Below are 111189 nucleotides of genomic sequence, written 5' to 3' on the forward strand. Positions count from 1 at the left end.
GCCTCGGGCCTGGGGACTTCGGGCCAGAGACGACGCGGTGCGGCGACCCCCACAAAAAAATCTTTCGCCGTCGCAATCGCGGTTGCCGCAGAGGGCGCAGCAACCCACGATGGGGTGGTGAACGCCTCTTCCGGTCCCCCTCAGCACGACCCGAGCCGACCGGCGCGGCAAGCCCTGGCGGACGCGTGGCTGGACAGCCGCCCCGCCTTGGTGCGCTTTCTGACGGCGCGCACGGGATCGTCGGCTGCGGCCGAAGATCTGGCGCAGGATGTCTGGGTGCGGCTGCAATCCATTACCGAGGAGGCCGCCGCCGAGGTCCGCCACCCGCAGGCCTTCCTCTATCGGATCGCCGCCAATCTGGCCCTGGATGCGTCCAAGGCGCAGCGTCGTGCCGGCGCGCGCGATCTGGAATGGCGGCGCGCTTCCGCTATCGATGATGCGGCCGAAGCCCAGGATGCGCCGTCGGCAGAGGACGCTGTCTGGGCCAAGCTGAAGCTGGAAAAGGTTGTCGCCGCGATTGACCGGATGCCGCCCAAGGCCGCAGAGGCCTTCCGTCTGCACAAGATGGCCGGGCTCAGCCAGGCCGAGGTGGCCGAACGGATGGGCGTCTCGCGCAGCGCGGTCGAAAAATACGTTTCCGCCTCGCTGAAGGAACTGCTGCTGCGGGTCGGTTGGCCATGACGACCGGATTTCGCCATTTTTCATTGAGGATGCGGCGCGACCGTGTCGTCTCTCCCCCAAAGCCCGCTCGGGCCCGGACCGGATCATGACCCAAGACGCCGTCATCAAGGACGAGGAGATCGCCGCCCAGGCCGCCGCCTGGGTCGTGCGTCTGCGCGCCGATGATGTGACGATTGCGGACATCGACGCGGCGACGGCCTGGCTCGATCAAGACCCGGCCCATCGGCGCGCCTTCGACGAGGCCGAGGGGCTGTGGGCGGCGTCGGATGTCCTAGACGACCGTTCCGACGTTCAGCCGGCGCCAGTCATCGACCTGTCGGCGCACCGCGAGCGGCGCAAGGGACCGGGGCGGCGATGGATGGTCGCGGTCCCGGCGATGGCTGCGGCCCTCGCCGCGGCGATCTTCCTGGGTCCGATGCTGCAAACCGCGCCGACCGTGGTGTACAGCACCGCGCCCGGCGAAACGCGGACGGTGACGCTGGACGACGGATCGCGGCTTGAGATCAACGGCGGCTCGACCCTGTCGGTGAAGATGGAGCGAGGACGGCGTCTGGTGCATATGGATCAGGCCGAGGCCACCTTCGACGTCGCGCATGACGCCGGCCGACCCTTCCTGATCAATGTCGGCGAAAGCCAGGTGCGCGTGGTCGGCACGGCCTTCAACATCCGCCGATCCGCCGATGACACCCAGGTGGCGGTGCTGCGGGGCGTTGTCGAGGTCAGCGACCTGAAACAGCCCGCGCGGCGGGTGCGTCTGACGGTCGGTCAGTCGGTGCAGCGCGACGACGCCGACGACCGGATGACCGTGGCCCCCGTCGATGTCCGCACCGCGGCCGCCTGGACCTTGGGGCGACGGGCCTATGACGATCGGCCGCTGCGCGAGATCGTCGCCGACCTCAACCGCGCCTTCGCCACGCCGGTGACCGTGGCGCCGAATGCGGCGAACCTGCGCTTCTCCGGCACGCTGGTGCTTGATGACGAAGCGGCGGTGATCGGCCGGCTGGAACGGTTCCTGCCGATCAAGGCCACTCGCGGGCCGCAAGGGGTTCGTCTAGAACGGCGCTGAACCTGCTTCGGACGTCGCGTTTTGGTACGAGCCTTCCTCTGCGCCCTGGTCGTCGTTTGCGGTGTGACCACGCCGTCGATCGGCATGGCCCAAGAGCGTTCGTCGCTTCAGGTGTCGGTCTCGCCTCAGCCGTTGCGGACGGCCGTTCTCGACTTCGGCCTGCAGGCGGGCGTCAGCATCGACGCCGCCGGAGCCGAGCGATGCGGCCCCACGCGCGGGGTGAGGGGCCGACTTTCCGTCGATGCCGCCTTGTCCAGATTGATGCTGGGCACGCACTGCGTCGCGACCCGCGTCGGCGACGGCGCCTACAGGATCGTGCGGATCGCCGCCGCGCCGCCTGCCGTGGCGCGGACGATCTCGGCGCCGCCCGCGCCCGTGACCCCGACGACGCTGGATGAAGTCGTGGTGACGGCGTCACGCACGGACAATCTGCTGCTGTCGCGCGCCCCCTACGGCCTGTCGTCGCTGGATGGGGTGACGCTGGAACGGGCCGGGGTCAGCGACCTTGACGGCGTCGCCGCGCGCGTCTCCGGCCTGACGGTCACCAATCTGGGGCCGGGGCGTGACAAGCTCTTCATCCGCGGCCTGGCGGACGGACCCGTTGCGGGACAGGCGCAAAGCCTGATCGGGCTCTATCTCGACGATGTGCGCCTGACCTATGACGCGCCCGACCCGGCGTTGCGTCTGGCCGACATCGAACGGGTCGAGGTTCTGCGCGGGCCGCAGGGGGCGTTGTACGGCGCCGGTTCGATGGGCGGCGTCGTCCAGATGGTCAGCCGCGCGCCGGACCTGGACGGCGTCTATGGGCGGGTGACGGCGGAGGGGGCGCTGACGGCTGGCGGCGCGCCGGGCGACGCCGTCGAGCTGATGATCAACGCCCCGATCCTGCGTGATCGCCTGGCGGTCCGGGTCGTCGGCTATGACGAGACGGTCGGGGGCTACGTCGATGATCAGGCCCTTGGCCTTAGCAATACCGGCGGTATGCATCGGCAGGGGCTGAGGGCGGCGGCGTTGCTGCGTCTGACGCCCGGCTGGACCTTGAAGACGGGCTTCCTGGCCCAGACCATCGACGTCGACGACAGCCAGTACGCCAACCTGGGCGGCGACCAACCCTATGCGCGTCGTCGCAGCCTGACGGAGCCCAGCCGCAACGATTTCGACGGCGTCTGGGCCTCGGTGGACGGAGATTTCGGTTGGGCGCGGCTTCGGGCCTCATCCAGCGTTCAGTCGCATGGGCTTGACGCGCGTTACGATGCGACGCCTGCGGCCGGACTGTTCGGACTGACGGGCGCAGCGGCGCTGGACCAGGCCGACGACCTGTCGGCAGCGGTGCATGAGGTGCGGTTGAACGGCGAATTCGGCGCGCGACTGAAATGGAGCGCCGGGCTGTTCTTCTCGGAATACACCCACACCCGCACCGTCGCGATCTCGGACGGGCAGGGCGGGCCGGGGGTCTATCGACAGCACAGGCGCGACCATGTGGACGAGGCGGCCCTATTCGGCGACGCCGCCTATGCGCTGAACGACCGCCTGAAGATCACGGCCGGCGCGCGCCTGTTCCGCATCGGGGTCGAGCATCGCAGCGAAACCGACGGCGATCCGACGCAGGTTTCTGAAGAAGACGCGCTGGTCGATATCACCCCGCGTTTGGTGATCGAGTATGACCGAGGCCCCTTCGTCTTCTACGCCCTGGCGACCGAGGGTTATCGCGGGCCGGGCTTCAACGCCGGCGCCGTGCCGGGCGGCGATCAGCAGCCCGCGCGACGGGTGAAGCCGGACGAGATCCTCGCCGGCGAGGCGGGCGCGCGCTTCACCCTGTTCGAAGGGCGACTGCGCGGGCGAAGCGCGGTCTTCGTCGCCGATTGGCGCAACATCCAGTCGGACCGGTTCGACGCCCGGGGTCTGCCCTTCACCGCCAATCTGGGCGACGGCCGCAATCGCGGCATCGAGGGTGAGGTCGAATGGCGCGACGGCCCATGGACGCTGGATGCGCATGCCGTCGTCAACGATCCCGAATTGACCCGACCGGACCCCGGTTTCGCGCTGGGGACCGATACGCGCCTGCCGGCGGTCGCCGATTTCAGCGTGCAGGCCGGCGTCGTGCATGAGGCGCATCTGGCGCATGCGACGGTGCGATCCGAGCTTCGCCTGGGCTATGTCGGCCCCACCGATATCGCCCTGTCGCCGACCTCCACCGGCGCCTCGGCCGGCTATCTGACCAGTTCGCTGGGCGTCGGCGTCGAGATCGATCGCTGGGCGATCAGGGCGTCGGTGGACAATCTGTTCAACCGCAGCGACGACACCTTCACCTTCGGCAATCCCTTCTACGCCTCGGGCGACATCAGCACGCCGCAACGACCGCTCACCGCCCGCCTGGCCCTGACCGCCCGTTTCTGATCAGGCGGCGATGTGGAACAGGCGGCCCACGCCTGCGGTGATGGCCATGGCGAGCGCGCCCCAGAAGACCACGCGCAGAACCGATCGTCCGATCGGCGCGCCGCCTGCGCGGGCGCCCAGGGCGCCCAGCACGGCCAGACCCAGCAGGGCGGAAGCCGCGACCCAGATCGCCAGCGTGTCCAACGGCGCGACAACGGCGACGATCAGAGGCAGGGCGGCCCCGGCCGAGAAGGTGATCGCCGAGGTCAGCGCCGCCTGGATCGGCCGTGCGGTGGTGATCTCCGAAATACCCAGCTCGTCGCGCGCATGGGCGCCCAGCGCGTCATGCGCCATCATCTGGCGCGCCACCTCGGTCGCCAGATCCGGCGCGACGCCTCGCCCGACATAGATGCCGGCCAGTTCGCGCGTCTCCGCCTCGTGATCGCCGGCCAGTTCGACCGCCTCGCGCGCCAGATCGGCCTTTTCGGTGTCGGACTGCGAACTGACCGAGACATATTCGCCCGCCGCCATCGACATGGCGCCCGCCGCCAGTCCCGCCACGCCCGCGATCAGTATGCCGCCATGACTGGTCGCCGCCGCCGCGACGCCCACCATCAGACTGGCCGTCGACACCAGCCCGTCATTGGCCCCCAACACCGCCGCCCTAAGCCAGCCGATCCGATCGACCCGATGGGTTTCACTGTGGGACATGCGCCTTCTCCCTAATCGCCGCACCGAGCATGGACCGCGCGTTGGCTTGAAGCCAGGCGCGGCGGTTGGATTCCGACGATCCGGGCAACTTCGCGCGTCTTGCGACAACCGCTATGCTGCCGCGATGAGTCGGGCCGCGTCATGATCAAATATATCGGCTCCAAGCGCGCCTTGCTGGGGCATGTGACGGGTGCGGTGGCGGGGGTGCTGCCGCAGGGCGGGCGGGTGTGCGATCTGTTTTCGGGCACGGCGCGGGTCGGGCACGCCTTGAAGAAGCAGGGGTTTCAGGTCTGGTCGAACGACCTGAACGCCTATGCCCACGCCCTGGCGACGACCTATGTCCAGGCGGATCGGGAACGGTGGGTCGAGCGGGCCGAGATCGTGCTGGCCGAGCTGCGGACGGTGAAGCCCGAGGCGGGCTGGTTCACCCAGGCCTTTTGTAAGGATGCGCGGTATTTCCACCCGGACAACGGTGCGCGGATCGACGCCATGCGCGACCGGATCGAGGTCATGGGACTGGAGCCGGAACTCAAGGCCATCGCCCTGGTCAGCCTGATGGAGGCGGCGGACCGGGTGGATTCCACCGCCGGGGTTCAGATGGCCTATATGAAGCAGTGGGCGCCGAGGGCGCTGAAGACGCTGGAGCTGCGCACGCCGGACCTGGTTCCAGCCGTGGGCGGGCCGTGCCGCGCGACGCAGGGCGATGCGGTCGAGATCGCCGAACAGGTCGAGGCGGACCTGGTTTATCTGGACCCGCCCTATAACCAGCATTCCTATCTGGGCAACTACCATTGCTGGGAGAGCCTGGTGCTGTGGGACCGGCCTGAGACCTATGGGGTCGCCAACAAGCGGGTGGACGTGAGGACGCGCAAGAGCGCCTTCAACAGCCGGCCCGGCATCGGCCCGGCGCTGCGGACGGTGATCGAGCGGCTCAAGGCGCCGAACCTGATCGTCAGCTTCAACGACGAGGGGTATCTGAGCCGCGCCGATCTGGTCGAGATGCTGTCGGCGCGAGGCCATGTGCAGGTGCTGGAGATGGCGCATCCGCGCTATGTCGGCGCCCGGATCGGAATCCATAATCCCAAGGGCAAGAAGGTCGGGCAAGTCGGGCGGCTCAAGAATGTCGAGCACCTGTTCGTGGTAACCGAGCAGCCGGTCTCCTTGCCCGTGGCCGCATAGACACCAATGAAAACAACGAAGGGTAGGGCGGAACGCGAATCGCTGCGTGCCGTTGTGGGACTATGCAACCGCACCCGTACACCGCCCCCAAGACCGATCGCCCCGACGACTACCGTGTGCGTCCGGCGGCCGAGCCGCGCTCTTGGGCGCCGCGGACGGCGGATGCGACCTTCACCCACAACGCCGCGCGCTACACGCGGCCGGTCGAAGCGGCTCAACCCATCGAACAGATCGATGTCGAGCCCGAGGTGGCGCCGCCGCCACGCTGGATGATGGCGATCGCCGGGGCGGCAGTAGCGGCCCTGATGGGCGCCCTGCTGGGCGGCTTCCTGCACATCTGAGACGGCGTCAGGCCTCCTGCAACAGCGCCCTGATCGGCGACCAGCTGCGCCTGTGGGCGGGGCAGGGGCCTAGGGTTTTCAAGGCGTTCTGATGGATGGGGGCGTTGTAGCCCTTGTGGCTGGCGAAGCCGTACCCGGGATACTGGGCGTCCAGATCGATCATCAGCCGATCCCGCGCGGTCTTGGCCAGGATCGAGGCCGCCGCGATGGATAGCGACAACCCGTCGCCGCCGACGACCGTCTGGATTTCGCAGGGAAGCTTGAAGCGATAGTTGCCGTCGACCAGGGCGGCGACCGGCTGGACCTGCAAGGCCTCGATGGCGCGGCACATGGCCAGGCCCGTGGCGTGCAGGATGTTCAGTTCCTCGATCTCGTCGACAGAGGCGAAACCGATGCCCCAGGCGACGGCGCGGGCCTTGATCTCAGGCTCCAGTGCGGCGCGACGCTTTTCCGTCAGGGCCTTGGAATCGTCGATGCCGGGCGGCAGGTCGTCAGGGTTCAGGATCACGGCCGCCGCCGAGACGGGCCCGGCCCAGGGACCACGCCCGGCCTCGTCCACGCCGCAGACGTGACCGTTGACCCGCTGCATCAGCACATTTTCCAGCGCGAGGGTCGGGAAGGCTTTCGGATTTGCGGGGGCTTTAGCCATGGCTCGCCATCGCACGAACCTGGGCGTGACGGAAGCAGGTCGTCTGGTGATCGTTGACCATGCCGACGGCCTGCATGAAGGCATAGACGATGACCGGGCCGCAGAAGTTGAATCCGCGCTTTCTCAGGGCCTTGGCCATGGCGACGGACTGTTCGGTCTGGGTCGGGGCCTGGCGATAGTCGGCGTAGGGGGTCTGGATCGGCTCGCCGCCGACGAACGACCAAAGCCAGGCGGAGAAGTCCTCGCCGTCATCGCGCATCTGGAGCCAGATCTGGGCGCCCCGGATGGCGGCGTTGATCTTGGCGCGCGAGCGGATGATGCGCGGATCGTTCAGCAGGCGCTCAATGTCGGCTTCGTCGTAGCGGGCGACGATCTCGGGATCGAAACCGTCGAAGGCGTCGCGGATGCCCTCGCGTTTTCTGAGGATGGTGATCCAGGCGAGACCGGCCTGAAAGCCGTCGAGCACCAGCTTTTCCCACAGGGCGCGGGGATCGCGCTCGGGCACGCCCCATTCGGTGTCGTGATAGGCGACATAGAGGGGGTCTGTCCCGCACCAGCCGCAGCGGCCGCCGAGACCCTCTGAGGCGTGTGAGTCGGTCATGGCCTGACGTTGCCAGTCTGTTCCGATTGAGGAAAGGGTGTTGTGCCTCGAGGCAACGGAGAAAAAACACCGTCTAAAGTGTCTAATTCGTCTAATCTCGGAGGCTGGGCTCGGGTGGATGCGGTCAGGTTTTGCGGCCTCTGGTGTAAAACCGCGCATAGTAGAGGCGTCGGCGGCGGGGGCCGGTCGATTGACGCTGGTCGCAAGCAAAATACTGAAATGTTTGTGGAAATTTCGCGGCGATACGATGGATGGCGTCGCTTGATCCCTCTCCCATTGGGAGAGGGCTTGAGCGCACGGCGGCGATAGCCGTCGTTCTGGCGCGAAAGTTTGAGGGTCGGATTGTGCGAACTGGCCCCCGTCCGACCCTCATCCGGTTCTGCGGGCCACCTTCTCCCAGCGGGAGAAGGAATATCGCGGGCTTCAGTCCCGGACCAATCCGCCGTCCACGACTAGGTTCTGGCCGGTGACCGCGCGGCTCCAGGGGGAGGCGAAGAAGAGGACGGCGTCGGCGAACTCTTGCGGGGTCGTGACGCTGCGCAGCGGGGTCATGCCGGCGATCAGGTCGAAGACGGCCTCGGGCGTGGCGGCGCTGGCGTCGGTGGTGCGCAGTAGGCCGCCCGAGACCATGTTGACGGTGACGCCGTCGGGGCCGAGGTCGCCGGCGGCGGTGCGGGTCAGGCTGAGCAGGGCGGCCTTGGCGGCGGTGTAGTCATGGTAGGGCACGACCGGATTTTGAAACAGGTTGGTGCCGATGTTGACGATGCGGCCGAACCGGGCGGCGGCCATGCCGGGCGCGGTCGCCTGGATCAGGTTCAGGGCGCCGCGCACGACGGTCGAAAACTGGCGATCCATCTCGTCCCAGCCGATGGCGGTCATTTGGGAGCGGGCGTCGCCGTTGAAGCTGTAGTCCAGGGCGTTGTTGACGACGGTGGTGACGGCGGCGCCGAAACGGCCTTGCGCGGCCGCGACCATGGCGTCCACGGCCGCGCGGTCGGTCACGTCGGCCTGGAGGGCGAGGGCGCGCTCGCCGATCTCGGCGGCCAGGGCGTTCGCGGCCTCGCCGCTGTTCCTCCAGTTGATGACGACGCGAGCGCCTTCGTGGGCGAAGGCGCGGACGCAGGCGGCGCCGACGCCGCGCGCCCCGCCGGTGACGAGGACGATCTGATCGGCGATCTTCATGGGGGGACTCACACGTTGGAGGAGGGGAGGACGTCCTCGCCCATCCAGGCAGGTTTGCGCAAGCGCACCGGGCGGCCGTTCACGGTCAGGTCGCCGTCGAGGCGGTCGACGCGCAGCAGGGCCATGGCCGAACCGTCCTGACCCGAGAGGACCTCGCCCGCGCGCAGTTCGCCCTTCAGCACCTCGGCGCCGAAGGCGGGGGGCGGGCCGTCGAAGTCCAGCGGCAGCATCCGGTTCTTGATCGTGCCTCGGCGCTTCATCCGCGAGGTCGTTTCCTGGCCGACGAAACAGCCCTTGTGGAAGTCGATGCCGTTCAGCAGGTCGAAGTCCGCCTCGATCGGATAGGTCTTGTCCTGGGGCGCGTCGGCGGTCGGATCGGGCAGGCCGACGGACAGACGGTGGGCGTCGTAGTCGGCCTCGGCGGCGTCCGCAGTCGCCTCGCCATAGAGACGGCCGCCCATCAGGGGCGTGCGGGGGTCGGGGATGAAGCCGGCGGGCGCCTCGGGCCAGGCGGCGAAGACCGGGCGGTCGTCGGCGGCGACCTGAACCTTGGCGCGCAGCCTGTACATCGACAGCCGCTGTATCATGGCGTCGCGGCGGTTGGCGGCGACATCCAGCAGGACGCCGTCAGCCTGTCCCAGAAGGAACAGGTCGAACAGCAACCGGCCGGGCGGGGACAACAGGGCGCCGAAGCGCAGCTCGCCCTCGGCCAACGTCTCCACATCCTGGGTCAACAGATTGTGCAGAAAGGGTTTCGCATCCTCGCCCGTGACGGAGATCAGGGCGCGACTGTCGAGACGGGCGATGGGCATGGGGCGAAGATAGGGCGCACGGCGTGGCTTCAGAAGACGCCGCGCCGAATTTAGGCGACAGCGACCGCCGCTTCCTCGAGGCGAGGATCGAAGGTGCGCCAGTCGCTGGCGCCCCAGGCGGTGACGCGCATGACCAGGTCGACGATGTTCATCGGCTTGGCGATGCAGTCGTCCATGCCGGCCTGTTCGTACTGGGTCAGCTGTTCCGGCAGGGTGTTGGCGGTCAGGGCCAGGATCGGCGTGCGGCCCACGACGCCGGGCAGGGCGCGGATGGCGCGGGTCGCTTGGACGCCGTCCATCACGGGCATCTGGATGTCCATCAGGATCACGTCCCAGTCGCCGGTGCGGGCGGCCTCGACGCCTTGTTCGCCGTCGTTGGCGGTGGCGCAGGCGATGCCCTGGGCCGTCAACACCGCCATGACCAGGGCGCGGTTGCTGTCGTGATCGTCGACATAGAGGACGCGCAGGGCAGGGGCGTCCTCATTGGCCGGCGGGGCGGGCTCGGCCGGGGTGTCTGAGGGCGCCAGGGGAACGACGTTGTCGGCCGACAGGTCGATCATGTCGTTGACGACGGACAACAGGCGCTGGCCCGCGCCGTTGATGCGGGCGGCCTGATCGGCCTGTTCGTCGGGCAGGCCGGCCTTGGACAACAGGTCGGAGAAGCCGATGACCGCATTCAGGGGCGTGCGCAGTTCGTGCGACATGTCCGTCAGGAACTTCTGCCGGGCCTCGGCCATCGCTGTCTTCTGCTCGGCGGCGACGCGGGCCTGTTCGGCCTCGATCCGTTCGGTCACGTCGATCTCGTTCAGCAAGACGCCGAGGTGGCCCGTAACGGGGTCCGTCACGGGACGAATGTCCAGATGGTGCCAGCGCACGCCCTCGCGCGTGATGATCTCGCAGACGTCGGAAATCGCTGATCCCGACAGGGCGGCCGCCAGCATGGGCTGGGCGCGCTCGGGTTCGGCGAATCGGGCCTCGAAGGGGTGCGCGGTCGATCCGTAGGCGGCGAAGGCCGACGGATTGGAGAAGATCGGGCGGGCTTCGCTGTCGAACAGGGTGATCAGGGTCGAGGTGTGGCGCAGGGCCTCGACCGCGCGACGCTCCTCGTTTTCCACCGCAATCGGCGCGGCCTCGAACAGCAGGACAGGCGTACCGTCCGTCAGGCGATAGGTCGAGATCACCGCGGACACCGTCAGCGGCCGCCCGTGCGGGTAGAAGGTCCAGTCTTCCGTCAGGGTCTCGCCATTGGCGGTCTCGCGCGCCAGACGCTCGGTGCGGGCCAGGACGGCGGGGGAGACGTTGCTGAAATCGCGCGCCAGGAGGGCGTCGAGATTGTCGGACCCCCAGAGGTCGAGCGCGGCCGCATTGGCGTAGACGCCGCGCAAGGCAACCGGATCAAACATCCAGATCGGTCGTTTCAGCGCGTTCCAGGCCTGCATCGACGGCGTGCCCTTTCCAGCGACGGCGTTACGGATTTCACCGTAGGGCCAAGGGCTTAAGCTTCGGCTAAGCTTTCGGACGATCCTGGGTTGTCACCGCATATCGCGCGACGACGCCGTCCGGCTGAAAATCGTGTTCGGCCAGCCGGTCGAGCGACATCAGGACGCGGGTCGTGAAGGCGTCAGGGTCGCCATCCTCGATCGCCGGGCGCAGCCAGTCGGTGACGACGGCGCGGGCGGGATAGGTTCCAACGGGGCCGGGAATGCTGAGCGCGACCTCGATCCCTTCCGCGACCCAGCCGGCGACGGTCACGAAGACGTCGGGCGAGGCCAGGAAGTCCGAGCGGCGCAGGACATACAGGGTGATGACCCCGTCCTCCACGCCGTCGGGCCGAACGATGACGCCGCTGCGATCCGGCCGCCAGTCGTCGGACAGCTCGACCACACGCCACAGGCAGAACCAGATGCGGCAGGTGTTCGGCCGGATTGCGTGGACCGAACAGCCGGCGCCGTCGACGCAATAGGCGCACAGCTCGCCCGTCGGCTTGGCCAATTCCGGCAGGTTCAGCGGAATGACCCGGCAGCATTCGACGCAACCGCCGCAGCTCCGGCCGGGAAGGAGGGGCAGGCTCACCCGGCCGAACGCTCCAGCCGGGCGATGCGGCGGTCCATGTCGGCGACGACCGCCTCCAGCCGGGCCTTTTCGGAGGCCATGTCGATCGGCGTGCCATCCTCGTAGGAAATCGTCGCGCCCTTGGCGATCAGATCCAGCCGGTAGATGGCCGTCACGCGCTGGGCCTTGAAGCGTTCGAGGGCAGCTGTCTCGGCGGGATCGGGCGTCTGGCTCATGCGCGTCGCTGTAGCGCATGGAGCCTTCCTGTGGAAACACGCGTTTGGCGCTGAACCGCAGATAGAATCCCTGTATCCGTCGACGGATGATCGGGCGGTTTCCCATCCTGTACATCGCCGAGGCGGACGCCGAGGACGCCGTGCTGTCCTCTGGCGTTCTGGCGCATCTGGTCGAAAGCCTGCCGCACGCGACCTTCACCATCGTCGGATCGGCCGCCAGCGCGCCGCTGTTCGCCGATACGCCGCGCCTGACGAAGTTGATCGTGCTGGAGCGCGAGGGCCATTTCGAATGGATCGCCCTGTGGAACCAGGTGCGGGCGACCAAATGGGGCCTGGTCGTGGACATGCGCGGCTCGGACCTGTCGGGCAAGTTGAGGCGGCACAAGCGCGCGGTGCGGGGCAAGGATCAGCCGGGCCTGCATGCGGTCGAGGCGGCGGCGGCGGTGCTGAAGCTGGATCCGGACGAGATTCCGGCGCCGAAACTCTATGTCTCGGATGAGACGCGGGCCCAGGTCGAGGCGCTGATCCCGGCGACGGGCGGTGACGGGCCGATCCTGGCGGTCGGGCCGGGCGTGGAATGGATGGGCAAGCGCTGGCCGGCCGAACGCTACGCCAAGGTGGCGGCCAAGCTGCTGGCCGACGACGGACCTCTGGCGGGCGGGCGGCTGATGATCGTGGGCGAGGAGATCGACCGCGAGGCGGCGCACACGATCCGCTACGCCGTGCCGCGCGCGCGGGTGATCGAGCTTCAAGGCAAGCTGACGCGGCTGCAGACGGTCGCGGCCCTGTCGACGTCGGTGCTGTACATCGGGGCGGACTCGATCTGGACCCAGCTGGCCGTGGCCTCGGGCGTACCGGTCGTCGCCGCCTTCGGGCCGTCGGATGAGACCGTGCGCGGACCCTGGAAAGGCGAGGCCGTGCGCGGGCCGCGCACCTATGACGAGTTCAAAAAGCTGGATCCGCGCCTGAACCAGGCGATCCAGCATATGATGGACCTGCCGTGGGAGCGGGTGCTGAAGGCGGCGCAGCGAGTGTTGAAACGTTGATCATGTCTTCCGTCATCCTCGGGCTTGACCCGAGGATCGAGGGTTCCGCTGAGCGGTGGTTCCGGTAGAAGCATGGCGTCAATGCGTCGCCTGTCGCGATGCGGACAGTCCGATCCTCGGGTCAAGCCCGAGGATGACGGAGTGAAAGAAAGGACGTCGCCCCATGACCCAGACCTATGACCTGATCGTCCGTGGCGGCGAGGTGGCGAACCATGCGGGGCGGGGCATGGCGGATGTCGGGGTGATCGACGGCAAGATCGCCTTCATCGGCGACCTGAGCCAGGCCTCGGCGGGCGAGGTCTTCGACGCGACGGGTCTGACGGTCCTGCCCGGCGTGATCGACACCCAGGTCCATTTCCGCGAGCCGGGGCTGGAGTGGAAGGAAGATCTGGAGACGGGAAGCCGCGCGGCGGCCCTGGGCGGCGTCGTCGCCGTGTTCGAGATGCCGAACACCAACCCCAACACCACCGATCCCGACACCATGGCCGACAAGCTGGCGCGGGCGAAGGATCGGATGTGGACTGACCACGCCTTCTACGTCGGCGGCACGCATGAGAATGCGGACTATCTGGGCGAGCTGGAGCGGTTGCCGGGCTGCTGCGGGGTCAAGGTCTTCATGGGCGCCTCGACCGGGGACCTGCTGATCGCCGACGACGAGGGGGTGAGGAAGGTCCTGTCCAATGTACGCCGCCGCGCCACCTTCCACTCCGAGGACGAATACCGCCTGGTCGAGCGTCGCGGCCTGGCCCGCACCGGCGACTGGACCAGCCATCCCGAGGTGCGCGACGCCGAGAGCGCCATCCGCTCCACCCGGCGCCTGGTCGGCCTGGCCAAGGAGACGGGCGCGCGCATCCACGTGCTGCACGTCACGACCCGGGAAGAGATGGAATATCTGCGCTTCCACAAGGATGTCGCCACCGTCGAGATCACGCCCCAGCACCTGACCCTGGTCGGACCGGAAGCCTATGAGCGGCTGGGCAGCTATGCCCAGATGAACCCGCCGATCCGGTCGCAGGAGCATGTGGACGCGCTGTGGCTGTGGGGGATGCAGCAGGGCGTGGCGGATGTGCTGGGCTCCGACCACGCGCCGCACACCAAGGAAGAAAAGGCCAAGCCCTATCCGGCCTCGCCGTCCGGCATGCCGGGGGTGCAGACGCTGGTGCCGCTGATGCTGACCCATGTCGCCAATGGACGGTTGAGCCTCGAGCGGTTCATCGACCTGACTTCGGCGGGGGCGCAGCGGGTGTTCGGCACGGCGAACAAGGGGCGGATGGCCGTCAGCTATGACGCCGACCTGACCATCGTCGATCTGAAGGCAAAGAGAACAATTAGACACGACCAGCAGGCGACGCGCTGCGGCTGGACCCCGTTCGACGGGGTGGAGGCGACCGGCTGGCCGATGGCGACCATCGTGCGCGGGCGGGTGGTGATGCAGGACGGCGAATTGATCGGATCGGCGCACGGGCGGCCGGTGCGCTTCATGGAGACGCTGTGAGGGAAAGGCTCGGCCTGATCGGTTTCGGCGCCTTTGGGCGGCTGACGGCGCGGCATCTGTCGGCCGGGTTCGATATCCTGGCGCATGATCCGGCGGCGAGCGATGACGAGTGCCTCGTGACCCTGACCGATCTGGCGACCGCTGCGGCCTGTCCCACGGTGGTGCTGGCCGTGCCGGTCGAGGCGTTGGAGGCGACGCTGATCGCCATCGGCCCGCACCTGAGGCCCGACGCCCTGGTCATCGACGTGGGCTCGGTGAAGGTGAAGCCGGCGCAGGCGATGGAGGCCCTGCTGCCGCCCGGCGTGCGGATCGTCGGCACCCATCCTCTGTTCGGGCCGCAGAGCGGCAAGGACGGCATCGCGGGCCTGCGGATCGCCGTGTGCGAGGTGCGGGGCGCAAGAGACGCTCGCCGCGTCGCCGCCTTCTGCCGCCGCGCGCTGGGGCTGAGGGTGTTTCAGGTCAGCCCCGAGGACCATGACCGGGAGGCCGCGACGGTGCAGGGCCTGACCCATCTGATCGCCCACGTCCTGATGGCGATGGAGCCCCTGCCGACGCGTATGACCACCGCCAGTTTCGACCGGCTGATGCAGGCTGTCGACATGGTCCGCCACGACAGCCCCGCCGTCTTCCGCGCCATCGAACGCGACAACCCGTTCGCGGCCGAGGTGAGAGAGCGGTTCTTTGCGTTGGCGGATGAGGCGCGGGGCGGGTTGGACTAACTTTAAGGCAAAGTTCTCATGATCGCCATTCAGCCCCCCGGCGGATGGCAGGGGCGAGGACCAGAAGCGAGAGCGTAAAACGATCCGAGTGGCGTGTCATAGCGCATGAGCTCCATCTCTTCGCCGACCAGGCACGAAATGCGTCTGTACACTTTGATCCTGGCCAAGCGGCCTTCCACATCAACGATAGCCGCAGGAGCATTGCGCCGTTCGCTTCCGGCGACATCGAACGAAATCACCTTGCCCTTGGTGGATTGCGGCGCGCTAACAAAGGCTACCACCATCGCCATCACGACGGCGAGTACGATTACAATGAGCGCTCCACCAAGAGCGACCTTATGAAAGGTCCATACCACCCGAAGTTCGTTGATCACCCTGCGCATGCTCAAGCGAGCCTCGGTCGCCTGAATAGTTTTTTCAAGCCGGTCAGATGTTGATGACGATTAATGCGCCCGGATGAACGCCCCTACATCCTCAGCCACGCCTGGCGCCAGCGGTAAGGCCGGGTCGGCATAGGTCGCCAGATTGGCGGCGCGGTCGGCGGGGGCGGTCTTGAGGAGGTGGTTGACGCCGTCCCAGAGTTTCAACGTGGCTCTGGGGTTGGCGGCGGCGAGGGCTTGCGCGTCCGTAGTGCCGATCTGGAGGTCGGTGGTGCCCTGGCCGATGAAGACCGGGCCGTCGTAGGCGGCGAGCAAGGCGGCGGGGTCCAGCGCGAACCACGAAATCAGGAAGGGCTGGACCGACGGGCGGAACAGGGCCGCCAACGCGGGCGGCGTGTCGGCGACGGTGCGGCCAGCCTCCAACTCGCTCAAGGCGGCGAAGGCCTGGGGCTTCATCGGCTCGGGCAGGCCGGCGTCTAGTTGTTCTCGGATGCTCGCGCCCGCCGGGCGACCGGCGCCGGCCAGCAGGATCAGGCCGCAGACCTTGTCGTCTCCGCCGTCGACCGCCTTCAGCGCGACCAGGGCGCCTTCACTGTGGCCGATCAGCCAGGCGCAGGGCTGTCCCGTTCGCGAGGCGGCCTCGGCGGCCCAGGCGCGCGCATCGTCGGCCAAGTCTGTGAAACGCAGCTTGGTTTCGTCGAACCCGGCGGCTGTGCTGGCCGCGACGCCGCGCTTGTCGATGCGCAGGGTGGCGACGCCCTGTTCCGCAAGTCCCTCGGCCAGCAGGCGATAGGTGGAGGCGGCGACGCCCATCGGGCTGTTCCCGTCCCGATCGGTCGGGCCTGAGCCGGGCAGAATGACGGCGACGGCCGTCGGCGCCTCCGGCGTCAGCAGCGTGCCATGCAGGGGCGCGGGCTGGGCGGGCAGGGCGATGTCGGTGGAGACCGGGCCGGCAAGCAGGCTGGCGGCGAGAAGGGCGTGGGTCAGCATCAGCATGGCAGTCTCCTTCAGAAGGGTTGGCGGTCGGGATCGGCGCGCCACACGCGCCAGCTTTCAAAGATCGAAAGGCCTGCGACCACGATGACGGCGGCGATCAGGGCCATGACGCCATAGGGCGAGGGCGCAAGCGGCGCGGCGATCAGGCCGGTCAGACCGACCAGACAGAACAGCCGGCCGGCCAGACGGTTCGAGCGATCCCAGGCCAGGCGGCTCTTATAGTTCCAGGGGGTGCGCACGCCGATCAGGGGATTGGGCGCGACACGGCCGAGGAAGGCACCGGTGACCAGCAGGATCAGCGACAGGGCGCCGGTCATGACGGCGGGGCCGCTGTCGACGGTCGCGTGCCCCAGGCTGGCCCAGGTGATCATCTGGCCGATAGCGGCGAAGATGAAGACGGTCAGCCCCTGACCGATCCGCATCGAGCGACGCCGTGAGGAGTCACCCTGATCCTCGGCGCGCAGGGCGACCAGACCCAGGCCGGCGGCGGCGATGAAGCCGATCACCGCCATGCCGCCCGCGAAGGTCGCGAACTCCACCCGGTCGCCCCAGCGATCCACCTGCCAGTCCGCGTTCCAGTGCATCGGCATCGGCGTCGTCGGGCCGTTGACGCCGATGTAGAGGGCGAACGCCGCCTGCATGCCGAAGACGGCGAGGGTCAGATAGTCCAGCAGGGACAGGCGATCCTTCATCGGCGTGTTTCCTTTGAGGGGTGGGGCAGGGGGCCGGTCGCCTCGCCGGTTCCGACGATGTCCATCAGAAAGGCCATCGCCTCCTCGACCGCCGAGATTTCCAGGCGATAGCGGATGGTCTGGCCCTCGCGCTCCGGGCTGACCAGGCCGGCCTCCTTGAGGGCGTTGAGGTGGCCGGTGATGGTGGGCCAGCTCATGTCAAAGGCAGCGGCGATATCGCCGGAGGCCAGCGGACCGGCGCGCAACATGGCGATGATGCGACGACGCACCGGATGCGACAGGGCCTTGAACAGCGTGTTCATAGCAATCTTCCTAATTAGGAAATCAGCTAAATGCAATATGTCGCGGGTGCGGCGGATTGCATTGCGCCCACCGATCGGGCTAGGGACGCGCAACTTGATTTTGAGAATGCGTATCAAAATGCTTTGCCTTCGCCGTGCCTCCGTTCTTTTGACCGCCAGCGCCCTTGCGCTGACGCTCGCCGCGCCGGCCCTGGCGCAGCAGGCGGCGGCCCCGGCGGAGCTGGGCGAGATCGTGGTGACGGGATCGCAGGTGCGGCTGACGGCGCCGGCGGCGGGCGGTCAGGTGGCGCGCGGCGGGCGCATCGGTCTGCTGGGCAATCTGGGCGTGATGGACACGCCGTTCTCGACCGCCAACTACACCGAAAAACTGGTGCGTGATCAGCAGGCGCGCGGCATCGGCGACGTGCTGCAGAACGATCCGACGGTGCGTGTGTCCAAGGGGTTCGGCAACTTCCAGGAGCTGTATATCGTTCGCGGCTTTCCGGTCTATTCGGACGATATGAGCTACAATGGGCTCTATGGCGTCTTGCCGCGCCAGTTCGTGGCGGCCGAACTGGTCGAGCGGGTCGAGGTGTTTCGCGGGGCCTCAACCTTCCTGAACGGCGCTGCGCCGGGCGGAACGGGGGTCGGCGGCGCCTTCAACCTGACGCCGAAGCGGGCGGGCGACGCCCCCCTGACGCGCCTGACCGGGGGCGTGTCGGGCCGTGACGAGATCTATGCCGCCGCCGACCTGGCCCGCCGTTTCGGCGACGACGGCGAATGGGGTGCGCGCCTGAACATCGCCAGCCGTGCGGGCGAGAGCGCCGTGAAGGACGAGACCGGCCAGCTGCGGGTCGTCGGCCTGGGGCTGGACCGCCGAGGCGATCGCGCCCGGTTTTCGGCCGATCTGGGCTGGCAGGATCACCGGATCGATGCGCCCCGCCCCAGCGTGACGCCGGGAACCGCCATCCCGGACGCGCCCTCGGCCGACAAGAACTTCGCCCAGCGCTGGACCTACACCGACGAGGAGCAGCTGTTCGGCGCCGTGCGCGGCGAGCTTGACCTGACCGACAGCATCAGCGCCTGGGCCGCCTTCGGCGGGCGTCAGGGCGAGGAAGACAACAGCCTGGCCAATCCGCGCGCCGATGCGGCGGGTGCGATCCGCGGCTATCGCTTCGACAATATTCGCGAGGACACGGTGTGGTCGGGCGACATCGGCGTGCGCGCCGACCTGACGACTGGCCCGGTCGACCATCGCCTGGTCGCCTCGGCCTCGCAGATCCAGTCCAAGTCCAAGAACGCCTGGGCGGCGTCGAACTTCGCCGGCTATGCGATGGGAACGCTGACCAGTCCGCTGCTGTCGCCGGCGCCGACCATCACGAGCGTCTCGGGCGATCTGGATGATCCCAACGTCACCGAGCGGGTCAAGAACACCAGTTTCGCCGTCGCCGATGTGCTGTCCTTCCTGGATGGACGGCTGCTGGCGACCGTTGGCCTCCGCTATCAGGAGATCGAGACAAAATCCTACACCTACGCAGACGGATCGAGCCTGTCCTCCTATTCCAGCGACGCGACGACGCCGGCCTTCGCCGTGGTCTACAAGCCCAACGACGCGATCTCGCTGTACGCCAACTATGCTGAAGCCCTGGTTCCGGGCACGACCGCACCGGCGGTGGTCAATGGCGTGACGGTGGCGAACGGCGGCGAAGTGCTGTCGCCGTTCCGCGCCGAGCAGGCCGAGATCGGCGCCAAATACGACGCCGGTTCATATGGCGGCACGCTGAGCGTCTTCCGCACGACCCTGCCCAGCGCCTTCTTCGATCCGAATACCGCTGTCTATTCGGACGGCGGCGAGCAGGAGAACAAGGGCGTCGAGCTGACCGTCTATGGCGAACCGGTCGCAGGCTTGCGTCTGATCGGGGGCGCGACATGGCTGGACGCCGAGATCAATCGGTCGCTGACCGCCGCCAATGCGAGCAAGTCGGCGATCGGCGTGCCGGACTTTCAGGCCAATCTGAACGTGGAGTGGGACGTGCCGATGGTCAGCGGCCTGACGGTCGAGGGCCGGGCGGTCCATACCGGCGCCCAGCCGGCCAATGCGACGAATACGCTGGAGCTGGAGAGCTGGACCCGGTTCGACGCCGGCGTGCGCTACGCCTTCGTAGCGGGCGACAAGCCGGTGACGCTGCGCGCGCGGGTCGAGAATGTCGCGGACGAGGATCAGTGGGTCGCCGTCGGCGGCTATCCGGGATCGAACTATCTGACGCTGGGCGCGCCGCGGACCTTGCGTCTGTCGGTCTCGACCGAGTTCTGATCCGCGTCGGCCGATGCACGCCCGGACGATCCGCGCCTGGACCTGGACGCACAAGTGGTCGAGCCTGATCTCGACCCTGTTCCTGCTGATGCTGTGCGTCACAGGACTGCCGCTGGTGTTCAGCCATGAGCTTAACGAGGCGCTGCTGCATGAGCCGTGGGCGCCGAAGAACCCGGGCCGACTGCTGACGCTGGATGAGGTGCTGGCCGCCGGTCTGGCCAAACATCCGGGCGAGGTTCCGGCCTTCATGAGCTTCGACGAAGACCGGCCGGTGGTGAACGTCACCAGCCGCGCCCCTGACGCCCCGGCCGGCAAATACAGTTTCGAGCCCATCGATCAGACCAGCGGCGAGGGCGCGCCGCTGGTCGCCGGTCATCCGGTGATGGAGTTCCTGCTTCAGCTGCACACCGACATGTTCCTGGGGCTGCCGGGAATGCTGTTTCTGGGCGCGATGGGGCTGTTGCTGGTCGTGGCCGTAGTGTCGGGCGTGGTGCTGTATGCGCCCTTCATGCGTCGGCTGCCGTTCGGGACGGTGCGGGTCAAGAAGGCGGCGCGGACGCGGTGGCTGGACTATCACAATCTGCTGGGCGTGGTGACGGCCGCCTGGGTGTTGGTGGTGGGGCTGACGGGTGTGGTGAACACTCTGGCCACGCCCATCCTGGCCTATTGGAAAGAGACGGCGCTGAAGGAGTTGACCGTCGCCTACGATGCGCCGGCGCCCGCGCAGGGGCGGGCCTCGCTGGATGCGGCGGTGGAGCGGGCCAAGGCGGCGCTGCCGGGCATGAGCCTGCAGTTCGTGGCGTTTCCGGGAACCGACTATTCGACCGACCACCACTATGCCGTCTTCTTCCACGGCGACACGCCGCTGACGACGCATATGACGACGCCGGCCCTGATCGACGCGCGGACGGGGGAACTGGCGGCGGTGGCGCCGATGCCTTGGTATGTGAAGACCCTGTCGCTGTCGCAGCCGCTGCATTTCGGCGACTATGGCGGGCTGGCGCTGAAGATCCTGTGGGCGCTCCTGGACATCGCCACCATCGTGATTTTGGGGTCCGGTCTTTATCTTTGGCTGGGCAAGGGGAGGCGGAAGGCGTGAGCCGTCGCCGTCACAACCCGAGGGATCTGAGCCTGTGGGCCATCTTCCGCGCGCCCATCTCCCTGTTCGCGCTCAGCCTGATCGGGCTGGTGGGCGCGCTGTTGCAGGATGGGGTGTGGGACTGGGCCTTTGCGGCCTTGCTGGCCACGCCGATCCTGGCGACCGGCTGGGCCGTCGTCAGATCGAGAAGCTGACGCCGCAGCCGCAGCTGGATGCGGCGTTCGGGTTCCTGACCACGAACTGGGCGCCGGCCAGTTCATCGACATAGGCGATCTCGGAGTTCTTCAGGAAGGGAACCGAGACGGGGTCGATCAAGGCGGTCTGGCCGTCGGCCTGGATGCGCAGATCGTCGTCCTCGGCCGTCTCGACCAGTTCGAACCGATACTGGAAGCCCGAGCAGCCGCCGCCGTCCACCGCGACGCGCAGCATCAGGGTCTTGCCCTCGGCCGCGCCCAGCTTGGCCAGTCGCTTGGCGGCGCTGGCGGCCAGGACGATGCCTTCCGGCGCGCGCGTGGCGACGGTGAAGGCGGGTGTGGACGGTTCTGTGGATTGGACGGTGCTCACGGCTGTCTATATGAGGCGGGCAGGGCCGTTCGCAAAGGCCCCCCGCATCAAAGCAGCCTCAAAGTTGATGACTTGAGCCACATGGACCTCGCTTCCTACGCCGAGCGCGCCGACCTGACCCAGGGCCGCCGCGTTTTCGAGCCCGCCAGCCGCACGCGCACCGCCTTTGCGCGGGACCGTGACCGCATCATCCATGCAACGGCGTTTCGGCGGCTGAAGGAGAAAACGCAGGTCTTCGTAGCGCATGAGGGCGATCACTACCGCACCCGCCTGACCCATTCTCTGGAAGTGGCGCAGATCGCCCGGTCGTTGGCCCATGCGCTGAGGCTGGACGACGACCTGGCCGAGACCATCGCCCTGGCCCACGACCTGGGCCATCCGCCCTTCGCCCACGCCGGCGAGGACGAGCTGGTGGTGCAGATGCGCGACTACGGCGGGTTCGACCACAACGTCCAGAGCTTCCGCGTCGTGACCGAGCTGGAGAACCGCTATCCGCAGTTCGACGGGCTGAACCTGAGCTGGGAGACGGTCGAGGGCGTCATCAAGCACAACGGCCCGGTATCGCACCGCCTGGACGAGCCGGCCTGGTCGGTCGTGCGCCCCTATGCGGCCGGCGGCGAGGCCGGGTGGGACCTGCGGCTGGGGACGTTCGCCTCGCTGGAGGCCCAGTGTGCGGCCATCGCCGACGACATCGCCTATAACAATCACGACGTTGACGACGGGGTGCAGGCGGGTCTGATCACCCTGCGCGATCTGGATCAGGTGCCGCTGATCGGCCCGATGTTGGCCGAGGTGCGCAGCGAATATCCCGACATCGACGATCGGATGCTGCGCATTGAGGCGGTGCGGCGGATGATCGGCGTCATGGTCGAGGACGTACTGGCCGAGACGGGGCGGCGGCTGGAGGAAGACCGGATCGTCACGACCGAGGACGTGCGGATGGCCAGGCGCACGATGGTGGATTTTTCGCACGCCATGCACGTCGATCTGGCGGTGCTGAGGAAGTTCCTGTTCGAGCGGATGTATCGCCACTACCGCGTCAACCGAACCCGCAGTCAGGCGCGGCGCGTGCTGTCGCAACTGTTCGAACTGTTCATGGCCGAGCCGGAGGTGATGCCGCCGGAGTGGGGCGAACCGGCCATGACCCCGGACAAGACGCAGCGGGCGCGCGCCGTGTGCGACTATATCGCCGGCATGACCGACCGTTACGCCATAGAAGTGCACCAGAAGCTGTTCAGCCTCGACCTCGCCCTCGATCTGTGATTCGAAACATGCACGCGGGGGCGTAGAGTGATCGTTCGGCGCGCCGATTCGCGCCGACAGACGGCGGAGCGCGACCATGTCCTTTGAAGACGACAACAAACCCGGCCGGGGCGCCTATACGCCGCCGACCGACGACGACCTGCCGTTCCGCCGCAACAGCTATGATCCGCGCAGCGGCCGCAATGTCGGTTCCGGCGGGGGCAAGGCGCCGCCCGTGACGCTGATCATCAGCGCGGTGGTCCTGCTGCTGCTGATCGTGGCGGTGATCTTCTTCTATCGGTCCGGCATGCGCGCCTCCACCGACGCGCCGCCGGCCGTTGGTCAGCCCGTCGGCGAGATGAAGACCGCCGCGCCTATCGACGCCCAGCCGATCGACCCGGCCGAGGGCGTGCGCGTCTATCGCGACGAGACCGAGACGACCGATGCGCCGGTAACCTTCACGCCGCCGCCCGAGGCGCCCCAGCCGCGTCCGGCCGCGCCGCCGACCGCCGCACCGACCGGACAGGGTCTGCCGCCCGCCAATACGGCGACGCCGGCCGCACCTGCGCCGCGTCCGACGACTCCGACTGCGCCCGTCGCTGCACCGGCGACCAAGGCTCCGGTCGCGGCCGGCGGGTCGGCCTCGGTCCAGATCGGCGCCTTCTCCTCGACCGAGATCGCGGACCGCGAGTACGCCGCGGTCGCCGGCCGTTTCGGCGCGTACGCCTCGGGCGCTGAAAAGCGGGTGACCGAAGTGACCTCGTCCAGCGGATCGACCCTGTACCGAACGGCCTTCTCGGGCCTGTCGCGCGAACGGGCGGTGGCCTTCTGCAATGCGCTGAAGGCGGCGGGCCGGGACTGCATCGTCCGGTGACGTCCGCCGCCATCTATGGCTGTCTGGGACATCGGCTGACGGAGGACGAAAAGGCCTTCTTCGCCGAGGTCCGACCCTGGGGCTTCATCCTGTTCCGGCGCAATATCGACACGCCGGAACAGGTGCGGGCCCTGACGGACGAACTGCGGGCGTCCATCGGCGATCCCCAGGCGCCGATCCTGATCGACCAGGAAGGCGGTCGGGTCCAGCGGATGGGGCCGCCCCACTGGCCCAAATACCCGCCGGGCGCCGCCTATCTGAAGGCGACGAACGAGCTGGCTCAGGCGCGTGAGCTGACGCGACTGGGCGCACGTCTGATGGCGCATGATCTGCGCGAGGTCGGGGTGACCGTCGATCTGTTGCCGGTGCTGGACGTGCCGGCGCCCGGCGCCCACGACATCATCGGCGACCGCGCCTATGGCCTCGATCCCGAGACCGTCGCCGTGCTGGGCCGGGCGGCGGCGGAAGGGCTGCTGGCAGGCGGGGTCTTGCCCTGCATCAAACATATGCCGGGGCATGGCCGAGCCTTCGCCGATAGCCATAAAGACCTGCCGACGGTCCATGCCGATTTCGAGACTATGGACAGCTGGGACTTCGCGCCGTTCAAGGCGATGTCGGATATGCCATTGGCGATGACGGCGCACATCGTCTTCACTGCCCTAGACAAGAAGCGGCCGGCGACCCAGTCCAAGAAGGCTGTTCGCATGATGCGCGAGCATCTGGGCTTCTCCGGCCTGATCATGACCGATGACCTGTCGATGCAGGCGCTGAGCGGCGACCTGGGCGAGCGGGCGCATCAGTCGCTGAAGGCAGGGTGCGACGTGGTGCTGCACTGCAATGGCGACATGGCCGAAATGAAGGACGTGGCCGAGGCGACTGGCAAGCTGAAGGGCGGCGCGCGCCGCCGGGCGGAAGCCGCGCTGGCCCGGATCGTGCGGACGCCCGAACCGCTGGATCCCGTCGCGGGACACGATCGCTTCTTCAAGGCCATGGGCGGCCGCATGGACGCCGCCAAGGGACCGGACGTGGGTGAGGCGCAGGCCTAAGGACCTATGACGGAGTCGTTCCAGCCCAATCTGGATTTCAACGCCGAGGAGGTCGAGGAGCGCGAGGCCTTCGTCGTCGATCTGGAAGGCTATGAGGGACCGCTGCACGTCCTGCTGGCCCTGGCGCGAAACCAGAAGGTCGATCTGCTGAAGCTGTCGATCACCCAGCTGGCGGAACAGTATCTGGCTTTCGTGCACGAGGCGCGGCGGCGCAACTTCGCCCTGGCGGCGGACTATCTGGTGATGGCGTCGTGGCTGGCCTATCTGAAGTCACGGCTGCTGCTGCCGCGCACCGACAAGGGCAAGGCCGAGGAGCCGCCGGCTGAGGAAATGGCCGCCGCCTTGGCGTTCCGGCTGCAGAAGCTGGAAGCGATGCGAAAGGCCGTCGAACAGCTGATGGCTAGGCCCCAGCTGAAGCGCGACGTCTTCACGCGGGGCGACCCCGAGGCGACGGTGATCGTGCCGTCGGATCGTATCGACGCCAGCCTGTACGAACTGATGAGCGCCTATGTGGTGCAGCGACGGCGCGAGGAGGCCCGGCGCTACGCCCCCGGCCAGCGGGTCGAGGCCTTTCCGCTGGAAGCCGCGCGCGACTGGCTGCGCGAGATCATGCCGAAGCTGGCGGACTGGACGCCGCTGGAAAAGGTCGCGCCCCATCGTGAGGATGAGGAGGGGCCCAGCCAGGCCAGCTTTACGGCCTCGACCCTGTCGGCCAGTTTGGAGCTGGTGAAGGAGGGGGCGATGGATATCCGGCAGAGCGAGGCGTTCGCAGACCTGTATCTGAAGCGGCGCGGACCGGGCCAGCCGCTGGAGCTGACGCCGTGAGCGACCTCGCCTTCCAGCCCGACGAGGCCGAGATCGAGCGGCGAGTCGAAGCCCTGCTGTTCGCCGCCGCCGGGCCGTTGACGGCGGCCGAGATCGCCGCGCGCCTGCCCGAGAATTGCAATGTCGCCCGCGCCATATCGGGTCTGCGCGCCCGCTATGAGGGGCGGGGGGTCGAGCTGGAGTGCGTCGCCGACCGCTGGCGCTTTCGCACCGCGCCGGACCTGGCCTTCATGATGACGCAGGAGCGCGAGGAGCCGCGCCGTCTGTCCAAGGCCGCGCTGGAGACGCTGGCGATCATCGCCTATCACCAGCCCGTCACCCGCGCCGAGATCGAGAGCGTGCGCGGCGTCAGCATCTCCAAGGGCACGCTGGACCTGCTGCTGGAGATGGGTTTCGTGCGGCTGCGCGGACGCAGGCGCACGCCGGGTCGGCCCGTCACCTATGCGACCACCGACCGGTTCCTGGAGCATTTCGGCCTTGCGACCCTGTACGACCTGCCAGGCGTGCAGGAGATGAAGGCGGCGGGCCTGCTGGACCTGTCGCTGCCGGTCGGATTCGAGGTGCCCGACCCCAGCCGCGCGTCGGAGGCCGACGACGAGGACGGCACCCTGCCGCTGGACGACGAGGCGCCCGAGTTTGCGCAGGACTTCGTCGGCGAACGAGGCTGACCCAGCGTGATGTTCACGCCGTCTTAGTCTGCGCGCCGTAAGCCAGACCGTATGAGTGGCGTGACATCGAAGACGGGTTGGCGGGCGTGGAGCACGTTCAGGATCGCAATGATCCTGATGCTGTCGTCCATCGTCGGAATGGCCGGAGTTCTGGCCATCGTCAGTCGCGGCATCGACGCCCACCAGGCCAGCAAGGAAGAAGGTCTGGTGCGGCTGCGTCTGACGCGCGCGCTGGAGACCATTGGCGAAAACCTGACCACCGCTTCGGTCTGGGACGAGGCCGTCGATCGGATGACGGCGGGCGATGTGGCCTGGTACGACCGCAACTTCGGCGCCTTCTACGCCGCCCAGCACAAGCATCAGTTCACCCTCGGCTATGACGGGACCGGGCGGCTGTTTCGCATCAGCACCCTGGGCCGACCGGCCGAGCCGCAGATCGGCCAGCCTTTCGGTCAGGCGGCCCGGCCGCTGATCGACGCGCTCCGGATTGAGGCCGCCGGGCGCGACCGATCGGTCACGGCGGATGCCGGGGTGCGTCTGAAGGCGGCGTTCGTTCGCGTCGGCGACGACGTCTATGTGCTGGGGGCCTCGACCGTGGTGAGGCATACGGCGGGCGGATCGACGCCGGCGTCCGATCCGGTGGTCGCGTCATTCAAGCCGTTCGCCGGCGAGCTGGAGCCGTTGAAGACGAGGCTGGCGCTGGATCGGATTCATTTCCAGCCCGGCGAGGCGGAGCCGCCCAAAGGCATGGTCGGCGTCGATGTGGGCGATGTCGGCGGCGCCCTGTTGGGCCGAGTTGTCTGGGCGCCGGAAAAGCCCGGCTATCAGATCCTGACCAAGGCCGGGCCGCTGCTGCTGCTGCTCTTCATCGTGCTGCTGATCGGCACGGGGTCGCTGCTGTGGAACACGACGGCGGACGTGCGGCGCCTCAAGGCCTCCGAGGTCGCCCTGTCGGCGGCGCTGGAGCGGGCCGAGGCGGCGAACCGGGCCAAGACGCGGTTCCTGTCCAACGTCAGTCACGAACTGCGCACGCCCCTGAACGGGGTTCTGGGCATGGCCGAGATCATCGGGGCCGATCTGGTGACGCCGCAGCAGCGCGAGCGGCTGGAAATCCTGAAGGCGTCGGGACGTCAGCAACTGAGGCTGGTCGAGGAGTTGCTCGATGTCGTGCGGCTGCGCGACGGGGCGGTGGCGCTGGAGACACGGCCATTCCGGCCCGACAACCTGTTGCGGCGGGTCGCCAACGACTTCCGGGGCGCGGCCGAGGCGAAGGGGCTGAAGATTTCGGTCGAGGCGGCTGAGGGCGAATGGCTGGGCGACCCGGTCCACGTCGAAAAGCTGATGGCGGCGCTGACGGACAATGCGGTGCGGTTCACGCGCACCGGCGGCGTGATGCTGCGCGCGGTCGCGCGCGCGGGCGCGGGCCTGGCGTTGGAGGTCGAGGACACGGGGCCGGGCATGGAGCCGGGGGAGGCGGCGCGCCTGTTTGAGGCCTTCACCCAGGGCGATGAAAGCGCGACGCGCACCGCCGAAGGGCTGGGGCTGGGATTGACGGCGGCGCACGGTCTGGCGGCCCTGATGGGCGGCAAGATCGAGATCGTCACCGCGCCCGGCGCCGGCAGCACCTTCCGCGTCGTCTTGCCTTTGGAGGCGGTCGTCTAGGCCGTCAGCAGGCGCGGCAGTTTGAAGGTGACGGTTTCGCGGGCGCCGTCGTCTTCGGTCACGGTGGCGTCGAAGCGCGTCCGGATGGCGTCGACCAGGGCCTCGATCAGCGGCTCGGGCGCCGAGGCGCCGGCGGTGACGCCGACGGTGTTCACGCCGGCGAACCATGACCAGTCCACCTGGGACGCATCGTCCACCAGATAGGCGGCCGGAGCGCCGGCGCGCATCGCGACTTCGACCAGGCGCACCGAATTGGATGAGTTCTTGGATCCGACGACCAGCACGAGGTCGCAGCCCTCGCCCAACGCCTTCACCGCATCCTGACGATTGGTGGTGGCGTAGCAGATGTCTTCCTTGTGCGGATCGGGCAATTCGGGGAAGCGGCGCTTCAGCACCTTCAGGATGCCCGCCGTGTCGTCCACCGACAGGGTGGTCTGGGTGGCGTAGGCCAAGGGCGCGTCGCCGGGGCGTTCGAACGATTCGGCGTCGGCCTCGGTCTCGACCAGGGTGATGGCGCCGGGCGGCAACTGGCCCAGGGTGCCGACGACCTCGGGGTGGCCCGCGTGGCCGATCAGGATGATGTGGCGGCCGGCCGCATGGTGACGCTCGGCCTCGACGTGCACCTTCGACACCAGGGGGCAGGTCGCGTCTAAAAAGACCAGTTCACGCGCCCGCGCCGTCGCCGGCACCGACTTGGGCACCCCGTGGGCCGAGAAGACGACCGGCCGGTCGTCGGGGCATTCGTCCAGTTCCTTGACGAACACGGCGCCCATGGCCTTCAGCCGCTCGACCACATGTTTGTTGTGGACGATCTCGTGGCGCACATAGACGGGGGCGCCGAACTTTTCGATCGCGCGCTCGACGATCTGGATCGCGCGATCGACCCCGGCGCAAAAGCCCCGCGGGGTGGCCAACCGCACCGAAAGCGGGCGAAGCGGAGCGTTGGGGACAGGAGCATGCGCATTCATGGCGGCGAACCTAGTCGTTTGCGGCGCTGACCGCCATCGGAGCCGATGGGCGGATGCGACGGATTCTGTCGCCCGCAGCAGCGGCGCATCGTCACGGCGGGCGGGCGCGAATGGAAAGTCGATATTCTACAATGCCTTAGCGCATGATCACGACGCCTTGACCTGTAGGCCGCTCACGATTAGTTTCCGCGCCGAATTCAGACCCGTCCGGACGCACCGTCTGGACGCCGAACGCACAGGTCCTATCCCCCATGTCGGAATCGCGCGAAGAGGCGATCAAACGCCTCCAAGACAGCGCATCCGCATTGGAGGCGCGGACCACGGCGGAGAAATCCGCCGAACTGACCGGCCAACAGGTGTCGGGTCAGGCCTACAAGATCATCGCCGAACTTCTCGGCGGCGTCTTCGTGGGACTGGCGTTCGGAGCGATCGCGGACTGGGCCCTCGGGACCCGTCCGTGGGGTTTGATCGGCGGGGTCCTTCTGGGCTTCGCCTTGTCGATTTACATGGCGCGTCGCACAGCCAACCGGCTGATGGCGCAGGCCAAGGCGCAAGGGACGACGGCTCCGGCCGAGCCCTACGTCGAGGCCGACGAAGACGGGGAACGATAGGGCTTCATGGCCGATCCGATTCATCAGTTTCAGATCCAGCCCATCCGGGGTCTGGACTTCGGCATCGTCGATGTGCCGGTGCTTGGTCCTGTCCATCTGGCGGTGACGAACTCGCACGTCGCCATGACCGTCGCCTTCCTGCTGATCGTCGGCTTCCTGGCCGCTGTGACAGCGAACGCCAAAGTGGTGCCCGGCCGCTTGCAAGCGGCTGGTGAAGGCGTGTTCGGCATGATCGATAACTTGGCTGATTCCATCATCGGCCATGAAGGTCGCAAATACTTCCCGTTCGTTCTTACGGTATTCCTGCTGATCCTGAGCATGAACATGCTGGGTCTGTTTCTGACCTTCACAGCGACCTCGCAACTGGCGATCACCGCCACCTTCGCCGTGCTTACGTTTGGCGTTGTGCTGGCGGTGGGCTTCGCCAAGAACGGCTTGGGCTTCTTCAAGCTGTTCTGGCCGGCCAGCGCACCGCTCGCGATTCGTTGGGCCGTCGGCCTGATTGAACTGATCTCCTTCTTCCTCCGTCCGGTCACCCTGGCGCTGCGTCTGTTCGGCAACATGCTGGGCGGTCACGTCGCGCTGAAGATCTTCGCCGGCTTCGTCGTGTCGCTGGGCCTCTTGGGCCTGGGCGGCGGCATCGGTCTGCTGGCCTTCCCGGTCGCGGCCCTGTCGCTGGGCATGGTTGTCGCCCTGACCGCTCTGGAGTTCCTGGTGGCCTTCCTCCAGGCCTTCGTCTTCGCCGTTCTGGCCTGCATCTATCTGAACGATGTGGTCAACCTGGACCACGCCCACTAAAGGGCCGGACCAGTCTCTTCACCCCAACCACCAACGACTTTAATCTAGGAATACAATCATGGACGCTGAAGCCGCGAAGTACATCGGCGCTGGTCTCGCCACCCTGGGCATGATCGGTTCGGCCCTGGGCGTGGGCAACATCTTCGGCAACTTCCTTGCCGGCGCCCTGCGCAACCCGTCGGCCGCCGCCGGCCAAGTCGGCAACCTGTTCGTCGGCGCCGCTCTGGCCGAAGCCCTGGGCATCCTGGCCTTCGTGCTCGGCATCCTGATGATCTTCGGCTGATATCAGTCGATCACGGCGCGCGGGGTTCGCCCGCGCGCCGCTTCATCTGATCCTGCAGTAGACGGTTCATGGCCAGCACCCACACCATCGACGCGGTCCCGCCTTCGGTCGAAGCGGACCTGCACGCCGAGACGGCGACCCCCGCCGAGCACGGCTCGGGCGGCCTGCCGCAATTCCAGTTCGAGCACTGGGCGGGCCAGATCGGCTATCTGCTGATCCTGTTCGTCATCCTGTACGTTCTGGTCTCCAAGGTCTTCGCGCCACGCCTTCGCAAGGTGATGGACGAACGGGCCGACACCATTTCCACCGCCGTTGCGACCGCGCGTCAGGTCCAGGCCGAAGCCGCCGAACAGGCCGCTCAGGCTCAGGCCGAAGTCGCCAAGGCCCGCGCTGACGCCCGCGCCACGGCCGAGGCCGCCAAGGCCCGCGTGACCGAAGAAGCGAACGCCCGTCAGGCCGCCGAAGAAGCCGTGGTCAACGCCCGCATCGCCGAGGCGGAAGCCTCGATCGGCAAGACCCGCGACGCCGCCATGGCCAATGTCTCCACCATCGCCTCCGACACGACCGCCGCCATGGTCGAGCGTCTGACCGGCAAGGCCGCGACCGCCGCCGAGCTGGCCGCCGTCAAGGGAGCCGCCTGATGAACCTGATCTTCGAACATGGCATCTGGAGCTTCGCCAATGCAGAGATCTGGGTTGGCATCGGCCTGATCATCTTCTTCGGCATCCTGATCGCCGCCGGCGTGCCCAAGATGGCCGGCAAGGCGCTGGACGCCAAGGCCGTCAAGATCCAGGCCGATCTGGACGAGGCCGCGCGCCTGCGCGCCGAAGCCGAAGCCCTGCTGGCCCAGATCCGCAAGGAGAAGGCCGAGGCTGAAGCCCAGGCCGCGGAGATGATGGCTCAGGCCGAAGCCGACGCCCGTCGCCTGGAAGTCGAGACCAAGGCCAAGCTGGAAGAAACCCTGGCCCGTCGTCAGAAGATGGCCGAAACCCGCATCGCCCAAGCCGAAGCCCAGGCCTCGGCCGAGGTGAAGGCCGCCGCCGCCGATCTGGCCGCCAAGTCGGCGGAACAGGTTCTGGCCGCCCGCCTCGCCAGCGGCGCCAAGGATCCGCTGCTCGACAGCGCCATCGCCCAGATCGGCGATCGCCTGAACTGATCAGGGCTGATCCTGAATGAAACAAGGCCCCCGACGTCGCCGTCGGGGGCCTTTTTCTTGGGCGATCAAGCCGTGATCAGTGGGCGTGGGCGCCGCCGATGATGGTCGCGCCCATCCGCTTGTCGCGCGCCACCAGACGGGCATAGACGTTGCCCAGCACGATGCCGAAAACCGCGTGGGTGATCAGCAGCCAGGCGAAGGTGCCGAAGCCCGCGCCGGCCGTGAAGGTGCGGTAATTCCCGAACATCACGATGGCGGCCATCATCAGGATCCAGGCGCCGACGGCGAAGACGATGCCCTTGGTCTCGGGCGTGTCCGTCGGCAGGCGCGGACACAGGACGGCGAACAGCGGCCCCAGGATAAACACGCCGCTGATGACATGGACGACCCAGCCGACGGCCATATTGCCGGGCATTCCAAGCATGCTGGCGATGACCCCCTGGAAGGGATCGAACCAGTTCAGGAACATATTGGGTATTTCGAGCAGTGAGACGGCCACGGTCGCCGCAACGCCGGCGATCAGACCTTTTTGTACGCGTGACATCATGACCTTAGCGCCTCCCAACGCCTAAGTGGTTCTCTGATAACGCGCAGACAGGATACGCCTGACTTGGGAGAGCGGTGTTCACGATCCTGTGGTTAGCGGTTGCAGCAACGCAACCGCGAAATCAGGCGCTAGTTAGCGTAAGAGCTTGCGGAAATAACGCCGCACGCTCTTGCGTCCGCGCGAGAGGCGACGGCTGGAGCGTCTGGTGACGATCTTCTCGGCTCGAAGCGCCTGTTGCCAGAAGACCGGCGCGAACTCCGGCTTCTTTCGCATCAGGCGACGGAAGGGATAGACCCATTTCGGCCGGGCATATTGGGCGCGAATGAACTGGCGCTTGGCCCAGAACGAGCTTTTCAGGATCAGCATCAGGCCGACGGCGATGACGGGAATGCCGCCCGGGCCGGGCAGGGGGGCGATCAGAATGCCCAGCAGCACGACGAACAGACCGCCGACCATCAGCGCCCAGCGTTTGACGACGCGCAGCGTGGAGGCGCGCGGCTTGTCAGAGCGGACGAAGGGAACGGGGAGTGAGGTCACGAATACGCCGGATGGGGAGGAGGATCGTCATGACAACGATCGCCACGGGCGCGCGATCCCTCGTCGGGAAAGGAAAAGGCGACCGTGACGACCTTGCCACAAGACCCCTTAACGCCCTGCGTCCATGGCGGATGGATGTCCGGCGGGTGAAGCTTTGGTCATGAAGAGACGATCTCTCCGCACCGTGGCGCGACGGACACGTCTCGCGACATCAGCCGTAGGCGACCCCCGTCAGACGCTCTGATTCCGTCCAAAGACGCTTGGCCACATCGGTGTCCCTGGCCTGGCGCTTGATCACCGCAACGCCGGGCGGCCCCTTCATCTCCTGAAAACCCGTGGGGCCGTAATAGCCGCCGGGCGTCGGGTCCGGCAGGGTCGCGGCCATCAGAATGGGCAGGGCGCCGTCCGCGGCCGAATGGCTGAGCACGGCCTCCAGCAGCCGGGCGCCGCGCGCGAACAGGCCGGGCTTGCCGGCATGGCCGTTGGCGATCAGGTCGGTGCGGGCGAAGCCGGGGTGAGCCGCCACGCTGGTTAAGCCCCAGCCGTGGGCGTCGCTGCGGCGCTGAAGCTCCAGGGCGAACATCAGCATGGCCAGCTTGGATTGCTGATAGACCGGCCACGGGCTGTAGTGGCTTTGATAGTTCAGGTCGTCCAGGCGGATATGGCCGCTGCGGTGGGCGACGCTGGACAGCTGAACCACGCGGGCTTTCGCAGCCGTCAGCAAAGGCAGCAAGCGGCCGACCAGGGCGAAGTGGGACAGGTAGTTGGTCCCGAACTGCATCTCGAACCCATCGACGGTCGTCTGGCGCGTCGGCAGGGCCATGATCCCCGCATTGTCGATCAGGATGTCGACGGGCCGTCCCGTCGCCAGATGGCGCTCGGCGAAGGCCTGGACGGAGGCCAGGCTGGCGAGGTCCAGCAGATCGAACCGCACGGCGGCATTCGGATGATGAGACCGGATCAGCCGTTCGGCCTCGGTCCCCTTGTCGGGATTGCGGGCCGCCAACACGACCTCCGCACCCTTGCCGGCCAGCACAATGGCGGTTTCCAGCCCCAGCCCGCCGGTCGCGCCGGTGACGATGGCCAGTCGGCCGGAAAGATCGGGGATATCGTTCGTCGTCCAGGTCATAGCCATGACCTAGCGATGGATCCGCCCCGCGTCAGCCCCTTCCCGCAGGAAGGGGCGACTTTGGGATCAGGCCGCCTTGTTGGAGCCTTCCGGCGCGGTCCAGCGCAGAACCGGCGAACGGGCGGCGCGGGTTTCGTCCAGGCGCTTCAGCGGCGCGTGGAAGGGGGCGCCCTTGAAGCGATCGACGTCGCCGGCCTTGGCGGCCCCGGCCAGGGCGCGCATCGCTTCGATGAAGCGATCCAACTCGGCCTTGGACTCGGTTTCCGTCGGCTCGATCAGCATGGCGCCGTGGACGACCAGCGGGAAATACATGGTCATCGGGTGGAAGCCCTCGTCGATCATCGCCTTGGCGAAGTCGAGCGTGGTGATGTCCGTGCCCTTCAGCCATTCGTCGTCGAACAGGGCCTCGTGCATGCAGGGGCCGTCGGGGAAGGCGGCTGACATCAAGTCACCGAGCCGGGCCTTGATGTAGTTGGCGTTCAGGACGGCGTCCTCGGCGACCTGACGCAGGCCGTCGGCGCCATGCGACATCATGTAGGACAGGGCGCGGGTGTACATGCCCATCTGGCCCTGGAAGGCGCACAGACGGCCGAAGGCTTGCTCGGCCTCCTCCTCCTCGCGCTCGATCAGGCGATAGCCGCCTCCATCATGCACGACCCAGGGGGCCGGGGCGAAGGGGGCCAGGGCTTCGGATAAGACGACCGGACCCGCGCCCGGACCGCCGCCGCCATGGGGCGTCGAGAAGGTCTTGTGCAGGTTGATGTGCATGGCGTCGACGCCCAGGTCGCCGGGACGAACCCGGCCGACGATGGCGTTGAAGTTGGCGCCGTCGCAGTAGAAATAGGCGCCGGCCTCGTGCGTCAGACGGCTGATTTCCAGGATGTCGCGCTCGAACAGGCCGCAGGTGTTGGGGTTGGTCACCATGATGGCGGCGACGTCGTCACCCAGCTTGGACGCCAGGTCGGCGACGTCCACGCGGCCGTCCTCGGTCTGGGCGACTTCGACCACCGAATAGCCGACGAAGGCGGCGGTCGCCGGGTTGGTGCCGTGGGCGCTGGTGGGCACCAGGACCTTGCGGCGCTTCTCATGCTGGCCCGACGCCTCGTGGGCGGCGCGGATCGCCATCAGACCGCACAGTTCGCCGTGCGCGCCGGCCTTGGGCGACAGGGCGACGGCGGGCATTCCGGTCAGGGTCTTCAGCCAGTGGGCCAGGGTGTCCATCAGCTCCAGCGCGCCCTGAACCGTCGAGATCGGCTGCAGAGGGTGGATGTCCGAGAAGCCCGGAAGTCGAGCAAGCTTCTCGTTCAGGCGCGGGTTGTGTTTCATCGTGCACGACCCCAGCGGATAGATGGCCAGGTCGATGGCGTGGTTCTTTTGGCTCAGGCGCACATAATGGCGCATGGCCTCAGGCTCGGACAGGCCGGGCAGGCCGATCGGATCCTTGCGGACCAGGTCGCCCAGGTCGGAGCCGTCCGTCTTGGGTTCCGGCAGATCGACGCCGGTCTTGCCCCAGCCGTCGCCTTCGAAGATCAGGGCTTCGTTCTGCAACAGGCCGCGGCCGCCGGTCAGGGTGGCTGGCTTGGTCTGGACCTGGTTCGGGGCGGTCGGGCAGCCGACGGTGTTCATGGTGCTCATGGTCAGTATCCCTTACGCGCCGAGGACTTTGGAGAGCGACTTGGCGAGGATCTGGATGTCGGCATCCAGCGTCGTCTCGGTCGCAGCGACCAGCAGGACATCGTCCATGCCGGCGTCGGGGGCCAGGCGGCTGTAGGGCACGCCGGCCAGGACGTGATGGGCGGCCAGCGTATCCACGACCTCTGCCGCGTTCTTGGGCAGGCGCACCGCGAACTCATTGAAGAAGCGGTCGGTCAGGATTTCGACGCCCGGAATGGCGGCCAGGGCGTCGCGGGTGGCGACGGCCTTTTCGTGGTTCAGCAGGGCCAGCTTGCGCAGACCCGTCTCGCCCAGCAGGCTCATGTGGATGGTGAAGGCCAGGGTGCACAGGCCCGAGTTGGTGCAGATGTTCGACGTCGCCTTGTCGCGGCGAATGTGCTGCTCGCGCGTCGACAGGGTCAGGACGAAGCCGCGCTCGCCGTCGGCGTCCACGGTCTCGCCGGTCAGGCGGCCGGGCATTTGGCGAATCAGCTTCTCGCGCGTGGCGAACAGGCCGACGTAGGGGCCGCCGAAGTTCAGGGCGTTGCCGATCGACTGGCCTTCGGCCGCGACGATGTCGGCGCCCATCTCGCCGGGCGATTTCAGCAGGCCCATCGACACGGCCTCGGTGACCACGACGATCAGCAGGGCGCCGGCGGCGTGCGCGGCCTCGGCGATCTTGGTCACGTCGGTGGCCGTGCCGAAGACGTTGGGGGTCTGAACCACGACGCAGGCGGTATCGGGACCGATCTGGTCGATCACGGCGGCCTCGGCGTCCACGGCGGCGGGCAGGGCCAGGGTCTCGACGCCGACAGCGTGAACCACGGTCTCGGTCGCCTTGATGTAGTGCGGGTGCACGCCGCCCGAGATCACCGCCTTGTTGCGGCGGGTCACGCGGGTCGCCATCAGCACGCCCTCGGCCATGGCGGTCGAACCGTCGTACAGGCTGGCGTTGGCGACCGGCATCCCGGTCAGGTTCGCGACCTGGGTCTGGAACTCGTACAGGTACTGCAGGGTCCCTTGCGCGATTTCAGGCTGGTAGGGGGTGTAGCTGGTCAGGAACTCCGAGCGCTGGATCACGTGATCCACCGTCGCCGGGACGTGGTGCTTGTAGGCCCCTGCGCCGCAGAAGAAGGGCACGGCTCCGGCGGTGGCGTTCTTGGCCGCCATGGCGGACAGGGCGCGCTCGACCTCCAGCTCGCCTGCAACGCGCGGCAGATCGACGGGGCCGTCCAGACGGGCGGCCTGGGGCACGTCCACAAACAGATCATCGATGGATTTCGCGCCGATGGCGGCGAGCATCGCCGTGCGGTCGTCGGGCGTCAGGGGGAGGTAACGCATATCCGGTTCCTTGCATCCGTCATCCTCGGGCTTGACCCGAGGACCGGATGTTGTGCGGCTCGTGCGCCAAAGGCTTCGCACGAGTGGTTGATCGTCCGGCCCTCGGGTCGAGCCCGAGGGTGACGGAGTTTGAAGTTAGAGGGTCTTCAGGAAATCGTCGTAGGCGGACTGGTCCATCAGGGCGTCCAGTTGCGAGGCGTCCGAGACCTTGATCTTGGCGAACCAGCCGTCGGCCTCGGCGCCCGAGTTGACGGTTTCCGGGGCGGTCGACAGGGCGTCGTTGGCCTCGACCACTTCGCCCGAGACGGGGGCGTAGACGTCTGACGCCGCCTTCACGCTCTCGACCACGGCGAAGCTGTCGCCCTTGGAGACGGTCTTGCCGACTTCAGGCACTTCGACGAACACCACGTCGCCCAGGGCGTCGGCGGCGTGTTTGGAGATGCCGACGGTGGCGATGTCGCCGTCAAGGCTGACCCACTCGTGATCCTTGGTGAACTTCATGGTCTGATCTCTCAGGCTTTGGGTTTGCGGTAATAGCGTTGGGCCACGAAGGGCATGGCGACGACTTCGGCGGCGGCGGTCTTGCCACGCACGATGACCTTCAGCGCCGTGCCCAAGGCGGCATGGGCCGGCGGGACGTAGCCCATGGCGATGTTCTTGCCCAAGGTGGGGGAGGGGCCGCCCGAGGTGACCTTGCCGATCACATTACCGTCGGCGTCGGCGATTTCGGCGCCTTCACGGGCCGGGGCGCCTTCCTGGACGACCAGACCGACGCGAACGCGGGCGGGGCCCTCGGACAATTCCTTGAGGATCCGGTCTGCGCCGGCGAAATCGGCGCGTTCTTTGCGCGACTTGGACAGGGCGAAGGTCAGGGCGCCTTCGACCGGCGAAGTGGTCGGGTCGATGTCGTGGCCGTGCAGCGGCAGGCCCGCTTCCAGCCGCAAGCTGTCGCGGGCGCCCAGGCCGATCGGCTTGACGCGGGCGTCTTCCAAGATCGTGTTCCAGATGCGCTCGGCCTGGTCCGCCGGGACCGAAATCTCATAGCCGTCTTCGCCGGTGTAGCCCGAGCGAGACACATAGCAGTCGGCGCCGAACAGCATCAGACGGGCGCATTCCATGAAGCCCATTTCGGCCAGGATCGGCTCGTGCGCGGCCATGACCTCGGCGGCTTCCGGCCCCTGGATGGCGATCAGCGCGCGGTCCAGCACCGTCAGCTTGGCGTCGCCTTCAAGGTTGGCTTCCCAGAAGGCGAAGTCCTCGTCCTTGTTGCCGGCGTTGACGACGACGAAGAGGCCGTCGTGATCCGGCCGTCCGGCCATCAGGTCGTCGATGATGCCGCCGTCTTTGTTCAGCAGCAGCGAATACTTCTGTTTGCCGGCCTTCAGGATCGCGTAATCGCCGGGCACGAAACGCTCGAACTGGGAGGTCGCATCCTCGCCGGTGATCTTGCACTGGCCCATGTGGGAGACGTCGAACAGGCCGGCGTGTTCCCGCGTCCAACGGTGCTCGGCCAGAACGCCTTCGTACTGGACCGGCATGTCATAGCCGCCGAACCCCACCATGCGGGCGCCCAGCGCGCGGTGCGCGGCGTTCAAAGGCGTGGTCTTCACGGTCTGGTCGGTCATGGTTCAGGCTTTCACGGTCGCGTGTTGTGGCGGAGCTCCGCCGTCCTCGCGCCCCCGCTGTCCTGAAGCCTGAGAGATTCCGGCGACCAAATCATGTCGCCTTGCTCCGTCGGCGCGCCCGAATGGGCGACTTTCCAGCGTCCGTATGCTTCGCGGTCCGTTTGCCTGAGCGTTTCCGGGGCGGTTGCGCCTTCGGCGTCGAACCCTGTTTCCAGCGCCCGATCTCTCCCGCGAGAGCCTGCGACCTAAGGCATCGACTCAAGCGCCAAGTCAAGCGGGCCGGGAACAAGGATGCGCGCGGCGGGTTGTCGTTGCGGACCCCGAAACCAGACCCAGGAATGCTAAAATGTCCATTATAGACAAGCTGTTCGGCGACAACGACAAGCCGCGCGACACGCCCGCCAAGGCCGATGGCCCGATGCAGAAGGTGCTGGACGAACTGGCGTCTCTCGGCGGCAAGCCGATCGAGACCCTGTCGCCCGAGGAGGCTCGCCAGCAACCGACCCCGACCGACGCAGTGAAATCGCTGCTGCGCAAAGACGGCAAGGACCCCAGCGACGACATGGGCGTCAAGACCAGCGACATCACCATTCCCGGCGCCGCCGGCCCCATTCAGGCGCGCATCTACAAGCCGCACGACCATTCCGAAGACAAGCTGCACCCGGTCGTCGTCTATTTCCACGGCGGCGGCTTCGTGATCGCGGATCTGGACGTCTATGACGGCGGCCCGCGCGGCGTGTCCAAGATGGCCGATGTGATCGTGGTCTCGGTCCATTATCGCCAGGCTCCGGAACACCATTTCCCCGCCGCCCACGACGACGCCCTGGCCGCTTATCGCTGGGTGCTGGAGAATGCGCAGACCTTCCGCGGAGACCCGCAGAAGGTGGCGGTCATGGGCGAAAGCGCAGGCGGCAACCTGGCCATCGGGGTGTCGATGATGGCGCGCGACGCCGGCCTGCCGGCGCCCAAACATCAGGTGCTGGTCTACCCGGTCGCCGGCGTGGACATGAACAATGAGTCCTACGTCGAGAACGCCGACGCCAAGCCGCTGAACAAGCCGATGATGAAGTGGTTCGTGAAGCACATCTTCGCCAACGAGGCCGATGCTCAGGACCCGCGCATCAATATCGTCGAGAAGGCGAACCTGTCGGGCCTGCCCTCGACGACGGTGATCTGCGCCGAAATCGATCCGCTGCGCACCGAAGGCGAACGTCTGGCCGAAAAGCTGGAGCAGGCGGGCGTCGATGTGCGTCACAAGACCTTCCACGGCTCGACGCACGAGTTCTTCGGCATGGCGGCGGTCTTGCCGGATGCAGCGGCGGCCCAGACCTTCGCCGCCCACGAACTGAAACGGGCGTTCGGTACGGCGATCCTGCCGATCTGATCAACGACGTCGAAGGATAAGGAAGCGCCCCGGTTTCGCCGGGGCGTTTTCGTTGTCGCCTCGCCCCGCCGCCTTGCTCTGGGGCCTGTCCCCGGCCAAAACGGCGCAACGCCCAGAACCGGACCGACCGCATGACCCGCACACGCCTCGACGCCCATATCGCCGCCCTGGATGCGCCCGAGAGGCTGAAGACGGTTCTGGCCGTGGTCGCCGCCACCTGCGCGGACATCAGCAAGGTCGTCGCGGGCGGCGCCCTGGCCGGGGCGCTGGGCGCATCGGGACAGATCAATGTGCAGGACGAGGAGCAGAAGAAGCTCGACGTCATGACCAACGACATGCTGACCGAGGCCCTGCTGGCCAGCCCGGCCGTCGCCGGCGTCGCATCGGAAGAGATGGACGAGGTCCAGCCAGCCTCGAACCCGGCGGGCGACTATTTGGTGCTGTTCGACCCGCTGGACGGCTCGTCCAACATAGACATAAATGCGCCCGTCGGCACCATCGTCTCGGTGCTGAAGTCCGCGACGGCGACCCCGACCGAGGCCGATTTCATGCAGCCCGGCCGCAATCAGGTCGCCGCCCTCTATGCAGTCTATGGGCCGCAGACCATGCTGGTGCTGACGACCGGCGCGGGCGTGAAAGGGTTCACCCTGTCGAACGACGGCGAATGGATCCTGACCCACGACGACATCGCCATTTCGCCGGACACCAAGGAGTTCGCCATCAACATGTCAAACCTGCGCCACTGGGCCGAGCCGGTGCAGACCTATGTCGGCGATCTGCTGAAGGGCGAAGAGGGGCCGCGAGCCAAGAACTTCAACATGCGCTGGGTCGCGGCCATGGTGGCGGATGTTCACCGCATCCTGATGCGCGGCGGGGTCTTCCTCTATCCCTGGGACCGGCGCGAGCCGAACAAGCCGGGCAAGCTGCGTCTGATGTACGAAGGCAACCCCATGGCCTTCCTGGTCGAGCAGGCGGGCGGCAAGGCGACGACGGATGGTCGTCAGGCCATTCTGGACGTGCAGCCCGAGCATCTGCACCAGCGCATCCCCGTCGCGCTCGGCTCGGCCAACGAGATCGACGTCTACGCAGGCGTGTGATGAGCGACGCCCTTCTGGTCATCGATCCGCAGAACGACTTCTGCGAAGGCGGCCGTCTGGCTGTGGCGGGCGGCGCGGGGATCATGCCGCTGATCAACCGGCTGTCGGCCCGGTTCGACCGCGTGATCGTGACGCAGGACTGGCATACGCCAGACCAGATTTCTTTCGCCTCCAACCACCCCGGCGCGGCGCCCTTTACCGAGATCGAGGTGGCCTACGGTCGCCAGATGCTGTGGCCGGATCATTGTCTTCAGGGCACGCCTGGCGCCGACTTCCATCCTGATGCAGCGCCGACGGTCGACAAGGCCATGGCCGTGATCCGCAAGGGCTATAGTTCGGTGGTCGACAGCTATTCCGGCTTCTTCGAGAACGATCACCGCACCCCGACGGGACTGGCCGGCCTATTGCGCGAACTGGGCGTGACACGCGTCTTCCTGTGCGGTCTGGCCTTCGACTACTGCGTCCGCTTCACCGCCGAGGACGCGGTTCGCGAAGGGTTCCAAGCCGTGGTGATCGCCGACGCCAGTCGGGCCATCGCGCCGCAAACCGAGGCGGCGGCCCGAGACAGTTTTCGGGCCTTGGGCGTGACGGAAGTTAGGGCCGAAACCTTACTCGGCTAACCCCTTCCTTTCGTCATTCCGGGCGAAGCGCAGCGAAGACCCGGAACCCAGCGGCGCGCGAGAGCGCGAACCTGTCGCATATGAGATGGTCAAACATCGTGCGGCGGAGGGATTTCGCCTGCGGCGCCGCTGGGTCCTCCGGTCTCGCTACGCTCCCCGGAGGATGACGAAAGTGGGTGATTTACTCCCAGAAATCCTCGGCCTCGGGGATGCGGGTGAAGGCGATCTTGGCGCCGATATAGTCGGGCAGACCGGCCTTCGGGCCGATGCTGACGGTGTCCTTGCCATAGCGGCGGTTCAGCGCATCCAGCGCCTGGGACAGGCGCAGGGACGGGGCGTCGCCGTCCTGATCCGGGCCGGCGGCGAACAGGTCCGTCTCGAAGGCGTCGCGGGATTTCAGGCCATGCACCCCAACCCCGACATAGCTCAGGCGTCCCGCCTCCAGTTCAGGCTCGACCTTGCGCCACAGGCTGTCGAGCGCGGCCAGAAGGGCGAAGGTGTCCTGTGTCGGCGCGATGGGACAACTCATCGCCGCCGTTTCCCAGCCGCGACGACCGCTTCGGGGCGTCGCCTTCGGCCCCATGTCCAGATGCAGGGTCAGGCTGGCGCCGGTCAGGCCCATGCGCCGCAGGCGCGCTCCGCACTTGACCACCAGCCGCCGCGCCACGGCCCGCGCCTTGTCCGGGGTCCGCATGGCCTGGGCCAGGACGTGGCTGTGGCTGATCGAGGCGGGCGGTTTCTCGGGCGTCGGCTCGCTGTCCAGACCGTGCAGGCCGCGCCAGATGCGTTCGCCCTCGATGCTGTTCCAGACCGCGCGGGCCTGTTTTGCGCTCATGTTCCAAAGGCCGGCCGTGTCGGTGACGCCCGCCGCCTGCAACCGGATCTGCATGCGCGAGCCGATGCCCGGATATTTTGACAGCGGCAGGTCCAGCAAGGGGCCGGGCAGCTCGTTGGCCCGCAGCACCGTCAGGCCGGCCGGCTTCTGCATGCCGCAGGCGGTCTTGGCCAGGAACCGCGACGGCGCCAGCCCGACGGACGACCGCAGACAGTCGCCGACGTTTTGCAGGATGCCCGCCTGAATCCGTCGGGCCAGGGCGACGGCGTTCGCCTCCAGCCGTTCCGGACCCAGAAGTTCGCAGGAACATTCGTCGATGGAGCCGACCTTCCAAACCGGAACATGGCGGTCGATCTCGGCCATGATCTGCTGGTGGATTTTGACGTAGAGGTCGGGGCGCGCCTCGGCGACGATCAGGTCGGGGCACAGTTTGCGCGCCTCGGACACCCGCATCCCGGTATGAACGCCCCAGGCCTTGCTCTCATAGCTGGCGGCGATGGCGCCGGTGTATTCGCTCTCGGCTGGCCGCACGATGACCGGCTTGCCCCGCCAGTCCGGGTTCATCTGCTGTTCGACGCTGGCGAAGAAGGCGTTCAGATCGACGAACAGCCAGCGTAGGTTCGCATCATCTGTGTGGTCCCGCTCCATCGCCGGAACATAACAGGAACACGAAGCGATCTAAAGGGCGTCGATCACCAGATAATCAGGCTTACGAAGAATGCAGCGAGGAGGGCGGCGGCCAGAACAAAAGCCACCCGCGCGACTTTCACGCAACGCGTTATGAAGCGGCTTTTGTAATGACGGTGGGCGTCGGAAAAGATCGTCCTGAACGACGGCCCTATGCCGAAGTAGAAGACATTTTTCGAGAAGTCGTAGAAGTCCGGGGTCTTCCGTGGAACGAGCCCGTTTCGCCTTCTGTGGTCAGCCGCAAGATGCGCGCCCATGCTGCTGATCATGCCTGTCGCCAAGCTGAACCAGCCAGCGATGGCGAGAGCGGCTTGAGCGGTATTCATCCCTGCGCATAGGCCTCCACCTCAGCTAGGTAGGCCGCCTTCTCCGCCTCGCCCAGGAACGAGCCTTCGAAGCTGTTCTTCGCCAGTTGCGTCACCTGATCGCGTGTCAGGCCGACGGCCTCGGCCAGCCGGCTGTAGTTGTCGTTCACATAGCCGCCGAAATAGGACGGGTCGTCCGAGTTCAGGGTGACGTGCAGACCCCGGCGCAGCATCTCGGGGACGGGATGGTGCTTCAGGTCATCGACCACGCACAGCTTCAGATTCGACAGAGGGCAGACGGTCAGGGTCATCTGCTCGGTGGCCAGCCGCTGCACCAGCGCCTCGTCCTCCATGGAGCGATTGCCGTGGTCCATCCGGTCGATGTTCAGCAGGTCCAGCGCCTCATGAACATAGGCGGGCGGGCCTTCCTCACCCGCGTGGGCGCACAGTTTCAGGCCCAGCTCCCGCGCGGCGGCGAAGACGCGCTGGAACTTGGACGGCGGATGGCCGACCTCCGACGAGTCCAGACCCACCCCGATGAAGTGGTGCAGATAGGGTTTGGCGGCCTCTAACGTCGCAAAGGCCTCGTCCTCGGTCAGGTGGCGCAGGAAGCTAAGGATCAGACCGCTGGAAACGTCCAGCTCCGCCTTGGCCCTGTCCATGCCTGCGATCAGACCCTCGACCACCACGCCGAACGGCACGCCGCGGTCGGTATGGGTCTGGGGGTCGAAGAAGATTTCGGCGTGGCGCACATTGTCCGCCGCCGCGCGCTGGAAATAGGCGAAGGCCAGATCCTCGAAATCCTGCCGCGTTAGCAGGACGGCGGCCCCCGCGTAATAGATGTCCAGAAAGTCCTGCAGGTTAGAGAAATCATAGGCCGCCCTGACCGCCTCGACGCTGTCGTAGGGAATGAACACGCCGTTGCGCTGCGCCAGTTCGAACATCAGCTCGGGTTCCAGCGAGCCCTCGATGTGCAGATGCAGTTCGGCCTTGGGCAAGCCGGCGATATAGGCGTCGAGCGACATGGGCGATCTCCGGGAGGATGTCGCCCTGTCTATACCCTACATCCGCTCCGGCGTGTCGATGCCCAGCAGGTTCAACGCGATTTCAAGCTGGCGCAGAGCCGCCGCCGACAGAGCCAGGCGCGAACGTTTAGTCGCTTCGTCCGGCGCGATCAGCACGGGGCAGGCGGCGTAGAACTTCGAGAAGGACTGGGCCACCCGATAGGCGTGTTCCGCGACCAGATGCGGCATCCGCTTGTCGTAGGCGTCCGACACGGCCGTCGAAAAGGCGTCCAGCGTCAGGGCCAGATCGCGCTCCGCCGGTTCGGCGATGACAATGGCGCCGGGCGTCAATCCCTGTTCAGCGCCCTTGCGCAGCAGGGATTTGATGCGGACCGATTGATACAACAAATAGGGCCCGGTCTTGCCCTCGAAGCTCATGAAGCGGTCGAGATCGAAGACGTAGCTGGTGGTGCGCGCGTTCGACAGGTCGGCGAATTTGAGGGCCGCGATGGCCACCTTGTGCGCGATGGCCTCGAACTCTTCCGGCGACAGGTCGTCGCCCAACTTGGCCTCGTGCAGACGCTCGCGCGCCTTTTCGGTCGCCTGATCGATCAGGTCACGCAGCTTCAGCACCCCGCCCGCGCGGGTCTTGAAGGGCTTGCCGTCCTGTCCGTTCATCGTGCCGAAGCCCAGATGCTCCAGCGCGCCCTCTTCGGCGTAACCGGCCAGATATGCGGCGCGGAAGACCTGCTCGAAATGCTCGGCCTGGCGTTCGTCGACGACATAGAGGGCCAGGTCGGGCGAAAGGGCCTTCTTGCGGTCCAGGATCGTGGCCAAGTCGGTCGTTCCGTACATGGCCGAACCTTCCGAGCTGATGACCAGCAGGGGCGGAGGCGAGGGGGCCTCGATCACCGAGCCATCGGCCAGCTTTTTCTTGCGCGTCTCGCCGGGCTTAGCGACGTGAACCACCTGGGCGCCGTCGTCCTCGACCAGCAGGCCGGTCTCTTTCAGGTGCGCCAGCATTTCCGGCATTTGCGGATCGGCGTCGCTTTCGCCGTTCCACAGGTCGAAATCGACCGACAGGTCGCCGTATTCGCGCTTCAGCGCCTCACGGCTGACCGCCACAAAATGCTGCCAGAGCGCGCGGTAGCCGGGACGTCCGTTCTGAAGTTCCGCCGTCGCCTTGCGGGCGCGATCGCGGAAGGCCGGATCCTCCTTGGCCTTGCCGGCGGCCTGCGGATAAAGGCGGTCCAGATCGGCCAGGGTGACCGGCCTTTCGGCCGGGAAGGGGCCGTCGCCTTCAGCCATGAAGGCATCGGCCAGACCCTCGTCGCCGCAGGCGACGATCAGCAGGCCCATCTGGAAGCCCCAGTCGCCGAAGTGGGCGTCGCCGGTGACGTGGTCGCCGCGGAAGCGGAACAACCGCTTCAGGCTCTCGCCGATGATGGCGCTGCGCAAATGGCCGACGTGCATCGGCTTGGCGACGTTGGGACCGCCGTAGTCGATGACAACCTGGCGCGGTTCGGCCACAGTCGCGGCGCCCGCGTGGTCTGCGTCGTTCGCCACCTCGGTCGTCCGTTCGGCCAGCAGGGCGTCGGAGAGCTTCAGATTGATGAAGCCAGGTCCGGCGACCTCGACCGAGGCGAAGCGCACGTCCGCGCTCAGCCGCTCGGCGATCCTGCCGGCCAGTTCGCGCGGATTGGTTTTCAGCGCCTTGGCGGCGGCGAGCGCGCCATTCGACTGGAAATCGGCCAGGTCGGGGCGGTCCGACGGGGTGACGCGGGCCAGGGCCGCATCCACGCCTTCGGCGGCGAAGGCGGCGGCGACCGCTTCGCTGAGGACGGTCTTCAGATCAGACATTATTGGCTCGGTGCGGAGGCAGGCGCGGGGGCGGCCGGCGTCGTGCCGGCGTTGACGCGGAAGCGGCTGCCCGAGCGATTGAACTCGGCCATTTCCGGCGTCACGTCGAAACCGACCAGGATTTCGAAGTTGCTGCCGCTGGTTTCGATGCCGGCGCGCGGAATGACGATGGTGCGCTTTTCAGTCACCGAGGCGGTGCGCTGGCCTTCGAAGTTCACCGGCAGGTCGAAATATTCCTTGGACAGGATGGCGTTGTTCCGCTCCGTCACCGCGATCCAGTAGCGGTAGGTGCGCTGTTCGCCCGCCGCCTGCGGACCACGGCCCAGGTTGAACAGCACGTCCATGTCGACGCGAATCGGATCAGCCTCGCGATATTCGCAGTCCGAGGCGATGCCCTCGATCTCGCCGGTGTAGCCGACGTTGGCCACGGCGGCGCGGCCGCCTTCCAGTTCGACGAAGCGGGCGGCGTCGTAGAGGATTTTCACATAGGGGCAGGGGCCGGCGTTGGCGCGGCGACGCAAGGGCGCAATGCGCGGCGCGCGCGACGGCGCGGCGTCTTCACCCGAAGCCTGCTGCTGTTGCCCGCCGCGCTCGCGTTGACGCTGGGAGGTCTGGGCCTCGGCGGCGACGGGCAGGACGGAGGCCGCGATGGAGAGGGCGGCCAGGGCGGTGAACACGCGACGCATCAGCTTATTTTTCCGACAGCGAGAGAGGGCGCACGACGATCGGCGGCCGATCATCAACGCTCGCCGCTGATAGCGGCTAAAGCGAGGCGCGGCAAACGCTTGCTGGCCTCGGCGCTCCCCTCAGCGCTCCATGACCAGGCAGGTCGAGGTCGCGGTCGCATAGAGCTTGCCGTCCAGGCCGCGCAGATCGGCCTCCGAGAAAGCTGCGCGGCGACCGGCCTGAACGATCCGGCCCTCGGCCCGAACGGGCGTGCCGGCGGTCAGCGCCTTGTGAAAAACCGTCTTCAGTTCCAGCGTCGTATAGGTTTGGCCCGGCCGAAGCGTGGAATGCACGACGCAGCCGCAGGCCGAGTCGAGCACCGTCGAGATCCAGCCGCCGTGGACCGTGCCCAGCGGATTATAGACGGCGATGGTGGGGATGGCCTCGAACACCACCCGGCCTTCTTCCACTTCGGTCAGTTCAAAGCCGACGGTGCGGGCGATGGGGGCGATGAAGCCGCCCGTCATGCCCAGACGCAGTTGATCGATCCCGGACAGGGCGGCGATATCGACGGTTTCGGTCATGCAAACGGCTCCTGATCAGGTCCGTTTACAATAAGGACGGACGCCGCCGTGGCAAGCGTCCGTCGTAGCGGTCCTTAAAGGCCCGGCAGTTTGAAGCCGTTGCTGCGACGCGGTTGGATCGTGATGGCCTGCTGGCCGCCGGTCAGAGCCTGAAGGCGGGCTGCCTCGGTCGAGGCGTCGATGGTCTTCTGGCCTTCGGCGGTCTGGCGGACCGTCGGGGCCTGGGTCGAGGCGTCGTCCTTGCGCCAGAACATCAGGCGGTTGGCGAAGCTTTCGTCCTTGTGCGCCAGATCGCCGAACTCGTCATCGACGACATAGCGGGCCAGCGGGTCGGCCTGGTCGCCGCCGGCCTGGGCCACCAGAACCTGTTCGCCTGGCGTGCGGGTGACGGCCTGACGCTGACCCAGAAGGATCTGACGCGCGGCGCTTTCGGGGGCCAGTTCCTGCGGGCGCGGCTGGCCCGGCGCGGGCGGACGCAGGCCGTATTCCGGCGGAATGCTGAGCGGGGCGGTCGAGACGGTGACGAACTCGTCCGGCACCACCTTGGTCAGGCCGATGCCCTGTTTGATGCTGCCGCAGGCCGAGACGGCGAGCGCGGAGGAGGCGACGAGGGTCAGGACGGCGACACTGCGGATACGCATGGTTTCAGGCTCTGGTCGGCTGATGCAGGAAGCGCCGCGATGGCGCAGTCGGCATAGTGAAGACGGGGTGATTACGACTTTTCGGGGGCCGCGCCAACCTTCACAGGCTTGTCAGACACCAGACTGTCGATAATCAGCAGCACCACGCCGATGGTGATGGCGCTGTCGGCGATGTTGAACACCCAGGGAAAGACGCCGGTGCCCGAGAAGTCGATGAAGTCGACCACATAGCCGAAGCGGATGCGGTCGATCACATTGCCCAGGGCCCCGCCCATGACAAAGCCGATGGCGGTGATCAGCAGGCGCCGGTTCGACTGCGTCGCCCACCAGGCCAGGCCGGCTGAGACGACGATGGAGAAGATGGCCAGGCCCCAGCGCGCTTCGCCGCCGCCGAACAGGCCGAAGCTGACGCCGGTGTTCTCGACCCAGCTGAAGTTCAAGATCGGCGGGAAGACGGGGATGCGGCCGACCTCCTGCAACGACAGGCCGCTGATGATCCAGGCCTTGGTAAGCTGATCCAGGACGATGATCAGTAGGGCGAACACATAGGCGGTGACGGCGAGGCGCGTGATCTTCATGCGGCGCCGTTAGCAGGAAGCGGCGCCGGGGCGAAGCGGAAAACGCGGATCATATCCGCCGCCTTCAGAACAGGCTGCCCTGATCGGCGGCGGACGGCTTCGGCTTGGCCGCCGGACGCGGCGGGGACGGACGGAATTCGCCGCCGTCGATCGTCGCCGGCTGAACGCCATCGCCGAACACCAGCCGGACCGCCTGACCCGCCTCCAGCGCCTTGGCCGAGGTGATCCAGGCGCCGTCTGGATCTTCCACGCGGGCGAAGCCGGGTTTGGGACGGCCGGGGTCCAGGGTCGTCAACGCGCGCGACAGCGCCGTCAGGCTATCGACTTCGCGCTCAAGCCGGCGCGGCAGGACGCCGTCCAGTCGCGCGCCGACGGCTTCAAGCCGGGCCTGACGCTGGTCCAGCCGTCGATGCAGCGGTTCGGGCGACAGCCGCCCAGAGACCTGCAACAGCCGCCGCTCCCCGCGCGCCACGCCGGCCTGAAGCGCGGCGCCCAGCCGGTCGCCCGCGCCCCGCAGCCCGTCCTGACCTCGCTCGATCCGCGTGCGCAGCAGGGCCGGGCTCAGCTTGCCGCCCGTCACCGCCAGATGCCGCTCGTGCAGGGCGACGTTGCGTTGCAGGCCCGATCCCAGCCGGCTCGAAACATGGTCCAGCCGTTGTTGCGCCAGAGCCAGCAGGTCCTCCGGCCGCGCCGGCAGGCCGCGCGCCACGGCCCGCAGGCGCGTGCGTCGATCCTCGATCAGCCGTCCACCCGCTTGCACCATGCGCCGGTCCATGTCCGCAACGGCGTAGCGCAGGTCCGCCAGCACCGGCGTCGCCATTTCTGCCGCGCCCGTCGGGGTCGGCGCCCGGCGATCCGACACGAAGTCGATCAGGGTGGTGTCGGTTTCGTGCCCCACGGCCGAGATGATTGGAATGCGCGCCGCCGCCACGGTCCGGGCCAGGCCTTCGTCGTTGAAGCACCACAGATCCTCGACCGACCCGCCGCCGCGCGCGACGATCAGCAGGTCCGGGCGAGGGACCGGCCCGTCGGGCGTCATCCCGTCAAAGCCGCGAATGGCGTTCGACACCTGACCGCAGGCCGAATCGCCCTGAACGACCACAGGCCAGACGATGACGCGACAGGGCCAGCGTTCGGCGATCCGGTGCAGCACGTCGCGGATCACCGCGCCAGTCGGGCTGGTGATCACGCCGATGGTCGCGGGAAAGGCGGGCAAGGGCTTCTTGCGCCCCGGCTCGAACAAACCTTCCTCACGCAGGCGGACCTTCAGCCGCTCCAGCTGGGCCAGCAGGGCGCCGGCGCCGGCCGCCTCCATGCTCTCGATCACGATCTGATAGGACGACCGCGCCGGATAGGAGGTGATCTTGCCGGTGACGATGACCTCAAGCCCCGCCTCGGGCTGGACGCCCAGGCCGCGCGCCGACCCCTTCCACACCACGCCGTCGATGGCCGATTTGTCGTCCTTCAGCGTCAGATAGACGTGGCCCGAGGCGTGGCGGTTGACCTTGGAGACCTCGCCGCGCAGCCGCACGTGGCCGAACCGGTCTTCCAGCGTGCGCTTCAGCGCGAACGACAGCTCCGAGATCGACAGGGGCGGATTGTTGTCACGAGGGGCTGGGACCTCGGCCGGGCCTTCGAATACGTAGGAGTCGTCGCTCATGGGGCCCACCCTAGCCTGCGTCGATCCGTCCGGGAACGCTGCGCGCGCCCTATCGTTCGACTTTCATGGCCGCCGACCCGCCCGGAACCGATCCTTCTGACCGTGACCCGCACGAGCGCGATTTGTCGCGCCGCGCCGGGGGCGGCGGCGCCATGAGCCCATGGCTGATCATCGGCTGCATCATCCTGCTGGGGCTGGGCGTCTATGTCGTCTCGGCCCTGCTCTAACGCCCAAGGAGGTCGTATGGACCGCTTCGTCCCGCTCGCCGCCATTCTTTGCCTGGCCGGCGGCGTCGTCGCCTGCACGGATCGTGACGACGATGTGGTCCAGGCCCCTGCGCCGGGCGCAGCGCCCGTGGCCTTGCCGGACCAGCAGGCCGATGCCGCCGCCTCGAACGCCGCCTTGGCCTTCAATATGACCCGCGACCAGCTGGAGGACGCGGACCTGTACTCGCGCGCCAACGTCGATCTGGGCGATGTCGAAACCCTGGTGCTGGACGCCTCGGGCGCCCTGACCCATCTGGTCGTAGAGTTGGAAGGGCCGGGCGACATGAAGGTGCGGGTTCCGATCGCGGACGTGTCTCCGATCGACCGCAACGGCGACCGGGATCTGGTCACCGATCTGACACCGGGTCAGCTTCAGGCCCTGCCGGCCTGGACCCCGCCGGCGCGCTGATCGGACGCTGAATGCGGCGTTAAGTCTGACGGGCGCTTGACCGGCCGGCGCCGGCCGGTCATTGCCCGATCTCATGAACATTCTTCTCGTCGGATCGGGCGGCCGCGAACACGCCCTGGCCTGGAAGATCGCCCAGTCGCCGCTGGTCACGCGCCTGGTGGCGGCGCCCGGCAACCCCGGCATCGAGAAGCTATGCGAGCTGCGCGCCGTCAAGGCGGACGACGCCGACGGCCTGGCCGCCCTGGCCAGAGAGATCAAGGCCGACCTGGTCGTCGTGGGGCCCGAGGTGGCGCTGGCCGCCGGTCTGGCCGACCGCCTGGCTTCGGCCGGCATTCCCTGCTTCGGGCCGACCGCCAAGGCGGCGCAGCTGGAAACCTCCAAGGCCTTTTCGAAGGGCTTTCTCGAACGTCACGAGATCCCCACCGCCGGTTACGGCGTCTATGACACGGTCAAGGACGCCAAGGCGGCGCTGGACGTGTTCCGGCCGCCCTATGTGATCAAGGCTGACGGCTTGGCCGCCGGCAAGGGCGTGGCCATCAGCCCCGACCGCCCCGACGCCGAGGCCGAAATCGAGCGCATGCTGGGCGGTCGGTTCGGCGCGGCCGGCGCCCGCGTCGTGATCGAGGAGTTCATGGACGGCGAGGAGGGCTCGCTGTTCGCCCTGTGCGACGGTCAACGCGCCCTGCTGTTCGGCGGCGCCCAGGACCACAAGCGCGCCTTCGACGGCGACCTTGGCCCCAACACCGGCGGCATGGGCGCCTATTCGCCCGCGCCCGTCTTCACGCCCGAGTTGGTGCAGCAGGCCGACGCGCTGATCGTCCAGCCGACGATCCGCAAGATGGCCGAAGAGGGCGCGCCCTATCGCGGCGTCCTCTACGCCGGCCTGATGGCGACCCAGGACGGCCCCAAGGTGGTCGAGTTCAACGCCCGCTTCGGCGACCCGGAATGCCAGGTGCTGATGATGCGGATGGCGGGCGACATCGTCCCCTATCTGTTGGGCTGCGCGCGCGGCGATGTCTCGGGACTGGCTTCGCCCGCCTTCAAGCCTCAGACAGTGATCTGCGTGGTCATGGCGGCCAAGGGCTATCCCGACAGCCCGCTGGAAGGCTCGATCATCCGCGGCGCCGATCAGGACTTCGGCCCCCACGTCCAGGTCTTCCACGCCGGGACCAAGCGCCGCGACGACGGCTTGCTGGCCGCGTCCGGCGGGCGCGTCCTGAACGTCTGCGCCGAGGGCGACGACATCGCCCAGGCCCGCGAACGCGCCTATGCCGCCATCAAGAAGATCGACTGGCCGGGCGGCTTCAATCGCTCCGACATCGGCTGGCGGGCGCTGGAGCGGGGCTGAAGCCTAGGCCGCCGCGAACAGCAGTCGGCCTTCGCCCATGCGTTCACGCAAGGCCGGCAGGTCGGTGTGGGCGACCGAGAAACAGCCGTAGCTGCGACCCAGCTTGCCTTCGCGCGCCAGGAAGTCGGGATCGGCATAGTCCGCGCCGTGGACGATGATGGCCCGCTCGCGCGCCTTGTCGTTGGAATATTCCAGCCCGTCCAGCAGCACATTCGGCCCCTGTTGCGCGCCCCAGTTGGCGCCCGCCGTCGCATAGGCGCCGATCGAGGACATGTTGGAATCCGGCGTGTTGGAAAAGCGCCGGGCATAGCCGGTGTGGCTGGGGTCCGATCCCCGGCCGTGGCAGGTGCGCAGGACCTTCACTTCACCCGCGATCAAATCGACTTCGTACAGCCGCTCCTCGCCCGAGAACTTCTGGAAATCGACCAGATACATCCGGTCGCGCAGAGGCAGGCGGTGATGGTGGGTGTCCAGCGCGGTCATGGCGCGCTCCATCAGCTCCTTGCGAACGTGACCACGCGGATCCAGCGGCGGCGGCGTCAGGGCGGAGGTCTGGACCGTGGGCAGACCGACCTGCGGCATGGCGATAGGAGTTCCGTTCTGGGCCGTCGTCAGCGGCGCCGTAGCGCTCGCGCTGGCGCATCCCGCCAACATGGCCGATCCGCCCAGAATAAGTCCTCGTCTCGATAGCCGCATGCGACGCCCTCGTTGCGGTTGGTCTTGAGGCGTGTTTGTTTCAGTTGGTTACGGGCGAGGCAACCTAAGCCTTGTGGGGCATTTTTGCGGCCGACGCGTCGCGGGGAGAGATCGATGAAACGTTTCGGAATCGTGCTGGCGGCGCTGATAGCGTCGGCGGCAAGCGCCCATGCGCAGCAAATCCCCGTGGCCACAGGCGTTTCGGCGCAACCCGGAACAACGTTCATTGAAGCCGGAAGGTTGCTTGCGGATCCGTCGAACGGCGTTGTGCAGCGCGATAAAACTCTCGTGATCAGGGGGAACCAAGTCGTCGAAGTGCGCGACGGCTTCGTCGGCGATGCCTCTCAGGGCAAGGTCGTGGACCTGCGCCAGGCCTTTGTCCTGCCCGGCCTGATCGACAGCCACGTCCATCTGACGAGCCAGCAGAACCCGAACGCACGCCTTGAAGAGGTGACGCTTTCGGACGCGGACCAGGCGATGGTCGGCGCCCGCTATGCGCGTCGCACCCTGATGGCCGGCTTTACGACGGTGGCGGATCTGGGCGCCTCGAACCAGGCCATCTTCGCCCTGCGAAACGCCGTGAAGAACGGCTACGTGCCGGGACCGCGCATCATTGCGGCGGGGTCGTCGGTGTCGATCCACGGAGGCCATGGCGACATCAACGGCTATCGCGAGGACGTCATGCACCTGTTGTCGTCCGAAAGCATATGCTCGGGGCCTGAGGACTGCATGCGGGCCGTGCGCACCCAGGTTCGCGCCGGCGCCGACATCATCAAGATCACCGCGACGGGCGGCGTGCTGTCCAACACCGCCGCCGGCCTGAACCAGCAGTTCAGCGACGACGAACTGTCCGCCATCGTCGGCAGCGCCCACCGCATGGGCCGCCAGGTGACGGCGCACGCCCACGGGGTCGACGGCATCAACGCCTTCTTGCGGGCCGGCGGCGATTCCATCGAGCACGGCACCTATCTGGACGATCAGTCGATCCGCCTGTTCAAGTCAAACGGCGCCTGGCTGATCCCGACCCTGCTGGCTGGGGACTTCGTGGCGCGCATCGCCTCGGGACCCGACAACTTCTTCACCCCCGCCCAGACGGCCAAGGCGCTGGAGGCGGGTCCCAAGATGCTGGACATGGCGCGCCGCGCGCATGAGGGTGGGGTCAAGATCGCCTTCGGCACCGACTCGGGGGTTTCGGCCCACGGCGACAACGCCCAGGAATTCGCCCTTCTGGTCCGCGCCGGCCTGAGCCCGCTCGAGGCCATCCAGGCCGCCACCGTCGGCGCCGCCGAACACCTGCGCATCGCCAACGAGGCCGGCAAGATCGCCGTGGGCATGCCCGCCGACATCGTCGCCGTCTCGGGCGATCCGCTGACGGACGTGACCGAGCTGGAGCGGATGAAGTTCGTGATGAAGTCCGGCGTCGTCTATCGCGCCGACTGAATCCTGTCGTTCAGGAAGGCGGCGAAAGCCGCCTCGTCTTCGAACCGGGCGACCACCGGCCAGGCGACGACGCCCTTGCGCTGCTCGGGCGTCAGCCGGACCCAGTCCTTCTCCGTCGTGACCAGGCGGGCGTCGAACACCGCAGCCCGGTCCGTCAGGAACGTCATGTCGGCGGCGCTATAGGCCGCGTGGTCGGGGAAGGGGACGAAGTCGACCAGGTCGCAGCCCGCCGCCTTCAGCGACCGCTCGACCTTCCAGGGCTTGGCGATGCCGGCGAACCCGACCTGGGGGCCCGGCGGCGGCGGCCCCTCGGGCGTCAGGCGCGCGACGAAGACGGGCAGGGCGCCGAAGATCGCCAGCAGTTCGGGATCGGCCTCTTTGACATCGGTCGGCAGCATGAGCACGATGGCGTCGGCGCGCGCCAGGCCGGCCTTCAGCGGCTCGCGCATCGGGCCTGAAGGGAAAACCGAACCGTCGCCGAACGGCCATTCGTCGCCGCGCGTTTCGCCGTCCACGACGATCAGGCTGACGGTCTTTTTCAGGGCCGGGTTCTGATGGCCGTCGTCCAGCACAAGGGCCTGCGCGCCGTCTGCGACGGCGGCCCTGGCGCCCGCCACACGATCGCGCGCAATCCAGACCGGCGACCCTTGCGCCAGCATCAGGGGTTCGTCCCCGACATCGTCGGCCGTATGGATTTGAGGATCGACCCGGACCGGCCCTTCCAGCCGCCCGCCATAGCCGCGCGACAGGCCTTGCGCCTCCCCCCCCGCCGCCCGCAGCAGCCGCAGGGTTTCGCGCGCGACCGGCGTCTTGCCCGATCCGCCGACCGTCAGATTGCCGACCGAGATGACCGCGCAGCCGGGGTCGGCCGGGACCGCTTTGGCGATCCGGCGCGCCGTCACGGCGGCCCAGACCCAGCCCAGCGGTTTCAGCGCCGTTCGCGTCATCCGGGCGTGGTTGCTGTCGCGCACATACCACCAGCGCGGCGTGTTCAGCTTCATCGCCGGCCCTGCCTCTGCGGCATCAGCGGCGACAGCAGCGCCCACAGTCGCTCCAACCCGCCTCCAGCCTCGACCGCCGCGCGACGCCCGCGTTCGCCCATGGCCTTGGCCGCGTTCAGGTCTTCTAGCAGCGGCTCGATCACGCCGGGCAGGTCGGACGGCGCCTGAACCAGGGCCAGGGCCCCCGCCTCGACTAGGGCCGCCGTCACCGGCGCCCAGTTGGACGCATCCGGCCCCGTGATCGTCGGCTTGCCCAGCCGCGCCGGCTCCAGCGGATTGTGCCCACCGACAGGCGGCAGGCCGATGGCGGGCGCGAACGAGCCACCCATCACCACCACATCGGCGAGGCGCAGGAACAGGCCCATCTCGTTCAGGGTGTCGGCCAGATAAATGTCGGTGTCCGGCCCGATCGTCTCGCCGCGCGAACGCATGGCGAAGGCATAGCCGTCGCGTTGCAGGGCCTGGGCGATGTGCGCCCCCCGCTCGGGATGGCGTGGCGTCAGGATCAGGCAGACACGCTCGCTCAGATGGTCAAGCGCGCGCACGATGGTGATCTCTTCGCCCTCATGGGTGCTGGCGGCGACGATCACCGGCCGGTCGCCGATGGCGGCGCTCAAACGGCTGAAGGCGGCGGGGTCGTGGGGCAGGGCGTCTCCCGACAGTTTCAGGTTCACCAGCCCGTCGATCCGCGCGCCCATGCCCTCCAGCCGCTGGGCCGAGACGGCATCCTGCGGCAGCACCAGATCAAAGGCGCCGGTCAGCGCCCGCGCCGAGGCCGGAAACCGCGCCCAGCCCTCCACCGTCTTCTCGGTGATCCGGGCGCTGACCAGGGCCAGTTTCACGCCCCGCCGCTGCGCCTCCAGCAACAGATTGGGCCACAGTTCGCTCTCGACGAAGACTGCAAGGCTTGGCCGCCAATGGTCCAGGAACCGCTCGACCACGCCCGGCGCGTCGACCGGCGTATACTGGTGGATCACGCCTGTCGGCAGCCGTTCGGCCAAAATATGGGCCGAGGTCACGGTGCTGGAGGTGACCAGAACGGTGAGGTCCGGCCGCGCCTTCGTCAGCCGCTCGACCACGGGCAGCAGCGACAGGCTCTCGCCCACGCTGACGCCGTGCAGCCAAACCAGATCGCCTGCGGGGCGCGGGGTGCGGGTGAAGCCCATCCGCTCGTCCACCCGCACCGGGTCTTCCTTGCCCCGCCTGGCGCGCGCATCCAGCAGGCGCGGGGCTAGCGGCTCCAGCGCGCGCGTCGCCAGCCGATAGGCGATCAGCGGCAAAGGCGTCACGGCTGCGTCCTCACGGCTTCAGGCCCGTGATCGCATCGGCGCGTGCTTCGACGGCGTTCAGCCGCGCGGTCCAGTCGACGACGACATCGGCCATGTCCGCGTCAGCAGGATAGTCGGCGCGGTCCCACACGATGGCGCCCTTGCCGAAGGGCAGGGGCAGCACGGCCCGGTCCCAGCTGTCCAGACGGATCGCGGGATTGCACGACATGCCGATGAACAGCACCGGCGCCTTGGACAACTTCGCCATCAGGGGCAGGCCCTCGGCCATGACATTGGCCGGGCCGCGCGGCCCGTCCGGCGTGATGGCCAAGGCGCCGACCTTCAGCTGTTTCAATCCGTCACGCAGCGCCTGGGTGCCGCCCTTGGCCTTCTCGGCCTTGTCCTTGTTGGCCGAGGATCCGCGCACGGCAGGAAAGCCCTGACGCGCCACCGCCTTGGCGATGAACTCGCCGTCGGCCGAAAGGGAGATCAGCGCCTTGGCCGGCTGCGCCCGGTCCAGCGGCCAGCATGACGGCGACAGGCCGATCCGCGAATGCCAGAACACGCACAGCACCCCGCCGCCCTGCGTCCAGACGGCCTCAGCAGCCTGCTGGTTTTCGTGCGTCCAGCGGATGGTGGAAAAGCAGAACTGCATCCACTTCGCCAGCGTCCAGGCCAGGGCCGACTGGACCGCCGGATTGCGAAGCGGCCTCATGCGACCGTCTCGACGCTGGGCGCGGCGCCGTCCAGCGACTGCTGACGCGCCAAGCGGGAATACAGGCCGCCTCTGGCGACCAGGGCGTTGTGCGAGCCTTCCTCGACCACGCGCCCGGCCTCGATCACATAGATGCGGTCGGCGTTCCGGACGGTCGACAGGCGGTGGGCGATCATCAGCGTGGCGCGCCCCTGCATCAGCCGCTCCAGCGCCGCCTGGACCAGGGCCTCGCTCTCGGTGTCCAGGGCGCTGGTGGCCTCGTCCAGCAGCAGGATCGGCGCATCCTTGACGAAGGCGCGGGCGATGGCGATCCGCTGGCGCTGACCGCCGGACAGACGTAGGCCGGCCTCGCCCGCGCGGGTCGCATACCCTTCAGGCAGGGCCGTGATGAAGTCGTGGGCCGCGGCGGACCGCGCGGCGTCCTCGATCTGCGCCTGCGTCGCGCCCGGCCGACCATAGGCGATGTTGGCGGCGATGGTGTCGTCGAACAGGAAGGGTTCCTGCGTCACCAAGGCGATGTGGTCGCGCAGGTCTTGGATGCGAAGCGCCCGCACGTCCGCGCCGTTGATCGTCACCGCCCCGCCGGTCACATCATAGAAGCGCGGCAACAGGCTCAGAATCGTGCTCTTGCCGCCGCCCGACGGCCCGACCAGGGCCACTGTCTCGCCCGGCGCGACCCGCAGGGAGACCGCGTCCAGCGTCGGCGCATCGGTCCCGGCGTAGGCGAAGGACACATCGTCCAGCACGACCTCGACCGGCCCGGCGGCCAGCGGCGCGGCGTCGGCCGCCTCACGGATTTCAGGCTGGATGTCCAAGGCGCCGAAGAGCCGGCGCGCGGCGGTGAAACCCTCGCTCATCACCGTGGCCAGGTTGGTCACCTGACGTAGGGCTTGGCCGGCGGCCAGCAGCATGCCGATGAAGGCGGCGAACCCGCCCACCGTCATGTCGCCCGACTGCGCCCGCCACCCGGCGTAGGCCATGACGGCGGCGACGACGATATAGGCGACCAGATCGCTCGACGGACCGGCGAAGGCGCGGGCGTTGGCGCCCTTGATGACGTGGCGCTGGCGACGGGCGACCACCTCGGCGACGCGGTCTTGTTCGGCGGCCTCGCGGTTCTCGATCTTGATCAGACGAACCCCGTCCAGGTTCTCCATCAGGGCAGTCGACAGGTTTTCGGTCTCGGCCATCGCGCCGACGGCGGCCTTGCGCGTCTTGCGCCCGAACCGGCGAAGCACCAGCGCCACCAGCGGCACGCCCAGCAGCACGACGATCGTCAGCTGCCAGTCGATGAAGCCCATGTAGATCAGCACCGCGATCAGCGTCAGCAGGTTCTGGGTGTAGTTGACCACGCCCGAGGTGAAGGCCTCGCGCACCATATTGGCGTCGAACAGGACGGAGGAGACGAAACCACCCGAATGCTGGCTGCGTAGGCGCGCCAGATCGGCGCGGATCATGGCCCCGAACAGGCGGATCTGGATGTCGCCGACAATGGTGTGACCCAGCCGGTTGACAAGGGCCGCCTGACCCAGCGCGGCCAGGGTCCGTGCAATGGCGACAGTCAGGATGGCGACCGGGATCCAGACGACGGCCTTGTCCGCCGGAAAGGTCACCAGGCCGAACAGGCTGATCGGCCTGGTCCCGCCCAGGAACAGACCGTTGACGGCCGGCTCCAGCAGCTTCAGCAGCGCCGCCGTCAGCAGGCCGGTCACTGCCGCACACAGGACCGACAGGATCAGCGATCCCTTGTGCTTGGACAGATAGTCGCGCCAAATCCGCGCCAGCAGGGCGCGCAGCGGCATGGTTTCGGAGGCGGCGACGGTCATCGGCTCTCGGTCGTCCGAGCCGCCCTTCAAGTCAAGGCTTGTCCGGCGACGGTTCAAGCGCACGGCCCGGCTCGTCGGCGCGGATCAGGGTTTCGCCGGGCGCCTCCTCGACCCTCATGGCGGGCGGAACTGTGGGATTGGACGCGTATCGACGGCCGTCGAAAGGCACGGCGGCCTCATAGCCTTCGATGATTCCGCCGCCCGCGACATAGACGCCCAGATCCCGTCGGCCATGGGTCTGTCGCTCCAAGAGCCGGATCGGCGCGCGCGCCACGCTGATCTCGCCGACCGACCGATAGGTTTCGCCGGCTCGGTCCAGCACCAGCAGCCGGCATCCGCCCGAGCCGCACCAGTTGGGGCCGGTCAGATAGATCAGGGTCATGGCCCCGTCCGGCGTGATGGCGGCCGTATAGCGGGTCGTGTCCAGCGCCTCCTTGGCCCGGTCGCGCAGATAGGCGATCAGGGCGGGGTCTTCGGGGGGCGGCGTTTGGGCGGCGGCCGCGCCGGCCCACAGGCTGGCGGCGACGACGGCGGCTGCGGCGAGGGTTCTCATCGGGCTGTTCTCCGGTCTCGACAAACATTCCAACGCATCAGGATCGAGATCGGATGACGCGGCGGCGCCCAATCGCTATCTGGCGAGCATGGCGCGCTTCGACCTCTCGACCGCGATGGGCCGTTTTCGGGCGCATTGGCATTATTTCTGGGCCGACCACGCGTTTTTGCGCGTGGCCTTTTCCAACGCCCACTGGCTGGGCCCGGATCTGGTGCGCACCAATCAGCCGTCGCCGCGCCAACTGGCCTATTGGAAAAAGAAGGGCGTCAAGACGGTCATCAACCTGCGCGGCAAGCGGGACGAGGGCTATTACTGGCTGGAAAAGGACGCTTGCGAGCGGCTGGGTCTGACCCTGATCGACGCGCCGCTGGACTCGCGCGATCCGCCCGAGACGGTGCGCATCCACCGCGCGCGCGAGCTGTTCAAAACAATCCAGTATCCGGTGCTGATCCACTGCAAATCCGGCGCGGATCGGGCGGGCATGATGGCGGTCTTCTATCGCCACTTCCACCTGGGCGAGCCGATCTCGGTCGCCATGAAGCAACTGTCCAAGAAATATCTGCACTCCCGCGAGGGGCTGACCGGGGTGCTGGACTATACGCTGGAGAAATACGTCAACGAGATCGAGCCAAAGGGCGTCAGCTTCATCGATTGGGTCGACAGCCCCGACTACGATCCCAAGGCCATCCGCGCCGAGTTCAAGGCCGGCTGGTGGGGCACGCTGTTGACCGACATGCTGCTGCGGCGTGAGTAGGGGGCTTCAGCCCCAGGGGCCGGTCTTCGGTTCGTCGCCTGCCTCGCCGTTCGCGCGCGCCTCGGCGGCCAGTTCGGCGTCGCGACGGGCCTTGCGATCGGCCTCCCACCGCTTGAACCAGCGAGCGTAGTCGATATGGCCGCGCAGCGAAAAGCTGAACAGCGCCAGCACGGCCAGCAGGCTGACCAGTTGGAAGATCTGTTGCGGTTCCAGGTTCATCGTCGTCCTCGCCTACAGATCGAAACGTCGGATCGAGGAGCCGGTTCGGCTCCTCGATGTCGCACTCAACCCTCAGATCAGGCCGCGTCGCCGCGCGGATCGATCAGCTTGTGGGCGTGCAGGATGAAATAGCGCATGTGGGCATTGTCCACGGTCGCCTGGGCGCGCGCCTTCCACGCCTTCTTGGCGTCTTCATAGTTGCCGAAGGCGCCGACGAACTCGACCTGCGACAGGTCGCGGAAGGTCGGCTCGCCCAGGTGACGAAGCTCGCCGCCGATCACGATGTGCAGAAGTTGCGGCGGGACGGCGTTCTGATCGGTCATCGGAAATCCTGAAGGCTGGGCCGGAAGGCTTTGGGGGAGGGAGGTTTGCGCGCGGCATAGGCCGAGAACGCCCTCGGATCAATGTGGGCCGGGGTTTTTCCGTCCCCGCCTCAGGTCGAAAGCGGCACGTTTTTACAGCGCCGCACGATCATCGGCTGAATGATCGGGGCCGCGCAGACCAGGCTGGCCTGGCGCGGATCGGGCCGGTTGAACGCCCACGGCCGCCCGTGGTGATCGCTGACCCTGGCGCCGGCTTCGGTCGCGATCAGCCAGCCCGCAGCGACGTCCCAGTCCCATTTCGGGGTCAGGGCCAGGGCGGCGTCAAAGGCGCCGGCGGCGACCAGCGCCATCCGATAGGCCAGGGCGTTGCGCTTCTCGAACCGCATGGACGGCCAGGGTTCGTCGACGAAATAGGGCGCTTCGATCAGTCGCGCATCGCCAAGGATCGAGGCGTCCTCCAGCGTATCGACATCCGAGGCGTGGATGGGTTTGCCGTTACGTCGGGCCCCGCCGCCACGCGTCGCCACATAGGTCTCGTCCACCTCGGGCGCATGGATGACGGCGGCGACGACCTCGCCGTCCTCGATGACGGCGATGGGCACGCACCACCACGGCGTCCGCTTCATATAGGCGACGGTGCCGTCGATGGGATCGACCACGAAGATGCGTCGTTTCGACAGCCGCTCGGGCGAATCCGCCGTCTCTTCCGACAACCAACCATAGTCGGGCCGCGCAGACAGCAGCCTGTCCCGCAGCATGGCGTCGACCTTCAGGTCGCCGCTGGTGACGGGCGAACCGCCGACCTTGGACTCGATCTTCAGTCCCGCCTCACGCTCGGCGATGGCCAGCGCCCCGGCGTCGATGGCCGCCTGGCGAATCAGGTCGAGGTCGGCGTCCAGATGCATCATTTGCCCGCGATGGCCACCGCATCGAACATCAGGCTGGGCACGTTGAACCCGCCCCGGAACTCCAGGTCCGAACCGCGCTCGAGGCGCAGATACAGGTCGGTCAGCTTGCCCGCGACCGTGACCTCGCTGACCGGATAGGCGATCACGCCATTTTCGAACCAGAAGCCCGACACCCCGGCGGACCAATCGCCGGTGTTGCCGTTCAGCGACGGGCCGAACATCGACGTCACCAGAAGGCCGGTCCCGGCGTCGGCCATCAGGCCCGCCAGATCGCGCTCGCCCGGCTCCATATGCAGATTGTGGGTCGAGACGCCGGACGGCCCGGCCAGCCCCCGCGACGCGTGGCCGGTGGTTTCCAGACCCAGTTGCCGGGCCGAGGCGCTGTTCAGCAACCAGGTGGTCAGGACGCCGTCGTCGAACAGGGCGCGCTTCTGAACCGCTGCGCCTTCGTCGTCGAACGGGGTCGATCCCATGCCGCGCGGGCGGAACGGATCGTCGATCAGGGTGACGCCCTCGGCGAAGACGCGCTGGCCCATGCGGTCCTTCAGGAACGAGGTGCCGCGCGCGATCGACGGGCCGGAAATGGCGCCGATGGCCGGCGACACGATCTGGCCCGCCATCCGGTTGTCGAAGATCACGGGCGCGGTGGTCGAGGCGATCTTGCGCGGGCCGACGCGGGCCACGGCGCGCTCGCCGGCGGTGCGGCCGATCAGGTCGGCGCCGGGCAGGTCGGACAGGTGGCGGGTCGAACGGCTTTCGCCGCCGCGCTCCATCGCGCCGTCCTTTTCGGCGATGACGCCGACGCCCAGCGAGAAGGCCGAACCCTCATAGGCGCCATCGAACCCATGAGAGGTCACCAGCCGCCACCGGCTGGACGACCAGCCGGCGTGTCCGCCTTCCGACCGCGCCACGCCGGGAACCGCCAGGGCCGCGGCCTCGGCCTCGGCCGAGACCTGTTCCAGATTTTCGGCGCTGCGTTCGCTGGGATCGAACAGGTCCAGATCGACGAATGGCCCGCGCGCCAGCCGTTCCTCGGGCGCGAAACCCGCGTGGGGGTCCTCCGGCGCCGAGCACGCCATGGCCACCGCCCGCTCGACCAGGCGCGCCTGGGTCGCCGGCGAAAGGTCCGAGGCCGAAACGGACGCCTGCCGTTGGCCCACAAACACGCGCAGGCCCAGGTCGCGCGATTCCTCGCGTTCGACGTCTTCCAGCTTGCCGTTGCGCACCCCGACCGACAGGGATCGGCGATCGGCGCTGACCGCCTCTGCGGCGTCGGCGCCGGCCTTCAGCGCGGCCTTGACGATGTCGTTGAGAAGATCGGTGGAAACGGGCGCAGCCAGGGTTTCAGTCATGCCCCGATATGGCGGACGCTCCGCTGCACCGCAACCGCGTCAGACCACGGCGAAGGCGATCAGGCCCACAGCCGCCGTCAGCAGCGCGACCCAGGTCAGCAGCATGCCGACGACGCGACCCAGCGACGGCCCGGTCTGAAGCAACAGACCCAGGGCATGGGCGACCCGGCCGACGAACAGCGTCGCGCCGACCCCGTGGACCATCCAGGCCGGCGCGCCCACGGCGGCCAGCAGCAGCATGGCGATCATGCCTGGGGTCGCATATTCCACCAGATTTCCGAAGGCGCGGCTGGCGGCCATCAGATCCGCGTTCCCGCCGTCGCCGAACGACACCATGTGTTTGCGCCGCCCGCTGACCACGATGCCCGACAAGACCAGCATCATCAGGATCAGCAGGCCGCTCCACAGGGCGGCGGCCTGAACGGCGTACATCAGCGGCGTGGTCATCGATCAGTCCTCGCGCCCGACGGGGTAGAGCAGATAGTGGTCGTCATAGAAGGGCGTGCGTTCATAGAACCAGGCCAGACGCGCCTGCGGATCGGCGGCGAACGTGGCGTCGGCCGCCACCTTGGCCTCGAACTCGGCCTTCAACGCGGGGTCCGCCGCCATCATCTTGTCCGCCAGCGGCGCGATGGCGTAGGCCTCGATATATTCGACGCGGCTCATCACCTCGGGGAACATGCCCCAGGCGAAGAAGCTCTCGCTGGATTGCGGCTCCAGCAGCAGCACGACGATGTCGCCCAGCGGCTGATCCGTCGGCACCCGCACCGAGCCGGTCGGATACGTCCAGTCGCGCTTTTCGACCTCCACCGTCTTCACCGAAGCCTGCACGTGACCTTCATTGGCGCGGGTCGCCAGCTTGGGTTCGACCAGGCGCAGCATCGACAGGTTCACCGTGCGCGCAGCCTCGACCGTCTCCATTTCGATCCCGTGCGTCTTCAGCCGCTCGATGATGTCGGTGCGATAGCCCGGCACCCAATAGGCCGTCGGCCGCGTCAGGGTCAGCGTCGGCTTGGAGCCATAGAAGGGCATCTGCCACAGTTCGGGATCGGGGCGGCCCAGCCAGCGGATTTCCTTCCGGCCCGAGGCGGGACTGTCGTACATCTCGTACAGCATGCCCTTGAACGGCCGGGTGGACGACGGCGTCTCGTCGGCCTCGAAGTTGGCGGGGATCTGCGCCGGACGCAGGGCCTTGTCCTTATCGGTCGCGGCGCGAAGACCGGCGCCCTGATCGGCCAGCAGACGCATCGCTTCCTCGATGAAGACATAGGTCCCCAAAACGCGCTGCTCGTGCGGCTTCAGGCTGTGGTTCTCGATCAGGATCGTCGGCACATGGGCGGCCGCGCCCCAGCCGTTGGAAAACCGCTCGCCCAGACCGCCGTCCGACAGGCCCTTCTTGGGTTCATCGTCGTCGATGCCGAACACCAGTTCGCCGGGGATATGGCCTTCGCGTTCCAGCGCGGCGTTCATCGCCGGCTTGAACACCGAATCCAGCCAGGCCGAGCCGTTCGGCGAGCGGCTGAAGGTCCCGTCCTCGCCGTTGAAGCCGTAGGTGACGTCGTACTGGTAATCCATGCCATCGGTGACATGGACGTCCACATAGAGGTCCGGCCGGTATTTCAGGATCAGGCCGCGCACGGCCCGCATCTCGGGCTGGTCCAGCTTCAGATAATCGCGGTTCAGGTTCTGGTTGGTCGCCGTATTGCGCCAGCCCTGAATGCGCGGGCCCCGCTGGTTGGGCCGGGAATAGGGGCCGGAACGCTCATGGCCATCCACGCTCAGGATCGGGATCAGGATCAGATTGACCCGGTCCAGCAGGGCGTCCTTCCCATAGAAGGCGATGTCGCGCAGCAACATCATGCCCGCGTCCTTGCCGTCGATCTCGCCGGGGTGAATGCCCGCCTGGATCATCAGCACCGGCTTGGCCTGATCGAAAGCAGTCCCGTCCTTGGAGGCGATCACCGCATAGATGGGCCGACCCTCGGGCGAGACGCCGAACTGCTCGATGCGGATCAGGTCGCTGGCGGCGTCCAGACGATCGAACCAGGCGCGGGTGTCGACGTAGTTGGGGCTGAAGTCATGGCCCGGATCGGCCTCAAACGCCGTAACCCACGGATCAGCCGCATCGCGCAGCAGGGCCTTGGACGCGCCGTCCCAGGCGGGGGCGGGCGGCAGGAAGGCTTGATCCCAAGGTGCGGTGTTGGGAAGCGTCTGGGACATGGCGGGGCTCACGCTACAGGCAAGGGCGGCGACCAGCGCCGAAACCAGAAGAGGGGACTGCATGGCCTTTCGTGAGCCGATTGCGCGGCCCTGACAAGGTTTCACCCGCCGCCGCCCAGCGCGGGCGCCCAGCCGCCGGCCTTGAGCAGCAGGGCCGCCGCGTTCCCCATCTGCCAGAGACTGTAGAGCAGAACGACGACCAGGGCGCTGAACGCAACCCGGCGCCACGGGGCGAACGCCGCCGTCGCCGTGCCGATCACGAAGATGGCGACCCCGACCCACAACCGCACCGAGGCGGCGATCTTGGCGAAGCCGGGATTGAGCTGGGCCAGGATGATCACGATCACCGCCACGATCAGATTGGCCGCCAGGATGCAGCCGAACACCAGTCGCCGATGCGACCAGAAATGCGCGTCCAGATCGATCTTCTGGTCGCCGCCCTCGGCCGAAACGCGCGGGAAGGTCACGCTGGCGGCGACATAGAAGGTTGCGGCGATGGCCAGTGAGATCAGCAGCACGAAGGTGTTGAACGGCGCGCCGCGGAAGATGACCCAGGCCTGGTTCCAGAAGGTGGCGATGTCGATGGCCACGAACAGGGCCAGCATCGGCGTCAGCCAGCCGAACCGGATCCGCTGCTTCTCATGCAGCACCCGCGCGAACCCGCCGACCAATTCGGCCACGGACAGGCCCAGCAGCAGGCCGTAAAAGCTGAAGAAGAACTCGAACGCGCTCACATCGCCCCCCGGCGTCAACAAAAGCCAAGCTTACTTCCAGATCGGCGTCCCGTCGCCCGGCAGGCCGAGACGGCCCCACAGATCGTTGACCCGTTCGACGACCGCTTCGTCCATGCGAATTTCTTCGCCCCATTCGCGCTTGGTCTCGGGCGGCCACTTGTCGGTGGCGTCCAGGCCGATCTTGGAGCCCAGTCCGCTCTCGGGGCTGGCGAAGTCCAGATAGTCGATGGGCGTCGACTCGATCACGGTGATGTCGCGCGCCGGGTCCATCTTGGTCGAGATGGCCCACATCACGTCCTTCCAGTCGCGGGCGTCGATGTCGTCGTCCACGACGATGACCCATTTGGTGTACATGAACTGGCGCAGATAGCTCCAGACGCCCAGCATCACGCGCTTGGCGTGGCCCGGATAGGCCTTCTTCATCGACACCACCGCGATCCGGTAGCTGCAGCCCTCGGGCGGCAGCCAGAAGTCTGTGATCTCCGGAAATTGCTGGCGCAGCAGGGGAATGAAGACCTCGTTCAGCGCCTCGCCCAGCACGCTCGGCTCGTCTGGCGGCCGGCCGGTGAAGGTGGTCAGATAGATGGGGTCGCGGCGCATGGTGATAGCGCTGACCTTGAAGACCGGGAACTTCTCGACCGAGTTGTAATAGCCGGTGTGGTCGCCATACGGACCCTCGTCCTCGAACTCGTCCAGCAGGACATGGCCCTCCAGCACGATCTCGGCCTGGGCCGGAACCATCAGCGGCACGGTCTTGCAGGGCACAAGCTCGGCCTTGGCGCCCCGCATCAGGCCGGCGAACTGATATTCCGACAGGGTGTCCGGCACCGGCGTCACCGCCGCCAGGATGGTGCCCGGATCGGCGCCCAGCACCACGGCGCAGGGCAGGGGTTCGCGCTTTCCGGCCTTTTTGTGCCGCGCGTAGTGTTGCGCCCCGCCCCGGTGCGCCAGCCAGCGCATGATGGCCTTGTCCTTGCCCAGCACCTGCATCCGATAGATGCCCAGGTTGAAGTCGTCCTCGCGGTCGTCCGACGGCCCCTTGGTCACGACCAGACCCCAGGTGATCAGGGGCGCCGGCTCGCCGGGCCAGCATGATTGGACGGGCAGGGCGGTCAGGTCGATCTGGTCGCCCTTCAGCACCACCTCCTGCACCGGCGCCTTCTTCACCGTCCTGGGGCGCATCGACAGAACGGTCTGCATCAGCGGCAGCATCTCCATCGCGTCGCCGAGACCGCGCGGCGGCGTCGGGTTTCTCAGGAAGGCCAGCAGTTCCCCGACCTCGCGCAATTCGCCCGCCGTCGTCCGGTCCTTGCCCTCCAGCGTCACCCCCATGGCGACCCGCTTCACCGTGCCGAACAGATTGGCCAGGCAGGGGATGGGACTGATCGTGCCGTCCGGCATGACCGGCTTCTCGAACAGCACCGCCGGTCCGCCATTCCTCAGCAACCGGGTCTGGATCTCGGTCATCTCCAGCACGGTGGAGACGGGTTCGGACACCCGCACCAGCTCGCCCTTGGCTTCGAGCTGGTCGATGAAGTCACGCAGGGATTTATAGGCCATGCCGCGACGCTTAGGCGGGAGTGGCCCCTCTGTCACGCGTCGCGCGACCGAACAGTCGATCCAGTCCGACGAGGCCGAGTCCGACGATCAGGAAAAACACCAGCAGCACGCCGAAAATCAGCACCACCCGGGCCAGCCCCAACTGATCCACATTGACGAACCCATAGGGCCACCAGCGCGTCGCCAGTCCATGAGCCAGGGTCCAGCCGCCGTAGACGAGCGGAAACGCCAGCCATTTCGCTGGATCGATCCAGCGCAGCCGCCCTTTGGGGCTGAACCACAGCCAGTCCAGCACGAAGGCGGCCGGCATGACGTAGTGCAGCACCAGATTGACCACCAAGGACCAGCCGGTCGGATTCCAGTAGGGATGCAGCAGGAAGTGGTACACTACCCCGACCACCACGATGTACATGGCGACGGCCGCCCTGACGCCTTCGCTGGCGGACCAGCGGGCCAGCCGCGATCCTTCGCCCAGCAGCGGCCCGGTGAAGGCCAGGGCGACCAGGATGTTGGTCAGGATGGTGAAGAAGCTGAAGTAGTTGATCGTCCGTTCCAGCACGGTCCAGCCCTGGGCCGGCGCGATCATCAGCAGATATTGAAGCGCCAGCGCGGTCCAGCCCACGACGGCGAACGTCGCACGCCAAAGCCTGGGCTGGTCCCGCTTGCGAAACACCGGCGCCTCCCTTGTCGGTCAGGCGGCAGTCTTGTCCCATTCGAAGGCCGGGTCCAGCCAATCGCCCAGCCGTTCACCGCGATCCAGGGCGTCCATCCGCTGCATCTCCTCGTCCGTCAGGGCGAAGTCGAAGATGTCGAAGTTCTCGCGCGCGCGGCTTTCCTTGGTGGTGCGCGGGATGGCGATGATCCCGTGCTGGATCAGCCAGCGCAGGGTGATCTGGCCGTTGGTCTTGCCGTGCGCGCCGGCGATCTCGCTGATCGTGGCGTCGTCGGCGATCTTGCCCTGCGCCAGCGGCGACCAGGCCGTGATCGACGATCCCAGCTCGGCTGCGGTGGCGACCAGCTGATCGACGCCCAGATAGGGGTGATGCTCGACCTGATCGGTCAGCAGCCGCGCCTTCGACAGGCTCTGCGCCTGGCGGAACTCCTTGGAGGGGAAGTTGGACAGGCCGATCGACTTGGTCAGACCCTGGTCCTTGGCTTCATTCAGCGCGCCCAGCGTCTCTTCGAACGTCGGCGTCGTCTTGGGCCAATGCAGAAGCAGCAGGTCGGGCGTCGTGCCCAGGCTGTCGGCCGATTCCTTGGCCTGTTTCAGAAGGGCGTCGTGGGTGAAATGTTCGACCCAGATTTTCGTGGTCAGGAAGATGTCCTCGCGCGCCACGCCGGAGTCGCGAATGCCTTCGCCGACCGCCTTCTCGTTCTTGTAGATCCAGGCGGTGTCGATGTGGCGGTATCCGATCCGCAGCGCCTCGGCGACCATGCGCCGCGCATCGTCGGGCTCCAGCTGCCAGGTGCCGAAACCGAGCAGGGGGATTTCGATACCGTCGACGGTGATCGTGGGTTGGTCGCCATAGGCCATGGGGCGCTCCTTGGGCTGGGTCCGCTTGAGGGGCGTAGTTAGGCGCCCGACCCCTCTGCGGTAAGGACCGGATGCGCCTTGGACAGTTTTTTCGGGGCGATCCGACGCCAGCGCTTTTCCAGCGCCGCTCTTAGCCAGGCTGAATCGACGCTGGCGATGCGCGCCAGGACGATGGGATGGTCGCGATAGTGGTCGGTGAAATGAAAGGTCGCCGGGTCCATTTCGATCAGCAGTTCGCGCTCATCCAGATTGTCCAGATGCACCACGATGCTGTCGTCCAGCACCGGGCGCATCCAGGTGAAGAACTTGCCCGCTACCTTGAACGACGGCTCGCCATAGGACACGCCGTCCTCCACGCCGGGAAATGACAGCAGAAGCGCGTGGACCTCGTCGTGGGTCATCGGTCGGTCAACCTCAGTTGGTCAATCTCAGTAGGCCAGGGCGATCCCGTCCTTGCGCATCTCGGTCGCCGCGCCGTAGGTCCAGCGCCCGCTTGGGTTCATCTGCTTCATGACGTTCTGATAGCCGCCGAAGCCGCCGTCAGGCTCGCCCAGCGTCCAGCCCATCGCGCGCAGCTGGGCCTTGGTCGCCTCGGGCACGCCGCTTTCCAGATGCAGCACGCCGGTTCCTTCCTGCGGCTGGCCGGTCGGTTCGGACGAGCCATAGTGCTGCCAGCGCGGGGCGTCGCCCGCCGCCTGGGGCTCCAGCCCGTAATCCACCATGTTGATAATGATCTGGGCCTGGCCTTGGGGCTGCATGGCGCCGCCCATGACGCCGAACGCCATCCACGGTTCGCCGTCCTTGACCGCGAAACCAGGGATGATCGTCTGGAACGGCCGTTTCCCGGGCGCATAGATGTTAGGATGGCCGTCGCTCAGGGCGAACAGCTCGCCCCGGTCCTGGAACATGAAGCCCAGCGGTTCGGAGCCATTGTCGGGCGCCAGGCCCGAACCCATGCCGCGATAGTTGGACTGGATCCAGCTGACCATCATCCCGTCGCTGTCGGCGACGCTGAAATAGGTGGTGTCGCCGTGGTGCGGCGCATCGCCAGGCATGACGCGGTCCATCACCCGATCCGGCCGGATCAGCTTGGCGCGCTCGGCCGCATAGGCCTTGGAGTTCAGCCATTCGACCGGGGTCTTGGAGAACCGGTCGTCGGCGAACCAGCGCGCCCGGTCCTCGAACGCCAGCCGCTTGGCCTCGGCCTGGACGTGCAGCGAGGCGGCGGACTGGAAGCCCATCGACTTCAGGTCGAACTGCTCGCAGATGTTCAGGATCTGGTTGGTGCTCAGCCCCTGGGTGTTCGGCCCCAGGCCGAACACGTCCACCCCGCGATAGTTGGTCCGGATCGGCTCGACCCATTCGGTGTGATGGGCGGCCAGATCGGCGCGGGTCATCCAGCCGCCGATTCGCTTGAAATAGGCCTCGATCTGATCGGCGAGGGGACCGTTGTAGAAGGCGTCGCGCCCGCCCTCTGCGATCATCCGCAGGGTCTTGCCCAGATAGGGGTTGGCGAACACCTCGCCCACCTTGGGCGTTGAGCCGCGGGCGGCCCAGATGCGCTTTCGGTTCTCGTTTTCTTCGATCGGGATCCGGCCCCGATCAAACGCAGCCATGTTGCGTTCCAGATAGTAGGCGATGACCTGAGGCACGGGCACGCCCTGTTCGCACAGTTCGGCGACGGGCAGCAGCACCTCTTTCCACGGCAGTTTGCCATAGCGCTGGTGCGCGCTCCACCAGGCGTCCACCGTGCCCGGCACATTGACCGTCACCGCGCCATAGCGCGGCAGATAGCCGTCGATGGCCTTGGACCGCGCGATCTCCAGGCTGAGGCCCCGCGGACTGGCGCCGGAGCCATTCAGCCCGACGACCTTCTTCTGTTTGGGGTCCCACAGCATGCAATAGGCGTCGCCGCCGATGCCGTTGGCCACCGGCTCCAGAAAGCCCAAGGCCGCATTGATGGCGATGGCCGCATCGATGGCCGATCCGCCGCGCCGCAAGGTGTCGATGCCGATCAGACTGGCCGCCGGGTGCGCCGTCGCCGCCGCTCCGTTCGCGCCCCAGACGGTCGAGCGTCCCATGAACTTCGGTCCCGAAATCCGGTCACCGATGCCGACGCCGGCATAGGGGTCGGCCGGGCGGGCCGACAAAGGTGTGGGCGCTGGGGCCGCCTCGGTCGGCCTGGCTGCGGGGGAAGCCTGCCGGGCTTGGGCTGCGGTCGCCGCCAGCGCGCCGGCGGGCAGGGCGGACAGGAAGGTGCGACGACGCATGGCGAACTCCTCGAACAACCGATGCGGCATCAAGGGTGCAGTCGATCGATCCGGCAAGCCTTGCGGCAAAGAAAAAGGCCGCGCCCCTTTCGGAACGCGGCCCAAATCCTGGAGAGGACGAAGGTCCTATTCGATGTCTTCGTTCAGCAGGCCGACCTTGAAGAAGCCGTTCTCCTGCATCTTGTTCATGACTTCCATGAACTGCGAATATTTCACTTCCGGCTGGGCGCGGACGAAGACGCGCTCTTCCTGGCAGGCGCCGCCGCCCAAGGCGGTGCAGACGTCAGTGGCCAGGTTGTCGATCGAGGTTTGCTTGTCCGACAGGAACAGCTGACCGTTTTCCTGGATGGTGATGTACACCGGCTCCTTTTCTTCGGTCGGATTGGTGGGCGGCTGTGCGGGCGGCAGGTCCAGACGGATCGACACGGTCGCCATAGGCGCGGCGACCATGAAGATGATCATGAGCACCAGCAGAATGTCGATGAACGGCGTGATGTTGATATCCGCCGTCTGTTCGATCGTGTGCTTGTCCCCGCCGGAACCACCGAGCTTGGCAGCCATGCATCGTCTCCGTTACTCGCCGGCTGCGTTCCGCGCCGACATTTCCCTATGGATCGCCCGAAGGCTTGATCGGTTCTTGGCGTCCCGATGCGGGCTTGTAAAGCGGTTCTAAACGATCTGCCGTTCCCGAACGTCAATTATACACGACAGAGGAACGACGGTTCGGCCTTCAGGCCTTGGCCAGCTTCAAAAAACGGTCCGCCAGGGCAGGATCATCCTTGAAGGCGCCGGTGAAGCGGGTCGTGATGGTCGAAACGTGCCGATGATGGACGCCGCGCGTGGTCATGCACTGATGCTCGGCGTCCACCAGCACCGCCACGCCGCGCGGCTGCAGGTGCGATTCGATGGCGTCGATGATGTCGTTGGTCAGGGTTTCCTGGTTCTGCAGGCGCCGCGCATAAATCTCGACGACCCGCGCCAGCTTGGAGATGCCGACCACCTTCTCGCCGGGCAGATAGGCGACGTAGGCCTTGCCCAGGAACGGGGCCAGGTGGTGCTCGCAGTGGCTCTCGACCTCGATGTCGCGCAGGATGACCATGTCGTCATAGCCGGTCACGTCCTCGAAGGTGCGGCTCAGCTCCTTGCCGGCATCGGCGTCATAGCCGTCGAACCATTCGCCGTAAGCGTCCACCACCCGCTTGGGCGTGTCGATCAGGCCGGGACGGTTCGGATTGTCGCCGGCCCAGGCGATCAGGGTGCGCACGGCCTCCAGCGCCTGTTCGCGCGACGGACGTTGCACGGTTTCGTCGCTGACGAGGACGGGCTTGGCGGGGGTGACGCTCATGAACTCGATTTCCGGCCGGGGCGGGCGGGTCGCCCGGTTTACCTTCTACAATCCGTCGGGACTGTATATCAGGCCGCTATATGGGACAGACGGTCCGTCCCGCAAGAAAACCCGCTGAAGACTGATCCATGCCGCTGCACATCCACGACACCCTGCGCCGTGAAAAGCGCCTGTTCGAGCCCCGGAATAAGGATCGTGTGACCCTCTATGTCTGCGGCCCCACGGTCTATGACTACGCCCATATCGGCAATGCGCGCCCGCCGGTGGTGTTCGATGTCCTGGTGCGGCTGCTGCGCCGGACCTATGGCGCGGACAAGGTCCTCTACGCCCGCAACGTCACCGACGTGGACGACAAGATCAATCAGAAGGCCGCGCGCGAAGGCGTGCCAATCGGAGAAGTCACGGCCCGCTACGAAGCCGCCTACCTCGCCGACATGGGCCTGCTGAACGTCTCGCCGCCCGATATCGCGCCCCACGTCACCGACTACATTCCGGCCATCGTCGATCAGATCCAGGCCATCGTCGACGCCGGCTGCGCCTATGCGGCCGAGGGGCACGTCCTGTTCGACGTCTCGTCCTACAAAGCTTACGGCGCCCTGTCGGGTCGGAACCTGGACGACATGATCGCCGGCGCCCGCGTCGAGGTCGCGCCTTACAAGAAGAACCCGCACGATTTCGTTCTGTGGAAGCCGTCCAAGGCGGACGAGCCGTCCTGGCCGTCGCCGTGGGGCGAGGGGCGTCCCGGCTGGCACATCGAATGCTCGGCCATGATCGAAAAGACCCTGGGCCTGCCCATCGACATCCACGGCGGCGGCATCGACCTGGTCTTCCCCCACCACGAGAACGAGATCGCCCAGGGCGTCTGCGCCCACGGCCATGCCCATGGCGATCAGGCGCACGACGAATACGCCCGCTACTGGATGCACAACGGCTTTCTGACCGTGGGCGCCGAGAAGATGTCCAAGTCGGTCGGCAACGTCCTGCTGCTGCACGATCTGGTGCAGGCCATGCCGGGCGAGGTCGTCCGATGGGCGCTTCTGTCGGCCCACTACCGCCAGCCGCTGGACTGGAACCAGGGGCTGCTGGAGCAGAGCCGCAAGAACCTGGACCGGCTGTATGGCGTCCTGCGCGACGCCGATGCGGCCTTGGCCGACTTCGATGAGGCGACGCTGGAGGAGGCCGAGAGGGAGCTGGCCGAGAACGCCCTGGACCCGGTGCTGGACGCGCTTGAGGATGACCTCAATACGCCGGGCGCGATCGCCCAGCTGTTCGGGCTGGGGAACGCCCTGCGCGAACTGCTGAACGACGCCGAGGCCGATATCAACGACGTCGCCATGGCCCGCTGGAGCCTGAAGGAAGCGGCCGGGCTGCTCGGGGTGTTGTCGCTGACGCCGGACGCCTGGTTCGAGGGCGGCGATCCCGCCCTGAAGGCCGAAGTCGAGGCCCTGCTGGACCAACGCGCAAAGGCCCGCGCCGCAAAGGACTGGCCCGAGGCCGACCGCATCCGCGACCGCCTGAACGCCCTGAACGTCGTCGTCATGGACGGCCCCGACGGCGCCACCTGGCGCGTGAAGGGGTAGGGTCTGAACTCACTCCCGCCGATCGCGGTGCGAGGGGCGGGAGACGCGGTTCAGTTTGTCCGGCGGATCAGTTCGTCCGCCAGCGCCGGCGTCAGATAGCCGTCGGCGATCCGGCCGTTGGCGATCTGCCAGCGACGCAGGGCCGCGCGGGTGTTGGCGCCGATCACCCCATCGACGCCCTGGGTGTCGTAACCCAGTTGGGTCAGGGCGCGCTGCGCCCCGATGCGCTGGTCGCGCGTCATCGACGGATCGTTGGGCCAGGCCTTGGTCAGCCCCGGTTTGCCCATGATCCCGTCCGCCGTCAGGCCGATCGCCAGGGCGTAGGACACCGAGTTGTTGTAGCGGCGGATCACATAGTGGTTCGGCAGGGCCAGGAAGGCCGGACCGTTCGCGCCCTGCGGCAGCAGGATGGTCGCTTCTTCCAGCGCCTCGGCGCCGTTCGGGGTGCCGCCTTGCGCCAGGCGCACGCCCTTGGCCGCCCAATAGGCCCAGTTGTGTTTCGGGCCTTCCGCCTCGGCATAGTCGAAGCCGGAGGGCAGGGTGACTTCATAGCCCCAGCCCTGACCGCGCTTCCACCCGGCCTGGGCCAGCAGGTTGGCGGCCGACGCCAGGGCGTCGGCGTCGTCGCGCCAGATGTCGACCTTGCCGTCGCCGTCCTGGTCCACGCCCAGGCGCAGATAGTTGTCGGGCATGAACTGTGTCTGGCCCATGGCCCCGGCCCAGCTGCCCTTCAGGCCCGCGCGCTCGCGCCGGCCGTCCACGACGATGTCCAGCGCGTCTTTCAGCTGCCCCTCGGCCCAATCGCGCCTGCGACCGTCATAGGCCAGGGTCGCCAGCGAGCGGATCACGTCATAGTCGCCCTGCACCTGCCCGAAGGCGCTCTCCTGGGCCCACACGCCGACCAGGATTTCGCTGGGCACGCCGAATCGTTGAACCACCGACCACGGCACCCGGTCGATGCGCTGTTTGGCCTGGGCGATTCGCACCGGTGTCACCGCATTCTGCACATAGGCGCCGGCGGGTTTGGAGAATTCAGGCTGGTTGCGATCCAGGCGGATCACCGTCGGATCGGGCGTCAGGCCCTCCAGTTCCCGGGCGTAGTCCGCGCGGCGGGCGCCGCCCTTGCGCGCCAGGAAGCCCTGCTTCCAACCCTCGAAACCCTGCTGGTCATAGGCGGCCAACGGCGGCGTCTGGGGGGCGGGGGGCGGCGTCGTGACCGGCGCGCCCGCCTGGGGCTGAGGCTGGGGCGTCGGCAGGTTCACCTGCGGCTCGGGTAGCATGGGCGCGCAGGCCGAGACGCAGCCGATCAGGAGAAGGCGGTAGGAAAAGCGCATGAGATTCAAACTAGAGCCCCCGGGGTCAGACACGAAATGACATCCGCGCGAACGGCCATTTCGACGCCCTAAAGCGCGCGCCGCGCGAATGCGTTGCCTCGCTGTTCCCCGCTTGGGTGTAAGGCGCGCCGTTAACCACCTTTCTGTTGGACGCCTTATGCGTGTGTGTCGTAATGACGCACCAGCTCTGACGGCCTGATGGCGGAGCGGCGACGCGGCGGGCGTGCAACCCCGTAAACCCTCCGTTCGACTCGGAGGTCAGGCCTCCATAGTTTTTGTCGTGCTATCGCGCTTCGCGCTACTTGAGCACGTTAGGGGAAACAGCTCGCAGAGCAGGCGGAGACTGGGTTTTCTGCGGTTTCGGGCTTTGGCGGCTTGACCTTCCGAACCCCTCTCTCTATACGACCGCCTCCGCCGCGATCCGACCGGGTCAGCGGCTTTCTTATTGGTTTCTTTCAGGACGTCCGACCATGAAGGTCCGTAGCTCGCTCAAGTCGCTGAAGACCCGCCACCGCGACTGCAAGGTCGTGCGTCGCAAGGGCGTCGTCTTCGTCATCAACAAGACCGACCCGCGCTTCAAGGCGAAGCAGGGCTAAGCAGCGTTCGCTGCGCGCCGCTTCGGCGGCGTGCGCACGCTGGATCGCGCTCAAGCCCCCCGAAGGGCGATAGCGCGCTTGAAAGATGACGATCCACAGGCTGCGGATTTCTGTCCGCGGCCTTTTTCGTGTTCGCGGTTGTCGCGCACCTGTCCGCAGGGTTAGCGTCCGCGCCTGATTTCTGGAGTATTCCCCATGGCTGACGACGCCTCGTTCGACGGTGGTTCCGACGTTCTCACCGCCACGGCGCAGGGCCGCCTTCGCACCATCATCGAGCGCCTTGAGCGTCTCGAAGAGGACAAGCAGGCCGTCATGACCGACATGAAGGAGGTCTTCGCCGAAGCCAAGGGCGAGGGCTACGACGTCAAGATTCTGCGCAAGGTCATCCGCATCAGAAAGCAGGACAAGGCCAAGCGTCAGGAAGAGGACGCCATTCTGGACCTCTATCTGTCGGCGCTCGGCGAGATTTGAGGCTGACCCGGCTTGAAGCGCACCCCCTTCAAGCCAGGAGGCGGGCTGTCGCGATCAGGCGGCATCAAGCGCGACGGCGCATCCAGTCTGCGCTCAAGCAGCCCGAAGGGCGGTAGCGCTGCAAAAAAGCCCCCGCCCAGCCCCTTCGAGATGCAGCGCGAGGCGGCCAAACGCGCTGCGTTGAATGCCTTGAAACGCGCTCGGCGCGCGGCGGACAAGGCGGGCGTTTCGCTGTCCGAATGGGAGGGCGAGTTCATCGATTCGGTCAGCGAGCGCGTGAAAACCCACGGCCGCGCCTTCGCCGACCCCGAAAAGGGCGCGCCGGGCCAAGCGCTCTCGGCCATGCAGGGCCGCAAGCTGAAAGAGATCACCGCCAAGGCCAATGGCGAAGAGCCGAAACGGCGGTGGGGCAGGAAACCAAAAGAGCCATAACCGCTCGTCATCCTCGGGCTTGACCCGAGGATCGGCCTGTCCACAACTCAGCGTTTATGAGCGAGCGCCGCCCTTTCATCGCCACCTATATCCAAGCCAGCCGACCGCACGGTGTCATTTACATCGGAATGACGTCGAATCTCTATGAACGCGGCCATCATCACAGGACCGGGGCTTTCGAAGGTTTCGCCAGTCGTTACGGGTGCGGAATGTTGGTCTGGTACGAGCAGTTCGAACTGGTCACGAACGCAATCCGGCGGGAGAAGGCGCTGAAACGCTGGAATCGCGTCTGGAAGCTGGAGCTGATCGAACGGACGAACCCGGAATGGGTCGATCTCTACCCAAGTCTATGCGGCTGGGCGCCTGATCCTCGGGTCAAGCCCGAGGATGACGGAGAGGGAAGTGTGGCGGCGTTTCTGAAGAGACTGGAATCAGAAGCGTAAACCTCAACCCGCTTCCTTAAGCTGACCTTCCAGCCCCTGTTCGCGGACCTTGCGATACAGGGTCGAGCGGCCGATGCCGAGGCGGCGCGCGATCTCGCTCATATGGCCGGCATAGACCTCGATGGCGTGCTGGATCAGGTCGCGTTCGATATCTTCCAGCGTCCGCAGATGACCGCGCTCGTCCAGGATGCGGATCGGCTGATCGACCTGCGCGGCGGCATCGGTCGGGGCGCCGGCGGCTGTGGCGGCCTGAAGGGGCTGGGCGTCGGGCATGGGCGCGGCGACGCCCGAAATCGCGGGGAAATCGTGCGGCTGAAGGAAGGGCGCGTCGGCCAGCACGATGGCGCGGAACACCGCATTTTCCAGCTGCCGCACGTTGCCGGGCCAGTCGAACCCTTGCAGCAGAGCCAGAGTCTCGGGCGCGCATCCGGCGATCCGCTTGCCCTCCTCGGCGTTGAAACGGGCGATGAAGTGATCGACCAGGGGCGCGATGTCCTCGCGCCGGTCGCGCAGGGACGGGGCTTCGATCGGGAAGACGTTCAGGCGATAGAACAAATCCTCGCGGAAGGCGCCGTCCTTGACCTGCTGGGCTGGGTCGCGATTGGTCGCCGAGACGATGCGCACATCGATCTTGACCGGGCGTTTGCCGCCCACGGGATCGATCTCGCCCTCTTGCAGCGCGCGGAGCAGCTTGACCTGCATGTCCAGAGGCAGTTCGCCGATCTCGTCCAGGAACAGGGTGCCGCCGTCCGCCTCGCGGAACTTGCCCAGCGTCTTGTCCACGGCGCCGGTGAAGGCGCCTTTCTCATGCCCGAACAGGATGGACTCGATCAGATTGGCGGGCAAGGCGCCGCAGTTGACGGCGACGAAGGGCTTGCCGGCCCGGTCGCTGGCGCCGTGCAGGGCGCGGGCGATGACCTCCTTGCCGACGCCGCTCTCGCCGGTGATCAGTACGGGGATTGAGGATTTGGCGGCCCGAGCGCCCAGCGCCTTGACCATGCGCATCGGAGGGCTGTCGCCCACGATATCGTCGAAACTGGTGCGGCCCTGAACGCGCTTGGTCAGGCGCCCGACCTCGGCGGTCAGGCGCTTCATCTGCATGGCGTTGCGCACGCCGACCAGCAGACGTTCGGGTCCGACCGGCTTGACGAAGAAGTCCTGGGCCCCGGCCTGCATGGCCTTGACCACCATGTCGATGCCGCCGTTGGCCGTCAGGACGATGACCGGCTCATTGATCCCGGCGCTACGCAGTTCGGCCAAACATTCCAGCCCCGACATCTCGGGCATCACCATGTCCAGCAGGATCAGGTCGGCCCCGCCGCCGCGCGTCATCCGGTCGATGGCCTCGCCGCCGCTGGCGGCATGGACCACGGCGTTGCCGTCCCGCTCCAGCACGGCCTGGATTAACCGGCGCTGGGTCGGATCGTCGTCAACGACCAGGATGGTCTTGGCCATGAAAATCCCTTGTCCTGTCGCCCAACCCGTCACGGATGGATCGTTTCGGGACGATTCCTAGGGTGGCGAGGTGAAAATCGGGTGACACGGCGTGGTGAGCGTCCCGTTAACGCGGCTCTGTCGCGTCGCATCGCACCTCGGGGCTGGCGCGCAATCTCTGGCCTTCGACGACCAGGTCGGGCAGGGCCGCCGGCGCCGTCGCGACGCCCTTCGACAGGCCCTCGTTCATCCGCTCAGCATTGCGCCCGCAGGTGAAGTCGTATCGGCCCGTCACGCGCCACTGGCCCTGGTCGTCCTGATCGAAGGCGACGATTTCGCGAGCCGTAGCGACCAGCAGATCGGTTCGTCCATTGTCGTTCAGGTCCATTGATCGCACGACGCAGGGGGCTTCCGCATTGCAGCTGAACAGCACGTCCACCTGCGCGTCCAACTGTTCGACGAAGCTCGCGGGCACGGACTGGCCATCCGCGGCCTTCAGGCGGATGGCGGCCTTGCGCGCTTGCCGTCCCTGCGCCGTATCGCCTGACGGCCACGGGCGAGCCTGGGCGGCGCGGGCGTTTCGCGCGATGCGAGGATCGGTTGAGGCGGCCAGACGGCGCAGCGCCATCTCGCCGACCCTGCCGCTCTCGAACCGCAGGAAGTCATAGTCGAACGTGTCGGCGGACACCGCCCCACGCTGCAAGCGGGCGACCTGATCCTGCACCGACAGGCGGGCGGGGTCGGCCAAAGGGCTGAACAGGGCCAGGATGACCAGGACCGACAGGATCGCCGCGACGACATTGGTCCGCTCCAAAGGCTTCATCCAGCCGCCCGGTTTCACGGCCGCCAGCAGATAGCCCGCGCCATAGACCGCGCCGACCAAGGTGCAGGCGGCGGCGATGATCCGATCGGGCGTCAAGCCGTGCTGGCCGATCCGCAAGGCCAGGCCCCAGGCGGCCAGAACGATCAGCGGCGCGATCAGGACGGACGCGGCTCGCACGCCGTATCGCAGAACGACCGGCGGCAGATTGTCGGCGCGCCCATCCTGATAAGCCGTGTTGATCAGCACGATCAGGGCGGCGGCGGCCGACAATACCAGCGCCGTCGCGCTGCGCGTCTCCCACAGGCCGTCCAGTCCGGTGAAGGGCAGGGCGACAAGAAAGCCGCCGACCAGGACCGTGATCACCAAGAGCAGCCACGACAGCAGCATCAACGCCACGGTCCGCACGCCCCGGATCAACCCGTCGCGCACATCGGTCAGCTGAACAGCGGTGGCGAAGACCAGGGCCGTAACCGGAATGGCGAACCACGCCTCGCTCAGCAGATGCTGTAGAAAGCCGAGGCCGATCATCTTGAACAGGGCCGCGCCCAGATGCAGCAGGATCCAGAAGGCGCCGGTGAACCCCAGCGACAGGGCCAGTTGCACCCCTGCCTTCCACGCGATGTCGAAATAGTCGGGATAGTCGACGATCCAGCGTCGTTCGCGAATTGCCGGCACGATCAGGTGGTGGGCGATAAACAGAGCCGCCGCCCCGAAGGCCAGGACGGGGAAACTCAGAAAAGGCGGCTCCTCATGCGGCTTCAGCACCTGGCGGGCGACGTCGTGGGCGCCCAACAGAGCCAGCACGCCGGCCGCGGCCGCCGCCCACAGGATCAGGGCCAGCGCTCTGACCCGACCGACGCCGGCGAGAACCACCACCGGCACATAGCCGGCCGCCAGGGCCAGGGCGCCGAACACCACCGGCTGGGTTTCGGGCCAGACGCGGCTGTCGGCCGCCAGATACAGCAGATAGAGCGCCAGCCCCTGAACCAGACCCGTCGCCAGGCGAATCGCAAACAGGGCCGAGGCCCCGCCAAGGCCCGTCCGGCCGGTGTCATTCTGCAGGGTTTCGGTCATTCACGCGTCTCCGAACGGCAGGATTGCACGGGCCGTGACGTCGAGAAAGCGCAAGGGACGGTTGCGGCCGTCGCCGCGCATCCCCAGAACAGGGGCATGAACGCTCCCTTCAAGACGCCGAACACCGAAGCCCCGCTATGGGACCTGACCGACCTCTATGCGTCGCGCGACGACGCCAAGGTGGCCGCCGATCTGGAAAAGGCGAGGGGTCTGGTCGAGGCGCTGAACGGGCTGAAGGGCCTGCTGGCGGCGGATCAAGATGCGCAGGCGCTGGGCGAGGCGCTGGACCGCGCGATCCAGCTTTACGAGCAGGCGTCCGACGTCCTGGGCGCGCTGGGCGCCTATGCCTTCCTGTCGGCCTCGACAGCGCGTGATGATGCGACGGCGCAAGGGTTCGAGGCCGATGTGCGCGAGAAGATCACCGCCATCGCCACCCCGACCGTCTGGCTGACGCTGGAGATCAACCAGATCGACGATGCAGCGCTGGAAGCGGCGCTCACCGCCTATGCCGGCGCGGCGCGCTGGCGGCCGTGGCTGCGCCGGGTGCGGGCGATGAAGCCGCACGAACTGTCGGCCGAACTGGAAACCTTCATCGCCGAGCGCGGACCGATCACGGCCCAATGGCCGCGCCTGTTCGATGAGCAGCTGGCCGCCCTGCGTGCAAAGGCGGGCCATGAAGAACTGACGCTGGCAGAGGCGCTGAACCGCCTGTCGGACGCCAAACCCGCGCGCCGCAAGGCCGCCGCTGAGGGTCTGTCAGAGGCGCTGGCCGCCCGAGCCCCGACGCTGGCCCTGGTGCTGAACACCGTCGCCGCCGACAAGGCGATGGAGGATCGCTGGCGCGGTTTCAAACGTCCCGCCGACAGCCGTCACCTGGGCAACGAGGTGGACGGCGAGGCCGTGGATGCGATGGCCGAGGCGGTCGCGGCCGCCTATCCGCGCCTGTCGCATCGCTACTATGCGCTGAAGGCCAAGGCGATGGGCAAGGCGCGCCTGGATCACTGGGACCGCAACGCGCCTATCGAAACGACCGCCCCGCGCGCCTTCACCTGGACCCAGGGGCGTGAGATCGTGCTGGACAGTTTCTCGGACCTGGGCGGCGATTTCGCCGAACGGGCCGGCGGCTTCTTCGACAAGCCGTGGATCGACGGCCGGGCGCGGCCGGGCAAGCAGTCGGGCGCCTATGCCCACCCCGTCACCGCCGACCGCCATCCCTATGTCTTCCTGAACTGGATGGGCGAGCGGCGCGACGTCCTGACCTTGGCGCATGAGCTGGGTCATGGCGTCCACCAGACCCTGGCGGCCGATCAGGGCACGCTTCTGGCCGACACGCCCCTGACCCTGGCCGAGACGGCGTCGATCTTCGCCGAGGGGCTGACGTTTGATCGTCTGCTGGCGACCGCGCCGAAGGCCGAGCAGCGCGGCTTGCTGGCCGGCCGGATCGAGGATGGTCTGAACACCGTCGTGCGCCAGATCGCCTTCCACCGGTTCGAGACTCGCTTCCACGACGAGCGCCTGCAGGGCGAGGTGTCGCAACAGCGGATCAACCAGCTTTGGCTTGAGGAAATGGGCGCCTCGCTGGGGCCGTCGGTCAAGCTGAACCCCGGCTATGAACACTGGTGGGCCTACGTCAGCCACTTCGTCCATTCGCCCTTCTATGTTTACGCCTACGCGTTCGGCGACCTGCTGGTGGCGGCGCTGATGGAGGCGCGGCGCAACGATCCGGCTGGGTTCACGCCCCTTTATCGCGAGCTTCTGGCCGGCGGCGGATCGCGAACCTACGTCGAGGCGTTAAAGCCGTTCGGTCTGGACCCGCGCGACCCGGCCTTCTGGAGCGTCGGCTGTCAGAGGCTGGAGCGGCTGGTCGATCAGTTCGAGGCGCTGGTCTGACCAAGGCAAGGCATGACTGCGGGCTTGAGCGGGGCGGTCGCCTCGGTGTAAGTCCGCGATAACGACGAGGGGATTCCACGAATGGCCGACCTGCACGACACCGCCAACGCACCAGCCGACGCCGATGCGCAAGCCTATCTGCACGGCCATATGGAAGTGCGCGAACAGGTCTCGACCTACCGCCTGTTCCTGAAACTGGCCAAGTGGGGCAGCCTGGCCATCGCCGTGCTGCTGCTGTTCCTGACCCTGTGGTTCCACCCGGGCGGCAGCTTCATGGCCGCCGTCATCGGCGCGGTCGTTCTGGGCGGCGTCGGCTTCGTGGCGCTGAAATCCAAGCCCGGCGCCGCGCACTGAGCCTTGCAGACGATCGCCCTCGGGCGGTCTGAAATCACGCGCCCTCGCCAAGCTTTGGCATAACCGTGCTTTGACGGCTTGCGCCGGAACGGCCTAACCTTCGTTCAACGAAAAGAACGAGGGGATTCGCTTGGCCGTCGCTATCGCCGTCACCCGTGAACGTCGCGAAGGCGAGACGCGCTGCGCCGTCACGCCCGAAACGGTCAAGAAGCTGATCGCCCTGGGGGCGACCGTCACGGTCGAGGCCGGGACCGGCCTGGGCTCCTCCATTCCCGACGTCGACTACGCCGCCGCCGGCGCCGTCGTGAAACCGGACACCCGCGCCGTGCTGGACGGCGCCAACATCGTGCTGAAGGTGCGCGGCCCCACGGCCCAGGAAACCAGCGCGCTCAAGCCCGGCTCCGTCGTCATCGCCATGCTGGACGCTTATCGGGATAAGGCGACCGTCGACGCCCTGGCCGAGGCGGGCGCCACCGCCTTCGCCATGGAGTTCGTGCCCCGCATCACCCGCGCCCAGGTCATGGACGTCCTGTCGTCCCAGGCGAACCTGGCCGGATACCGCGCGGTGATCGAGGCGGCCTATGCCTATGGCAAGGGCTTCCCGATGATGATGACGGCGGCCGGCACGGTCGCCGCCGCGAAGATCTTCATCATGGGCGTGGGCGTCGCGGGTTTGCAGGCCATCGCCACCGCGCGTCGCCTGGGCGCCGTCGTCACCGCCACTGACGTCCGCCCCGCGACCAAGGAACAGGTCGAAAGCCTGGGCGCCAAATTCCTGGCCGTCGAGGACGAGGAGTTCAAGAACGCCCAGACCGCCGGCGGCTACGCCAAGCCCATGTCGGCCGAATACCAGGCCAAACAGGCCGAACTGACCGCCAGCCATGTGGTCAAGCAGGACGTGGTCATCACCACCGCCCTGATCCCCGGCCGCGCCGCCCCGGTGCTGCTGACCGCCGCCCATGTCGCCTCGATGAAGCCCGGCTCGGTCATCATCGATCTGGCGGTCGAGGCAGGCGGCAATGTCGAGGGCTCCAGGCTGAACGAGGTCGTGACCACCGCGAACGGCGTCACCGTCGTCGGCTGGTCGAACCTGCCCGGCCGCATCGCCGCAGACGCCAGCGCCCTCTACGCCCGCAACCTGACCGCCTTCGTGGGCCTGATGGTCAAGGACGGCGGTCTGGCGGTCGATCTCGAAGACGAGATCCTGAAGACGGCGGTGGTCACCCATGCCGGCGCCGTGGTGCATGAAGGTTTGAAGGGAACACATTGATGGAACACGTCGATCCCACCGTCTTCCGCCTGGCCATCTTCGTGCTGGCGATCTTCGTTGGCTATTATGTCGTCTGGAGCGTGACGCCGGCCCTGCATACGCCGCTGATGGCCGTGACCAACGCCATTTCCAGCGTTATCATCGTCGGCGGCCTGATCGCGGCGGCCGCCGTGTCAGGCGACGCGACCGGCCCCAGCGCCTGGATCGCCAAGGGCGCGGGCGTCGTCGCCGTCACCCTGGCCAGCGTCAACATCTTCGGCGGCTTCATGGTCACGCGGCGAATGCTGGCCATGTACAAGAAGAAGGAGCGGCCCGTCGCTCCAAAGGCGTCTTCGTGACCGACGCCGCACAGATCGCCATCACCGGATCCTGGGTCGCGACCGGCATCGGCTTCGGCCTGTGGCTGTACGGCTGGTTCGGGGCCAAGACTCCGATCAAGCGTCAGCGGCTGCATGACTGCGGCATCGCCCTGGTCTTTTCGGCCATTCTGGTTCGCGTGGTGACGCAGGACCGGCCGCTGGGCGTCTTCGAATGGGCCCTGTTCTTCATCGGCCCGCTGTTCATCGCCGCCGCCCTGTGGCGGCTGGCCCGCACGTCTTGAGGGGAGGGGCGTGATGAACGCATCGTTGGCCGCACTGGCCTATCTGGTTTCCGGCGTCCTGTTCATCCTGTCGCTGCGGGGGCTGTCCAGCCCGGAGACCAGCCGTCAGGGCAACACCTTCGGCATGGTCGGCATGGCGTTGGCCATTGGGGTGACCCTTCTGACGCTGGGCACGACGGGGGCGCTGGATACCGTGACCCTGGCCCTGATCGCGGGCGGCGTCATCGTCGGCGGCGGAGCGGGCGTCCTGATCGCCAAGCGTGTGGCCATGACGGACATGCCGCAGCTGGTCGCGGCCTTCCACAGTCTGGTCGGCATGGCCGCCTGTCTGGTCGCCATCGGCGCCATCTATGCGCCCGAGGCCTTTGGAATCCTGTCCGACGACGGAAACGGCATCAAGACGCTGTCGATCATCGAACTCAGCCTCGGCGTCGCCATCGGGGCCATCACCTTCACCGGCTCGGTCATCGCCTTCGCCAAGCTGAATGGCAACATGAGCGGGGCGCCGATCATCCTGCCGGCGCGTCACCTGATCAACGTCGGCTTGGCGCTGGGGCTGGTCTTCTTGATCGGCATCCTGATCGGCACGAATGGCGCCGCCACCTGGGCCTTCTGGGGCGTCTTCCTGATCGCGCTCGTTTTGGGCGCGACCCTGATCATCCCCATCGGCGGCGCCGACATGCCGGTCGTGGTGTCGATGCTGAACTCCTATTCCGGCTGGGCGGCGGCAGCGCTGGGCTTCACGCTAGAAAACATCGCCCTGATCATCACCGGCGCCCTGGTCGGGTCGTCGGGCGCGATCCTCAGCTACATCATGTGCAAGGGCATGAACCGCAGCTTCGTCAGCGTCATCCTCGGCGGCTTCGGTGGCGGCGATGCGTCGGCGGGTCCCGGCGGCGCCAAGGAAACACGCCCGGTCAAGCAAGGCTCGGCCGAGGACGCCGCCTTCATCATGAAGAATGCGTCCAAGGTCATCATCGTGCCCGGCTACGGCATGGCGGTGGCCCAGGCCCAGCACGCCCTGCGTGAAATGGCCGACAAGCTGAAGGAGGAAGGCGTCGAGGTGAAATACGCCATCCACCCCGTCGCCGGCCGGATGCCGGGCCATATGAACGTCCTGCTGGCCGAGGCCAATGTTCCCTATGACGAGGTGTTCGAGCTGGAGGACATCAACGCCGAGTTCGCCACCGCCGACGTCGCCTTCGTCATCGGCGCCAACGACGTGACCAATCCCGCCGCCAAGACCGACCCGACCAGCGCCATCTACGGCATGCCGATCCTGGACGTGGAAAAGGCCGGCACCGTCCTGTTCATCAAGCGCGGCATGGGTTCGGGCTACGCCGGGGTCGAGAACGAACTCTTCTTCCGCGACAACACCATGATGCTGTTCGCCGACGCCAAGAAGATGGTCGAGGGGGTCGTGAAGGGACTTTGAGCCATGGCCAGCACGCCCAAGACCGGCGCCACAGACGCCTCGGTCGACGACTTCTTGTCTGCGATCGACGATCCACGCCGCCGGTCTGATGCTCATGCCGTCGCCGCGCTGATGGCTCAGATCACCGGTGAACAAGCCGTGCTCTGGGGATCGTCTATCGTCGGGTTCGGCAATGACGGCGGCCCCAAGGGCGGCTGGCCGCTGATCAGTTTCTCGCCGCGAAAAGCCAACCTGGTGCTTTATGTCGCTGGGGATTTCCCCGAACGAGCCGAGCTTATCGCCCGCTTGGGCAAGGTGAAGACCGGCGTGGGCTGCCTTTATGTTCCGCGTCTGAAAGATGTCGATCAGGCGGTGCTGCGGGACCTTTGCGGTCGCGCTGTTCGCGCGGTCAAAGCCAGCTCGGACTGAAGTCTCTTCAGACCCCTATCGCGCAACCTTGACCGGCGCTATCACGCGTCCGTGAACACACTGTCCGGACCCCTTCCTGCCACCCATCGCCGTTTCGAGGCCTTGGATTCCCTGCGGGGTGTGTGCGCTATCCTTGTCGTGATGTTCCACATGCCGGTCGCAAGTCACTGGCGCGACTGGGGTTTCATTCAGCATTCCTATTTGTTCGTCGACTATTTCTTCGTCCTGTCGGGCTTCGTCATCGCCCATGCCTATGCGAACCGACTGAAGTCGGGACGCGACGCCGGGCGGTTCATGGTGCGGCGCTTAGGGCGGATCTGGCCGCTGCACCTGCTGATGCTGGCGGCCTTTATCGGGCTGGAGCTGGCGCGTCTGATCTTGCATTTCGACAGCGCGCCGCCGTTCACGCGGGATCGGTCGATCGAGGCGATCTTCACCAATCTGGCCCTGATCCAGGCCTGGCACGTGCATCCCTATCTGACCTGGAACGGGCCGTCGTGGACGCTCAGCGCCGAATGGGCCTGCTATCTGATCTTCGCGGGGTTGGTGCTGATCGCGCCCAAACGGTTCCGTTGGATCGGGCTGGTGCTGGCGATCATCGGCGGGGCGTTGGTGCTCAGCTACGCCCGGCGCTGGATGAACACGACCTATGACTTCGCCGTGCCGCGCGCAGTCTATGGGTTCTTCCTGGGCTGCCTGCTGCAAGGGCTCTGGACCCGCCTTCCGCGGCTCAAGGGCGGGGCCGCGACTCTGTTGGAGATTGCGGCCATCGTCGCGACCTGCGTCTTCATCGGCTATGCTGAGGGGCCGATCACCGTGGCCGTCACACTGATCTTCGTGGCGCTGATCTGGGTCTTCGCCGGCGAGGAGGGGGCGCTGTCGCGCGTGCTGGACCATCCGGCTCTGGTCACCCTGGGGCGATGGTCGTTCGCCATCTACATGGTTCACATGTTCATCCTGACCGTGATGATGATCGTGGCCAGGAAGCTAGAATTGGTCCCGGTGCGACGCATCGACTTCGGCTCGGTCTGGCTGAACGACCTGTTCGCCGTCGCCATGTTCGGCTTTATCGTCGCGGTCGCCGTGGTGGCGCACCGACTGGTCGAGCAGCCGGCCCAGCGCATGATCGATCGCTGGACCAAGCCGAAGGCGGCCTGAGTTCAGGCGGCCATCCGCCATTCGGGGGCCATGTCGCCGGCGCGGCCTTCGTCCCACAGCATGTCCTCGTCCGAATAGCGGCTGCTGGCGGCGGCCGAAATGACATCGACCACCTGTTCCTCCAGCCGGTCCCAGATCACGGCGAGGTCGGACGACCCACCGGCCTCGCATGGCACGATGATGTAGCGGCTGGCGTTGACGGTCTGGGTGGGTTGGAAACGCGCCATCTGATGATCTCCTGAAGCGGGGGCCTCTTGTCGATGGTGTCGTTATGAAGCAGTGTTGCGTCAGAAACGGACGTAGGGATCGGCAAAGGCATTGAGACACGACAAGGCGGCGATGGTGATCGATCTGGCGCGCCGCATGGCCGCTAGCGCCGAAGGGCTGAGCCTGGACGAGATCGCGCGCGATATGCGCGTCGGCCGCCGCACCGCCGAACGGATGCGTGATGCGGTGCTGATGCTGTTTCCCCAGGTGGACGAGGTCTCGGACCCGCCGTCCAAACGCTGGCGCATCCGGGGGGGGCTGTCGGCCTTCGAACAGGCGCCGACGGCGACCGAAATGCTGGAGCTGTCCAAGGTCGCGACCGCCCTGCGCGCCGCCGGCGAACCGGCGCGCGCCACGGCGTTGGAGGGGCTGGAGCGCAAGCTGAAGGCGGCGATGCGGTCGACCACTCTGAACCGGATGGCGCCGGATCTGGAGGCCCTGGTCCGGGCCGAGACCATTGCGGTCCAGGCCGGCCCGCGACCCTCGGCCGACGAGGCCATGCTGACCGCTATCCGCGCGGCTGTGCTGGCGCAGCAGCCCTTGGACTTCACCTATTCCCGTCCGGGCGCCGAGCCGCGTCGGCGCAGCGTGGCGCCGTGCGGCGTCATGTTCGGCCGGGCTAACTATCTGGTCGCCGCCGACCGCGAGACCGGCCGCATCCAGACCTTCCGCCTGGATCGGATGAGCCAAGTCGCCCCGCAGGAGGGGTTGGCCGTGCCGCCCGCCGATTTCGACCTCGGTGTCTTCGCCAGCCAGTCCTTCGGCATCTATCAGGACGAGATCGAGGACGTCGTGCTGCGCATCGCGCCCGAGGGCGCGGCCGAGGCCAGGGGCTGGCGCTGGCACCCGACCCAGTCGTTCGAGGATCAGCCGGACGGCGGCGTGATCGTGCGGTTCCGCGCCTCGGGCATGCGCGAGTTGGCCTGGCACCTGTTCACCTGGGGCGAGCAGGTGCAGATCCTGGCGCCGCAGCGACTGAAGGCCGTGATGGCCGGTGAACTGGCGGCGGCGGGCCGCGCCTTGGAACGGGCCTCAGCCTGACGAAACCGTAAGCTGACGCGGCGCGTTGACGACCGCTAGGCTTCGCGCCGAGCGCCCTTCAGGAGATCGCCCTTGCGCGTCCACGCCTTCGCCTCGTCCGCCGTTTTGGCCCTCGCCCTTATGAGCGGCGCCTGCGCCGCCGGGCCCATGTCGGCGCCGGCGACCTTTCAGGAGGAAGGCGGACCCCAGGTGACGGTGACCCGCGACGGCGATCACCTGAACATCGACTATCGCTTCGGGCGCGACATGCCGGTCTGGGCCTTTCAGGATTCGGCGCTGGAACAGGATTCACGCCAGCCCTGGCGACCGCGCCAATGGACGGTCGAGACGCCCGGCGTCGTCATGGAGCGACGCGGCCATTACGATATCATCCGCAGCACGGACGGCGGGCCTGTTCCCCGCGAGGTCCGCGTCCGCGTTCGACCGCAGGCGGTGGATCTTGAGGCCGAGTATCCGACCCTGTTGTTCTCCAATGGCGCGGTGGCCCTGCCGACCCGGCAACTGGACGTCTTCGCCCTGTCGTCGGCCCAGGCGGCCGAGCAGGTGCCGGACGACCTGAACCGGATCCGGCTGGATGGCGGTCCCTCGCGCGTGACGTGGCGGGACGAGAACGGACCCGTCCTCTTCAACGGCCGCCGCCGCGACGAACTGACCACGATGGACGAGCGCAGCTACGTCCTGCTGGGCGAGGCGACGGTCACGCCGGGCGACGGCCTGTCGACCGTCATGGACCCCAACCTGCCGCCGTGGATCGGCGAGGAAATCCGCGGCTTCGCGCCGCGTGTCGGTCACTATTACCGCGATCGCCTGGGTGCGCCGGGCGCCGGCGGTGATACGCCCATCGTCATGGTGGCCTGGAACGGGCCGACCGAAAGCATGACGAGCATGGGCGGCAGCGTCCTTCCCGGCCTAATCGTGATGTCGTTCGAGGGGCGTGGCGTGACCTCGCCTCAGCCGGAGATCATGGAGCGCTCGCGCTGGTTCATCGGCCATGAGGGGGCGCATTTCTGGCTGGGACAGACGGTGCGCTACGCCTTCGCCGACGAGGCCTGGATCACCGAGGGCGGGGCCGACCTGATGGCCGTGCGCGCCCTGAAGGCCCTCGATGCAAACTATGACGACCGGGCCGAGCTTCAGTCCGAGGTGGACGACTGCGTCAGCCTGGCGCGGAAGCCGGTCACCCAGGCCGGCGCCCGGGGCGAACACCGTGCCTATTACGCTTGCGGGGCCGTCTTCTCCCTGGCCGCAGAAGGCGCGCAACGCCAGCGGACCGGCGGCGACTGGTTCGACTTCCTCAGACCCCTGTTGCGCCAGCCGGATGGCGTGCTCAGCCGCGAGGAATGGCTGACGGCCCTGACCCGCACATCGCGCGACCCGTCGTTGCGCGGCGATGTCGAGCGGCTGCTGGATCAGGGCGCGTCCGATCCGTCCGCCGTCATCGCGCGCCTGTTCCAGCGCACAGGCGTGGCCTTCCGGATGATCGACGGCCGGGTGGTCTTGAGCTGAATCCGATCACAGCCGCTGACACTGAACGTCGGATTGAACCCGAACCTTGGCCGTGGCGTTGTGGCGGGATGAAAACAGCCTTGATCCCGATGGCGGGCGCGATCGCCCTTCTGGCCGCCTGCGGCGATCACGAGGTCAATCCGCCGAACGAACCGGCGGCGCCGCTGCGAACGCCCGAGGCCATGCAGCCGGTCGAACCGCCTGGACCGTCTTCTTTGGCTGGACGTGGGCCGCGCAGCTTCGTGGGGGTCTGGGCGGCGAACCCGCAATGGTGCGCCCGGCCCCAGGGCGAACGCAGCCCGATCACCCTGACGCCGCTGCGCTTCGACGCCTACGGCCGTAACTGCGACATCGCCAGCATCGATGAGACGGGTTCCGGCTATGTCGCGGTTCTGCGATGCGCGGGGCGGGCTCAGACCGAGCGGGTGCATATGAGCACGAGCGGCGACGTGATGAACCTGACCTATGTCGATGAGGACATGAAGACGGTGAAACTGGCGCGATGCCCCGGTTCGCCGCGCGCGCCCGATCCCGCCAATCCGCTGGAAAAAATGATGAAGAAGGACGGGGCCGAAACCGCGCCCGCCACGCCGCCTAGTTGAACAGGAAGTTCATCACGTCGCCGTCCTTGACGACATAGGACTTGCCTTCGGCGCGCAGCTTGCCGGCCTCGCGCGCCTTGGCTTCGCCGCGCAGGGCCACGAAGTCGTCGAAGGCGATGGTCTCGGCGCGGATGAAGCCTTTTTCGAAGTCGGTGTGGATCACGCCGGCCGCCTGGGGCGCGGTGTCGCCGACATTGATGGTCCAGGCGCGGGCCTCCTTGGGACCGACCGTGAAATAGGTCTGCAGGCCCAGCAGCTTGTAGGCCTCGCGGATCAGACGGTTCAGGCCAGGCTCTTCCAGACCCAGGGTCTCCAGGAACTCCTTCTGTTCCTCGTCGTCCAGCACGGCGATTTCGGATTCGATCTGGGCCGAGATGACGACCGAATTGGCGTTGTCGGCGGCGGCGCGGGCCGCGACCTTGTCGGACAGGTCGTTGCCCTTGTCGGCCGAGCCTTCCTCGACGTTGGCGACATAGAGGGCAGGCAGCGCCGTCAGCAGTTGCAGCATGTGCCAGGCCTTGATGTCCTCCTTGGACACCTCGGCGGTACGGGCGGGCTTGCCGGCGTTCAACTGGGCCAAGGCCAGATCGACCAGCTTCAGCGTCAGGACCGATTCCTTGTCGCCGCCCTTGGCGCGCTTCTCCAGCTGCGGCCGGCGGCGCTCCAGGCTTTCCATGTCGGCCAGCATCAGCTCGGTCTCGATGATCTCCAGGTCGGCGATCGGATCGATGCGGTCCTCGACGTGGGTGATGTCGTCATCCACGAAGCAGCGGGCGACGAAGGCCACGGCGTCGCAGTCGCGGATGTTGGCCAGGAACTGGTTGCCTAGGCCTTCGCCCTTGGACGCGCCGCGCACCAGACCGGCGACGTCGACGAAGGTGATGCGGGCCGGAATGATCTCTTTCGATCCGGCGATCTCGGCCAGGGCGTTCAGACGCGCCTCGGGCACCGCCACATCGCCGGTGTTCGGCTCGATGGTGCAGAACGGATAGTTGGCCGCCTGGGCCGCCGCCGTCTTGGTCAGGGCGTTGAACAGGGTGGACTTGCCGACGTTGGGCAGGCCGACGATCGCGACTTTAAGAGCCATGGTATTCCTCGTGAGGCGCGAGCCTTTACCCGGTTCGAACCGGTTTGTCAGGCTTGCGCTTCAACTGAGGTCAGTGGGCGCCGTGATCCATGCCGTCCATGGCCGGTTGGCGAACCTGCGCCTGAACCGTGATCGCCGGCGCCGAGGCGAACTGCAAGGTCAGCGGCACGGTCTCGCCCGCGACCAGAGGCGCGGTCAGGCCGATCAGCATCAGGTGGTTGCCGCCCGGCGCCAAGGCCATGGCCTGACCGGCGGGCAGGGGCAGGCCCGCCGTCAGCTCGGCCATCTTCATCATGCCGTTCTCGGTCTTCATCTCGTGGACCTGAAGCGATCCGGCGCGCGGCGTCGATCCGCCCATTAGCCGGTCGTCGGTCGCGGCGGTCAGGGTGACGTAGCAGCCGCCGGCCTTGGCCCCGTTCGGCGACGGGCGGCACCAGGCGTCGGTGGCGGTCACGGCGGCGGTCGCCGTCGGCGTCTCCGCGGCGGGCGCCTTGGCCGGCTCGGACGGATTGCAGGCCGCCAGCGACAGGGCGGCGGCGGCAAGGGCGAGTTTGGTCTTCATGGCGTCAGGTCTTTCACGATGCGGCGGAACGACGCCGGATCATCGGACGCAGAGCTCGGTCGAGCAATACGGCCGCGATCAGGCTCAGTCCCGTCAGGGGGTAGAGGATGGCGAGAGGCAGGACGATGCCGAGGACAGCGGCGCGCGCACGCGGTCCAGGCGGGGCGGGCGGCGCACCCAGGCGTCGGCGTGACAGATTGGGCGGGCGACGCTTCCACCACATGACCAGGCCGCTGATCGCCAGCAGCCATACGCCGATGCAGCCCATCAGCATGACGATACGGTTCGCTTGTCCGAACTGCGTGCCCTGGTGCGTATAGATGCCGAACTCGATGGCCTTTGCGCCGGCGCCGAACTGGTCATAGCCGATGTCGCCCAGCAGCCGCCCGGAGGCCGCATCGACATAGAGCGACCGGCTGTCCTGAACCCGTGTCGCCTGGGTCGTCAGCGTATAGGCGGTGTCATCGGCCTTGGGGATGTTCACCGTATAGGGGCGCGCCAGGCTGGCCTGGTCCGCGACCCGCAGAACCTGCGCCAGGCCGCCATGGCCGGCGTGGTCGTGTGTCATCACCATGCCCTCCATGGTCCAGCCGGCCCCGACCGGCGCATCGTGGTGCTGCGCCCTCTGCCAGGCGCCGGCGACGGGTGCGGGCGGCCGCCCGAGCCCCGTCTCCTTGACCGCCCCCATGACCTTGTCGCCCCAAACCGCCGACCACGGCATGCCGGTCACGGCCAGAAACAGCACGACCCCGCCGACATAGAAACCCGTCAGCGCATGCAGGTCGCGCCAGAACGGGCGGCGGCGACCGTCGGTCGTCTGTGGTGCAAAGGTCGCCACGCCCCGCCCGCGCGGCCACCACAGATAAAGCCCCGTGGCGAACAGGATGATCGTCCAGCCGGCGACGATCTCGACCAGGATATTGAACGGCCGCCCCAGCAGGGTCAGGCTGTGTGTCTTCTTGACCACCTCCATGAACCCGCCGGCCGGAATGACGCCGGTGCCCCGCCGGGTGTGCGGATCGACGAAGACCGTCTTCTGCACGCCGTCGGGCCGATCGACCCGCAGCCGGATCGCCTGATCGTCGCGCGCCGGCATGACCAGATTGGCGACCCGCCCGCCGCCTGCGGCCTGGGCGGCCGAAGCCACCCAGGTTTCCGGCGCCGCCTGAGTTTGAACGGCCGGCACGCGGATCATGTCGCGATAGAGAAAGCCGTCGATCTCGTCCTTGAACAGATAGAGCCCCCCCGTCAGGGCCAGCAGCATCAGCACCGGCATGACGAAGACGCCAGCATAGAAGTGCCAGCGCCAAACTGCCCGATAGGCGTCGGACATTGAGGCGTCGCCAGAATCAGAACGCATAACGCAACCCCACATAGGCCGAACGTCCCTCGCCGGGCACAAAGACGGCAGTTGCGACCTTAGTGGCGTCTGTCACGGCGTTGACGGTCGAAATATAGCGCTCGTCGGTCAGGTTGCGCGCATCCAAGAACAGGGAAACTCCACCTGGCAAATTCCAGCCGGCATTGAACGACAGAATGGCGTAGTCAGGCGCGGTCAGCGGCGTTCCATCTGTGGCGCTGCGCGTGTTGGCGTAATCGATCAGCACGTCCGTTGGCGACCATTCGACGCTGGGCGCCACGAACCAGCCCGCCGGATGGGCATATTTCAACTCGGCCCGGTAGAGATGCTCCGGCACGACCGGCAGACGATTGTCGCCGTAGACACGGTCGTTCTCGAAGAAGAAATCTGACCAGGCGTAGGTCTGGCGCAGCGTCAGGCGACCATCGGCGCTGTCGATAATCCGCCAGTCCAGCCCCGCTTCGATGCCCTGATGGACGGTATCGTCAGCATTGAAGGTCGCGGCGGGAATGTTGAGGGCCGGATTGACGCTGTAGTTCAGCAGTTCGCCCTCGATTTTGGCACGATAGGCCGAGACATCGTAGGTGAATGGACCGCGACGGCCGCGGGCGCCTACCTCGGCCGTCCAGGCGTCCTGGATATCGACAGGCACGAATTGGGGCACGGCGCCCTGTACCAAAGCGCCATAGCTGGGCGCCTCTACTGAACGCGTCAGGTTGGCGTAGATCTGGGCGCCGGTTTCGCCTTCCCACAATAGGCCGATACGAGGCGCGAACCAATCAAAGGTGGTGTCGGCATTGTTGGCGGGCGCCAGATTGTTCGTGTAGTCGCGCTCGGCGCGGCCGTAACTGCCGCCCGCGACCAGAGCTAGGCGGTCGGTGACGAACAGGCGACCTTCGGCGAACACGTCGATGCCGGTCGCATCCTGAACCGAATCGCCGATTTTTGCGCCTGGGCGCGCACCGCCCGCCGCTACGAAGGTGAAGGCGTCCGTCGTGCCGCCGCGATAGCTGACTCCCACATAGGCATCGGCCCGCATGCCGCCCAGACGACCGTTCCAGTCCAGTCGGCCATAGCCGCCCCACTGCTGGCTGTTCTGATCGATGACGATGGAAATGGGATGGTACAGATCCTTGTCCACCACATAAACAGCCCCTTCGAACGCCAGGCTGTCATCCACGCGCCAGCGACCAAGCAGCGTGCTTCTCAAGGACTTCACATCGCGCGCAAAGGCCAAGGTCGTATTGTTCGCCGGTACGGCGGTTGGGTTTCTAAGGGCCTGCTGACGGGTGACGGCTGAGGACACCGACTGGTCCAGATCATTGCCTTGAACGATCAGGCGCAGCTCGCGCCCCTCGCCGAACGACCGGCCCAGATTGAGCGTCAGCCGTTTCGAATCCGAGCTTTGATTATCCCGGAATCCGTCCGAACTGGCCACGGTGGCGGCGGCGTACAGGTCCCAATCGCCCCAATTGCGGGCCAGACCGAGATGGCCGCGCTGGGTATCGAACGATCCGCCCTCGACCCGGATCAGGTTCTGGCTGGCGGCCGTGCGCCCCGTCGGGGTCACGACATTGATCGCACCGCCTAGGGCGGCGCCGCCGAAGCGCAGGGCGTTGCCGCCCTTGAACACATCAATATGGCGAGCGATCAGGGGATCGATCTCCTGAAACTCGCCAAAGCCGTCGGGCGCATTGAAGGGCACGCCGTCTTGGGCCAGCAGAACGCCGCGCAGGTGCGCGCTGGTGCCGATACCGGAGCCGCGAATCGACAGCCGCACCTCCTCGCCCCAGCGACGTTGTGCGAAGACGCCGGGAACACTGCGAAGCGTATCGGCGAAGGTCAGAGCGTAGCGGTCCTGATAGGTTTCGGAGGCGACCACAGCGACGGCGCCGGGCGTGCGCGACAGCAGGGCGCGGGCTTCTGCGACAACGGCGGGATCCTCGGCGTTGCGGCGGCCGGTGACGATGACGCTGTCCAGCAAAGCCGGTTCGGGCGTCTGCTGGGCCCAGACGGTGCTCGACCAACCGGTGTTGGAGAGGGCGGCGAGCAGCAGCGCGCACGGCGCTGCGGTGGTCTTGAAGGACATGGATTGAACCTGAAATCAGAACGAGACGGCGCGCGGGCGCTGGGGCCGGCGCGGGCTTGGGGTCTGGTTCAGGCGTGGGGTGGCGCGGTGGACGGCGGGCGCGGCGGCGCGCGCGCGGGCGGCGGGGGGCTGACGCTGGCAGCGACATAGACGACGCGCTCGACGGTGCGGACCACCGGGGCCGGCTCGGGCGCAGGCGGGCAGGGCAGGGCGGCGGCCAACGGCATGACGCAGGCGGCGCATTTGGCCCCGACGTGCTTGTTGACCGGGCCGTCCATGCCGCCGGACTGGATCGTCTGGGGGCCTTCCGCCGAACAGATGACCAGCGGGTGGCCCGGCTGAACCGCCGCCAGGGCCGCGAACGGCAACAGGGTGCCGAGCACGAGCGCGAACACCGCCGCCAGGAAGGCGAGCGATTGCGAGATCGACCAATTGTCGGCCTGGGCGCGGGTCACGTCTGGCCTCTACGGCGTTTTGCGACGGCGCGATAGGCGGCGGTTTGTCCTAAAGCTCGCCGCGCGCCGCCTGGCGGGGGCTGAACTTGGGCGCGGGGGCCAAGCGCATGACCTCGCCCTGATAGCGTTCGTCGTCGCCCGCGATCGCGAAGGGCAGGGCGTCGGCGCAGGCCTGCAGCATGGCGTCCAGCCAGGGCTGTTCCGCCTTGTGGAAGTCGCCCAGCACGTGCGGCATGACCAGGTCCTTTTCGCCCGGATGGCCGATGCCCATGCGCGCGCGTCGGAAATCGGCGCCCAGGTGACTGATCAGGGAGCGGATGCCGTTCTGGCCGGCCGCGCCGCCGCCGGTCTTCATGCGGAACCGCCCGGGGGCCAGGTCGATCTCGTCGTGGAAGACGATGATTTCGCTCGGCCTGATCTTGTAGAAGCGCGCCGCCTCGCCGACCGCCCGACCGCTTTCGTTCATATAGGTCTGGGGCTTCATCAGCAGGACCTTGGTCCCGTCGACCAGACCCTCGCTGACGATCGACTGGAACTTGGCGCGCTCAGGCCCGAAGCGCCAGCGGCGCGCGATCTCGTCGGCGGCCATGAAGCCGATGTTGTGCCGGTTCTTTTCGTATTTCCCGCCCGGATTGCCGAGCCCCGCGATGATGATCATGGCGTCCTCTTGCCGCTTGCGTCAGGCAAAGAAAAGCCCCGCACGGCGAACCGGGCGGGGCCTGATCTTGTCGAAGCGACGAAGGATCAGTCTTCAGTCTTCTCGGCCGGAGCGGCCTCGGCTTCGGCGGCTTCGTCAGCGGCTTCCGACAGGGCGGCCGACGAAATCTTGACCGTGGCGATAACGAAGTCGCGGTCGGTGATGGTGGCTTCCGCGCCCTTGGGCAGCTTGATGTCCGAGATGCGGATGGTGTCGCCGATTTCGGCCTTGGCCAGATCGACGACCAGCTCTTCCGGGATCTGGTCGGCGCGGACCAGGATCTCGACCGCGTGACGGACGATCTCCAGCGAGCCGCCCTGACGCGAGTAGGGCGCTTCATCGGCGTTCAGGAAGTGCACCGGCACTTCGATCTTGACCGGAGCCTTCTCGTCGACGCGCATCAGGTCGAAGTGCAGGGGGCGGTCCGAAACGGGGTCGAACTGCACGTCCTTGGCGATGACCGGCTGGGTCTCGTCGCCATACTTCAGGGTCACCAGGTGGCCCAGCAGCTTGCCGGTGTAGAGCGACTTGCGGAAGTCCTTCTCGTTCACCGAAATGGCGACGGGGGCTTGCTCGCCGCCGTAAAGGACGCCCGGCACGAAACCGGCGCGACGCGCAGCGCGAGCGCCGCCGGTGCCGACGCCATCGCGGACGTCCACGTTCAGAATGATCTCGGCCATGTGGCTCGCCTCAACAACAACGGAAACGCCGCGCCAACCCGGGGCTCTCGCGGCGGGGGTGATGAACCCTCGAATTCAAGAGCGCGGGCTATTACACGCATCAGGTCCAAGGCGCAACCGTCAAAGGTCGCGCTTCACGCCGCCCGCGCGCGATCCTTCAGCAGCGAGGTCGGCGCTGCGACGATACCCAGCAGCTCTGCGGCGTTGAACGGCTTGGCCAGGTGATGGTCCGCCCCGGCCGCGCGTCCGGCGGCGACGTGCTCTGGCATGGCGTTGGCGGTCAGCATGACGATCGGCGTGCGATCCAAACCCATCGTCGCCTCGTGCAGGCGAATCTCCTGCGTCGCGGTCAGCCCGTCCATGACGGGCATCTGCATGTCCATCAGCACCAGATCGAAGGTATCGGCCCGGAAACTCTCCAGCGCCTGTGCGCCGTTCTCGGCGATCACGATCTGCGTCGGCGTCTGCGCCAGAATCAGTTCGATGACGCGGCGGTTGGTCGGATGGTCGTCGGCGACCAGCACGCGGATCGTCCGCGCCTGCGCCGCGACGGCGGGTTGGGCCGGCGCCGGCTCCGTGCGCGACGGGGCCTGGATCTGTCTAAGCGGCAAAGTCAGTATAAAGGCCGCGCCGCCGCCGGGTTCGCTCTCGCAGCCCAGGTCGCCGCCCATCATCTCGGCCAGCTGACGACAGATGGACAGGCCCAGTCCCGAACCGCCGAACTTTCGTGTGATGCCGCCGTCGGCCTGTTCGAAGCGACTGAACAGGCGCGCCCGCGTCGCAGCGTCGAAGCCGATGCCGCTGTCCTCGACGGTGAAACGCAGCACGGGCGAGCCCTCGCGGTCCGCGCCACGCTGCACGATCAGGCCGACGAATCCCTTGCTGGTGAACTTGACGGCGTTCGAAATCAGATTGGTCAGCACCTGCTTCAGGCGCACCGCATCGCCCAGAATCCAGACGTCGTCCTCCAGATCGATATCGACGTGGAAGTCGAGATGCTTCTCACGCGCGTTCTCGGCGTAAAGCTGAGCCGCCTCGCGCACGACCGTCGCCAGTTCGAAGGCGTCTTCCGTCAGCTCCAGCTTGCCCGATTCGACACGCGCCAGATCCAGGATGTCGCTGAGCAGGGTCTGCAGCGTCTTTCCCGACGCCTGCATCAAATCCAGCATCTCACGCTGTTCAGCCGTCAGATCGGTCTTGGCCAGGGCTTGGGACAGCCCGATCACGCCGTTCAACGGCGTGCGGATTTCATGGCTCATATTGGCCAGAAACTGGCTCTTGGCCACGTTGGCGGCCTCGGCCGCATCGCGCGCTTCGGACAAGGCTTCGGCATCGCGCTTCAGATCGGTGATGTCGTTGCAGACCGTGACCGTCCCGCCCTCGGACGTGCGGCGGTCCTGAATACGCAGCCAACGCCCGCCGGCGACCTGCTGCTCGCTGTTTGATGACAGCTGACGACGCGCCTGCATGCGCTCGTTCAGCCATTCTTCTTCGCGGCCCGCCGCCTCCTGATAGCGGCCCTCGTCGATGCCGATGCGAAGAGCTTCGCGGAAGGTCAGGCCGACGACCAGATGCGGCTCAAGTTCGGGGTTCACCTCGGCATAGCGCGCATTCCAAAGCACCAGCCGGTCCTTGGAATCATAGAAGCCCAGGCCATCGGGCATGGCGTCCACCGCCTCGCGGATACGGCGCAGCGCGGTGGCGCGCGAAATATAGGCCATCATGCCCAGGACGGCGGCGGCCGTGCAGATCATCAGCAGAATGGCGGCCAGTAGCAGTCGCATCGCCTCGCTGGACAGCCCCTGGTCGGCGGCGACGGTCGGGTCCGGCGTCACCGTGATGGCGGACATGCCGATGAAATGAAGAACAAGAACTGTCGCGGAAAGTCCCGTCGTCGTCGCCAGCAGGCGCAGCAGGCCGCCTCGACGATAGAAGAAGGCCGTGGTTCCGCCGATCGCCAGGGCTGCGATGATGGACAGGGCGACAAGGCTGGGGTCCCAACTGATGTGCGCCGGCGCCTTGATGGCGGCCATGCCCAGATAATGCATGGCGCCGACGCCGGCGACCGCGATCACCGCGGCAAGCACGCGCCACATTCGGCCCTTGCCCATCAACGTCGAGCCGATCGTCAGGCCGATCATGGCCAGCGCGATTCCAAGAGAGGCGATCGTCAGAAACGGATTGTACCGCACCGGCACACCGGCCACGAACCCCTGCATGGCCACGAAATGGGTCGCCCAGATGGACAGGGCGCCGATCATGACGGCCAGCAGGACCGAGCGACGGCGTCGCCCGGGATCGCGCCGGCCCATCCGCTGCATGACGTGAGTGGAGACGCCCAGACCGGCCATGCAGATCAGCGCAGCGAACAGCGTGATCCGCCAGTCGTGATCGTGCGCAATGCAATGGATGATGCGGTCCACGAGGCCTCCCCTTGAGCGTACGATAGACGACAATTCTAAAGAAACCGTGCGGCGAAGCTTATGGGCGCCGCAGGCTGTCGGCACGCCGTCACAGAATCCGTGCAAGGATCGGAATCGTTCTTCAGTTCGAGGTCGCCCGGACCCATGCCTTACGAAGTCTCGCCATCGCCCGTCGCGCCGGTCTCCACCTCGCGGCTTTGGACGGTCGGCGCCAGCATCGGCATCGCCATCGTGACCCTGCTGGTGCTGGCGATCCTGCATCCCGAACTGGCCAACTGGCTGGTCGGCGGGGCGGTGATCGTGGCGGCCTCGGCCTGGCTTTTGAACATGAGCGAGGCGAGCAGGGCCGAGCCGGCGACCAGCCAAGGCGCCGCGACCGAGCCCGCCATCGACGTGGTGACGGGCGATCTTCTCGACCGGGTGTTCGAGGCGCTGGACGATCCGGTGCTGGTGGTCAGCGGCGGCGAACCGGACGACATCGCCGGGCGGCGCATTGTCATGGCGAACGCGGCGGCGCGCGAGCTTCTGCGCATCCAGCGTCAGGGCGCCTTGCTAGTCCAGGTGATCCGCGAACCGGGTGTGCTGGAGGCGGTGGACGAGGCCCTGTTCGGCGGGACGGCCCGCACCACGGATTATGCGACGGGCGGTCAGCGTGACCGACGCTGGCGTGCCTGGACCCGTCCGCTCTCACTCGAAGCGTCAGGCAAGGCCGGGTCCGAGCTGGCCCTGCTGATCCTGCGCGACGAAACGGACTCGCGCCGTATCGAGATGATGCGCGTGGACTTCCTGGCCAACGCCAGCCACGAACTGCGTACGCCCCTGGCCTCGCTCAGCGGCTTCATCGAGACCCTGAAAGGCCATGCCCGTGAGGACGTGGTTGCGCGCGACCGGTTCTTGGACATCATGTCGGCGCAGGCGGACCGGATGGGGCGGCTGGTCGCGGATCTGCTGTCGCTCAGCCGGATCGAGCTGAACGAGCATATTCCGCCCTCTGGCCGCGTCGATCTGGACCGCGCCGCCTCTGACGTGGTCGACGCCATCAGCGTACTGACGCGCGAAAAAGAGATCGCCATCGCCCTCGATCAAGGGGAGGCGAGGGCGTCGATCAGCGGCGATCGCGACGAGATATTGCAGGTGGTGCAGAACCTGCTCGACAACGCCGTCAAATATTCGTCACGCAACGGGACGGTCGAAATCTCGGTCCGTTCGGACCTGTCGTTCGATGAGGCCTGGGCCTCGCGCATGCCCGGCGCCACACGACTGCCGCTGGTCACGCCGGACCGCACGGCGGGCGTTTCCTATGCCGCTGTCACGGTGCGCGACCATGGGCCCGGCATGGCGCGCGAACATCTGCCCCGCCTGACCGAGCGCTTCTATCGGGTCGAGGGTCAAAAGAGCGGCGAGCGGCAGGGGACGGGGCTGGGACTGGCCATCGTCAAACACATCATCAACCGTCACCAAGGCGGTCTGGTGGTCGAAAGCGCACCGGGCATGGGCGCGGCCTTCACCGCCTGGTTTCCCCAGCCGGTCGAGCGACGCTGAGAGCGCGGCGGCCGATCGCTGTCACCCAACTGTCATCGACCCGTCGTAATCCGCTGACCATTCGCAGGCAGTAGTCGCGCCGCGTTGGTCCCGATGTTCAGGACCGTCGTCGATTCGCGCACGGCGCTTCGGACTTCTGAATGATCTGGATTTATCTGCTGATCCTCGTCGCCTTGAGTGCGGCCGCCTTCCTGGGCGGGCGTGCATTGGCGCGTCGTCGTGCGATCGGCGCAAAGCCCCATTCCCGCCCCGGTCAGCACGGCGCCTATGCGCTGATCTGGGTCGCCGCGCCGGCTCTGCTGGTGCTGATCCTGGCCTCGGTGTTCGCCGCCCCGCTTCAGCGTCAGCTGACGGCCGCCGGCACGCCTGATGCAGTCGCGGCGCTGGAGCCCTTCCGTCGCGACGCCTTCTTCGCCGACGCCCACCGCGTGGGTCGTGGCGAGCCCGCCATGCAGATCTGGGAGCGTCCGCTGGCCGAAGAGTTGCCGGTTGAGGCGCGTCGCATGGTTCGCATCGAACGCACCCTGTCGTGGGGCGGCGGCGTCGCCGCCATCCTGGCCGCCATCCTGGGCGGCCTGTTCGCCCTGACGCAGATCAAGCCTCAGACGCGCGCCCGCAACCGGGTCGAGGGCTGGATCTACGGCGCCCTGTTCGTCTGCTCGGCCATCGCCGTCCTGACGACCCTGGGCATCATCGCCTCCCTGGCCTTCGACAGCTTCCGCTTCTTCCAGAGGGTGCCGGTTCTCGACTTCCTGTTCGGCACCCAATGGAGCCCGCAGATAGCGATCCGCGCCGATCAGATCGGGTCCTCGGGCGCCTTCGGGGCCGTGCCGCTGTTCGCCGGCACCCTGTTGATCATGGTCATCGCCATGTGCGTCGCCGCGCCGATCGGCCTGCTGTCGGCCATCTATCTGTCGGAATACGCCAGCCGCACGACCCGCGCCGTGATCAAGCCGTTGCTGGAGGTTCTCGCCGGCGTGCCGACCGTCGTTTACGGCTTCTTCGCCGCCCTGACCGTCGGGCCCTTGCTGCGGGTCCTGTTCAACGAGATCGGTCTTTTCCTGATCGGCGGACCGCTGGACGGGCTGGGCCAATACCTGGCCCTGGTTCAGAACCAGATGGCCCTGACGGCCGGCGCAGTGATGGGCATCATGCTGATCCCGTTCGTGTCGTCCCTGTCTGACGACATTCTGAACGCCGTGCCCCAGTCGCTGCGTGACGGCTCGTTCGCCATGGGCGCGACCAAGTCCGAGACGGTGAAGCGGGTTCTTCTGCCCGCCGCGCTGCCGGGCATCGCCGGCGCCCTGCTGCTGGCCGTGTCGCGCGCCATCGGCGAGACCATGATCGTGACCATGGCTGCGGGCCTGGCCGCCAACCTGACCTTCAATCCGCTGGACACCGTCACCACCGTCACGGTCCAGATCGTGACCCTGCTGACCGGCGACCAGGAGTTCAACAGCGCCAAGACCCTGTCCGCCTTCGGCCTGGGCCTGACCCTGTTCCTGGTGACCCTGATGCTGAACATCATCGCCCACCGGATCGTGCAGACCTATCGGGAACAATATGACTGACGCGACCCCCGATCAGATCGCCGGCGCGGCCGCCAACGGACGTCTGGACCGCCTGCGTGCGGGTCTGAAGCGTCGTCACGCCAGGGAAACGCGCTTCAAATGGTATGGCCGCCTGGCCATCGCCGCCGCCATGCTGTTCCTGGCCGTGCTGCTGGTCCGCATCGTCGAGCAGGGCCACACCGCCTTCTACACCCACACCGTCACCGTGCCGGTCTTCATGGACCCGGCGCGCGTCGATCGCGCCTATCCGCAGGGCTCCAACTTCGAACAACTGGCCGCCGAGCAGCAACTGGCACGGATGGGCATTCAGGACGACGCGGCCGGAACGAAGGCCGCGCAGATGAAGCGGCTGTTCTCGTCTGAGCTGAAGTTCGTCGCCGCCGATCTGGTCGCCAAGCGCAGCGAAGTCATCGGCGAGACCGTGCCCCTGGCCGTGCCGCTGTCCGACGACGCCGATCTGTATCTGAAGGGCGAAATCTCAAAGGACACGCCCGAGGATCAGCGCCGCCTGACCGATCAGCAGATCGCCTGGCTGGACCGGATGAAGTCCAATGGCGTGATCGGCGCCCACTTCAATACGGCCCTGTTCACCAACGGCGATTCCACGCAGCCCGAGCTGGCGGGCGTCCTGGGCGCCGTGGTCGGGTCGGCCCTGATGCTGATGGTCACGGCTCTGATCGCCATTCCGCTGGGCGTCGGTGCGGCCATCTGGCTGGAAGAGTTCGCGCCCAAGAACAAGCTGACCGACATCATCGAGGTCAACATCAACAACCTCGCGGCCGTGCCGTCGATCGTCTACGGCCTCTTGGGTCTGGCCCTGTTCATCAACTGGATGCACCTGCCGCGGGCCAGTCCGATCGTCGGCGGTCTGGTCCTGGCGCTGATGGCCCTGCCGACCCTGGTCATCGCCACCCGTTCGGCGCTGAAGGCCGTGCCCCCGTCGATCCGCGAGGCCGCCCTGGCCATGGGCGCATCCAAGACCCAGACGGTGTTCAGCCATGTCTTGCCGCTGGCCATGCCCGGCGTCATGACCGGCGCCATCATCTCCATGGCCCACGCCCTGGGCGAGACCGCGCCGCTGCTGCTGATCGGCATGGTCAGCTTCGTGCCGGGCGTGCCGCACGCCATCGACCAGCCGGTCGGGGCGCTGCCCTCGCTGATCTACATCTGGGAGAACGCCTCGGAGCGGGCCTTCCACGAACGCACCGCTGCGGCGATCATCGTCCTTCTGGTCTTCATGATCATCATGAACGCGGCGGCCATTATCCTGAGGCGGCGCTTCGAGCGTCGGTGGTAAGAGAATGAAATTCCGTATTTTTCGCTCCGCCGAGGACCAGACCGGCGCCGGCTCGGTCGATCCGACCGAAGCGCCGCGCATGGGCGGTCAGGTCCTGCCCGAAATCGCTCCGTCCAAGGGCGCAGCCGCCGAACCGCGCATCGAGGACGCCACGCCCCGGTCGGGTCCCGCCGTGGTCGACAGCCCGCCCGTCGGTCCGATCAAGATCGCCGCGCGCGACGTCTCGGTCTTCTATGAGGGCAAACAGGCGCTCTACGACGTCTCGCTGGATATTCCGGACAAGACCGTCACGGCCCTGATCGGTCCGTCGGGCTGCGGCAAGTCCACCTTCCTGCGGACCATGAACCGCATGAACGACACTATCGCCGGGGCCAAGGTCACGGGCCGCATCGCCATGGACGGCGAGGACATCAACGACCGCTCCATCGACCCGGTGCTTCTGCGCGCCCGCGTCGGCATGGTGTTCCAGCGTCCGAACCCATTCCCGAAATCGATCTACGAAAACGTCGCCTATGGGCCCAAGATTCACGGCCTGGTGTCGTCCAAGGCCGAGATGGACGAGGTCGTCGAAAAGGCGCTGAAGCGCGCCGGTCTGTGGGACGAGGTCGCCGACCGCCTACAGTCGTCGGCCATGGGTCTCTCGGGTGGCCAGCAGCAGCGTCTGGTCATCGCCCGCGCCATCGCCGTGAACCCCGAGGTCATCCTGATGGACGAACCCTGCTCGGCGCTGGACCCCATCGCCACGGCGCGGATCGAGGAGCTGATCGACGAACTGCGCGAGCGGTTCTGCATCGTCATCGTCACCCACTCGATGGCCCAGGCCGCGCGCGTGTCTCAACGCACCGCCTTCTTCCACATGGGTCGTCTGGTCGAGACCGGAGACACGGAAGACATCTTCCAGAACCCGCGCGAACGGCGCACGCTCGACTACATCACGGGACGCTTCGGCTAATCCGATGAACCAGCACACCGTCAAAGCCTATGGCGACGAACTGAACCAGATCACGGCCGAGATCGCCCGCATGGGCGGCCTGGCCGAGGCCCAGGTTGCGGACGCCATCGATTCCGTCGCCCGCCGCGACATCGCCCTGGCCCGCGCCGTGGTCGAACGCGATCTGAAACTGGACGCCCTGCACCGCGATATCGAGAAGAAGGCGATCCGCCTGATCGCCCTGCGCCAGCCGGTCGCCAGCGACCTGCGTCGCACCCTGGGCGCCATGAAGATCGCCACCGATCTGGAGCGCACCGGCGACCTGGCCAAGAACATCGCCAAGCGCGCGCTGATCCTGGCCGAAGCCCAGCCGATGCAGCCCCTGACCCGTTCGATCGAGCGGATGGGCCGTCTGGTGTCGACCCGCCTGCGCGATGTGCTGGACGCCTATACGGCCTCGGAACTCGATCGCGCCGTCGCCGTCTGGCAGACCGACGACGAGGTCGACGAGCACTACAACGCCCTGTTCCGCGAACTGCTGACCTACATGATGGGCGATCCGCGCACTATCGGGGCCTGCACCCATCTGCTCTTCATGGCCAAGAACCTGGAGCGGATCGGCGATCACGCGACCAACATCGCCGAGACCGTCCATTACGAGATCACGGGCGAGGACATCGTGGGCGAACGCCCGCGCGCCCAGCCCACGGCTGAGGATTCCGATCCGACGCCGAACCTTTCGACGCGCTGACCCGAGACCGGAGACCCGACGTGCAGCCCTATATCCTTGTGATGGAAGACGAGGACGCGCTGGCGACCCTTCTTCAGTACAATCTCGAAAAGGAAGGCTACGACGTCGCCGTCGCCGCCGACGGCGAGGAGGGCATGCTCCAGATCGATGAGCGTCTGCCCGATCTGGTGCTGCTGGACTGGATGCTGCCCAAGCTGTCGGGCATCGAGGTCTGCCGTCGCATTCGCGGCAAGGCCGAGACCCGCAACCTGCCGATCATCATGCTGACGGCGCGCGGGGAGGAGAGCGACCGGGTTCGCGGTCTGGACACCGGCGCCGACGACTATCTGACCAAGCCCTTTTCGATGGTCGAACTGATCGCGCGCATCCGCGCCGTCCTGCGCCGCATTCGTCCGGGCCTGGCCGACGACCGCTTGAACCACGGCGACATCGTCGTGGATCGCGTCTCGCACCGGGTGAAGCGCAACGGCAAGGAGGTCCATCTTGGCCCCACCGAGTTCCGCCTGCTGGACCACTTCATGCAGCACCCCGGACGGGTGTTCAGCCGCGAGCAGCTGCTGGACGCGGTCTGGGGCTCGGACGTCTATGTCGAGGCCCGCACGGTCGACGTCCACGTCGGGCGCCTGCGCAAGGCCCTGGCCATAGCCGACGAAAGCGCCAATCCCATCCGTACGGTCCGCTCGGCGGGCTATTCGCTGGATCTGGAAGGCTGAGATCAAAAAAAGGGCGGCTCCCCGGAGCCGCCCTTTCTCGTTCAGATTTGCTCGGCGACCACTTCGTCGGGATCCAGCGCATAGACCGTGGCGCAGTACTCGCAGGTGACGCGGATCTTGCCGTCGTCCTCCAGCATCTCGGCGCGCTCGGCCGGATCGAACGAGGCCAGGACCGAGGTGATCCGTTCGCGCGAGCAACGGCAGACGGCCGTCAGTTCTCGCGCGCCCTCCAGCCGCACCCCGTCCTCGTGGAACAGGCGGAACAGCAGCGTCTCGGGCGAGATGGTCGGGTCGACCAGTTCGTCGTCGGCCAGGGTGCCGAACAGGGCGCGGGTGCGGTCCCAGACCTCCTCGGTCGATCCGCGCGTCTCGTCGCCGGCGATGATCTGGATCATCGCCCCGCCGGCCCGCCATTGCGAACCGGCCTCGGTCTCGACCGCACCGACCGCCAGGCGCACCTTGGTCGGCACCTGTTCGGACTGCTGGAAATAGTGTTCGGCCGCCAGCGACAGGCTTTCGCCCTCGATGGGGGTGATGCCCTGGGTCCTTTCGAAATCCGGGCCGCGATCCAGCGTCATGACGAACACGCCCTGGCCCAGCAGGGACCGGGCGCCCGGCCGGGCGAAGCCCTTGGACGCCTCGGCCACCTCGGCCTCGTCATAACGACAGTAGCCGCGCAGGGCGCCGTCGGTGCCATAGTCGGCGACGACATACCGCACGGGGCCGTCGCCCTGGGCCTGGACCAGCAGCCGTCCCTCGAACTTCAGGCTGGAGCCGATCAGGGCCGCCAGGGCGCAGGCTTCGCCCAGCAGGGCGGCGACCGGCTCGGGATAGGCGTGGGCGGCCAGGATCTTGTCGATGGTCGCGCCCAGGCGAACCAGGCGACCGCGCACGGGCCAGCCTTCGATCTGGAAGGCGGCGGCCAGATCGTCGGAAACGGGAATGTTGGGCGCGTGATCGGTCACGGCGAGGTCCTTTGGGGCGTCATTTCGGGATCGCGGCTATGTAGGCGCCCGTAAGCGACTTGATAAGGGGGCTAATCCGCCGGGTCTTGGGGGAGGGCGACGGAACCGATTTCGGCGCGGATCGCTCTTTTGGCTCAAGCGGAGCCGTCGCTCCGTTCACGACGCCAATAACTGAAGAGGTTCCGCCGATGATCCGCGACATCGATCCGATCGAAGAGATTCGCAAACACCCCGGCATCACCGCCGGCAGCCTCCTCGCGGTCGCCCTCGGCGCGGTCGCCGTCGTCTATCTGACGCAACGCAGCGGTCCTACCCGTTACCAGCGCATCAAGTCGCGCATCGACCCGCGCGGCTGGGTCAATACGTCCGAACTGCGAGACCGTTTCCACGATGCCGTCGACGCCTTCCGCCACCGCGCCGAGGATGTCGGTGAACGCGCCAGCTCCTTTTCGCGCGACGCCCGCCACCGTGCGGCCGACGCCGCCTATGACGTGCGCGACCGCGCCGACGATTGGATCCGTTCGGCCCGCAAAGACGGCAAGAAGGCGTTGAAGAAGCATGGCAAAACGGCGCGCCGCTATGCTGACGACGCCGGTCAATATGCGCGTGATCACGCCCGCGAAGGCGGCGCGCTGCTGGCAGTGGCGACCATCGCCGCAGCCGTCGGCGCGGCGGTGCTCGAAAGCCGTCGTCCCGACAGCCACGTGCGTCGCATCGCGCGCTTCTGACATTTTCGTGCCGCCCGCCCGGTGAAAACCGCGGCGGGCGGCAAACTTTTAGCGCATCTGCCCACAGTGAGCAGCATCGCCCGGCTTTGCCGCAGGCGCGAAGGCCGCTAAGACGCCGCCCATGAGCGCGCGCCCCACACTGATCTTCGACTTCGATTCGACCCTGGTCGATTTCGAGACCCTGGAAGCCTTGGCCGACATCGCCCTTACGGATGCGCCGGGCGCATCCGAAGTGCGCGCTCAGATCGCCGCGCTGACGGATCAGGCCATGGCCGGAGAGATCGAATTCGGCGAGGCTTTGCGCCGTCGGCTGACGCTGTTGCCGCTGACCCGCGCCCATGTCGCCGCCCTGGCCCAGAGCGCTTCGGACCACCTGACCGCGTCGGTGCGGCGCAACCTGAATTTCTTTCAGCAAAACAAGGGCAAGGTCGTCATCCTCTCCGGCGGCTTCCGCGAGGTGATTGCGCCCGTCGCCGAAGAGCTGGGCGTCTCTCCCGATCGCGTGTTGTGCAACGATCTGATCTATGACGCCGACGACCGCGTGGTCGGCGTGGACGACGCCAACCCGCTGTCGCACGCCAATGGCAAGCCGACCGCCATTCACGGCCTGAACCTGTCGGGCCGCGTCGTCATGGTGGGCGATGGCTGGAACGACGCCGAGGTCAAGATCGCGGGCGCCGCTGACGCCTTCTACGCCTTCACCGAGGTCGTGCGCCGCGCGCCGGTGGTCCAGGTCGCCGACGCCGAGGCCGCGTCGCTCGACGAGGTGCTGCATGCCGAAGGGCTGGTCGGTCGCTGGTCCTTCCCGCGCAGCCGCATGAAGATGCTGCTCCTGGAAAACATCCACCCCGCCGCCGTCGAGCGGCTGGAAGAGGCGGGCTATTCGGTCGAAACCCAGAAGGGCGCGCTGGACGAGGACGATCTGATCGCCGCCATCAAGGGCGTCCATGTCCTGGGCATCCGCTCCAAGACCACGGTCAGCCGCCGCGTGCTGGAACAGGCCGATCGGCTGATGGCCGTCGCCGCCTTCTGCATCGGCACCAACCAGATCGACCTGGACGCGGCCTCGGATCACGGCGTGGCGGTGTTCAACGCCCCCTATTCGAACACCCGCTCGGTGGTCGAACTGGCCATCGGCCTGATGATCGTTCTGATGCGCGACGTGGCGGACAAGTCCGCCGCCATGCATGTCGGCAAGTGGAACAAGTCCGCCACCGGCTCAAAGGAGCTGCGTGGCAAGACCCTGGGCATCGTCGGCTACGGCGCGATCGGCAGCCAGCTGTCGGTGTTGGCTGAAAACCTGGGCATGCGGGTGCTGTTCTACGACCTGTCAGAGCGCCTGGCCCTGGGCAATGCGCGCCGCATGCGCTCGCTGGACGCACTGCTGGCCGAAAGCGACGTGGTCACCCTGCATGTCGATGGCCGCAAGGAGAACGCTGACATCTTCGGTGCGGCCCAGTTCGGCCGGATGAAGGAAGGCGCGTTGTTCCTGAACCTGGCGCGGGGCCATGTGGTCGATG

116 protein-coding genes, 2 pseudogenes and 1 riboswitch (1 of these 119 cut by a window edge) are annotated in these 111189 nt (G+C 67.2%); of the genes and pseudogenes, 55 read left to right on the forward strand and 63 right to left on the reverse strand.

Annotated elements, in window-relative coordinates; genetic code table 11:
* The first annotated feature begins 117 nt into the window (after positions 1-117).
* From E7T10_RS06250 to E7T10_RS06260, 3 genes are all read left to right on the forward strand, one after another.
* Complete coding sequence (locus tag E7T10_RS06250; protein WP_246846124.1) at positions 118-681, forward strand: RNA polymerase sigma factor; 564 nt, start codon at positions 118-120, stop codon at positions 679-681.
* An 85-nt stretch (positions 682-766) separates the two neighbouring features.
* A complete protein-coding gene (locus E7T10_RS06255; RefSeq protein WP_137721138.1) occupies positions 767-1747 on the forward strand; it encodes a FecR domain-containing protein in 981 nt (326 codons plus the stop codon).
* Between the two features lie 63 nt (positions 1748-1810).
* Entirely contained in the window at positions 1811-4144 is a 2334-nt protein-coding gene (locus E7T10_RS06260; RefSeq protein ID WP_137721139.1) for a TonB-dependent receptor, read from the forward strand.
* Here E7T10_RS06260 and E7T10_RS06265 read toward each other — a convergent pair whose 3' ends face one another.
* Positions 4145-4834 (reverse strand): VIT family protein, encoded by a 690-nt coding sequence (locus E7T10_RS06265; protein WP_137721140.1) that lies wholly within the window; start codon positions 4832-4834, stop codon positions 4145-4147.
* 141 nt (positions 4835-4975) lie between these two features.
* Between E7T10_RS06265 and E7T10_RS06270 the strand changes: the two genes are divergently transcribed.
* Together E7T10_RS06270 and E7T10_RS06275 are read left to right on the forward strand one after the other, a co-directional pair.
* Positions 4976-6013: a DNA adenine methylase gene (locus E7T10_RS06270; protein WP_137721141.1), complete on the forward strand. Its 1038-nt coding sequence runs from the start codon at positions 4976-4978 to the stop codon at positions 6011-6013.
* Positions 6014-6075: 62 nt separating this feature from the next.
* Complete coding sequence (locus tag E7T10_RS06275; protein ID WP_091748209.1) at positions 6076-6354, forward strand: hypothetical protein; 279 nt, start codon at positions 6076-6078, stop codon at positions 6352-6354.
* A 7-nt stretch (positions 6355-6361) separates the two neighbouring features.
* On the opposite strand, the gene E7T10_RS06280 is transcribed toward E7T10_RS06275, so the two are convergent.
* The 7 genes from E7T10_RS06280 to E7T10_RS06310 form a co-directional block, all read right to left on the reverse strand.
* The gene (locus E7T10_RS06280; RefSeq protein ID WP_137722576.1) at positions 6362-6943 is read right to left on the reverse strand and encodes a ribonuclease HII; all 582 of its coding nucleotides are present in this window, start codon (positions 6941-6943) and stop codon (positions 6362-6364) included.
* 52 nt (positions 6944-6995) lie between these two features.
* The gene (locus E7T10_RS06285; RefSeq protein WP_137721142.1) at positions 6996-7604 is read right to left on the reverse strand and encodes a DNA-3-methyladenine glycosylase I; all 609 of its coding nucleotides are present in this window, start codon (positions 7602-7604) and stop codon (positions 6996-6998) included.
* A gap of 423 nt (positions 7605-8027) precedes the next feature.
* On the reverse strand, positions 8028-8786 hold the full coding sequence (locus E7T10_RS06290) for a 3-oxoacyl-ACP reductase (protein ID WP_137721143.1): 759 nt from the start codon (positions 8784-8786) through the stop codon (positions 8028-8030).
* Between the two features lie 8 nt (positions 8787-8794).
* On the reverse strand, positions 8795-9598 hold the full coding sequence (locus E7T10_RS06295; RefSeq protein WP_137721144.1) for a folate-binding protein YgfZ: 804 nt from the start codon (positions 9596-9598) through the stop codon (positions 8795-8797).
* Between the two features lie 50 nt (positions 9599-9648).
* Entirely contained in the window at positions 9649-11001 is a 1353-nt protein-coding gene (locus E7T10_RS06300) for a response regulator (protein ID WP_246846125.1), read from the reverse strand.
* A gap of 103 nt (positions 11002-11104) precedes the next feature.
* A complete protein-coding gene (locus E7T10_RS06305) occupies positions 11105-11671 on the reverse strand; it encodes a hypothetical protein (RefSeq protein WP_137721146.1) in 567 nt (188 codons plus the stop codon).
* Entirely contained in the window at positions 11668-11886 is a 219-nt protein-coding gene (locus E7T10_RS06310) for a hypothetical protein (RefSeq protein WP_137721147.1), read from the reverse strand. The genes E7T10_RS06305 and E7T10_RS06310 overlap by 4 nt, the downstream gene beginning before the upstream one ends.
* Before the next feature lie 86 nt (positions 11887-11972).
* Here E7T10_RS06310 and E7T10_RS06315 point away from each other — a divergent pair, with 86 nt between their 5' ends.
* From E7T10_RS06315 to E7T10_RS06325, 3 genes are all read left to right on the forward strand, one after another.
* A complete protein-coding gene (locus E7T10_RS06315; protein WP_137721148.1) occupies positions 11973-12932 on the forward strand; it encodes a glycosyltransferase family 9 protein in 960 nt (319 codons plus the stop codon).
* A gap of 163 nt (positions 12933-13095) precedes the next feature.
* Positions 13096-14427 carry a dihydroorotase gene (locus E7T10_RS06320; protein ID WP_137721149.1) on the forward strand — a complete coding sequence of 444 codons (1332 nt, stop codon included), beginning with the start codon at positions 13096-13098 and terminating at the stop codon, positions 14425-14427.
* Complete coding sequence (locus E7T10_RS06325; protein WP_137721150.1) at positions 14424-15146, forward strand: prephenate dehydrogenase/arogenate dehydrogenase family protein; 723 nt, start codon at positions 14424-14426, stop codon at positions 15144-15146. The genes E7T10_RS06320 and E7T10_RS06325 overlap by 4 nt, the downstream gene beginning before the upstream one ends.
* A 29-nt stretch (positions 15147-15175) precedes the next feature.
* Here the strand turns inward: E7T10_RS06325 and E7T10_RS06330 are convergent, their stop codons facing one another.
* From E7T10_RS06330 to E7T10_RS06345, 4 genes are all read right to left on the reverse strand, one after another.
* A complete protein-coding gene (locus E7T10_RS06330) occupies positions 15176-15520 on the reverse strand; it encodes a hypothetical protein (RefSeq protein WP_137721151.1) in 345 nt (114 codons plus the stop codon).
* 69 nt (positions 15521-15589) lie between these two features.
* The gene (locus E7T10_RS06335; protein ID WP_137721152.1) at positions 15590-16522 is read right to left on the reverse strand and encodes an alpha/beta hydrolase; all 933 of its coding nucleotides are present in this window, start codon (positions 16520-16522) and stop codon (positions 15590-15592) included.
* A gap of 11 nt (positions 16523-16533) precedes the next feature.
* Positions 16534-17214 (reverse strand): SdpI family protein, encoded by a 681-nt coding sequence (locus tag E7T10_RS06340; RefSeq protein WP_137721153.1) that lies wholly within the window; start codon positions 17212-17214, stop codon positions 16534-16536.
* Complete coding sequence (locus E7T10_RS06345) at positions 17211-17516, reverse strand: metalloregulator ArsR/SmtB family transcription factor (protein WP_137721154.1); 306 nt, start codon at positions 17514-17516, stop codon at positions 17211-17213. The genes E7T10_RS06340 and E7T10_RS06345 overlap by 4 nt, the downstream gene beginning before the upstream one ends.
* 106 nt (positions 17517-17622) lie before the next feature.
* On the opposite strand from E7T10_RS06345, the gene E7T10_RS06350 reads away from it, so the two are divergent.
* The 3 genes and pseudogenes from E7T10_RS06350 (at position 17623) to E7T10_RS06360 (ending at position 21102) form a co-directional block, all read left to right on the forward strand.
* Positions 17623-19809 (forward strand): TonB-dependent receptor, encoded by a 2187-nt coding sequence (locus E7T10_RS06350; RefSeq protein ID WP_371276186.1) that lies wholly within the window; start codon positions 17623-17625, stop codon positions 19807-19809.
* Positions 19719-20908, forward strand: a pseudogene (locus E7T10_RS06355) (PepSY-associated TM helix domain-containing protein). The gene E7T10_RS06350 and the pseudogene E7T10_RS06355 overlap by 91 nt, the downstream one beginning before the upstream one ends.
* Positions 20905-21102, forward strand: a complete 198-nt coding sequence (locus E7T10_RS06360; RefSeq protein ID WP_210416171.1) for a hypothetical protein — start codon at positions 20905-20907, stop codon at positions 21100-21102. Before E7T10_RS06355 ends, E7T10_RS06360 begins: the two are co-directional and overlap by 4 nt.
* Here E7T10_RS06360 and erpA read toward each other — a convergent pair.
* Entirely contained in the window at positions 21086-21403 is a 318-nt protein-coding gene (gene erpA, locus E7T10_RS06365) for an iron-sulfur cluster insertion protein ErpA (RefSeq protein ID WP_039245694.1), read from the reverse strand. The genes E7T10_RS06360 and erpA overlap by 17 nt on opposite strands.
* 150 nt (positions 21404-21553) lie before the next feature.
* On the opposite strand from erpA, the gene E7T10_RS06370 reads away from it, so the two are divergent.
* The 6 genes from E7T10_RS06370 to E7T10_RS06395 all read left to right on the forward strand — a co-directional run bounded on the left by E7T10_RS06370 (position 21554) and on the right by E7T10_RS06395 (position 27789).
* Positions 21554-22735 (forward strand): deoxyguanosinetriphosphate triphosphohydrolase, encoded by a 1182-nt coding sequence (locus tag E7T10_RS06370; RefSeq protein WP_168189898.1) that lies wholly within the window; start codon positions 21554-21556, stop codon positions 22733-22735.
* Between the two features lie 76 nt (positions 22736-22811).
* The gene (locus E7T10_RS06375; protein WP_137721159.1) at positions 22812-23588 is read left to right on the forward strand and encodes an SPOR domain-containing protein; all 777 of its coding nucleotides are present in this window, start codon (positions 22812-22814) and stop codon (positions 23586-23588) included.
* Positions 23585-24634 carry a beta-N-acetylhexosaminidase gene (gene nagZ, locus E7T10_RS06380; protein WP_137721160.1) on the forward strand — a complete coding sequence of 350 codons (1050 nt, stop codon included), beginning with the start codon at positions 23585-23587 and terminating at the stop codon, positions 24632-24634. Before E7T10_RS06375 ends, nagZ begins: the two co-directional genes overlap by 4 nt.
* A 6-nt stretch (positions 24635-24640) precedes the next feature.
* A complete protein-coding gene (locus E7T10_RS06385; protein ID WP_137721161.1) occupies positions 24641-25459 on the forward strand; it encodes a ScpA family protein in 819 nt (272 codons plus the stop codon).
* Positions 25456-26127, forward strand: coding sequence for an SMC-Scp complex subunit ScpB (gene scpB / locus E7T10_RS06390; RefSeq protein ID WP_137721162.1), 672 nt, complete (start codon positions 25456-25458; stop codon positions 26125-26127). Before E7T10_RS06385 ends, scpB begins: the two co-directional genes overlap by 4 nt.
* 108 nt (positions 26128-26235) lie before the next feature.
* Positions 26236-27789: an ATP-binding protein gene (locus E7T10_RS06395; protein WP_168189899.1), complete on the forward strand. Its 1554-nt coding sequence runs from the start codon at positions 26236-26238 to the stop codon at positions 27787-27789.
* Here the strand turns inward: E7T10_RS06395 and ispH are convergent.
* Complete coding sequence (gene ispH / locus E7T10_RS06400) at positions 27786-28757, reverse strand: 4-hydroxy-3-methylbut-2-enyl diphosphate reductase (protein WP_137721164.1); 972 nt, start codon at positions 28755-28757, stop codon at positions 27786-27788. The genes E7T10_RS06395 and ispH overlap by 4 nt on opposite strands.
* Positions 28758-29008: 251 nt before the next feature.
* Here ispH and E7T10_RS06405 point away from each other — a divergent pair, with 251 nt between their 5' ends.
* The 5 genes from E7T10_RS06405 (at position 29009) to E7T10_RS06425 (ending at position 31605) form a co-directional block, all read left to right on the forward strand.
* On the forward strand, positions 29009-29368 hold the full coding sequence (locus E7T10_RS06405) for an AtpZ/AtpI family protein (protein ID WP_137721165.1): 360 nt from the start codon (positions 29009-29011) through the stop codon (positions 29366-29368).
* A 6-nt stretch (positions 29369-29374) separates the two neighbouring features.
* Positions 29375-30166 (forward strand): F0F1 ATP synthase subunit A, encoded by a 792-nt coding sequence (locus E7T10_RS06410; RefSeq protein ID WP_137721166.1) that lies wholly within the window; start codon positions 29375-29377, stop codon positions 30164-30166.
* 58 nt (positions 30167-30224) lie between these two features.
* The gene (locus tag E7T10_RS06415; RefSeq protein ID WP_017505298.1) at positions 30225-30449 is read left to right on the forward strand and encodes a F0F1 ATP synthase subunit C; all 225 of its coding nucleotides are present in this window, start codon (positions 30225-30227) and stop codon (positions 30447-30449) included.
* A gap of 68 nt (positions 30450-30517) precedes the next feature.
* On the forward strand, positions 30518-31090 hold the full coding sequence (locus tag E7T10_RS06420; RefSeq protein WP_084140311.1) for a hypothetical protein: 573 nt from the start codon (positions 30518-30520) through the stop codon (positions 31088-31090).
* Positions 31090-31605, forward strand: a complete 516-nt coding sequence (locus E7T10_RS06425) for a F0F1 ATP synthase subunit B (RefSeq protein ID WP_017505300.1) — start codon at positions 31090-31092, stop codon at positions 31603-31605. The genes E7T10_RS06420 and E7T10_RS06425 overlap by 1 nt, the downstream gene beginning before the upstream one ends.
* 76 nt (positions 31606-31681) lie before the next feature.
* Here E7T10_RS06425 and E7T10_RS06430 read toward each other — a convergent pair whose 3' ends face one another.
* The 7 genes from E7T10_RS06430 to gcvT form a co-directional block, all read right to left on the reverse strand.
* Positions 31682-32152: a DUF6789 family protein gene (locus E7T10_RS06430; protein ID WP_039245438.1), complete on the reverse strand. Its 471-nt coding sequence runs from the start codon at positions 32150-32152 to the stop codon at positions 31682-31684.
* A 132-nt stretch (positions 32153-32284) separates the two neighbouring features.
* Complete coding sequence (locus E7T10_RS06435) at positions 32285-32689, reverse strand: PGPGW domain-containing protein (protein WP_137721167.1); 405 nt, start codon at positions 32687-32689, stop codon at positions 32285-32287.
* 211 nt (positions 32690-32900) lie between these two features.
* Complete coding sequence (locus E7T10_RS06440) at positions 32901-33818, reverse strand: SDR family oxidoreductase (protein ID WP_168189900.1); 918 nt, start codon at positions 33816-33818, stop codon at positions 32901-32903.
* Positions 33819-33884: 66 nt separating this feature from the next.
* Positions 33885-35453: an aminomethyl-transferring glycine dehydrogenase subunit GcvPB gene (gene gcvPB, locus E7T10_RS06445; protein ID WP_137721169.1), complete on the reverse strand. Its 1569-nt coding sequence runs from the start codon at positions 35451-35453 to the stop codon at positions 33885-33887.
* Between the two features lie 12 nt (positions 35454-35465).
* Entirely contained in the window at positions 35466-36812 is a 1347-nt protein-coding gene (gene gcvPA / locus E7T10_RS06450; RefSeq protein ID WP_137721170.1) for an aminomethyl-transferring glycine dehydrogenase subunit GcvPA, read from the reverse strand.
* A 135-nt stretch (positions 36813-36947) separates the two neighbouring features.
* Complete coding sequence (gcvH, locus tag E7T10_RS06455) at positions 36948-37313, reverse strand: glycine cleavage system protein GcvH (protein ID WP_137721171.1); 366 nt, start codon at positions 37311-37313, stop codon at positions 36948-36950.
* Positions 37314-37324: 11 nt separating this feature from the next.
* Positions 37325-38437 carry a glycine cleavage system aminomethyltransferase GcvT gene (gcvT, locus tag E7T10_RS06460; RefSeq protein WP_137721172.1) on the reverse strand — a complete coding sequence of 371 codons (1113 nt, stop codon included), beginning with the start codon at positions 38435-38437 and terminating at the stop codon, positions 37325-37327.
* A 143-nt stretch (positions 38438-38580) separates the two neighbouring features.
* A riboswitch (glycine riboswitch) is annotated at positions 38581-38678 on the reverse strand.
* Between the two features lie 105 nt (positions 38679-38783).
* Here gcvT and E7T10_RS06465 point away from each other — a divergent pair.
* The 3 genes from E7T10_RS06465 (at position 38784) to E7T10_RS06475 (ending at position 41538) form a co-directional block, all read left to right on the forward strand.
* Entirely contained in the window at positions 38784-39821 is a 1038-nt protein-coding gene (locus E7T10_RS06465) for an alpha/beta hydrolase (protein WP_137721173.1), read from the forward strand.
* A 131-nt stretch (positions 39822-39952) separates the two neighbouring features.
* Positions 39953-40918 carry a class 1 fructose-bisphosphatase gene (locus E7T10_RS06470; protein ID WP_137721174.1) on the forward strand — a complete coding sequence of 322 codons (966 nt, stop codon included), beginning with the start codon at positions 39953-39955 and terminating at the stop codon, positions 40916-40918.
* Positions 40918-41538, forward strand: coding sequence for a nicotinamidase (locus E7T10_RS06475; protein ID WP_137721175.1), 621 nt, complete (start codon positions 40918-40920; stop codon positions 41536-41538). Before E7T10_RS06470 ends, E7T10_RS06475 begins: the two co-directional genes overlap by 1 nt.
* A 181-nt stretch (positions 41539-41719) precedes the next feature.
* Here the strand turns inward: E7T10_RS06475 and E7T10_RS06480 are convergent, their stop codons facing one another.
* From E7T10_RS06480 to xseA, 9 genes are all read right to left on the reverse strand, one after another.
* On the reverse strand, positions 41720-43021 hold the full coding sequence (locus E7T10_RS06480; RefSeq protein ID WP_137721176.1) for a type VI secretion protein ImpB: 1302 nt from the start codon (positions 43019-43021) through the stop codon (positions 41720-41722).
* 44 nt (positions 43022-43065) lie between these two features.
* The gene (locus E7T10_RS06485) at positions 43066-43386 is read right to left on the reverse strand and encodes a hypothetical protein (protein WP_137721177.1); all 321 of its coding nucleotides are present in this window, start codon (positions 43384-43386) and stop codon (positions 43066-43068) included.
* Positions 43383-44390 (reverse strand): adenosine deaminase, encoded by a 1008-nt coding sequence (locus tag E7T10_RS06490; protein ID WP_137721178.1) that lies wholly within the window; start codon positions 44388-44390, stop codon positions 43383-43385. The genes E7T10_RS06485 and E7T10_RS06490 overlap by 4 nt, the downstream gene beginning before the upstream one ends.
* 36 nt (positions 44391-44426) lie before the next feature.
* Positions 44427-46229, reverse strand: a complete 1803-nt coding sequence (gene argS, locus E7T10_RS06495) for an arginine--tRNA ligase (RefSeq protein ID WP_137721179.1) — start codon at positions 46227-46229, stop codon at positions 44427-44429.
* Positions 46229-46915, reverse strand: a complete 687-nt coding sequence (locus E7T10_RS06500) for a Tat pathway signal sequence domain protein (protein WP_137721180.1) — start codon at positions 46913-46915, stop codon at positions 46229-46231. Before E7T10_RS06500 ends, argS begins: the two co-directional genes overlap by 1 nt.
* A gap of 120 nt (positions 46916-47035) precedes the next feature.
* Complete coding sequence (locus tag E7T10_RS06505) at positions 47036-47479, reverse strand: PaaI family thioesterase (RefSeq protein WP_137721181.1); 444 nt, start codon at positions 47477-47479, stop codon at positions 47036-47038.
* 74 nt (positions 47480-47553) lie between these two features.
* A complete protein-coding gene (locus E7T10_RS06510; protein ID WP_017505319.1) occupies positions 47554-48120 on the reverse strand; it encodes a DUF3035 domain-containing protein in 567 nt (188 codons plus the stop codon).
* A 71-nt stretch (positions 48121-48191) separates the two neighbouring features.
* The gene (lspA, locus tag E7T10_RS06515) at positions 48192-48698 is read right to left on the reverse strand and encodes a signal peptidase II (RefSeq protein WP_055753290.1); all 507 of its coding nucleotides are present in this window, start codon (positions 48696-48698) and stop codon (positions 48192-48194) included.
* A 64-nt stretch (positions 48699-48762) separates the two neighbouring features.
* Complete coding sequence (gene xseA / locus E7T10_RS06520; protein ID WP_137721182.1) at positions 48763-50358, reverse strand: exodeoxyribonuclease VII large subunit; 1596 nt, start codon at positions 50356-50358, stop codon at positions 48763-48765.
* Between the two features lie 65 nt (positions 50359-50423).
* On the opposite strand from xseA, the gene E7T10_RS15710 reads away from it, so the two are divergent.
* From E7T10_RS15710 to purD, 3 genes are all read left to right on the forward strand, one after another.
* Positions 50424-50585, forward strand: a complete 162-nt coding sequence (locus E7T10_RS15710; RefSeq protein WP_165115848.1) for a hypothetical protein — start codon at positions 50424-50426, stop codon at positions 50583-50585.
* 16 nt (positions 50586-50601) lie between these two features.
* On the forward strand, positions 50602-51033 hold the full coding sequence (locus E7T10_RS15715; RefSeq protein ID WP_168189901.1) for a hypothetical protein: 432 nt from the start codon (positions 50602-50604) through the stop codon (positions 51031-51033).
* Between the two features lie 73 nt (positions 51034-51106).
* Positions 51107-52381, forward strand: coding sequence for a phosphoribosylamine--glycine ligase (gene purD / locus E7T10_RS06530; protein WP_137721183.1), 1275 nt, complete (start codon positions 51107-51109; stop codon positions 52379-52381).
* A 3-nt stretch (positions 52382-52384) separates the two neighbouring features.
* Here the strand turns inward: purD and E7T10_RS06535 are convergent, their stop codons facing one another.
* Positions 52385-53077 carry a murein L,D-transpeptidase catalytic domain family protein gene (locus E7T10_RS06535; RefSeq protein ID WP_137721184.1) on the reverse strand — a complete coding sequence of 231 codons (693 nt, stop codon included), beginning with the start codon at positions 53075-53077 and terminating at the stop codon, positions 52385-52387.
* Positions 53078-53191: 114 nt separating this feature from the next.
* Here E7T10_RS06535 and E7T10_RS06540 point away from each other — a divergent pair, with 114 nt between their 5' ends.
* Positions 53192-54517 (forward strand): amidohydrolase family protein, encoded by a 1326-nt coding sequence (locus E7T10_RS06540; protein WP_137721185.1) that lies wholly within the window; start codon positions 53192-53194, stop codon positions 54515-54517.
* On the opposite strand, the gene lpxK is transcribed toward E7T10_RS06540, so the two are convergent.
* Genes lpxK through E7T10_RS06565 form a run of 5 tightly spaced genes read right to left on the reverse strand, consistent with a single transcriptional unit; the run spans position 54502 to position 59880 of the window.
* On the reverse strand, positions 54502-55518 hold the full coding sequence (gene lpxK, locus E7T10_RS06545; protein WP_137722578.1) for a tetraacyldisaccharide 4'-kinase: 1017 nt from the start codon (positions 55516-55518) through the stop codon (positions 54502-54504). The genes E7T10_RS06540 and lpxK overlap by 16 nt on opposite strands.
* Complete coding sequence (locus E7T10_RS06550) at positions 55515-56807, reverse strand: 3-deoxy-D-manno-octulosonic acid transferase (protein WP_137721186.1); 1293 nt, start codon at positions 56805-56807, stop codon at positions 55515-55517. Before E7T10_RS06550 ends, lpxK begins: the two co-directional genes overlap by 4 nt.
* Positions 56808-56817: 10 nt before the next feature.
* A complete protein-coding gene (locus E7T10_RS06555) occupies positions 56818-57501 on the reverse strand; it encodes a lysophospholipid acyltransferase family protein (protein ID WP_137721187.1) in 684 nt (227 codons plus the stop codon).
* Positions 57498-59327, reverse strand: a complete 1830-nt coding sequence (locus tag E7T10_RS06560) for an ABC transporter ATP-binding protein (RefSeq protein ID WP_137721188.1) — start codon at positions 59325-59327, stop codon at positions 57498-57500. Before E7T10_RS06560 ends, E7T10_RS06555 begins: the two co-directional genes overlap by 4 nt.
* A 31-nt stretch (positions 59328-59358) precedes the next feature.
* A complete protein-coding gene (locus E7T10_RS06565; RefSeq protein ID WP_137721189.1) occupies positions 59359-59880 on the reverse strand; it encodes a hypothetical protein in 522 nt (173 codons plus the stop codon).
* Between the two features lie 88 nt (positions 59881-59968).
* On the opposite strand from E7T10_RS06565, the gene E7T10_RS06570 reads away from it, so the two are divergent.
* The gene (locus E7T10_RS06570; protein WP_137721190.1) at positions 59969-60634 is read left to right on the forward strand and encodes a tyrosine-protein phosphatase; all 666 of its coding nucleotides are present in this window, start codon (positions 59969-59971) and stop codon (positions 60632-60634) included.
* Positions 60635-60640: 6 nt separating this feature from the next.
* Here the strand turns inward: E7T10_RS06570 and E7T10_RS06575 are convergent, their stop codons facing one another.
* The 14 genes from E7T10_RS06575 to folE all read right to left on the reverse strand — a co-directional run bounded on the left by E7T10_RS06575 (position 60641) and on the right by folE (position 73099).
* Positions 60641-60853 carry a hypothetical protein gene (locus E7T10_RS06575; RefSeq protein WP_137721191.1) on the reverse strand — a complete coding sequence of 71 codons (213 nt, stop codon included), beginning with the start codon at positions 60851-60853 and terminating at the stop codon, positions 60641-60643.
* Between the two features lie 77 nt (positions 60854-60930).
* Complete coding sequence (locus tag E7T10_RS06580) at positions 60931-61176, reverse strand: DUF4170 domain-containing protein (RefSeq protein WP_045810318.1); 246 nt, start codon at positions 61174-61176, stop codon at positions 60931-60933.
* A gap of 110 nt (positions 61177-61286) precedes the next feature.
* Positions 61287-62084, reverse strand: a complete 798-nt coding sequence (locus tag E7T10_RS06585; protein ID WP_137721192.1) for a 3'(2'),5'-bisphosphate nucleotidase CysQ — start codon at positions 62082-62084, stop codon at positions 61287-61289.
* Positions 62081-63436 carry a TldD/PmbA family protein gene (locus E7T10_RS06590; protein ID WP_137721193.1) on the reverse strand — a complete coding sequence of 452 codons (1356 nt, stop codon included), beginning with the start codon at positions 63434-63436 and terminating at the stop codon, positions 62081-62083. Before E7T10_RS06590 ends, E7T10_RS06585 begins: the two co-directional genes overlap by 4 nt.
* Before the next feature lie 39 nt (positions 63437-63475).
* A complete protein-coding gene (locus E7T10_RS06595; protein ID WP_017505339.1) occupies positions 63476-63883 on the reverse strand; it encodes an MAPEG family protein in 408 nt (135 codons plus the stop codon).
* Positions 63884-63886: 3 nt separating this feature from the next.
* Positions 63887-65656, reverse strand: a complete 1770-nt coding sequence (locus E7T10_RS06600) for a M14 family metallopeptidase (RefSeq protein WP_210416172.1) — start codon at positions 65654-65656, stop codon at positions 63887-63889.
* 101 nt (positions 65657-65757) lie between these two features.
* On the reverse strand, positions 65758-66390 hold the full coding sequence (locus tag E7T10_RS06605) for a hypothetical protein (protein ID WP_210416173.1): 633 nt from the start codon (positions 66388-66390) through the stop codon (positions 65758-65760).
* Positions 66391-66420: 30 nt separating this feature from the next.
* Positions 66421-67950 (reverse strand): UbiD family decarboxylase, encoded by a 1530-nt coding sequence (locus E7T10_RS06610; protein WP_137721196.1) that lies wholly within the window; start codon positions 67948-67950, stop codon positions 66421-66423.
* Between the two features lie 10 nt (positions 67951-67960).
* On the reverse strand, positions 67961-68623 hold the full coding sequence (locus tag E7T10_RS06615) for a Pr6Pr family membrane protein (protein ID WP_137721197.1): 663 nt from the start codon (positions 68621-68623) through the stop codon (positions 67961-67963).
* Positions 68624-68641: 18 nt separating this feature from the next.
* On the reverse strand, positions 68642-69484 hold the full coding sequence (locus E7T10_RS06620; protein ID WP_052247640.1) for an aldo/keto reductase: 843 nt from the start codon (positions 69482-69484) through the stop codon (positions 68642-68644).
* Positions 69485-69522: 38 nt separating this feature from the next.
* Positions 69523-69885, reverse strand: a complete 363-nt coding sequence (locus E7T10_RS06625; RefSeq protein WP_137721198.1) for an MmcQ/YjbR family DNA-binding protein — start codon at positions 69883-69885, stop codon at positions 69523-69525.
* A gap of 27 nt (positions 69886-69912) precedes the next feature.
* Complete coding sequence (locus E7T10_RS06630; RefSeq protein WP_137721199.1) at positions 69913-71754, reverse strand: gamma-glutamyltransferase family protein; 1842 nt, start codon at positions 71752-71754, stop codon at positions 69913-69915.
* A gap of 126 nt (positions 71755-71880) precedes the next feature.
* Entirely contained in the window at positions 71881-72315 is a 435-nt protein-coding gene (locus tag E7T10_RS06635; protein ID WP_017505348.1) for a biopolymer transporter ExbD, read from the reverse strand.
* Between the two features lie 169 nt (positions 72316-72484).
* Complete coding sequence (gene folE, locus E7T10_RS06640; protein ID WP_137721200.1) at positions 72485-73099, reverse strand: GTP cyclohydrolase I FolE; 615 nt, start codon at positions 73097-73099, stop codon at positions 72485-72487.
* A gap of 128 nt (positions 73100-73227) precedes the next feature.
* Between folE and cysS the strand changes: the two genes are divergently transcribed.
* Complete coding sequence (cysS, locus tag E7T10_RS06645) at positions 73228-74679, forward strand: cysteine--tRNA ligase (RefSeq protein WP_137721201.1); 1452 nt, start codon at positions 73228-73230, stop codon at positions 74677-74679.
* A 50-nt stretch (positions 74680-74729) separates the two neighbouring features.
* On the opposite strand, the gene E7T10_RS06650 is transcribed toward cysS, so the two are convergent.
* Positions 74730-76013 (reverse strand): lytic murein transglycosylase, encoded by a 1284-nt coding sequence (locus tag E7T10_RS06650; RefSeq protein ID WP_137721202.1) that lies wholly within the window; start codon positions 76011-76013, stop codon positions 74730-74732.
* A gap of 470 nt (positions 76014-76483) precedes the next feature.
* Here E7T10_RS06650 and ykgO point away from each other — a divergent pair, with 470 nt between their 5' ends.
* From ykgO to E7T10_RS06670, 4 genes are all read left to right on the forward strand, one after another.
* A complete protein-coding gene (ykgO, locus tag E7T10_RS06655) occupies positions 76484-76609 on the forward strand; it encodes a type B 50S ribosomal protein L36 (RefSeq protein WP_008263184.1) in 126 nt (41 codons plus the stop codon).
* A gap of 195 nt (positions 76610-76804) precedes the next feature.
* Positions 76805-77080 (forward strand): DUF2312 domain-containing protein, encoded by a 276-nt coding sequence (locus E7T10_RS06660; RefSeq protein ID WP_017505946.1) that lies wholly within the window; start codon positions 76805-76807, stop codon positions 77078-77080.
* 150 nt (positions 77081-77230) lie between these two features.
* Positions 77231-77512, forward strand: coding sequence for a hypothetical protein (locus tag E7T10_RS06665; RefSeq protein ID WP_210416174.1), 282 nt, complete (start codon positions 77231-77233; stop codon positions 77510-77512).
* 56 nt (positions 77513-77568) lie between these two features.
* Entirely contained in the window at positions 77569-77955 is a 387-nt protein-coding gene (locus E7T10_RS06670; protein WP_137721204.1) for a GIY-YIG nuclease family protein, read from the forward strand.
* A 3-nt stretch (positions 77956-77958) separates the two neighbouring features.
* Here E7T10_RS06670 and E7T10_RS06675 read toward each other — a convergent pair whose 3' ends face one another.
* Positions 77959-79410 carry a sigma-54 dependent transcriptional regulator gene (locus E7T10_RS06675; protein WP_137721205.1) on the reverse strand — a complete coding sequence of 484 codons (1452 nt, stop codon included), beginning with the start codon at positions 79408-79410 and terminating at the stop codon, positions 77959-77961.
* 106 nt (positions 79411-79516) lie between these two features.
* A complete protein-coding gene (locus tag E7T10_RS06680) occupies positions 79517-81286 on the reverse strand; it encodes a DUF4153 domain-containing protein (protein WP_137721206.1) in 1770 nt (589 codons plus the stop codon).
* Positions 81287-81382: 96 nt separating this feature from the next.
* Between E7T10_RS06680 and E7T10_RS06685 the strand changes: the two genes are divergently transcribed.
* From E7T10_RS06685 to E7T10_RS06720, 8 genes are all read left to right on the forward strand, one after another.
* The gene (locus E7T10_RS06685; RefSeq protein WP_137721207.1) at positions 81383-83176 is read left to right on the forward strand and encodes a M3 family oligoendopeptidase; all 1794 of its coding nucleotides are present in this window, start codon (positions 81383-81385) and stop codon (positions 83174-83176) included.
* Positions 83177-83257: 81 nt separating this feature from the next.
* Positions 83258-83530: an aa3-type cytochrome c oxidase subunit IV gene (locus E7T10_RS06690; protein WP_137721208.1), complete on the forward strand. Its 273-nt coding sequence runs from the start codon at positions 83258-83260 to the stop codon at positions 83528-83530.
* Positions 83531-83660: 130 nt separating this feature from the next.
* Entirely contained in the window at positions 83661-84800 is a 1140-nt protein-coding gene (locus E7T10_RS06695; RefSeq protein WP_137721209.1) for a Re/Si-specific NAD(P)(+) transhydrogenase subunit alpha, read from the forward strand.
* Positions 84800-85138, forward strand: a complete 339-nt coding sequence (locus E7T10_RS06700; protein ID WP_091748017.1) for an NAD(P) transhydrogenase subunit alpha — start codon at positions 84800-84802, stop codon at positions 85136-85138. Before E7T10_RS06695 ends, E7T10_RS06700 begins: the two co-directional genes overlap by 1 nt.
* On the forward strand, positions 85135-85401 hold the full coding sequence (locus E7T10_RS06705) for a hypothetical protein (protein WP_055755025.1): 267 nt from the start codon (positions 85135-85137) through the stop codon (positions 85399-85401). Before E7T10_RS06700 ends, E7T10_RS06705 begins: the two co-directional genes overlap by 4 nt.
* A 13-nt stretch (positions 85402-85414) precedes the next feature.
* A complete protein-coding gene (locus E7T10_RS06710; RefSeq protein WP_137721210.1) occupies positions 85415-86836 on the forward strand; it encodes an NAD(P)(+) transhydrogenase (Re/Si-specific) subunit beta in 1422 nt (473 codons plus the stop codon).
* A gap of 54 nt (positions 86837-86890) precedes the next feature.
* Entirely contained in the window at positions 86891-87244 is a 354-nt protein-coding gene (locus E7T10_RS06715) for a DUF1801 domain-containing protein (RefSeq protein WP_246846126.1), read from the forward strand.
* A gap of 51 nt (positions 87245-87295) precedes the next feature.
* On the forward strand, positions 87296-88402 hold the full coding sequence (locus tag E7T10_RS06720) for an acyltransferase (RefSeq protein ID WP_137721212.1): 1107 nt from the start codon (positions 87296-87298) through the stop codon (positions 88400-88402).
* A gap of 2 nt (positions 88403-88404) precedes the next feature.
* Here E7T10_RS06720 and E7T10_RS06725 read toward each other — a convergent pair whose 3' ends face one another.
* Positions 88405-88629: a hypothetical protein gene (locus tag E7T10_RS06725; RefSeq protein WP_137721213.1), complete on the reverse strand. Its 225-nt coding sequence runs from the start codon at positions 88627-88629 to the stop codon at positions 88405-88407.
* Between the two features lie 91 nt (positions 88630-88720).
* On the opposite strand from E7T10_RS06725, the gene E7T10_RS06730 reads away from it, so the two are divergent.
* The 3 genes from E7T10_RS06730 to E7T10_RS06740 all read left to right on the forward strand — a co-directional run bounded on the left by E7T10_RS06730 (position 88721) and on the right by E7T10_RS06740 (position 91818).
* Positions 88721-89710 carry a YafY family protein gene (locus E7T10_RS06730; protein ID WP_210416175.1) on the forward strand — a complete coding sequence of 330 codons (990 nt, stop codon included), beginning with the start codon at positions 88721-88723 and terminating at the stop codon, positions 89708-89710.
* A gap of 72 nt (positions 89711-89782) precedes the next feature.
* Positions 89783-91216: a hypothetical protein gene (locus E7T10_RS06735; RefSeq protein ID WP_210416176.1), complete on the forward strand. Its 1434-nt coding sequence runs from the start codon at positions 89783-89785 to the stop codon at positions 91214-91216.
* A 68-nt stretch (positions 91217-91284) separates the two neighbouring features.
* Positions 91285-91818: a hypothetical protein gene (locus tag E7T10_RS06740; protein WP_137721214.1), complete on the forward strand. Its 534-nt coding sequence runs from the start codon at positions 91285-91287 to the stop codon at positions 91816-91818.
* Here E7T10_RS06740 and ychF read toward each other — a convergent pair.
* From ychF to E7T10_RS06780, 8 genes are all read right to left on the reverse strand, one after another.
* The gene (gene ychF / locus E7T10_RS06745; RefSeq protein ID WP_045810299.1) at positions 91811-92905 is read right to left on the reverse strand and encodes a redox-regulated ATPase YchF; all 1095 of its coding nucleotides are present in this window, start codon (positions 92903-92905) and stop codon (positions 91811-91813) included. The two genes, E7T10_RS06740 and ychF, sit on opposite strands and share 8 nt — an antisense overlap.
* A gap of 70 nt (positions 92906-92975) precedes the next feature.
* Positions 92976-93467 (reverse strand): copper chaperone PCu(A)C, encoded by a 492-nt coding sequence (locus E7T10_RS06750; protein ID WP_137721215.1) that lies wholly within the window; start codon positions 93465-93467, stop codon positions 92976-92978.
* A gap of 13 nt (positions 93468-93480) precedes the next feature.
* Positions 93481-94800, reverse strand: a complete 1320-nt coding sequence (locus tag E7T10_RS06755) for a PepSY domain-containing protein (protein WP_246846128.1) — start codon at positions 94798-94800, stop codon at positions 93481-93483.
* Positions 94801-94816: 16 nt separating this feature from the next.
* Positions 94817-96916: a TonB-dependent receptor domain-containing protein gene (locus E7T10_RS06760; protein ID WP_137721217.1), complete on the reverse strand. Its 2100-nt coding sequence runs from the start codon at positions 96914-96916 to the stop codon at positions 94817-94819.
* Between the two features lie 68 nt (positions 96917-96984).
* The gene (locus E7T10_RS06765; protein WP_045810295.1) at positions 96985-97371 is read right to left on the reverse strand and encodes a hypothetical protein; all 387 of its coding nucleotides are present in this window, start codon (positions 97369-97371) and stop codon (positions 96985-96987) included.
* A gap of 49 nt (positions 97372-97420) precedes the next feature.
* A complete protein-coding gene (pth, locus tag E7T10_RS06770; RefSeq protein WP_137721218.1) occupies positions 97421-98029 on the reverse strand; it encodes an aminoacyl-tRNA hydrolase in 609 nt (202 codons plus the stop codon).
* An 86-nt stretch (positions 98030-98115) separates the two neighbouring features.
* Positions 98116-98748, reverse strand: coding sequence for a 50S ribosomal protein L25/general stress protein Ctc (locus E7T10_RS06775; RefSeq protein ID WP_055755012.1), 633 nt, complete (start codon positions 98746-98748; stop codon positions 98116-98118).
* Positions 98749-98882: 134 nt separating this feature from the next.
* Positions 98883-101171: an ATP-binding protein gene (locus E7T10_RS06780; RefSeq protein WP_137721219.1), complete on the reverse strand. Its 2289-nt coding sequence runs from the start codon at positions 101169-101171 to the stop codon at positions 98883-98885.
* A 144-nt stretch (positions 101172-101315) separates the two neighbouring features.
* Between E7T10_RS06780 and E7T10_RS06785 the strand changes: the two genes are divergently transcribed.
* The 6 genes from E7T10_RS06785 to phoB all read left to right on the forward strand — a co-directional run bounded on the left by E7T10_RS06785 (position 101316) and on the right by phoB (position 107976).
* Positions 101316-102713 (forward strand): ATP-binding protein, encoded by a 1398-nt coding sequence (locus E7T10_RS06785; protein ID WP_137721220.1) that lies wholly within the window; start codon positions 101316-101318, stop codon positions 102711-102713.
* Between the two features lie 140 nt (positions 102714-102853).
* A complete protein-coding gene (gene pstC / locus E7T10_RS06790) occupies positions 102854-104284 on the forward strand; it encodes a phosphate ABC transporter permease subunit PstC (RefSeq protein WP_137721221.1) in 1431 nt (476 codons plus the stop codon).
* Entirely contained in the window at positions 104277-105581 is a 1305-nt protein-coding gene (pstA, locus tag E7T10_RS06795) for a phosphate ABC transporter permease PstA (protein WP_137721222.1), read from the forward strand. The genes pstC and pstA overlap by 8 nt, the downstream gene beginning before the upstream one ends.
* Before the next feature lie 4 nt (positions 105582-105585).
* Positions 105586-106533 carry a phosphate ABC transporter ATP-binding protein PstB gene (gene pstB, locus E7T10_RS06800; protein WP_137721223.1) on the forward strand — a complete coding sequence of 316 codons (948 nt, stop codon included), beginning with the start codon at positions 105586-105588 and terminating at the stop codon, positions 106531-106533.
* 4 nt (positions 106534-106537) lie between these two features.
* The gene (phoU, locus tag E7T10_RS06805; RefSeq protein ID WP_039245339.1) at positions 106538-107263 is read left to right on the forward strand and encodes a phosphate signaling complex protein PhoU; all 726 of its coding nucleotides are present in this window, start codon (positions 106538-106540) and stop codon (positions 107261-107263) included.
* Between the two features lie 20 nt (positions 107264-107283).
* A complete protein-coding gene (gene phoB, locus E7T10_RS06810; RefSeq protein ID WP_017505977.1) occupies positions 107284-107976 on the forward strand; it encodes a phosphate regulon transcriptional regulator PhoB in 693 nt (230 codons plus the stop codon).
* A gap of 41 nt (positions 107977-108017) precedes the next feature.
* Here phoB and E7T10_RS06815 read toward each other — a convergent pair whose 3' ends face one another.
* Positions 108018-108941, reverse strand: coding sequence for an Hsp33 family molecular chaperone (locus E7T10_RS06815; RefSeq protein WP_137721224.1), 924 nt, complete (start codon positions 108939-108941; stop codon positions 108018-108020).
* 188 nt (positions 108942-109129) lie between these two features.
* Here E7T10_RS06815 and E7T10_RS06820 point away from each other — a divergent pair, with 188 nt between their 5' ends.
* The 3 genes and pseudogenes from E7T10_RS06820 to serA all read left to right on the forward strand — a co-directional run.
* On the forward strand, positions 109130-109669 hold the full coding sequence (locus E7T10_RS06820; protein WP_137721225.1) for a hypothetical protein: 540 nt from the start codon (positions 109130-109132) through the stop codon (positions 109667-109669).
* 121 nt (positions 109670-109790) lie between these two features.
* Positions 109791-110270, forward strand: a pseudogene (locus E7T10_RS16115) (HAD family hydrolase); the annotation flags it as partial.
* Positions 110271-110486: 216 nt separating this feature from the next.
* Positions 110487-111189, forward strand: partial view of a phosphoglycerate dehydrogenase gene (gene serA, locus E7T10_RS16120; RefSeq protein ID WP_371276295.1) — the 5' portion only. The gene runs 494 nt beyond the window's last position; 703 of the gene's 1197 nt are visible here — the first part of the coding sequence; the start codon lies at positions 110487-110489; its stop codon lies beyond the right edge, outside the window.

It is taken from the genome of Brevundimonas sp. SGAir0440, from assembly GCF_005484585.1.
Taxonomy (GTDB): domain Bacteria; phylum Pseudomonadota; class Alphaproteobacteria; order Caulobacterales; family Caulobacteraceae; genus Brevundimonas.

Bases quoted from the DNA above. Each gene is read 5' to 3' on its own strand.
- xseA (WP_137721182.1), bottom strand. From the start codon at position 50,358: ATGAGCGACGACTCCTACGTATTCGAAGGCCCGGCCGAGGTCCCAGCC.
- pstC (WP_137721221.1), top strand. From the start codon at position 102,854: ATGATCTGGATTTATCTGCTGATCCTCGTCGCCTTGAGTGCGGCCGCC.
- E7T10_RS06485 (WP_137721177.1), bottom strand. From the start codon at position 43,386: ATGAATACCGCTCAAGCCGCTCTCGCCATCGCTGGCTGGTTCAGCTTG.
- E7T10_RS06700 (WP_091748017.1), top strand. From the start codon at position 84,800: ATGGAACACGTCGATCCCACCGTCTTCCGCCTGGCCATCTTCGTGCTG.
- E7T10_RS06270 (WP_137721141.1), top strand. From the start codon at position 4,976: ATGATCAAATATATCGGCTCCAAGCGCGCCTTGCTGGGGCATGTGACG.
- E7T10_RS06675 (WP_137721205.1), bottom strand. From the start codon at position 79,410: ATGGCCAAGACCATCCTGGTCGTTGACGACGATCCGACCCAGCGCCGG.
- E7T10_RS06775 (WP_055755012.1), bottom strand. From the start codon at position 98,748: ATGGCCGAGATCATTCTGAACGTGGACGTCCGCGATGGCGTCGGCACC.
- E7T10_RS06600 (WP_210416172.1), bottom strand. From the start codon at position 65,656: ATGTCCCAGACGCTTCCCAACACCGCACCTTGGGATCAAGCCTTCCTG.
- E7T10_RS06660 (WP_017505946.1), top strand. From the start codon at position 76,805: ATGGCTGACGACGCCTCGTTCGACGGTGGTTCCGACGTTCTCACCGCC.
- E7T10_RS06350 (WP_371276186.1), top strand. From the start codon at position 17,623: ATGCGTATCAAAATGCTTTGCCTTCGCCGTGCCTCCGTTCTTTTGACC.
- gcvT (WP_137721172.1), bottom strand. From the start codon at position 38,437: ATGACCGACCAGACCGTGAAGACCACGCCTTTGAACGCCGCGCACCGC.
- pstA (WP_137721222.1), top strand. From the start codon at position 104,277: ATGACTGACGCGACCCCCGATCAGATCGCCGGCGCGGCCGCCAACGGA.
- E7T10_RS06670 (WP_137721204.1), top strand. From the start codon at position 77,569: ATGAGCGAGCGCCGCCCTTTCATCGCCACCTATATCCAAGCCAGCCGA.
- E7T10_RS06465 (WP_137721173.1), top strand. From the start codon at position 38,784: ATGTCCATTATAGACAAGCTGTTCGGCGACAACGACAAGCCGCGCGAC.
- E7T10_RS06300 (WP_246846125.1), bottom strand. From the start codon at position 11,001: ATGTTTGATCCGGTTGCCTTGCGCGGCGTCTACGCCAATGCGGCCGCG.
- E7T10_RS06820 (WP_137721225.1), top strand. From the start codon at position 109,130: ATGATCCGCGACATCGATCCGATCGAAGAGATTCGCAAACACCCCGGC.
- E7T10_RS06315 (WP_137721148.1), top strand. From the start codon at position 11,973: ATGATCGGGCGGTTTCCCATCCTGTACATCGCCGAGGCGGACGCCGAG.
- ykgO (WP_008263184.1), top strand. From the start codon at position 76,484: ATGAAGGTCCGTAGCTCGCTCAAGTCGCTGAAGACCCGCCACCGCGAC.
- E7T10_RS06590 (WP_137721193.1), bottom strand. From the start codon at position 63,436: ATGACTGAAACCCTGGCTGCGCCCGTTTCCACCGATCTTCTCAACGAC.
- E7T10_RS06425 (WP_017505300.1), top strand. From the start codon at position 31,090: ATGAACCTGATCTTCGAACATGGCATCTGGAGCTTCGCCAATGCAGAG.
- E7T10_RS06535 (WP_137721184.1), bottom strand. From the start codon at position 53,077: ATGCGGCTATCGAGACGAGGACTTATTCTGGGCGGATCGGCCATGTTG.
- E7T10_RS06500 (WP_137721180.1), bottom strand. From the start codon at position 46,915: ATGCGTCGCGTGTTCACCGCCCTGGCCGCCCTCTCCATCGCGGCCTCC.
- phoU (WP_039245339.1), top strand. From the start codon at position 106,538: ATGAACCAGCACACCGTCAAAGCCTATGGCGACGAACTGAACCAGATC.
- E7T10_RS06415 (WP_017505298.1), top strand. From the start codon at position 30,225: ATGGACGCTGAAGCCGCGAAGTACATCGGCGCTGGTCTCGCCACCCTG.
- E7T10_RS06265 (WP_137721140.1), bottom strand. From the start codon at position 4,834: ATGTCCCACAGTGAAACCCATCGGGTCGATCGGATCGGCTGGCTTAGG.
- E7T10_RS06475 (WP_137721175.1), top strand. From the start codon at position 40,918: ATGAGCGACGCCCTTCTGGTCATCGATCCGCAGAACGACTTCTGCGAA.
- E7T10_RS06635 (WP_017505348.1), bottom strand. From the start codon at position 72,315: ATGGCTGCCAAGCTCGGTGGTTCCGGCGGGGACAAGCACACGATCGAA.
- lspA (WP_055753290.1), bottom strand. From the start codon at position 48,698: ATGAAGATCACGCGCCTCGCCGTCACCGCCTATGTGTTCGCCCTACTG.
- E7T10_RS06610 (WP_137721196.1), bottom strand. From the start codon at position 67,950: ATGGCCTATAAATCCCTGCGTGACTTCATCGACCAGCTCGAAGCCAAG.
- E7T10_RS06255 (WP_137721138.1), top strand. From the start codon at position 767: ATGACCCAAGACGCCGTCATCAAGGACGAGGAGATCGCCGCCCAGGCC.
- pstB (WP_137721223.1), top strand. From the start codon at position 105,586: ATGAAATTCCGTATTTTTCGCTCCGCCGAGGACCAGACCGGCGCCGGC.
- E7T10_RS06625 (WP_137721198.1), bottom strand. From the start codon at position 69,885: ATGACCCACGACGAGGTCCACGCGCTTCTGCTGTCATTTCCCGGCGTG.
- E7T10_RS06620 (WP_052247640.1), bottom strand. From the start codon at position 69,484: ATGGCCTATGGCGACCAACCCACGATCACCGTCGACGGTATCGAAATC.
- cysS (WP_137721201.1), top strand. From the start codon at position 73,228: ATGCCGCTGCACATCCACGACACCCTGCGCCGTGAAAAGCGCCTGTTC.
- E7T10_RS06560 (WP_137721188.1), bottom strand. From the start codon at position 59,327: ATGACCGTCGCCGCCTCCGAAACCATGCCGCTGCGCGCCCTGCTGGCG.
- E7T10_RS06650 (WP_137721202.1), bottom strand. From the start codon at position 76,013: ATGCGCTTTTCCTACCGCCTTCTCCTGATCGGCTGCGTCTCGGCCTGC.
- E7T10_RS06440 (WP_168189900.1), bottom strand. From the start codon at position 33,818: ATGACCTGGACGACGAACGATATCCCCGATCTTTCCGGCCGACTGGCC.
- E7T10_RS06540 (WP_137721185.1), top strand. From the start codon at position 53,192: ATGAAACGTTTCGGAATCGTGCTGGCGGCGCTGATAGCGTCGGCGGCA.
- purD (WP_137721183.1), top strand. From the start codon at position 51,107: ATGAACATTCTTCTCGTCGGATCGGGCGGCCGCGAACACGCCCTGGCC.
- E7T10_RS06375 (WP_137721159.1), top strand. From the start codon at position 22,812: ATGTCCTTTGAAGACGACAACAAACCCGGCCGGGGCGCCTATACGCCG.
- E7T10_RS06340 (WP_137721153.1), bottom strand. From the start codon at position 17,214: ATGAAGGATCGCCTGTCCCTGCTGGACTATCTGACCCTCGCCGTCTTC.
- E7T10_RS06295 (WP_137721144.1), bottom strand. From the start codon at position 9,598: ATGCCCATCGCCCGTCTCGACAGTCGCGCCCTGATCTCCGTCACGGGC.
- E7T10_RS06565 (WP_137721189.1), bottom strand. From the start codon at position 59,880: ATGAGAACCCTCGCCGCAGCCGCCGTCGTCGCCGCCAGCCTGTGGGCC.
- E7T10_RS06785 (WP_137721220.1), top strand. From the start codon at position 101,316: ATGCCTTACGAAGTCTCGCCATCGCCCGTCGCGCCGGTCTCCACCTCG.
- E7T10_RS06725 (WP_137721213.1), bottom strand. From the start codon at position 88,629: ATGGCGCGTTTCCAACCCACCCAGACCGTCAACGCCAGCCGCTACATC.
- E7T10_RS06630 (WP_137721199.1), bottom strand. From the start codon at position 71,754: ATGCGTCGTCGCACCTTCCTGTCCGCCCTGCCCGCCGGCGCGCTGGCG.
- E7T10_RS06285 (WP_137721142.1), bottom strand. From the start codon at position 7,604: ATGACCGACTCACACGCCTCAGAGGGTCTCGGCGGCCGCTGCGGCTGG.
- E7T10_RS06505 (WP_137721181.1), bottom strand. From the start codon at position 47,479: ATGACCGAAACCGTCGATATCGCCGCCCTGTCCGGGATCGATCAACTG.
- E7T10_RS06690 (WP_137721208.1), top strand. From the start codon at position 83,258: ATGGCCGACCTGCACGACACCGCCAACGCACCAGCCGACGCCGATGCG.
- E7T10_RS06395 (WP_168189899.1), top strand. From the start codon at position 26,236: ATGATCCTGATGCTGTCGTCCATCGTCGGAATGGCCGGAGTTCTGGCC.
- E7T10_RS06490 (WP_137721178.1), bottom strand. From the start codon at position 44,390: ATGTCGCTCGACGCCTATATCGCCGGCTTGCCCAAGGCCGAACTGCAT.
- E7T10_RS06405 (WP_137721165.1), top strand. From the start codon at position 29,009: ATGTCGGAATCGCGCGAAGAGGCGATCAAACGCCTCCAAGACAGCGCA.
- gcvH (WP_137721171.1), bottom strand. From the start codon at position 37,313: ATGAAGTTCACCAAGGATCACGAGTGGGTCAGCCTTGACGGCGACATC.
- E7T10_RS06410 (WP_137721166.1), top strand. From the start codon at position 29,375: ATGGCCGATCCGATTCATCAGTTTCAGATCCAGCCCATCCGGGGTCTG.
- E7T10_RS06430 (WP_039245438.1), bottom strand. From the start codon at position 32,152: ATGATGTCACGCGTACAAAAAGGTCTGATCGCCGGCGTTGCGGCGACC.
- ispH (WP_137721164.1), bottom strand. From the start codon at position 28,757: ATGAATGCGCATGCTCCTGTCCCCAACGCTCCGCTTCGCCCGCTTTCG.
- pth (WP_137721218.1), bottom strand. From the start codon at position 98,029: ATGATCATCATCGCGGGGCTCGGCAATCCGGGCGGGAAATACGAAAAG.
- E7T10_RS06570 (WP_137721190.1), top strand. From the start codon at position 59,969: ATGGCGCGCTTCGACCTCTCGACCGCGATGGGCCGTTTTCGGGCGCAT.
- E7T10_RS06335 (WP_137721152.1), bottom strand. From the start codon at position 16,522: ATGCTGATGCTGACCCACGCCCTTCTCGCCGCCAGCCTGCTTGCCGGC.
- E7T10_RS15715 (WP_168189901.1), top strand. From the start codon at position 50,602: ATGGACCGCTTCGTCCCGCTCGCCGCCATTCTTTGCCTGGCCGGCGGC.
- E7T10_RS06665 (WP_210416174.1), top strand. From the start codon at position 77,231: ATGCAGCGCGAGGCGGCCAAACGCGCTGCGTTGAATGCCTTGAAACGC.
- E7T10_RS06420 (WP_084140311.1), top strand. From the start codon at position 30,518: ATGGCCAGCACCCACACCATCGACGCGGTCCCGCCTTCGGTCGAAGCG.
- E7T10_RS06345 (WP_137721154.1), bottom strand. From the start codon at position 17,516: ATGAACACGCTGTTCAAGGCCCTGTCGCATCCGGTGCGTCGTCGCATC.
- E7T10_RS06760 (WP_137721217.1), bottom strand. From the start codon at position 96,916: ATGTCCTTCAAGACCACCGCAGCGCCGTGCGCGCTGCTGCTCGCCGCC.
- E7T10_RS06740 (WP_137721214.1), top strand. From the start codon at position 91,285: ATGAAAACAGCCTTGATCCCGATGGCGGGCGCGATCGCCCTTCTGGCC.
- E7T10_RS06280 (WP_137722576.1), bottom strand. From the start codon at position 6,943: ATGCAGCGGGTCAACGGTCACGTCTGCGGCGTGGACGAGGCCGGGCGT.
- ychF (WP_045810299.1), bottom strand. From the start codon at position 92,905: ATGGCTCTTAAAGTCGCGATCGTCGGCCTGCCCAACGTCGGCAAGTCC.
- E7T10_RS06370 (WP_168189898.1), top strand. From the start codon at position 21,554: ATGGACCTCGCTTCCTACGCCGAGCGCGCCGACCTGACCCAGGGCCGC.
- E7T10_RS06680 (WP_137721206.1), bottom strand. From the start codon at position 81,286: ATGACCGAAACCCTGCAGAATGACACCGGCCGGACGGGCCTTGGCGGG.
- gcvPB (WP_137721169.1), bottom strand. From the start codon at position 35,453: ATGAGCACCATGAACACCGTCGGCTGCCCGACCGCCCCGAACCAGGTC.
- argS (WP_137721179.1), bottom strand. From the start codon at position 46,229: ATGTCTGATCTGAAGACCGTCCTCAGCGAAGCGGTCGCCGCCGCCTTC.
- E7T10_RS06470 (WP_137721174.1), top strand. From the start codon at position 39,953: ATGACCCGCACACGCCTCGACGCCCATATCGCCGCCCTGGATGCGCCC.
- E7T10_RS15710 (WP_165115848.1), top strand. From the start codon at position 50,424: ATGGCCGCCGACCCGCCCGGAACCGATCCTTCTGACCGTGACCCGCAC.
- E7T10_RS06750 (WP_137721215.1), bottom strand. From the start codon at position 93,467: ATGAAGACCAAACTCGCCCTTGCCGCCGCCGCCCTGTCGCTGGCGGCC.
- E7T10_RS06685 (WP_137721207.1), top strand. From the start codon at position 81,383: ATGAACGCTCCCTTCAAGACGCCGAACACCGAAGCCCCGCTATGGGAC.
- gcvPA (WP_137721170.1), bottom strand. From the start codon at position 36,812: ATGCGTTACCTCCCCCTGACGCCCGACGACCGCACGGCGATGCTCGCC.
- E7T10_RS06710 (WP_137721210.1), top strand. From the start codon at position 85,415: ATGAACGCATCGTTGGCCGCACTGGCCTATCTGGTTTCCGGCGTCCTG.
- E7T10_RS06290 (WP_137721143.1), bottom strand. From the start codon at position 8,786: ATGAAGATCGCCGATCAGATCGTCCTCGTCACCGGCGGGGCGCGCGGC.
- E7T10_RS06310 (WP_137721147.1), bottom strand. From the start codon at position 11,886: ATGAGCCAGACGCCCGATCCCGCCGAGACAGCTGCCCTCGAACGCTTC.
- E7T10_RS06510 (WP_017505319.1), bottom strand. From the start codon at position 48,120: ATGCGTATCCGCAGTGTCGCCGTCCTGACCCTCGTCGCCTCCTCCGCG.
- E7T10_RS06585 (WP_137721192.1), bottom strand. From the start codon at position 62,084: ATGATGCATCTGGACGCCGACCTCGACCTGATTCGCCAGGCGGCCATC.
- E7T10_RS06385 (WP_137721161.1), top strand. From the start codon at position 24,641: ATGACGGAGTCGTTCCAGCCCAATCTGGATTTCAACGCCGAGGAGGTC.
- E7T10_RS06320 (WP_137721149.1), top strand. From the start codon at position 13,096: ATGACCCAGACCTATGACCTGATCGTCCGTGGCGGCGAGGTGGCGAAC.
- E7T10_RS06575 (WP_137721191.1), bottom strand. From the start codon at position 60,853: ATGAACCTGGAACCGCAACAGATCTTCCAACTGGTCAGCCTGCTGGCC.
- E7T10_RS06555 (WP_137721187.1), bottom strand. From the start codon at position 57,501: ATGAGGCCGCTTCGCAATCCGGCGGTCCAGTCGGCCCTGGCCTGGACG.
- E7T10_RS06480 (WP_137721176.1), bottom strand. From the start codon at position 43,021: ATGGAGCGGGACCACACAGATGATGCGAACCTACGCTGGCTGTTCGTC.
- lpxK (WP_137722578.1), bottom strand. From the start codon at position 55,518: ATGAAGCTGAACACGCCGCGCTGGTGGTATGTGCGCGACAGCAACCAC.
- E7T10_RS06580 (WP_045810318.1), bottom strand. From the start codon at position 61,176: ATGACCGATCAGAACGCCGTCCCGCCGCAACTTCTGCACATCGTGATC.
- E7T10_RS06755 (WP_246846128.1), bottom strand. From the start codon at position 94,800: ATGTCCGACGCCTATCGGGCAGTTTGGCGCTGGCACTTCTATGCTGGC.
- E7T10_RS06595 (WP_017505339.1), bottom strand. From the start codon at position 63,883: ATGACCACGCCGCTGATGTACGCCGTTCAGGCCGCCGCCCTGTGGAGC.
- E7T10_RS06275 (WP_091748209.1), top strand. From the start codon at position 6,076: ATGCAACCGCACCCGTACACCGCCCCCAAGACCGATCGCCCCGACGAC.
- folE (WP_137721200.1), bottom strand. From the start codon at position 73,099: ATGAGCGTCACCCCCGCCAAGCCCGTCCTCGTCAGCGACGAAACCGTG.